The sequence below is a fragment of the Candidatus Synechococcus calcipolaris G9 genome, assembly GCF_029582805.1.
Taxonomy (GTDB): domain Bacteria; phylum Cyanobacteriota; class Cyanobacteriia; order Thermosynechococcales; family Thermosynechococcaceae; genus Synechococcus_F; species Synechococcus_F calcipolaris.
In genome coordinates, this window is the sequence record NZ_JAKKUT010000002.1 from 633,706 (window position 1) to 748,049 (window position 114,344).

Below are 114,344 nucleotides of genomic sequence, written 5' to 3' on the forward strand. Positions count from 1 at the left end.
TTCCTAAGCCCAGTAAACCAATCTTGTAAGTCACCGAATTGTACCTGTTGTACTGTCTGCCTTAATTTTACTGAGGTGTTGGCATTCAGGGGCGATCCTGCATGGAGATACCCTTTCCCTGTTTCCTACTCTGTCCGCTCCCGCTTTTTTGCATATTTTTTATTTTCTATTAATTTTCCAAAAGAGTGCCACAGCGTTTGCAGTGGTAAGCATCGGGATCATGGAAAAGTAAACCACAATTAGGGCAGGGAGACTCCACCTGACGGGTTGTTTTCACCAGTTGCTTAATTAAATCGCCGATCTGCCAGGGAATGAGGGCAATGCCGGTAAAAATCATGGAAACGGTGAGGAGCCGCCCCACTTCGGAAATGGGGGCAATGTCGCCAAATCCCACGGTGGTCATTGTCACTACCGCAAAATAAAAGGCATCTAAAAAGGTCGCAAATTCTTGGGGGTTGACGATATGCTCGGTCTGATAAATGAGGCCCGAGTACACAAATAAAATCGCTAGGAGGGTTAGTAAAATCCGACCAAAAATAATCGTATCACTGACATTTAAGGCCCCCAGCAGCGATCGCCCCTCTAGGAATCGAAATAAACGAAGAATCCGAAACCAGCGAAAGACACGAATAAAGGTAATATCGACAAGTCCAATAAAAAATGGAACCAAGGTCAATAAATCGATCAGGGAATAAATACTCACCATATAACTGAACCATTTTTCCGCCAGCCACAGCCGCAACACATACTCCGCTGCAAAAATCACTAAAATAATCCAGTTAATCCCATCTAGGGTTTGGCTAATCTGTTCTGGAAGCGTGTAGGTTTCAGAAATAAAAATGACCAAGGAGAAAAGAACCAAAACCATAGCAACAATATCCAGGGCGGCCTCCTGATCCCGCAGCCATGCTCTCAAGGATTGCTCGGAACGCTTGGGAGATTCTTTTTGCTGTTTAATGGGAGGGGCCATGGCGGGTCTTGGGGATACTCAATCTTGCATAGGGTCAATGGTTGAAGGTTATGGCTACAATACATAAGGTCATTAATGGATTGTACGTCAGACATTTTCTAATGCAACTTCCCGTTCTTCACCTTAGCCAACACCTGAGCCAGGCCAGCCCTCGCCACAGACTCCTCCTAGGGTTGGGTCTGGGGATTCCTCTGGTCGTCCTGGTGGGATTAATGATCAAAGGCTCTACACCGGCCCAAACCCTTGACCAGCCCCAAGCAATATCCCAGGAGGGGCCCTTACCTGATCCGATGTTACCCAGCGATCGGTTATCGGGCGATCGCCCCACTGGAATGATTCAAGCTCTCACCTCCGGCGCAGAAATATCACTTTTAGAACGCTCCGCCAATCGCCGCAATCCCCGTCCCTTACTCAATGGCAAAGATCCCCTCCTGGCCAGGGTCTCCCCCACTCCATCTTCAACCACCCAGGTTAACCGTTCCCCAGCGGCTCTGCCCACCACACCAGGGCCGGCGGCCTCTCCCCTAGCGGCCTTACCCGCACCACCACGAACCCTACAATCGATCCCCCCCAGTCAGGGGCCAGCCCCCCACGTGCGGGTTGCCATTTCTCGCGGCCAGACCAGTTTAGGGGTGGGAGCATCCACCACCGCCAGCTTGAGTAGTGATCAAGGCCAATCCCTGGGTAGTTTAGCTCCCGGCCAAGCTGCATCCGTACAATTGAGAGACGGTCATTTGCTGTGGAATGGCCAAGCCCTGGCCCGCTCCCTCTGGATTACGCCCCAATCCGGTGGTCTCACCTATGTGGATGGTCGCTGGTATCGGGGTAAAGTGCGTCTGGTGGCCGAGTCCAGTTCAATTACGGCCGTCAACCAGGTGGATCTGGAGCAATATCTTGTGAGTGTGGTGGGTGCGGAAGTCTATCCCAGTTGGCCCATGGATACCCTCAAGGCCCAGGCGATCGCCGCCCGTTCCTATGCCCTCGCCCAAATGTTCAGCCCCGCCAATCGCTTCTTTGATTTGGGCAATGATGAACGCTGGCAAGTTTATAAAGGAACGGAGAGCGAGTGGAATACTAGCCAACAGGCCGTTGAAGCCACCCGTGGTATTGTCTTGACCAAAAGTGGTCGGGTTCTCGTGTCTATGTATGCGGCTACCGATGATATTGTCCGGGATGTCTTTGGCGGCCGGGGCATGAGTCAAACTGGAGCCTACGAACTGGCAAAACAGGGATTTAGTTACCTAGATATTTTGGCAACGTATTATCCTGGGGCTGGGTTATCCCAAGTGCAGCTACAGTAGGAGCATCAGAATAAACGACGAATCATGACGAAAAAAACTTAAAAAGAGTTTAGAGGAATTGTATTGAGGAATCACGATGTTAGCCCGGGTCTGGAGTGCCGCTCTTTTAGGGATTGAGGCTATTCCGGTTGGTGTGGAGGTGGATGTATCCGGTGGCTTACCTGGCATTGTTGTTGTTGGTTTGCCGGACACGGCGGTGCAGGAGGCCCGCGAACGGGTTAAAACCGCCCTACGAAATGCGGGCTACGCATTCCCCATGCGGCGAATTGTCGTCAACCTCACTCCCGCAGATCTACGCAAGGAAGGGCCCAGTTTTGATTTGCCCATTAGTATGGGTATTTTAGCAGCCTCCGATCAAGTGGCGACGGATATCCTCGGGGATCATCTATTTCTGGGGGAAGTGTCCTTAGATGGTAGCTTGCGGCCGGTAGCAGGGGTCTTGGCGATCGCCGCCACTGCCAAAGAACAGGGCATTACCGGCCTCATTGTACCGACGGGCAATTTGCAGGAAGCCGCCGTCGTTGCCGGCCTCAAGGTCTATGGCTTTAACCACCTTGGGGATGTGGCTGCGTTTCTCAATGATCCAAGCAGCTATCAACAACCCACAACGCCCCCCCCAACCGCGTCATCGGGACTTGTTTCATCGCCACTCCTAGATCTAAAAGATGTCAAGGGCCAGTCCCATGCTCGACGGGCCTTAGAAATTGCGGCAGCAGGGGGACATAATCTCATCTTTGTCGGCCCCCCAGGCAGTGGTAAAACCATGTTGGCCCGACGTTTACCGGGAATTTTACCCCCCCTCAGTTTTGATGAAGCCCTAGAAGTCACCAAGATTCACTCCGTTGCTGGCTTGCTCAAGGAACGGGGACAATTGATTCAATCTCGTCCCTTCCGGAGTCCGCATCATTCGGCATCGGGGCCAGCCCTCGTCGGCGGGGGTAGTTTTCCCCGCCCCGGTGAAATTTCCCTCGCTCACAGGGGGATTTTATTCATGGATGAATTAACTGAGTTTAAGCGAGATGTCCTCGAATTTTTGCGTCAACCCTTAGAGGATGGTCAGGTCACCATTTCCCGGGCCCGCCAGTCCGTTACTTTTCCTGCCCAATTTACCCTAGTGGCCAGTACCAATCCCTGCCCCTGTGGCTACTTTGGCGATCCAGTACAGGCCTGCACCTGCTCCCCCCGCCAGCGACAACAGTATTGGGCTAAATTATCCGGCCCCTTAATGGATCGCATTGATCTACAAGTCACCGTCAGCCGACTGAAACCGGAAGAAATTACCCGCCAATCCACGGGAGAAGCATCGGAGTTGGTGGGGCAGCGAGTTGCAAGAGCCAGGGATCGCGCCCTAGAACGTTTTAAGAACGAGAAAAATCTGCATTGCAATGCCCAAATGCAAAGTCGCCACCTGCGCCGTTGGTGTGTCCTAGATTCCACCTCTCGCCAACTCCTGGAAACGGCGATCGCAAAACTAAGTCTGTCCGCCCGCGCCACCGATCGCATCCTCAAAGTCGCCCGCACCATTGCCGATTTAGCCGGCCAAGATACCCTTGCCCCCGCCCATGTTGCCGAAGCCATTCAATATCGCACCATTGATCGAGTGCCATAGCACAAGTTACGAAGGTTCTTACACAGGATCAAAAAAACAAAAAAATAGGCTGACCCCATCGAGCCAGCCCATCATTTAGTCTTATTTAGGAACGCGCACTTGACAATCCGAGTATTGCCCTTAGCTATGAACCACGAGCTTGACATTAGCGTTTTGTAAGCCAGGACGCTTCACCTGCGACAAGGTTTGGTTAATGGCATACTTTTGATTAATGGCATTGATTAACTCAGTTTGGTTGTGCTTTTTGGCCACACCCCAGAGATCGGCAATCAAATCAAAGGTACCATTGGCATTCTGAGACCAGCCTAGATCGTACTCACCATCTAAAACTGCCACAATATCTGAGCGAACCCGTTGGCCATTGTAGCCTCGGACATCGGCATCGGTTTTGATGGCAATACCCAGATCCTGCAAGGAGCACTTCAGGATTTCGGCATCAGTGATTTTGGTGCGAAGGGTGCTGAAATGAGACATGATTGGATTTCCTCCAGATTGAGACAAACATAGTACGGGACTGAATGAACCACAATTTATGCTAGGCAAACCCCTGTGGTTTGGGTCTTTCTCCCGTCGGGGAACGGAAGCAAGCTTGTTAAAACTCCAGCCGTTGATACTCGGCGACTGAAGCGGCCGCTGGTCGGGCCCGTTGCCTGGCCCAATCTCGTAGGGCCGTAACTTGTTCGTGCATGGTTTTGGAAAGGGGTTGGGTGGCACGACTTGAGGCAATAATATCTAGTTGGGTAAATTCCCGTCCCTGGGCAAAGGCTTCGTACATGGCAGCGACGATCGCCTGTTCAATTTCTGCCCCGGAAAAGCCATCACAGACACTCGCTAACTGATCTAAATCAAAACGGTCAATGTCATGGCGGCGTTTGGACAGATGAATCCGAAAAATATCCTTGCGTTCTTCCGCATTGGGTAAATCGACAAAGAAAATCTCATCAAAACGACCCTTGCGGAGAAACTCACCGGGCAAACGTTCGACACGGTTAGCTGTGGCAAGGACAAAAACAGGAGAGGTCTTTTCCTGCATCCAAGTGAGGAAGGAGCCAAAAATTCGACTAGAAGTGCCGCCATCAGAATCGGCCGAACCAGCCCCGCCGGCAAAGGCCTTATCCATTTCATCAATAAATAGAATGGCTGGAGAAATAGATTCAGCGGTTTTCAGGGCACTGCGGAGATTCGCTTCCGATCGCCCCACCATGGAGCCATCGTAGACCCGGCCCATATCCAACCGCAGCAGAGGCAACCCCCACAGCCGAGAGGTGGTTTTAGCAATGAGGGATTTACCACAGCCCGGTACACCCAAAATAAGCATCCCCTTGGGTTGGGGCAGGCCATACTCCCGTGCTTTTTCCGAGAATGCGTTATCCCGTTGCTGTAGCCAAACCTTAAGCTCTTCTAGACCACCCACCGAGTCGATGGTATCATCCACATCCATGTATTCCAGGATGCCATTGCGACGAATGAGTTGCTTTTTCTCCGAGAGAATGACATCTACTTCCCCATCGCTAAGGCGACCGGCGGTAACCTTGGCTTTGCGATAGACCTTTTGGGCTTCGTCTCGGGTTAAGCCTAGGGCTGCCTTCAGGAGTTTTTCTCGCACCTCTGGGGTCAGTTGTCGATTGCGCTGGCCATTCACCTGCTCCGAGAGAACATCATCCAGTTCCGCAATATTGGGGAGGGGATAATCAACAACGGCCACTTCTTTTTCTAGCTCTACGGGAATCCGTTGGGCCGCTTCCGGCGACATTAAAATAATCGTTTTTTGGCTGGTCTTGAAACTGGCGATCGCATCTCGCAGGGAGCGGGTGACTGGTGGCGAATCAATAAAGGGATGGAGGTCTTTGAAAACATAAATGCCCGGTTCCCGTTGATGAACCACCCACTGAATCGCCGCCTCTGGAGAGACCGTATTGTGATGATTGGTATTGCGCGCCTGGCCGTACTCCACCATGCCATGGGTGACAGTCCAAATAAATAGACGGCGAGGGCTTTTTCCTTGACTTTGATTCTGGGCAATTTCGGGATTCTGGGCAATTTGGGCGATGGTTTGCTCTGCCCGCTCTTCCTCGGAGGTTAATAAATAGATCAGGGGATACTGGGCCTGAATTAAAATACCGAGTTCTTCTTGCATTGCCATCACCCCCTTTTGTTAATTCTTTAGTGGATTGAAGTGGATTATTTTAAGTCGATACGACTTAGATTTATGAAACTAATAAATGATCGGACACGAACGGGTGGGAAAATAAAAAATTGAATGGGGAACATTGCTCGGATTGTGATCTTCCGAACGTTCCAAATTCAACATCTTACCCTGACCCTTGGACCCCTAATCTAAAGGATTAGACGAGTTAAACTAAAAATGAGTCAAACAAATCGCCTAGCGAGCAGCGACCAACTCAGTGGGCAGGGTGGGAACAGTTAAACCCTCATCATCGATTACCGTGGGCTGATTGGCCAGGGATGCCAACTCATTGCCGCGAACAACTAAGGCGCTGGCGCATTCTGGGCAGCTATAGACCCGGTGAGCTTCACCATGGCGGTTCGCGTCTGCTTCAGCCACCAACTCAGCATGTTCTAAGTAAAACTCAATTGCCCGCTCCGCTAGGGCAGACATGGTTTCCTGCTGAACGACGGATGAAATCTTTAACTGACGATGCAGTTCCGACGGCAAATACAATGTAACTTTCTGTTTGTCTTCCATAAGAAGGTAAAGAATATGTACCTAAAAGGTATTGAATGCTAGTCTAGACCAAAAAAACGGAAAAGCGTCAAAAACGTTACTTAACTTTACATTTGGCGTTACATCCGTTACATGGATACTCCCTAGCCGTTCCCCTAGGGGAGACTGAGCCTAGGTTAAAATACTGGCCAAGAGGGCTTTTTGGGCATGGAGTCGGTTTTCTGCCTGTTCCCACACCCGGGATTGGGGGCCTTCCAGAACGGCGGCGGTAATTTCTTCTTCCCGGTGGGCAGGTAGACAATGGAGAACAATGGCTTGGGAGTCTGCCTGCTGCAAAATATGATCATTGATTTGATAGGGCTGAAAGAGGGGAAGTCGATCGGCGGCTTCACTTTCCTGGCCCATGCTGGCCCACACATCGGTATAGAGGGCATGGGCCCCCTGGGCCGCGACGACGGGATCACTGGTGATGGTCACTTCACTTTTAGTGGCGGCGATCGCCTGGGCCTGTTCCACAATGGCTGCTAGGGGTAGGAAACCCGGTGGAGCGGCAATGCGAATATTAACGCCAACGAGGGCACACCCCAACAGGAGGGAATGGGCCACATTGTTGCCGTCACCAATGTAGGTCAAGGTAAGGCCCGATAGTCCGCCAAAGGATTCCTGTAGGGTTAACAAATCCGCCAAAATTTGACAGGGGTGTTCCAGATCGGTGAGGGCATTGATCACCGGAATTCTGGCATGGTCGGCAATGGTGGTTAGGTCAGCCTGGGCAAAGGTGCGTACCGCTAGGGCATCCAGATAGCGATCGAGGACACGGGCCGTATCTGCCAAGGGTTCCCCCCGTCCCACCTGGGTAGATTGGGGATGGAGATCAATGATTTGCCCCCCCAATTGATACATGGCTACGGAAAAACTAACCCGGGTGCGGGTAGAGGCTTTTTGAAACAGTAAACCTAGAACCTTGGCACATTTTGGGGCGATCGCCCCGACTTTCATCTGGGTGGCAAACTCTAGGAGATAGAGCAATTCCGAGGGTTGTAAATCCCCTAGGCTTAATAGATCCCGACCCCGTAAACCTTCCATACTCCCCTCTTACCCACAACTGGTTTCTTACACTGTGCTTGTAGCTTATCTGAAACCACGATTGTGGGAAACATAGTGGCAAAAATCCTTAGGGATTCTAGATATGGATCTGGGTATCAATTCCTCACCCTAGTCCCTCTAGGTAATCTTGCACCTGATGGCGACGCTGGGGTTGGCGCAATTTTTGCAGGGCGCGATGTTCAATCTGACGAACCCGTTCCCGAGAGAGGCCAACCTGTTTACCCGTTTCCGTTAAGGAGCAGGCAGATTCCTGTCCTAAGCCAAACCGGAGAACAATGACTTGCCGCTCCCGATCGCTCAGATCACTCAACAGTTGGCGGATATCCTGTTGGAGAGCTTCCTGAACCAGTCGGGCATCGGGAGAAATCTCCGTTGTTTCTAGCAGATCTTGCAATTCAGTATCCTTATCTTTGCCCACCTTGGTTTCTAGGGAAATGGCGCGGGGTACCCGTCCGAGGGTGTCACGGACATCCTCCACTGTCACATTCAACTCTGCGGCAATATCCTTCAAGGTGGGTGTACGGCCATGGGTTTGGGATAATTGACGTTGAGCTTTTTTGATCCGGTTGAGTTTTTCTACCACATGAACCGGTAAGCGGATGGTACGACTTTGGCTGGCGATCGCCCGGGTAATACTTTGGCGAATCCACCAGTAGGAATAGGTACTAAAACGATAGCCCTTGGACGGATCAAACTTTTCTACGGCCCGCTCTAGCCCTAAATTACCCTCTTGAATTAAATCTAGGAACTCAACTCCCCGATGCTGATACTTTTTGGCCACGGAAACCACTAAACGCAGATTGGCATTCATGAGGCGATGTTTAGCGGCTATCCCCTGTTTTTGAATCACCTCTAGTTCCGCCACGGAGATCCCCAAGGCTTGGGCCCAGACAGCTTGACCTTGATGGAGGAATTGGCGCAGTTCCATCACCGACAGATGGGCAGCTATGGCCCACTGCTCTAAGGAAGGGCGTTGCCCCCGTTGACTGGCCAGGCGATCGTGAATCTGCCACAGGTCTTGGAGGTGGGCCAAGGTGGAATTTCCGGCTTTAATGCGCCGATCTCGTTCTCCTAAAGCATCTTGATAACGCTTTACCCGCTGGGCTTGGGTAATTTCCTCGGCATGATTCAATAGGCGAACTCGGCCAATTTCACGGAGATAGACACGCACCAGATCCGTCGTTTGCCGCTGGGTTGCCAGGGCTTCTGGGCCATCTAAAGGATAGGAAATGTCTAAGCTTGCTAAGTCCATGGGGGAACAGGTTGATGGTAGTTCAGGCATTGAAATTGAATGAATCATGAATGGATTACCCACAGAAACGGGACACGGAATAGGTGATGGCGTGATGGAGCAAAACGCTTTTTTCTTACTATTTAACTTAAGCTGTTTAATAGAGGCAGACCGTGACCCCACCGGAGGGATGGGTGTGATGTTGATCAATAGGATGGTCGAGCCTACCTGACCTAGTGCGACCTAGAACAACAATTAACTCACCCCGAGAATGGAGTACGGCTGACAATGGCCTGGGAAATTGAACGTAAATTTTTAGTCCAAAGCGATCGCTGGCAGGATGATGCCGATGTCGGTATTGCCTATGCCCAGGGCTATCTGTCCACTCATCCAGATCGGAGTGTGCGGGTGCGGATTGCCGGCGATCGCGGCTATTTAACTATTAAGGGAAAAAGCGAGGGACTACGCCGCCGGGAGTTTAATTACGCCATTCCGGTGGATGAGGCCTGGGATTTACTGGAGCATTTGTGCCCACCCCCCCTCATTGAAAAAACACGCTATCGATTACCGTTGGGGGATGTGGTTTGGGAAATTGATGAATTTGCGGGAGACAACGAAGGGCTAATTATTGCGGAAGTGGAATTGAACCACCCAGAGCAAACCCTCTCCTTGCCGGACTGGTTGGGGGAAGAAGTGACCCATGATCCCCGTTACTATAATGCCCAACTCAGTCAAATTCCCTATCGCCAGTGGGATGATCCTATGGGGTATCCTGAATCCGCTCCCACCAAATAGTTAGTTTAGTCTGCTCCGACTGTTAGGAGGGGCAACTTAGTAACTACTGCTTTAGACAAGGTGTAAGGACATCAAACCCTTTGTAAAAGGTTATCCTTGAGAAAGAGTTTTGTCCTCATCGCTGTTAAGTATGTCGAAACAGACCTATAGCTGGAAACGTTTTTGGTGCCCTCGATCAGGTACCATAAATCTAGCTGACGGTGGTTTTCTATATGATCCAGATACAGAATGGGGCAAGGCGTGTAATCCAGACTTAGTCAGTTTAGAGGCGATCGCTGATGTTCCATGCCTGGTTCTATTAGGGGAACCCGGTATCGGCAAGTCTCAGGAGCTAGAGAACCTTAAAGCTTTTACAGACACGAAAATCTGCGATTCCAGTCAAGTTTTAGAACTAAACCTTCGATCCTGTACCAATCTAAAGGAAGATCTGTTCAAAGATGAAACCTTTACTGATTGGCTAAAGGGTAGTTGTCACCTCTATTTGTTCCTAGATAGCCTTGATGAAGGGATTTTGAACATCCCGACTCTCGCAGCAGGCTTAGTTGATGAGCTTAAGAAATCCAAATATCAGAATCATATCGATCGTCTTCATCTCCGTTTAGCATGTCGAACGTTTGTATTTCCAGCAATTTTAGAAGAGGGGCTAAAGCATCTTTGGAAAGAAGCTAACTTTGCAATTTATGAGTTAGCCCCACTTCGCCGTATAGACATTATCGAAGCCGCGAAAGCTGAAGGACTTTCTTCTGATGATTTTCTAAAGGAAATTGATCAGAAAGATGTTGTGCCACTGGCAATCAAACCAATCACTTTAGGTTTTTTGCTGAATACCTATCGTAAACATAATGGTCAGTTTCCGCCTAACCAGAAGCTGTATGAACTTTACCTTGAGGGATGCCAAGAGCTATGTGCTGAACCGAAGGATAAAGAGCGTCATCCGCTAAGGTCAGTAAGTCATCTGGTTCCCGAAAAGCGTCTAATAGTTGCGGCTCGTATTGCTGCAATTACAATTTTTGCGAACCGATTTGCAATATGGTTAGGCAGCAGAGCTGATATACCTGATGAGGACGTATTTCTCAATAATCTCTATGGTGACTATGAAAAGATAAATGGAAGTCCGTTTGAGATTACCAATAAAGTTATTAATGAGGTTTTAGATACTGGTTTATTCTCATCCCGTGGGTTGCATCGAATGGGATGGGCACATCAAACCTATGCTGAATTTCTAGCCGCTTGGTATTTGACCCAGCACGAAACACCTCTAGCACAGATAAGAAATTTAATCTTTTCATCTGAAGATCCAAATCATAAACTGATTCCTCAGCTTCATGAAACAGCGGCATGGCTAGCTAGCATGAGGTTAGATGTGCTTCAAGAGATCATCAAAACAGATCCAGATGTTCTTTTGCAAACTGATGTGCCTACTGATGCAGAGATCAGAGCATCTATTGTAGAGAACTTGTTGAAACAGTATGAAGAAGGAAAACTATTTGATAGAGGTGGAAATAACTATCACAACTACGCGAAGCTCAAGCATTCTGGATTGGTTGAGCAATTACGCCCTTATATCTGTGATTCCAGTAAGAAGGTTGATGCACGAGATCTAGCGATCGATATTGCTGAAGTTTGTGAAATCTCTGAGCTTCAGGATGAGTTAGCAGAACTCGCTCTTGACTCAACACAATCAATCTATTTGAGAGTGAGCGCAGCTAATGCAATTTGTTCAGTTGGTAATGCAACTACGAGATTGAAGCTAAAGCCGCTTGCGACTGAACGATTGCCAGAGGATAAGGACGGTCGGCTTAAGGGATATGCTTTGAAAGCTGTTTGGCCAGATCATTTGACAGTAGAGGAATTATTTCAAACTCTGACTCGACCAAAGAAGAGGAACTTTTTTGGTGGCTATCAATGGTTTATTAACCATGAGTTAGTTCCGCAACTTCGGTCAGAACACTTGGTGGTTGCTCTTGATTGGCTTAAAGGACAAGGTCTACGATGCTTTGGACATCCATTTGAGGAATTTGGAGATGCCCTTCTCTTCAAAGCATGGGAAAACTTCGATTTACCTGGAGTAGCAGAAAGTTTCACTCAAGTAGCTCTAGTCCAGTGGGAAGAGCATCAGAAGATTATTACCTATAATAGACAGCTACAAGAGCAATTTGCTTCTTCGCTTTTGCACGATAGCAAAAAACGACGTACTCTAATCGAGCAAGCTGTTTTGGCTATTTCAGGAACAGGAAAAGATCCATTCTTTCTATTAAGCTCCTTAACAGAAGCTATTTTGGTTTCAGAAGATATTTTCTGGATGCTTGAAAAACTCCAAACTTCTAATGGTGAAGCGGCTCAGAAAATTTGGGCACAACTGATTCAGTGGAGTTTCAACCGCCAGAATGTCAATCAAATAGATGCAATTATTGTAGCCACTGAGACTAATAATATTTTGCAAGAAGTTTTTTCATCTTACTTTGCGCCTATTGAGCTAAATTCATCTCAAGTTAAAAAAATGAGGGTTGATCACCTCAGAGTGGAAGAAATGCAAGCGCATAGACAAAATCCTCCTTTGCTAGATCCACCACCCAGAGAACGAGTCCTCCAAGTTTTAGAAAAGTTAGAATCTGGAGATTTATCTGCTTGGTGGCAGCTTAATATGGAAATGACTCTCAAACCTGATAGCACACACTATGATAATGAGTTTGAATTAGATTTGACTAAGCTTCCTGGATGGCAAGATGCAGAAGAGGCTATTCAAATAAGAATTATTGAAGGCGCGAAGGAGTATGTTCAGAAGCAAGATGATGTAGATTATGACTGGATAGGGACGAACACTTTCAACCGACCCGCGTTAGCAGGTTGCAGAGCTTTACAGCTACTTTCGACAAAAAGCTCAGATTTCTTAGAAAATCTCCCACCTGAAATATGGCAAAGATGGGCACCTATCATCATTGGTACTAGGATTAGCAATCAACATGAAGATTCCTATTTAGAAATAGCTAGGCACGCTTACCTAAATGCTTCTCAAGAATTTATCCAGACTTTGATAGCGCTGATTAACAAAGAGAATCAGGAACATAGCTATCTATCTGTGATTGATCACCTTGATAGGTGCTGGAATGAGCAGTTGAAGTTGGTTTTGTTAGAAAAGGCTAAAGATCCATCACTTAAACCCAAATGCATCGGGCAACTACTTGAAGAACTTCTAAAGCAAGGATTAAATGAAGCTAAAGACTTTGCCAGATCTCTGATTTCTTTGCCCCTGTCATTAGATGAGAATGAGCGCGAAAAAGCTCTAATGGCTTCTAGAGTACTAGTTGAAAATTCAGATCCATCCAGTTGGTCATTCATCTGGACACTCATTCAGCAAGATTCATCATTTGGGCGGGAAATTCTTGAATTAGTTGCCTATCGTTACTCACACGGAATTCAGCTAAATTTAGCTGAGCTACAATTGGCTGACCTCTATATTTGGCTAGTGCATGAATATCCTTACAATGAAGATCCTGAGCATAGTGAGATGATAGCTTACGCCGTCACAGCTAGAGATGGTATTGCAAGACTAAGAGATAGTGTTTTATCACAATTGAAAGAACGAGGGACTCAAGAAGCCTGTACTGAAATTCAACGTCTTATCCAAGAACTACCGGATATTACTTGGCTTAGCAAAGTCCTGATCGATGCTCAGGCAAATATGCGTCGCAATACTTGGAAGCCATCCACGCCAGAGCAGATTTTGCAACTTGTAGGTAGTCATCAGATAACCAATCAAAATACACATATTCAGACAGGAGTTCTAATTATGCCGGGATCGAATAATCCAAATCTTAACTTTGGTGGTTCTGTAGGAGCAGTTAATTTCAATAGCACCGTCCATGGAGATCAAATCGGTACAGTACATAACTATACTTCAGACCAAAATTTGGTAGAAGCCTTTGATGAGATTCAGCAGATTTTCAACCTGCTTACTCAAACTTATCCAACTTCAACCGCATCCGAGCAACAGATTGTTGTGGCAGAGGCAGTAAAGGAGGTACAGCAAAACCCAACTTTGATGATGCGTGTGAAAGTTGGCGGACAGGCATTCCTCTTTGAAGCACTGCAAAAGGCTTCAGATCAGTGGTGGATTAGCCCATTTTTGAAAGCGATCGAAGCCGGAATTAAAGGTGAGTAATGGATCATATCTGAATAATCAATGGAGAAAAAAGCATGCAAATCACGATCGATCTACCGCCAGATATTGAACAAGACTTGACTCGGCAAGCTGACCCTGACTGAAAAAAGTGGACAAACTCCAAGAGTCGCCAATGAAGGAGAATGTCCAAATGAGCCAAAAACCAAGACGAACATTTACTGCCGAACAAAAAGCTCAAGCTGTGGCAATTGTGCAACAGTCAGGGAAGCCGATCAGCCACGTCGCCCAGGAAATGGGTTTGACAGAAAGTGCCCTACGCCAATGGGTCAAACAAGCAATCATTGACCAGGGTGGTGGCAACCAAGGGGCATTGACCACGCAGGAACGGGCGGAACTGACGGCATTACGCAAAGACTTGAAGCGGGTCGAGATGGAGCGTGATTTCCTAAAAAAAGCCGCAGCCTTCTTTGCACGGGAAAGTTCAGACCCTATGAGCTAATCGATGCCCAGAAGGCACATTTTCCCATCAGCCTGATGTGCCAGGTCTTAAAGCAATCGAGAAGTGGCTATTATGCCTGGTGCAACCGACCATTATCGCCCCGAGGTAAGGAGAATGAGACATTGAGCCAAATGATTCAACAGATTCAGCAAGAGAGCCGTCAAACCTATGGCTCACCGAGGATACAAGCAGCCTTAGCTGCTCAAGGCTTCCCGATCAGCCGTCAACGGGTGATCCGATTAATGGCAAACTTGGGGATCAATGCCCATCTGCGACGGAAATTTAAGGGAACAACGGATTCAAATCATCGGCTACCGATAGCAGAGAATACCTTAGATCGTTGCTTTAAGACAGATGCCTCAGACCAAGTGTGGGTGGCCGATATCACCTATATCTGGACAGCCGAAGGATGGGTCTATCTAGCGGTCATTCTCGACCTATTCTCTCGTAGGGTGGTGGGATGGTCTATTGCCGAGCATTTGCGCACCGAACTGGTTTTGACCGCGTTGTCTGCCGCCTTGGGACACCGGAAACCGTCAAGCGCTGGTTTATTATTTCACTCAGACCGGGGGTCACAATATGCCAGTCACGACTATCAACAGGCACTAAGGCAAGCTAATATAGCCTGTAGTATGAGCCGTCGGGGCAACTGCTGGGATAATGCGGTCGCTGAACGCTTTTTCGGCACGATAAAAACCGAGCTGATTCACCCCACGGTGTTTCCAAACCGGGCGATTGCCAGGACGACCATTGTTGAATGGATTGAAGTCTTCTACAACCGTAAACGCCTTCATTCCACTCTCGGTTTTCTATCCCCTGCTCAATTTGAGGATCAGTATTACCGCTCCCTAATTTCACCCATTTCCGCTTAATTTCACTGTCCACTTTTTCCAGACATGGTCACTTGGGTTCCCCAGTAGTTCAATTTGAGACCCTCTATCCCTTGTTCCTGGTAGCGTTGACAGCACGCACTCACAAACCCGATGGATACCTGGAGGACATCACGGATTTCCCGATAGGTATCGTTTTGTTGACTCATGTGTACAGCAAGAGCACGTTTGAGTTCTCGGGGGTTGGGATTGCTTTGGATGAACTGTTCGAGGGTTTCCATGGGGGTGGTCTAAATTTTTCTCTAAGGACTCCTCTCAGTTTAACTCTTGTTCATAATTTATTTCAGATCGCTATAGCAATGAGATCGTCAGGATGGAGCGTTTAGAACACAGTCATAATCGTCTAGTTTTGCGCGATCGCCCGTGGCTATTTTGGATCATGGGAGTCGTGTTCATCGGCATGATTACCTTCCCCCTCTTTACAATTGGCAAACATGAGGTTCTTTGCCGTCGATTTACACCCACGGATGGACAATGCCGACTAACAAGTAGGTATATCTTGGCGGGAACCCGGATTCAGCGTGTTCCGATTCAAGCAATTCAGGAAGCGCGAGTGGATTCTAAACGAAGTCGCAACAGCCGCAGCTACCAAGTACAATTGATTACCCGTGAAGGGATCGTTAGATTTGGAACCTATAACTCCGGGGCCCAATGGCATAACAGTTTAGCTAGTCGCATCAATCAATTTGTGACTAATCCGCAAATTGTAGAACTACAAGAGGAGCGGGACGATCGCTGGTTTGCCCTTGGCATTAGTAGCATATTTATCTGTTCTGCGCTTGTGATGGTACTTGGCTTTGGCAAAACTTTGATTCTTGATTTTGATAAGACCCAAGGCACTCTCACCATGACCTATAAGGGGGTTTTTGGTCAAACCGTCCGGGAATATAATCTTCAGTATATTCATGCTGTTGATGTGGAATCAGCGCGATCCTCCAAGGGGGGAATGGTTTATGGCATAACCCTCGTCATGAATTCTGGCGATCGGGTGCCAATACGAAGCTATAAAACCAGCAACCGCAAGCCCAAAGAGGAAACCGCCGCCGACATTCGCACATTTTTAGGTCTGAAACCCTTTTAAGAATGATTAAAGGTTTGCTCCCTGAACATGGTGAACCTCAATCACCGTATGCACATTTCCCCGGGGCGCAAAGTCACCTTTGATGGTCATCCCTAGGGGATCACAGGCAGCCACTAGGTCATCCAAAATTTGATTGACTGATTCTTCGTGGGAAATGTAGCGATCGCGATAGCTATTGATATAAAGCTTGATGGCTTTGAGTTCAACGACGGTTTGATCCGGGTAATAGGTGATATGAATCGTTGCAAAATCCGGGTAGCCAGAAAACGGACATTTGCAGGTAAATTCAGGCAGAGTAATGTCAATGGTATAACGGCGGCCTGGGCGCGGATTGGGAAAGGTTATGAGCTTACCCTCGGCAATGTCCCGTTCACCGTACTTGATATCTGGGGAAGCCATTTCCGATGAGGACTCTAGGGATGGGTTGGGCATAGGATTACAATTACGTCGAAATTAATTTTACGTCGAAATTAATTCACAGTTAATTCACAATTAAAAATGATAGGGGTAGAGAAACAACAGCAATAAGGGGTGTCAATAAAGGGTATAGTAACCTGTGTCATCAAAATCATTCTAAATCATCGGATTGGGAATAACGATGCTGACGTTGCCATAGCCCTATACCTGTTTATGATACCCCCATCCCCCCGCCTCCTTTGTTTGAGTAATGGCCACGGCGAAGATGAGATCGCAACGGCTATTTTAGTCGCCATTCAAGCATTGGATCCCCAACTGCCCTTAGCCGCATTGCCCATTGTCGGTGAAGGAAAGCGTTACCAGCGGCATCAAATTAGAATCATTGGGCGGGTTCAGGCGATGCCTTCGGGGGGATTCATCTATATGGATCGGCGACAGCTATGGCGGGATATTCAAGGGGGCCTGGTTCGTTTAACTCTGGATCAATTGAAAACAATTTGGCGATGGGCAAAACAGGTGGGGCGATCGCCCCAGCCCGCCTTAGTGTTAGCGGTGGGAGACATTGTGCCCCTGTTATTTGCCTGGTTGAGTGGCATCAATTATGTCTTTATTGGCACGGCCAAATCGGAATATTACCTACGCACGGAGGAGGGATGGCTGGATCATACCCCCTGGTCTGAGCGATGGTTGGGGGGAGCCTATGCCCCTTGGGAACGATGGTTAATGGCTCGCCCTCGGTGCTTGGGGGTCTTTCCCCGGGATTTCCTAACCACGGAAACCCTAATGTCACGGCGGATTAGGGCCTTTGATCTGGGTAATCCGATGATGGATGATTTGCCGCCACCTAGGATCACTCGTCCAGACCTGCCCTACACCTATGTTGTTACCCTATTGCCAGGCTCCCGGCCCCCAGAGGCCTACGAGAATTGGCAGCGGATGATCGAGGCAGCAACAAATTATAGTCAACAGCCCGATCCTAGCCATCCCCCAGCGTCATCGTTACTGTTGGCGGCGATCGCCCCAGGGTTAGAGAACGCAACATTGATTCAGGAAATGGAAACCCAGGGCTGGCAATCGATTTCCTGGCCACCAGAGTTGGCAATGATGGGCTTTGCGGAAACGGAACAGCGGCTATGGCAGCGGGGGCTGTGCTTTCTGGCCCTTACCCAAAGGGCTTTTGCGGCCTGTGTCCATTTAGCAGACGGGGCGATCGCCATGGCCGGAACCGCCACGGAGCAATGTGTGGGGCTGGGGAAACCGGTCGTCACCTTTGCCGGAAATGGCCCCCAATTCACCCTAAACTTTGCCCTGAATCAAGCACGGTTACTGGGGTGTTCCATTGAGCGGGTGGAGTCCCCCGAACTTGCCTTTCCACGGTTACGGGCCCTATTGCAGAATCCGACGCAGTTAGAGCAGATCCGCCGCAATGGTCAAAAACGCTTAGGGGCACCGGGGGCCGCAAAACGTATTGGCCAGAAGATACTAGAGTTGGGATTTGGGATTCAGTCTGACCATGAATCAAAAGATCCCTCTGCCAATGGCAGTAAACTTGAAAGAGACCGATCGGGTAAATAAACCCCTCAACAGGATAGATGGACGCACACATGAACGCAGTTAGGGTTGAACATCTACGCAAGACCTACGGCAAGGTGGAAGCAATTCGAGATGTTTCCTTTGAAATTGAGGCGGGAAAAATCTTTGGTCTCCTTGGCCCCAATGGCTCCGGTAAAACAACCACCCTCCGCTGTCTCTGTACCCTTTCTATTCCCGATGGCGGTGAACTCGAAGTCTGTGGTATCCCGGTGGTGCAGTCGCCGCGACTGGTGCGGCAAAAGCTGGGCTATGTGGCCCAGGATGTGGCTCTGGATAAGATTTTAACGGGCCAAGAGTTTCTGGAATTACAGGCCGCCCTCTACCACCTCCCCCGGCCCCTGATTCGGGAGCGGATTGACTCGATCTTGAAACTACTGGACTTAGAGGAATGGCGCGATCGCCCCTGTGGAACCTACTCCGGTGGGATTCGCAAGCGGTTTGATCTGGCGGCGGGATTACTACACCAACCCCAGGTGTTAGTCCTGGATGAACCCACGGTGGGCCTAGATATTGAAAGCCGTCAGGTGATTTGGCGCATCTTGCAGGAACTCAGAGATCAGGGACTCACCATTTTATTAACCAGTCATTATCTAGAAGAGGTGGATGCCCTCAGCGATCGGGTGGCGATTATTGACCATGGCAAGGTGATTGCCTCCGGGGAACCCGAGGTTTTGAAATCCCAGTTAGGGGGCGATCGCATTACCCTACGCATTCGCGAGTTTACCCCCCTCGAAGAAGCAGAACGGGCCCGCGATCTCCTCATGGGTCTCGACGTTGTTCAAGATGTCATTATCAATGGGGCCCAGGGAAACACCCTCAACTTAGTGGTCACACCCCAGGCCGATGTCCTCAGTCGAGTTCAGGAAACCCTCCATCAGATGGGTTTACCCGCCTTTGGTATTGCCCAATCCCGTCCCAGTCTAGATGATGTGTACCTAGCCGCCACCGGGAAAACCCTCCTCGATGCGGATCTGGCTGCCGCCAACCAACGGGATGCAAAAAAACTGCGTCAGGAAGCAATGAAACGTTAAAATGCTGTCGGTTGTCATCCCTTGCTATAACGAAGTTGAAACCATTGAAGCGGTGATTCAGGCCGTTAAAGCAACGCCTATCCCATCCCTAGAAATTATTATTGTGGATGACTATTCAACGGATGGAACCCGTCAGCTTTTGCAGGATCACCTTGCCAAAACCGTAGATCAAGTCATCTACCACGAAAAAAACCAAGGAAAGGGGGCGGCCCTCCGCACCGGATTTGCTGTTGCCCGGGGAGATATTGTCATTGTCCAGGATGCGGATTTGGAGTATGACCCCCAGGAATACCCCACGATGATTGAGCCAATCCTAAATAATAAAGCCGATGTGGTCTTTGGATCCCGGTTTCAGGGGGGACGGCCCCATCGAGTGGTTTACTACTGGCATCGGGTGGGCAATGGTTTTTTGACAACCCTTTCTAATATTTTTACGAATATCAACTTAACGGATATGGAAACCTGTTACAAAGCCTTCCGCCGCGAGATCATTCAGGGAATTAACATCTGTGAAAATCGCTTTGGTTTTGAACCAGAAATCACTGCCAAGGTCGCTAAACTGAATTGCCGTATCTATGAGGTTGGCATTTCTTACTATGGGCGTACCTATAAAGAGGGTAAAAAAATTGGCTGGCGGGATGGCTTTCGGGCCATCTATTGCATTCTCCGCTATAACCTCTTTGCCTAAGGTCCGGTATCTCCAGGGTGGTAATTGTGGTGGATGATGGGTTAATCTCCTAAATTCCGGTCAAGGAGTGGGGTATACTCAATAGGTAGTTCTCAGCAGGCGCAGGAATTGTGGAACTATCCTCTAAAAGCGAGTATGCTCTTTTGGCCCTCCTGGAAATGTCTGAGGCCTATCGCAAAGAAGAGCCGATGCAAATCCGTCAAATTGCTGCTATGCACAATATTCCCGATCGCTACCTAGAGCAATTATTGGCAACTCTGCGGCGGCAAGGGTTAATTCGCAGTCAGCGGGGGGCAAGGGGGGGCTATCTTTTGGCCAAAGCTCCTTGGCATGTCACCCTCTTGGATGTCCTAGATTGTATTGAGGGGGTGGATACGACCCCTACCCATCCTGCAACCCACAGTGAAGACCTAGAGCGCAGTGTAATTCGAGCGGCCTGGCAAGAAGCCTGTCAAGCAGCTAATACGGTCTTAGAAAACTATACGCTTCAGGATCTGTGCGATCGCCGCCGCAGCAAAAAACAACTCGATATTATGTATTACATTTAAACCTTAGAGGAGAAAGAACTTCCATGAATATTGCAGCGGATATTACGGTGCTGATTGGTCGGACTCCCTTAGTGCAATTGAACCGAATTCCGGCCACAGAAGGTTGTCTGGCCCGAATTGTGGTGAAACTTGAGAGCATGAATCCCGCCGCATCCGTCAAGGATCGCATTGGCATCAGCATGATTAATGAGGCGGAAAAAGAGGGTGTCATTACCCCTGGGAAAACGGTCTTAGTGGAGCCAACCTCTGGAAATACGGGCATTGCCCTAGCCATGGTTGCAGCGGCAAAGGGATACCGGTTGATTTTGACGATGCCGGAAACCATGAGTTCGGAGCGACGGGCTATGTTGCGGGCCTACGGGGCCGAGTTGGAATTAACCCCTGGCATTGGTGGTATGAGTGGCTGTATTCAGCGGGCCCAGGAAATTGTCAAGTCCTTACCCGATGCCTTTATGCTGCAACAGTTTAGTAACCCGGCCAATCCTAAGATTCACCGCAATACGACCGCAGAAGAAATCTGGCAAGATACCGATGGGGAAGTGGACATTTTAGTCTCTGGAGTAGGCACAGGGGGTACAATTACGGGGGTGGCAGAGGTGATTAAGCAACGGAAGCCATCCTTTCAGGCGATCGCCGTTGAGCCAGTGAATAGTCCCGTCCTATCCGGCGGCAGTCCTGGCCCCCACAAAATTCAAGGCATTGGGGCCGGGTTTGTCCCCCCAGTTTTAAGATTAGATCTGGTGGATGAAGTGATTGCGGTGAGTGATGATCAGGCGATCGCCTACGGTCGTCGCTTAGCCCGAGAAGAGGGCCTCCTTTCGGGAATTTCCAGTGGAGCCGCCCTCTATGCCGCTATTCAGGTGGGACAACGCCCCGAAAATGAAGGGAAACTGATTGTGATGGTACAACCAAGTTTTGGGGAACGGTATCTCACCACACCCCTGTTCCAGGATGCGGAACCCCTCACACCCTACCTACAAAAATAGTGCAAATGAAAAATAAATCAACTAAATCAACAATGACTTAAACGATGCTATTCCTGCGGCGATCGGCAAGAATCTAGATAGCGATGCATCCCATCAAAAGCCCTCTTCGTTATCCCGGCGGCAAATCAAAAGCTCTCGGAAAAATTCTGCCCCAGTTTCCAGCGGTGATTCAAGAATATCGGGAACCCTTTCTTGGTGGCGGCTCTGTTTTTTTAGCGGCGCGGCAACTCCCAGGCTATCAAATCAAACATTACTGGATCAATGATCTGAATCTTGATCTCCATTGCTTTTGGTTAGTTGCCCAAAGAGAGATTAATTCCCTGGTCGAAACAGTAACAAACATCTGGCAAACCCGCAGGGATGGTAGAGAGTTATTTCGTTCTTTAACGACTGAAAACCTAGACTTAACGGAATTTGATCGGGCCGTTCGCTTTTTCATCCTCAATCGGATCACCTTCTCTGGAACCGTTGATTCCGGCGGCTATTCCCAGCAGGCCTTTGAGCGGCGATTTACCCTATCCTCTATCCACCGCCTCCATAAATTAGCCGATCAACTCTCAGCAACCTGCATAACAAATCAAGATTATGAGACCCTTTTATTTGAGCCTGGGGAGCAGGTCTTTATCTTTTTAGATCCGCCTTACCTGAGTGCCACCAAATCTAAACTCTATGGCCGCAAAGGGGATCTACATACGAGCTTTGATCATGAAAAATTTGCTAAAAATATGTATCAATGCCCCCACAAATGGCTGATCACCTACGATGATTCCCCAGAAATAAGAGATCTCTTTCACTTCGCCACCATCAGCGAATGGACCCTTCAGTACGGCATGAACAACTATAAACAGGACGGCGCAGCAGCAGGTCGAGAGCTATTCATTAAAAACTATTAATCAAGCGCACCTCGATTAATTCAAAATTTGGGGCGATCGCAAACGAGATTTCAATGGTTTCAGCCTCTATTTTTAGCAGATCGAGCAATTTTTCGAGGTACTCTTAATACAACTCAATAAAAATGACTCTAGCGACGCTTTTTACCAGAAAAACGATCCATAAACGTTGATACCCGTCCCAATAATGACTTGGATTCCGCTGCGGTAACTTGTTCGATCACTGGCGGATCTCCCGTCATGCCCACCGGTTCAAAGACCTTAATGTCCTGGTCCCCCACGGTAATATTGCCCTTGCGCCCTAAAATCACCTGGGACTGTACCTGGGCATAGACCGACTCAGACATTAAAATACTGGTTTTAGCCCGTACATTACTCGCTTCAATCTGCTGGGATAAACTGACCGCAGAGCCGACGGGAATAATTAAATCCAGCCGCTGGGGATCCGCCGCCACCAGTACCACCTCAGCAAAATGTAAACCAATAGTTAAATTCAAGGGTTGATAGGATAATTGTCCCAGAAAATGATTAAGTTCTTCTTGGGATTTCAGCATTTCCAGGCCTGCCCACACCGCCTGCGCCGCTGAATTACTTTCGTGATTGATTCCAAACGTGGCAATAGCCAGATGATCCATATAGTTATTGATCACCCCACCATACTGATGAACAATTTTGTGTAAACACTGAAAATAGCGGCTCATAGTGTAGAACGTATCATAGGGAAAATTAATTTCATCAAAATTAGTCGCCCCTCGGATCTTTGCCACTAATAGGGTAACGGCCTTTTTATTCCCTGTTGTGCCGCTGGAAAACTGATGATCCACAATATCAATATCTTGATCATCATTCACTAATCGCCGTACCTTGACATCCCCTTGCAGCACCTTGGTTTGGCAAGCGAGGCGCACATGAAAGGGAAAATCTAGCTTTTTAGCTAGGGCAATTTCACTTTGGGTGGCATCGGTACAGTTTTCAATTCCTTCGAGCAGCATGACCCGGCACGTTGAACAGTAGGCCTGGCCACCACACACATTGGTAATGGGAATATCCCCATTGAGTAAGCCATCGAGAATGGTCTGCCCTGATTCAAGATCAACAGATTTATTGTCAGGATAACAAACAACCTGAGGCATAAAAACATCCCCTTTTTAGCAATTAGGCCTATCGTACCTACAATTTAATGACTTAGATTAAAATAGGATTAGTTTAAGATTAAATTTTATCTTTGTATTTCTGAACTTTTTTAGAATCCTTCACGAGTAAACTTACATTGTCTCCCCCCGATCCCTCCTATCTAAGTCGTTTACGTAGGGAAGCTCAGGCTCCTTTCCGTGGACTACGCCAGGTGTTTTATCTTGTTTTTGCGGCATCGGGCCTTATGGGAGGTTTTATTCTTTTCCTCAAGGCGATCGCTGGCCACGGAGGAGAGGATATTGGCTGGAGTCTAGCCCTACAGATCGGTGTCGTGGTAGTCATGCTCAGTCTATGGCGATGGGAACAGCAACGTTCCCCAAAATAGAGATGGACATGTGCCGCAATGGCTATGGGAAAAGCTGGGGGTTGAAGCAACCTATCATGCAGTTATCAAATGACCTGTTATCGTCTCAAGGCAAAATTGAGAGTTGCTCGTCCTCAGCTCCAGAACTCATGATGACCCTATCTGCCCTGAATGCTAGTAAATGGGGGTTAGAGTGCCCTCAGCCAAGTCTCTAGATCGTGGAGGTTTTGAAAATCTAACAGATCTTCTCCCAAGGATTCCAATTGCTCCAGGGATAGAGCATTGATTTGGGTTACAAATGCATCAGGGGTGGGCCCCACTCGGCGAGTGAGTAATCGCAGGATGAGCGTACAGGCTTCCTCCCGTTGCCCCTCCTGCCGTCCTTCTTGTCGTCCTTCTTGGAGAATGTCTTGATAAATGACCGATTCGCGCATCATTCCCTCCCGAAAAATACTTTTAATAAGCTCCTTACTGTACTGTAACCCAGCCAATAGTTGAACGACGTTACTCAAGTCCTGCCGCGATTGGACTGATTCAATTTCACCAATTTTATCGGCGACGGACTGCAATAGGGCTGCTTCATTTTCTGTTTTACCCAAGACCGCAAAAGGAAGCAGGGGCGGAATCCTAAAAAATTGATTGGGGTCTTCTTCCCAGAGTTTAATCACTCGATAGCGATGAATAGTGCTTGGCAACTCAAAGACATTGGGCACATGAACCTTTGTTCGCCGTAGCAAAATCAAGACTTGGACAATCTTGCAGTGATGGGTGCGATAGAGTCTCAGCCAATAGTCCAGCATTCGTAAGGGCAATGTCGGCTCTGGCTCGACTTGAAATTCTAAATGGAGAATACAGTTCTGGGTCTGCACCAATGTTACGGAATCGGCGCGGATGGGTTCGAGGTTCAGTTCTGTTTTCAGGATTGATACATTTTCTGAGGAATCCTTGAGGAGCCACTGGGTAAAGGCGGTGGGATATTTTTCCGCTAGGTATTTACAGAGGTTGTCGCGCATTTTCCCAAAAGAAACATTTTTCTATCCAAGATGATGCTCAATGGCGATCGCCAGTTGGGTATGTAAATGATGGCTCGCCTTAAACGCAACATAGTGGGCAACAGGAGGTACGCCAAGGAGGGATAGATCTCCCCAAAAATCGAGAATTTTATGACGTACCGGCTCATCGGCAAAACGTAGGGGGGGATTCAACCAGCCCTCATGACTACAAACCAGGGCATTTTCAAGACTTCCCCCTTGAATTAAGCCAGCCGAACGTAGTTGCTCAACTTGTTCAGCAAAACCAAAGGTACGGGCCGGGGCAATCTCGTGACTTAAATCACTTAACTCTACGGTTCGCCACTGTTGACCAATCACCGCATAGTCAAATTCAATGCCGTAACTCAGGCGCGTCCGAGGGGACGGGAATGCGGCAACAAAGGCCTCTCCAGCATGGATGGTGATCGCCTCGCTTAGGATGCGTTGGTTGCGAGGAGAATCCTGGAGAATGACTCCAGACTCAAGGATCGGCCCTAACCAGGCCTGGGCAGATCCATCTAGCAACGGGACTTCTGGACCCGTGATTTGAATGATTACATTATCAACGCCAGCGATCGCTAGGGCCGCTAATAAATGCTCCACTGTTCGTATAGATACATCAGACGCAATCAGTTCCGTTGATAGTTGACTGGAGCGAACCTGTTGCACCTGGGCTTTAATGCCTGGGCGATCGGGTAAATCCACCCGGACAAAGACGCGGCCATAATCCACTGGCGCAGGCTCTAGGCAGACCTTTACATCTAGTCCAGAATGGAGACCAATTCCTGACCAGCTTAATGAGCGGACGAGGGTGTGTTGGCGATCGCTAAGAATGGGCGATCGCTGGGACAACACCTGCACATCCTGAACCCCCATCTCTAAAACCGTTCTCCAATACCAAAACTAAATGCAGTCCCCCCTTCATTATTCCAACCAAAGTCAATCCGAACATTACCCAGGGGCGTATTCACCCGTACCCCCCCACCGTAACCAACCCCTTCCCCAGGCTTACCCCGGACAATACCCGGTTGACCCGGAACATTGGACTGGGTTCCCAGGAGGCTAGCAGCATCCACAAACAGGGCACCACCAATGATATTGAAGACGGGAAAGCGGTATTCTACCGTGCCTTGAATAAAACTCCGACCAGAACCGAGGGATCCTTCTTCCCAACCCCGTACCGAATTTGACCCGCCAAGGGTAAAGGCTTCGTAGGGTGGCAAATCACCAAACACACTTCCGGCCTGTAGGTTAAAGGCTAGGGTTTGGGGGCCCTCAATCTTTAAGAAACCCACCGGAATAAAATAACTATAGCTACCCCGTACCCGATTCATTAAGATATTGCCATTTCCCGCCGGAATGGATTGCTCTGTTCCCAGACGGATCACGCTACCACTGGTGGCTCGGATCGGATCATTCCGTAAATCTCGCAGAATTGCCGCCTGAACCGTCAACAGATTATCCCGGCCCGTACTATTAAAGGTGAGGGGGTTGCCCAGTACATCCGTGGGCACAATAGTGAAGGAGGCATCTCGCGAAGTCACCTGTTGAAACTGTAAACCCAGGGAACCAATCCAGGAGGTACGAATCTGCTCTCGCTCCTTGGTAAAGGGCCGGGTGAAGACCACCGCTGTCCCTAGCCGGTTAATCCGGGGTAGACTGCCATTGGCCAAGGGAACATCAATGGGGCCATTGCTAAAGACATAGGGCACAGTAATCCGGTTAAATAGATTCGCCGTATAGGACGTGCGAAAGGGGTCTCCCTTAATCCAGGGATCCGTGAAGCTAATATCAAATAGAAGTTCGCCACGAGTACCCCCCTGAACTTCCGTATTAAATTTATAATTACGACCAAGAAGATTATTTTGTTGAAAAGCTACCGTACCAAAGAAACCGGAACCAGAACTAAACCCAGCTCCCGCCGAAATACTGCCGGTATTGCGTTCAGTAATGTTGAGTATCAGATTGACTTTGCGTGGATCCTGACCCGGTTCTAGAGCTACCTGAACATCGTCAAAAAGACCTAGATCAAAGAGCCGCCGCAAGTCCCCCTGGACCGTCTCTTGATTTAAGACTTCCCCTGGCTGGGTATCCATTTCCCGACTAATAATGTAGTCACGGGTTCGTTGCTTGCCTGGCTCCCCTTCTTTATCCAGAAAATTAAAGGTAATTTGCTCCACAACTCCTTCTGCAACCTGTATCGTGATCACGCCATCGGAGTCAATCTGAGGAGTCCCCACGACTTGACCCAGAATATAGCCTCGATCCTTGTAAAACGTATTAATCTGCTCAATCCCTTCCTGGAGTTCCTTGAGGTTAATATTGCGACCAACCTGGGGAGCGAAAATTTCCGTCACTTCTTCTTGGGTCAGGATTTGGTTGCCAGCGACTTGTACCGCCCGCAGAATTGGATAGGGTTGGACATTAAAGGTGACACGCACCCCCAAGGGGGTATCTGATGGTTCGGCTCGCACATCGGCAAAAAAGCCGGTACCGTAAATGGCATTGGTATCCTGTTGGAGTTGACTCCGGGTCGCCGTACTGCCAGGGCGGGTAGAGATGACCTGGTAGACCAGTTGTTCAAGTTCGGGCGTGGCCCCTCGGACGACAACTTCGGCAATGAGGACTTGGGGTTCACTGTCTGTTTGTGGTGGTTGGCCAAAGGGTAAACCGGGGGGTGCTGGGGCCGGAACTGCTGGCACGTCGTTGGGAGGCTCTCCCTGGGGGGCTGTTTCTATACCCGGTGGCTCCACTTCGGGAACTGCAAGGTCATCGGTGGGGGGAACCGTTAGTTCTGGATCGGCGGGCAATGCCGGAGTATCCGCCGGAATATCCGTTTGTCCTCGGGCAGGTTCCACGATCGTGCATAGAGCGATCGCCAAGAGCGTTGATAAGCTAAAGGCGGCCCAGGAGCGGGCTAGGCCAGACGGCCGGGTTGGCTGAAGCATCATTGATTCAATCACTACACACACCACAAAAATTAAAAGGCTAAAAATAGCCCAATCGGGCCGTATTCTACCGCAGTCTTGCTCAACGTGACAGCCTTTAGGCACCAACCCGATCTCAGAAACTGGTCTATGGTGGACTGCCAAAATTGTGCTGGACTAGGAAAATTGCTTTAATACTCAGGAGCGCGGGGAACTCCGCAAAAACTTAGATAAAAGAAGTTTATCAGGGAAAAACCAGGCGGGAATTGTACTCTCTTGAGAGTAACCCAACTGATGGTACAGAAAGCGGGCGGGATGATTCATGGCTAAAACATGGAGATAGACCCGATCGCATCGCTGCTCTTTTAACCAATCCTCCGCCGCTAATAGCAGAGCCCGGCCAATACCTTGGCGGCGATAGTCAGGATGCACTGCCAAATTAGATAGATAGGGGTGGGATTTACCTCGTCCTGGTAAAAGACGTTGACTAACTTCTAGACTACCCAGGAGTTTGAGGCGATCCTGAATGGGAGCTAACACCATAAAATAGATGGAATGCTCAATGGAATGATGGTAGCGTAGGCAGAGATCGTTATAGATTCCCAGTTGCAGCAGTCGTCTAAACCAGTGGAGCCAATGCTCTGGGGGATAAAAACAAAGGGCAATCAGTTCGGCAATGCTAGACAAATGCTCTAGGTTTGCCCGTTGGATTGAATATGCTACCCGAGGTAACTTTTGAGGGGGTTCCGTGCACGTCACACCAGTGGCCTATTGACTCAAGCTTCCAGAATTATACGACTTCCCCGCAGGGCCGCAAGGGCCGGACTCGCCTGCCAGTCCTGGGTCAATAGGAGTTGAATTAGTTGGGCCGATCGCGCGCTGGTGGGTTCATCCCGAAGACCTAAATAATGGCTGGCGGTGTGATAGCTATCGTTACCAATGGTTTGAATCAGACCATCGGCATTATCCAGCAGGTTTTTGAACTGGGTTTGAATGTGACTCCAAAGGCCCACATTGCGAACATTACTGAGGGACTCTGCCACGAGGTCTTGCCGATGCTGAATTAAAATGGTTTGCGATCGCAATTCTAGGGGTAAATCTTCAAACAGGATCACGGGGCCGTAGCCAATAATCCGCAGGGTCTCCATCCACTTTGTTTGGGGTAGGAGCATTTCACGGACAATTTGACAGGCCAGGGCGGCAATAATCAATCCCTGACTATGGGCAACCAGAAAAATGTCGGCCCCCAGTTGCAAGCTCCGCAGGATTTCGTAGGCTAGGCGCAGGGTGGGCCGCGGTGCCCCGGCCGGATAGGAACCGTAAAAGTATTGACTAAACTCAGACCAGCCCATGCGCTGCACAAAGGGCAGTTTCAACAGGGCATCTAAGTTTGAGCTAGCCTGATCACTGAGGGGTTGATCCTGGGGCGATCGCTGTAATGTTTGGGCAACGGCTAACATATCCGTTTCCGGCTCTAGATCTAGAACCGACAACCGCTGCACTAATTCCGCATATTCCCGCCGCCGCTGTTCCAGGGAACCGTAAGCAGAGGCCGAGGTGCTAGAACCCGAAACCTGTTGCAATTCCGGCCAAAAGCGATATAGTTCTGCTTTTCCCAATAAACTTTCGAGGACATCCGCATGAAAGCCACTGGTCTGGTTATGCACCCCCAAAATATCTAGGGGATGGCTGGTCGTTAGACGGGCAAGGGCCCTTAAGTCCCGCTGCTGTTTTTCAACGGTGCTGGTAATACCATTGACATGAATGAGGCGGCGGCGACGGCCCGCGGGGGGATAGTCCGCCAACGTAATTAAAAAACCATCAGGAGACATGACCCAATTCCCAGAGAAATTCTAGGGGCAACCCATCACTATCCGCCACAAAGGCGACCTGATAGAGGCGATCGCCAATAACTTGCTGGGTTGGCTTCAGGAGCAACTGCCAAGGTAGGCCCTGTTCCCCCAACTGGGTTTTGAAGGTATCCAGCCAGTCTGCCAAGGTTAGCCGATCGCCGAGGTGAACCGTCAGGTCAAAGGAGAGGTGGTAGTAGCCCACATAGTGCTGATCATGGAACCCATCCACCGCCGGTTTAGGTTCGGGGATCGCCAACAGTTCAATGCGACTATCCCAACCCACCAACCAACAGGCCAGGGTATAGCCCGTCGTAAAGCGAGTTTCCATCCTAAACCCTAGACATTCATAGAAGGCGATCGCCCGATGAATATCAGCGGTACGAATCGAAATATGATGCAAGCCCATATAAGAACGATTAACTGACTATTCTCGAATTTGGATATTATTTGGATGCGATCGCCAAGGTCTTTTTGTTCCTTCTCGTTATTTTAGGTGACGGCCCGCGTCCGTTGCTTCCTGTCCTTTAGGATTGTCCGGGTGGGGGACAGATTCCCATGGGATGGTGCTGACGCAGCGGGGCGACGTTGACGACGGGGCCGACCTTTATTGGTGGGCTTACCAGGGGCGGGGGGCTGCTGGCTGGGTTCAAAACCTGGGATCACTTCCTGGGGTAAGGATTGCTTAATCAGTTTTTGAATGGAGCGCAGTTGACTGTACTCGTCGCCACAGACCAGGGAAGAGGCTTTGCCGTTGGCTCCGGCCCGACCGGTACGGCCAATGCGGTGAATATAATCTTCCGAGCAATCCGGTAAATCATAGTTGACGACGTGGGGTAACTGGTTAATGTCAATGCCCCGGGCGGCAATATCCGTGGCCACTAAGACCTGAACACTGGCCTGCTTAAACTTAGACAGGGCCCGCATTCGCATCGCTTGGGTTTTATTCCCATGGATGGCGATCGCCGAAATTTGCTCCTGGGTCAGTTGTTTGACGAGGCGGTCTGCACCGTGTTTAGTGCGGGTAAAGACCAACATCTGATCATTTTGGGCCTGTTGAATCAGGTGGGTGAGGAGATGGTGCTTGCGCTCGCGATCGACAAGATAGACCATTTGCGCCACCGTATCGGCGGTCACTTGGCTGGAACGAATATCAATGAGAGTTGGCTCCTGGAGCAAGCTGGAGGCAAACCCCTTCACCTCATGGATGAGGGTGGCAGAAAAGAGTAGGTTTTGCCGTTCTTGGGGTAGGTAGGAAATAATCCGACGAATATCGCGGATAAATCCCATGTCTAACATGCGATCGGCTTCATCCAGAACCAGCATTTCCACCTGGGAGAGGCTGAGATTGCCCTGCTGGAGATGATCCAGGAGCCGTCCAGGGGTAGCAACTAAAATATCCACCCGACCCCGCAACTGACGAATTTGGGGACTCATGGCCATGCCGCCAAAAATAGTCATGGACTTGAGCCGTAGGTGGGTACTATACCGCTGCACACTGGCTTCCACTTGCAGAGCCAGTTCCCGGGTTGGGGCTAAAATCAAGGCTCGAATCGCTCCACGATGAACCTTTGTAGGCTTATTGGTGGCTTTAGCCGTTGGCGGCGGTAATTCCTCCCGTTCCGACAACTTGTGAAGCATGGGCAAAACAAAGGCTGCTGTTTTACCAGTCCCTGTTTGGGCGATCGCCAACAGATCCTTGCCGGCCAGTACCTCAGGGATACCTTGGATTTGAATGGGGGTTGGCTCTGTATAGCCACAGTCCACAACAGCGCGAACGATCGGCTCAGATAAACCAAAATCAGAAAAAAGCATTAAGACTCCGCAAAATAACATCAGCCTACTGCCACGATCGGCATCAGTCTTAGGCGGATTGGATAAGCTACAGGATCCAGAAAACTACGGCAGCATCAATTAACAGACTGTGGATAAAGGCCACCTTAACGTAGAGACTAGTCTATAGGCACTCTAGCACAGCCTCGCGGAATAGGTATCAATCATGGCAGACTACGATTCCATTGCCCAGTCCTTTCAGCAAACCTGCGCCTTTCCCTTTCGTTGGCACAGTGAAGCCTACACCTATCTCAATCTGATTGGCCCGGTTCAGGGATTATCCATTCTTGATCTAGCCTGTGGTGATGGCATCTACAGTCGTCATTTCAAATCCCAGGGGGCGGCCCGGGTCGTCGGCGTTGATATTTCAGCGGCCATGATTGATCTAGCCCGATCGCAGCAGCCCGATCTAGAAATTGAATACTATGTGGCGGATGTGGCCCATCTGGAAAAAATCGCCAACTTTGATCTTGTGGTTGCCTCGTACCTGCTGAACCATGCCGCCGATGCCTGCACCCTAGGACAAATGGCCCGGGCGATCGCCGAAAATCTAAAACCTGGGGGAAAATTTATTAGCGTCAACAATCATCTAGAGCAGGATCCCGCCAGCTACGATCGCTGCTTGACCTACAACTACCGCAAGCAAGCCGATCTACCCCTAGAGGACGGTCGCCCCATTCACCTCACCTTCTATTTGCCCGATGGCAGCAACTTCACCATTACGGATTACTACCTGAGCCAAGCCACCTATGAACAGGCCTTTGCCCAGGCTGGCTTCCAATCCCTGGAGTGGTGCTATCCCCAAGTATCTGCCGCAGGGATCGAGGAATTTGGCCAGGACTACTGGCAAGACTTCCTGCGTTACCCGCCAATTATTTTATTAAAATGTCAGTTGTAAGGAAATCTAAAGAAAATCAAGAATTTCTTTGCCAATTTAGTAGCCCTAGGGGAAAGTCCGTGATACCTTAAGAAATGGCACACCTAAGGTTTAGATAAAGTTTAGATGCCTCACCGCCTCGGTTCAGTCTTATTTTATTTGCGTTAAAGTGAAAAACTTTCTCCAGCGACCGCTATCTAATTGTTTTGTCGCAAACAGTTTTCTATTATCTAAAATGATGTCTCAACGTTGGGTCAGGGGGATGGGTGTATCAACCCGCTGAACACGGTGAGTTCAAATGTGACGGTTTCAATTTACGGCCCGGCCGATGTTTGTCTGTGGCTTGGCCCATGGTTCTTTAGATACAACGGGTGATTCTACTTTTAGGAGGTATTTTTATGTCTATTCGTCTGTATGTTGGTAACTTGCCCCGGGAACTCAATCGTGATGAACTAGAGACCCTACTCCACACCGAAGTCGGTGACGTGGGTTCAGCCAAACTCATCACCGATCGCAAAACCGGCAAATGTCGTGGCTTTGGCTTTGTGACGGTGGAAACCGAAGAGCAGGCCGATCAAGTGATTGAAAAACTCAATGGTCACGTCTTTAAGGAGAATACCCTTAAGATTGAAAAGGCGAATGACAAGCCCAAGACCGATGGCAAAGATGAGCGGGACGACAAAGAAACCGCCGCTGCCAGCCCAGCTCGGAGTAGTCGCCGTAATACCAAGGGCAAAAACACCAATCGGCGTACTGCCGGCAATAGCCCTAGTGATTCAGCCCCCATCTCCAGTGAAGCGGCTCAACCGGATCCCCGTTGGGCTGATGCCCTCGCCCAATTAAAAGAACGTTTGATGGCCCAGGCTGGAAATCCTTAAATTAACCGATAGAATCAGAAGCAAGTCTTGTGTTAATGATTCCATGGGGTAGGGGTGAGGCTAATGGAGCGTGAGATTCCGGTTGCAGAACGATTAAGTCCTCCGGGGGCTAAGGCTCCGTCATCCCGTTTTTCTATAGGTTTAGTTAAGCTCTCCCTTGGCCTCGTTTTCCTGGTGAGTTTGGTGGGCCTTGGCGGTTGGCTTGGCTGGCGATCCCTAGGAATCTCTCAGGCTCCTGGCAATGAATCTCCAGAGTCTGCACCCCCAGAAAATCACATCGATGCGGACAATATTCTAGGTCATTTGGCCTATGCGGAGGCTCCTCTAACGGATCTCCAACCCATCAGTGCCGATAGTCAAATTCAATTGCGATCGGCGGCGGCGACTAAATTTAGGGAAATGGTTGATGCTGCCCAGTTTGATGGCGTTGCTATTATTCCCCTATCCGGCTTTCGCTCCCAGGGCGATCAAGATTATCTGTTCTTTGAGATCAAAGAGCAACGGGCCCAAGGGGCATCGGAACGGGCCCAGGTCAGTGCTCCTCCAGGTTTCAGTGAGCATCATACGGGCTATGCGGTGGATATTGGGGATCCCTCCCAAACGGACACCCACCTCAAGGTCAGCTTTGAGGAAACCCCTGCCTTTGAGTGGATGGTGGCCCACGCACCGCGCTATAGTTTTGAACTGTCCTTTCCCCGTAATAACCCCCAGGGCATTAGCTACGAGCCTTGGCATTGGCGGTTTGTGGGCGATCGCCACAGCTTGGAAACCTTTTATCGGGCCCGCGAGTTGGCCTCCCAGGAAACACCCTAAGGGACTGGGACATTTTCAGCAAAGGGAGAGCAAGTAACCATGCTCGTACTACTACTGGCTTTACTTTCTTTGATCAGCATCAAAATTGTCGAAATTACGGTGCATTTACCCCTAGACTTTTTCCGTTGGATTCATATTCCTGGACTTGTAACCTGGATCGGCCTATTAATCCTGCTAACGTGGCTTATGGCTCCCTAGGCCAGAATCTAGACGAGAATGTACGGATTTTGCCCCTAGTTTCTGAATAAATTGGCGAGATCGCCCGTAAATTTTTTACATTCTTAAACATTTCTTCACATTTCCGGTACAATTGAAGGATAAAGGAAATGAAACAGACCCGTGGCTTCGTGAAAATTTTCAAAAAAGCATTAATTTTAGCTATTCTCCAATCCTTCGGCTACACCCAAGGAATCATGGCTCAATCCGTTCCCCGACTTAGGGCAGGCAGACTTTACCCAGAAATTCGAGAACAACTCATCAACCGAGGTTGGCAGCCAATCGTTAACGAAGAACTACTAGAGGCAACCACCACCACCCCCGTTGTTGCCCACCTGCTACGGCAGAATTATACGGAACTTATTTCATGTCTGCCCATTGGCATTGACGTATGTGCCTTTCAATTTCGTAATCGTCGCGGCGATGTCCTAGAGATCAGTACGGTTCATTTGCCGATCACACCAGATGGTACCTTAAGTAGTTGGGCACTGCGGCGGGTTTCCCGTTAAAGCACCCCTAAAAGTGCCCTTCTTAAAAGTGCCCCCTTACTTAAAAGTGAATATGGGCCTTTTTCATGCGATCCAGGGCTTCTCCGAGGCGATCGCAATCGGCAATTAAACTCACCCGCACAAAACCTTCGCCCCCCTCCCCAAAGGCATTACCTGGGGTAACAACCACACCGGTTTCCTGTAAGAGCTTCAGGGCAAAATCCGTAGAGCCAATACCGGGGGGACAGGGTACCCACAAATACATAGTGGCTTTAGTTTTGGGAACCTGCCAACCCAATTGGGCAAATCCTTCAATTAAAAAGTCGCGACGGCTACGGTAGCGATCGCAGACGCTTTCTAGATAGCTATCGGGCAAATTGAGGGCCGTTTCCGCCGCCGTTTGCAGAACCGCAAATAGGCCATAATCTAAATTGGTCTTGAGGGTACGCAACCCCTGAATAATATGGCGATTACCCACGACAAAGCCCACCCGCCAACCGGCCATATTATAGGTTTTTGAGAGGGTGTGAAATTCGACGCCAATCTCTTTAGCTCCAGGAATCTCCAACAAGCTCGTGGGTTGATAGCCATCAAAGGCCAGTTCGGCGTAGCAGAGATCATGCACCAAAAGAATGTGATATTCGTGGGCAAAGGCAACGATATCTTCAAAAAACTGGCGGGGAGCGGTGGCAGCGGTTGGATTACTGGGGTAGTTAAAATACAAAATTTTTGCCTTGCGGGCCACCTCCACCGGAATCGCATTCAGGTCAATCAACCAGTCCTGTTCAGCCTTTAGGTGCAGGTGATAGATCTGGGCCCCAGCGATCGCCGGGCCGCGAAAATGGGCCGGATAGGCCGGACTGGGCACGAGAACCACATCCCCCGGATTAATATAGGCCAGGGCCAAATGGGTGAGACCCTCCTTGGATCCCAGAAGAGGTAGGGCTTCCCCATCGGGGTCTAAACTCACGCCATAGCGGCGGTGATACCACTGGGTAATGGCCTGGCGAAAATGGGCCGTGCCCTCAAAGGGCGGATAGCCATGGTAGCTGGCCACCTCAAAGGCCGCGATCGCCGCATCAATCACCGGTCGGGGGGCAAAGCCATCGGGATTTCCCATGCCGAGATCAATTAAATCCAAGCCCTGCTGCCGCGCCCGGGTTTTCAGTTCATCTAAGCGGGCAAATACGTAGGGGGGTAAGGAACGCAGTCGCTCCGCAGGTTGAATCCAGTCCATAGTAGGTTAGGTATTTCCCCCATCGGCGGCGATCGCCCCTGAGAATAGGGTATTTTCCTGGGTGGATACCATCGCCGCTAACACCTGATCGGGACTAACGGCAAAGGGCAAGCGATGAATATCAGACTCTTTAGCACAGGCGATTTCTGCCACATTTTGAAGTCCTTCTAAACTAACCCCCGCCAACCCCAAATCCGTTAGGCTCATGGGCAACCCCACCTGTTGATAAAACTGACAGAGTTGCTGTCGCCCCGAACGGGCCAGTTGACTCCCTTGGATCAGTTCCTCTAGACGCAATTGCACCAAAATTCCGTAGGCAACCTTCTCGCCATGGAGGGTCTGTTTACTCTCTGGCAGGTGGGTTAAGCCATTATGAATTGCATGGGCCGCCACCGTGCGACATTGGGCCCCGCCCAGTCCGCCAATGAGACCGGCCATTAGCACCGTCCCATCCACCACCTCTTGCCAATCCCCATCCGAAGAGTTCAGGGCAGGAAGAGACTTTTGCAGAAGAATATCTCGCAGCACTCGCGCCTGTTGAACCGCCCCAATCACCAAGGTTTGGGTACTATGTCCGCTACTAATTGACGCTTCATACCATTTGGCCAGGGCATCCCCAATTCCTGCCACCAGGGTACGCCTGGGCGCAGTTTGCACCAGTTGATAGTCCAAAATCAAGAGCGCGGGGCAATGGGCCAATGGCACATCGTAGGCAAAGGCACCATCAGGACTGTAGATATTGGAAAGGGCAGTCCAGGCAGCACAGGTGGCCCCTGAAGAGGGAATAGTCACCACCGGGCAATGGGTTTGTTCCCCCAGCAGTTTTGCGGTATCCAGGGACTTACCCCCTCCTACCCCAAGGATGACATCAGCCCGATGCTGCTTCGCTTGAGACTTCAAGGAGGCTAAACTCACTTCAGAACATTCGCCACTAAAATCAGCAAAGTCAAGATTAAGCCCATGCTCCCCGGCGATCGCCCCCCAAGTGGAAGCCAATTGTTTTCGTAAACGGGACGAAGTAACGACAAGGGGACGTGTTCCCAGGGCGGCAATGGAACCACCGGATTCGGGCAAAACACCCCAACCCCGCAAGACCTGATTAGGAGCAATCGTCAGGGGCGATAAAGAAGTAGGGGTGGAAGAATGATTAGAAGCAGACACCAAGTAAAAAAGGTCGAGACGATAGAGAGTAAAGGGAATAAGTCAAATAAACTAATCTTAATGGTAACGTTGTTGAATATATTTTACCTGCAAATATTTTATTGATCCCCTAGAACAATTTCCCTGGTATCGGAGATCGCCGTAGGTCTCTCTGCATAAATAGGCATGATCCCCCTAAAATACCCACACTATCCATCAGCTAGAAGGCAAATGTCCAGTAGGCTATGTATAGGGTTGTTACTCAAAGCGTGATCCATGGAAACCGAAGACTTTAGTAAGTTGTTTCCCCTTTTTGATGCCAGTTCGGCCGATGCCCTATCCTCAATGCTGTCAGTGGCCTGGCAAAATGAATACCCTGCTGGCCGCGCCATCTTAATTGAAGATGCCTGGGGAAATGCCCTGTACTTTATCCTGGATGGATGGGTCAAGGTTCGCCGTCTGCTAGCCAATAACGAAGATACAACCCTCGCCATTCTTGGCCCTGGGGATTTCTTTGGCGAAATGGCCATTCTCGATCAATCCCCCAGATCCACAGATGTGGTTGCCCTCACCCAGGCCCACGTCCTATCCGTACCGGCCCAAAAATTTACCCAAGTCTTGATGAAGGAGCCTCAACTCCACTATCGAATGCTACAACTGATGGCCCAGCGTCTCCGTCAAACCAATACCCGTTTAGAGACCCAGCACCAGCCCGCCGCCGTTAAGCTAGCCCATGTCCTTGTGAATTTGGGCCAACGCTACGGGAAACGCCAGGAAGGTTCTTCTGCGGCTGCCACCATACTGAATATTCCCATTGGGGATCTGGCGGACTTATCCAGCATTAACACCGATGATGCCACAAAATTGATGGCAAAATTATCAGAAAAAGGCTGGGTTAAAGTTGATGCTGCCCACCATGCCCTTCTCCTCAATATGCCTCAACTGGAACAATTAGCCCACCAAACTGGAGCATCAACCTAGGCAGATCAAAGGAAGCAATCCCCCGGCCATTGCCAACAATTTCTTCCTTGGCGATCTGAAATATTTCTTTACGTAATTTCACGGATGATTGACTACAGCCCCTTAAAGTACAATTATCGAGAAGGCAGGTATACTTTTGTAATCATCTTTCCTAAGTAAAAAAATATCTCCTTTAATATTTAGGACTTGGCAAGTATCACACCAAAATATGGTGTCTGGGTATTTTTAGTCTTGCTCCAGTATGGCTTTACGACAATCAGGGTGGTCTTTCTAAATAAAAATTTTTGATAACGAACTTGGCGATGAACGCAGCTCTAGAGGAGCATTAATGCATGGATGGTTACAATGGCAATTATGGTTATGAAGGCAGCTCTTCCGTAGCTGTCCGCCCCCTTAGTCAGTCTGGACAGATGGACGATCGCGATTTATTAAAAGAGTTCGTTAGTAATCTTGTTGAAAATAAGTCGCGGATGCTGGCCAATCGGCAACTGCGGGTAGAGATACTATTTGACGAGGTGCAACTGACTTGTCATAAAGATGGCATGATTGCCCGCATGAAGACGGATACCCAGCCTATTGCCCTAGAGGTTCGTGAAATATCTTCCTATCGAGGTTTGCTTCAAGATATACTCATCGATTTCAATATCTTTTTGATTGGCAAAGCCTCAACGAAGGGGTTTTTTCGTTATGAACCCCGCAGTATTCCCGATGGTTATGACTTACAATACACGGAAGCGGGTGTACTCTGGAAAGATCGCTGGAATCGTGGCAGGCGGAACAAAAATCGGGGGCAATTGACAGGAGTTGATGCCATGTTTCTCCATCGTGGGACATGGTACCCGATTCAAAATGTGACCGCAGGCAATGGCTTTGTTGTCCTGCGAACCCTGGGGGATGAGGCAACCATGAGTGCTTCAGATTTCATCCCATGGCTTAAGAAAAAAGAAGAAGCAACGGTAACCGATGATTCTCCTAGCCAAGTCAGTCAACATAAAATGGGGGCCCGCCTAGGGAATGTTGCCAGTGCCCCGACCCAAATCATTACCAGCCCCGATGAATTTAATGCCAGTGATCCCCAAACCCTCCTCCAGCGATCGCCAGAAGAAGAGGAAGATGATGACCATTCCAAGCCTGAACTGTCAAAATTAGCGGCTCCTATGTCACCCCAAAGCACTCCTATGCCCCCCTTGCCCCCAGAATCGGATGATTTATACGAAGATCAAACGATCGCCTATGTGGATCCCAACTATGGGCAAAAACCGGGTGAACCTGTGTCCCAAGGGTACCATCCGCCATCTCAAGAACATCATCCGCCCGTAGAAACTGCGGAAAATTACGACGATCAGACCATTGCCTACGTCCATCCCAATTACCAGCAATCCCAGGGTTATCCCCAACAGCCTCAGCAACCCCAGCAAAATTACGCTGATCAATACGATGATCAGACCATTGCCTACGCCCCTCCCAATTATCACCCCCCTCAAGGGTATCCCCAGCATCCCCAACAGCCTCAACCCTACTACCAGCAACCCCAAGGGTATCCCCAACAGCCTCAGCAACCCTACTATGAGGATCACAGTTCCGGCTATCCCCATACCAACTATGGTCAGGGGCAAAATTATGGGGCACCTCCCCCCTTACCACGCCAGTATCATGTTGATCCCAATGTGCAAATGGCCCTAACCTATCTCCAATCCAGTTTGGCCTACCTGCTACAGGTGGAGCAAAAGAGCCCCAATACCCATGCGGCGATTCGTTCCACCAGTATGGCCATTCAAAGCCTTTTGACTATTCTTAATGCCTAATCTCAATTCTCAATGGCTAATCTTAATGCCTGATATTTGCTCCTAGAATGTTGAATGGGAGCTAGTCGGGGCTAGTCATAGTCAATGGTGGGAGGAGCTTCGAGCCGCAGGCGCACCGAATCGCGGTGAGAGATGAGTCCTTCGGCTTCCGCTAGAGCCATAATGGCATTCCCTTGCTTACGCAGGGCGGTGGGGCTGTACTGAATCAGGCTGGAATGCTTAATGAAAGTTTCAACCCCTAGGGCTGAGGCATAGCGGGCTGCCCCAGAGGTGGGTAGGGTGTGGTTTGGGCCGGCTATGTAGTCGCCAACGGCTTCCGGGGTGGAGTAACCCATGAAAATAGCACCGGCATGGCGAATCTGATCGACCAAATCCCAGGGGGTTTCAATTTCTAGCTCCAAGTGTTCTGGGGCAAACTCATTGGAGAGTTGGGCCGCCACCTCTAGGGACTCAACTACGCCAATGAGACCATAATGGGCGATCGCCTTTTCCGTGAGTAATCGCCGGGGATGCTCCGCCAACTGATCGAGGACAACCGCTGCCACCTGCTCCGCTAACGATAAAGAGGGGGTGAGTAAAATGGCTGCTGCTAGGGGATCATGCTCGGCTTGGGCTAACATGTCTGCCGCAATATGGCAGGGGTTGGCCCCTTCATCGGCAATAATTAACACTTCTGAGGGGCCGGCCAGGGAATCAATCCCCACCTTGCCGAAAACCTGTTTTTTGGCCAACGTAACGTAGATATTGCCGGGCCCTGTAATCACATCTACGGCCGGAATCGTGGCGGTACCATAGGCCAAGGCAGCGATCGCCTGGGCCCCACCCACCCGATAAATTTCGTCGATACCCGCTTCCTGGGCTGCCACTAAGACCGCTGGATTAATGGCCCGATTTTGCCCTGGAGGAGTCACCATGACAATTTGGGATACACCGGCCACCTTTGCGGGAATGGCATTCATTAACACCGTGCTGGGATAGGCCGCTCGCCCGCCAGGAACATAGATCCCCGCCACATCCACAGGGGTATAGCGTTTACCTAGAACCACCTGATCCGGGTTGAACTGCACCCAACTTTTGGGCAGATGTTGGCGATGGAAATGCTCAATTTGTTTGTGGGCTAGACGGATGGCATCTAGAAGTTCCTTGGAGACCTGTTGATAGGCTGCATCCAGTTCATCGCCCTTGACTCGCAGGGTTTCTACAGTCAGATCAACCTGATCAAACTCGGCCGTGTAATGGACTAAGGCGCGATCGCCCTGTCGCTGAACCGTTTGCAAAATTTGTTGAACCGTCGCTTCCTTGTGAACAATGTCATTCTGCTGGATGCGATCGCAAATGCGGCGCAATTCTAAGCGAAGTTCTGATAACTGAGGGATGATTCGCAGCATGATCGTTTAATGAACGAAGAGCCTCTATCAAAAGCGAAGAAGTCATGAATCTATTCACTAGCTTACAGCGGTTTTCTAAGTTGCACAGGCTACATCCCCACTGTTTTTGAATTTCTTGAAAGAAAGTTGGCTAAAGCTTGCTACTCCATACCCCTAAAAATATCAATGGCTCACCCCTAGGACATAAATTCAATCTTAAGATACATTTCTTCTTGAAAAAAAAATGATAAAATTACAGGGAAGGCTTCCTTGGGGATGTGTTGTGATTCATACTGTTACATTGCCCTCTGTTAATCCCTCCTATCTGTCCGATCATAGTCGTCTCAAACTTTTCTCAGGATCAGCAAATATCCCCCTTGCCCAAGAAATCGCCCGCTATCTTGGAATTGATCTCGGCCCCATGGTGCGAAAACAATTTGCCGATGGTGAGCTTTATGTGCAAATCCAAGAGTCTATCCGGGGCTGTGATGTCTACTTAATTCAGCCCACCTGCCATCCGGTGAATGATCACCTCATGGAACTATTGATCATGATCGATGCCTGTCGCCGGGCCTCGGCTCGACAGGTGACCGCAGTGATTCCCTACTATGGCTATGCCCGGGCCGATCGCAAAACCGCCGGTCGAGAGTCCATTACCGCCAAGCTGGTGGCCAATCTCATTACCCAGGCCGGTGCCAGTCGGGTTTTAGCCATGGATCTACACTCTGCCCAGATTCAGGGGTACTTTGATATTCCCGTAGATCATGTCTACGGTTCGCCGGTGATTTTAGATTATCTCCGCAGTAAGCGGCTTTCTGATCTGGTCGTCGTCTCCCCCGATGTGGGGGGTGTGGCCCGGGCCCGGGCCTTTGCCAATAAGCTGGATGATGCTCCCCTAGCCATTATTGATAAACGCCGTCAGGGGCATAATGTGGCAGAGGTGATGAATGTGGTTGGGGATGTGCGGGGAAAAATAGCGGTTCTTGTGGACGACATGATTGATACCGCTGGGACTATTGTGGAAGGGGCGGCCCTACTGCGTCGGGAAGGGGCCAAACAGGTCTATGCCTGCGCCACCCATGCGGTGTTTTCGCCCCCAGCGCGGGAGCGGCTTTCCAGTGGTGTCTTTGAAGAGGTCATTGTCACCAATACTATTCCCGTTGCCCCTGAAAATCTGTTTCCCCAGTTAACGGTTCTGTCCGTGGCCAGTATTTTAGGGGAAACTATTTGGCGGGTGCATGAGGATAGTTCGGTGAGTAGCATGTTTCGCTAGGGGACTGTTCTGGTTTATTCTAGGCTAGTCGAACGGCATTAAATCAACAGCATTTAAGTCCAGCAGCATTGGGAGAATAGCCCTATGGCACGATATGCCCTATTGAGTGTTTCCGATAAAACAGGGCTGATTGAATTAGCTCAATCTCTGGTGGATCGGTTTGGTTTTGAACTGATCAGTAGTGGGGGTACGTCAACGGTTCTAGAAGCAGCGGGCATACCCACGATCAAGGTCGCTGACTACACAGGCTTTCCAGAGATATTGGCTGGTCGGGTGAAGACGCTGCATCCGCGCATTCATGGTGGGATTTTAGCCCGACGCGATCGCCCGGAGGATCAACGGGATTTAGGGGAGCATAATGTCTACCCCATTGATCTGGTGGTGGTGAATCTCTATCCCTTTCAGGCTACCATTGCCCAGCCTAATGTTTCCCTGGCGGAGGCGATCGAGCAGATTGATATTGGTGGCCCCACCTTAATTCGAGCGGCGGCGAAAAATTTTGCCCATGTGACGGTGCTCTCTTCCCCTACCCAGTATGCGGATTACCTGGCTGAATTACGGCAACGGGAAACCCCCAGTGCTGAATTTCGTCACGAATGTGCCCAAGCGGCCTTTTGGCATACCGCAGCCTACGATCAGGCCATTGCCGCCTACCTGAGTCAATCCCCAACAACAACACCAACTCCAGAGGCTCTCCCCGCTGTGTTTAACCTGACGGGCCGTCGCCAACAACTCCTACGCTACGGCGAAAATCCTCACCAACAGGCGGCCTGGTACTATACTGGCTCCATGGCTACGGGGTGGGCTGCCGCTAACTTGGTTCAGGGCAAGGAACTCAGTTTTAATAACCTCCTGGATTTAGAAGCAGCCCGATCTATCATCCGAGAGTTTTGTGGCGATCGCGTCCAACCCACTGCGGTGGTCGTTAAACATACCAATCCCTGTGGTGTTGCCGAAGGGAAAACCATTGCCGATGCCTATCAACGCGCCTTGGCTGCGGATTCTGTATCGGCCTTTGGCGGCATTGTCGCCCTAAACCAAGCCATTGATCCTGAGACGGCCACCGTCCTGAGCAAAACGTTTCTGGAATGTGTGGTTGCCCCGGACTGTCATCCCGATGCCCTAAAAATACTCAAGGCCAAGCCCAAACTACGACTGCTGCTCTTGCCGGATTTAACCCAGGGGCCCGATGTGGCCATCCGGGCGATCGCCGGTGGATTTTTAGTTCAGGATATTCACCACGTTCCTTCCGTGGCAGAGGATTGGGAAGTGGTGACGGAAACTAAACCCACCCCTGACCAATTAGAGGAACTCATCTTTGCCTGGAAAGTGGTTAAGCATGTTAAATCCAATGCCATTGTCGTCAGTCGAGATCGGGCCACCCTCGGGATTGGGGCGGGGCAGATGAATCGGGTGGGATCGGTACAAATTGCCCTTTCCGATGCTGAAGATAAGGCCAAGGGAGCGGTGCTGGCCAGTGATGGTTTTTTCCCCTTTGCCGACTCGGTGCAAACGGCGGCGATCGCCGGAATTAGTTGTATTATTCAGCCAGGGGGTAGTTTACGGGATAATGACTCCATTCAGGCGGCCAATGAAGCAGGCATTGTCATGATTTGTACCAACCGACGTTATTTCCGTCACTAGATCTCTAGGGGTTATTGCAGGTGAAACAACGCTTTGGAGTCATCAGTGATCCCCACATTACCTTGCCCCATACGGTTCCCCCAGGGCGATCGTCCTTTCTCTTAACCGACGTAAGTTTAGCGGCCTTTGAAATTGCCGTCAAACATCTGGCAGAACTGGGCATTGATTTTCTGCTGATCCCAGGGGATTTAACCCGTGATGGTGAAGTGGATAATCACTCTTGGCTACGGGATATGTTAGCTGGTTTACCCTTTCCTACCTATGTAATTCCCGGTAATCATGATGTTCCTGTTCCCCAAGGAGAGAATGGAATCATTGGCTGGCATGAGTTTCCCCAGTACTACCAAAATGCCGGTTATGGCGAAACAGATCAGCTATATTACACCTGCTCTCCAGCGGCAGGACTGCGGCTGATCGCCCTCAATTCCAATCAATTTGATTCCCAGGGGAGACAAGTCGGTTGCTTAGATGATGCCCAACTGAGTTGGTTAACCCAGGTTTTAGCAGCTATCCCCAAGGATGAATTGATCCTCGTGATGGTGCATCACAACCTACTGGAGCATTGGCCCGGCCAAGGAAAGCATCCCATGGGGCTACGCTATATGCTGGACAATCGGCGGCTACTCTTGGAATTGCTGCACCAGGCAGAAGTTTCTTTGGTTTTCACGGGGCATCTTCATGTCCAAGACATTGCCTACGAAAAGGGTATCTATGAGATTACCACTGGCTCCTTGGTGAGCTATCCCCATCCCTATCGTCTAGTTGAGCTAAATTCCCAGGACAACGGTGGCTGGAACCTAGATATTCAATCCTTTCGAGTTGAAGCCACTCCCCACTATCCTGACCTGCAAACCTCCTCCCGCAAATGGATGGGCGATCGCAGTGCCCCCTTTTTAATTCGGTTTTTGATGGCACCTCCCCTTAATTTAGATGAAGCCACTGCCCAGGCCCTAGTGCCGGATCTAAAGGATTTTTGGCCCCAGATTGCCGCCGGAGATCCCCGGGTAAACTTACCGGATTTGCCAGCGGATTGGCAGACCTATTTTGCCCGTTTTAATCATCAAGAACCCCCTGGCTGTCCCCATTTAGGGGATAATGCCATGGAAATCCAATTACCACTCCATTCTTCTCGGTCTGAAGCCTTGCGCTGTTCGTCCTGATGGTAATTCCAAAATTGCCTCTGCGGATATTAATGCTCCACAATTTTTATCAATTTAGTGGCGGTGAGGAGGTATCCATGGAGGCCGAAATTAATCTGCTGCGGCAGGCGGGCCATCAGGTGACATTGTTCAGTAAAGATAATCAAGAAATTGATCACTACTCCCTAGCCCAAACTCTACAACTCCCCCTGAAGACCGTTTGGAATCTGTCAAGCTACAGGGATGTTCGTCAGGAATTACAATACCATCAGAGTCAGATATTACACGTTCAAAACTTTTTTCCCCTATTTTCTCCCGCAGTCCATGGGGCGGCCCGTTCGTTAGATATTCCGACTGTTCAACATTTACGAAATTTTCGCTTAGGTTGCTTAAATCCCTGGCTCCGTCGTCAAAACAAAATTTGTCGGGACTGTGTGGGTAAAAATCCTTGGCGGGGGGTGATCTATCGCTGCTATCGTCAATCACTGCCCGCTTCCTTAACTCTTTGGGGAATGGTTACTTGGCACCGTTGGAGCCGGACTTGGCATCACCTGGTAGATGGATTTATTACCCCTAGTCGTTTTGCAGCAGAGCTTTTGAGTCAGATGGGAATTCCGGGCGATCGCCTTTATGTCAAGCCCAATACCACCCCCGATCCCTTTGCCCTAGCGCATCATCACCCTAGCCCGTTACCCCCATCCCCACGATTTTTATTTATTGGGCGTTTGTCTGCCGAAAAAGGGTTAGACCTATTGTTAAGGGCATGGGCAGAGTTACCCGTTTCAGATTGGTTTTTAGAGATTTTAGGAGATGGCCCCGATCGCGATCGCCTGCAACACTATGTCCAAGAGCGACAATTAAAAGGCGTAACATTTCACGGCCACCAACCGAAGCCGATACTTCATCAATGGATGCAGCAGGCCACGGCCGTCGTCATTCCTTCCCAGGGCTATGAAACCTTTGGGCGAACGGTGATTGAGGCCTATGCCCATGGCCGAGCAGTTCTTGCATCTGATCTGGGGGCCTTGCCAGAATTGATGATCGAAGGGGAAACGGGATTTCTGGTAGAACCTGCTAATATTTTTGCTTGGAAAGAGCGCATCCTTTGGGCAGGGGAGCATTTAACTGAGATGGAAACCATGGGCCGGCGATCGCGCCAAGTGTATTTGCAGAACTACACACCCGAGGTAAATTACCAGCAGTTAATAGAAATTTATGACAAGGTACTGCGTTGACACCTTTCTCGCCCTGAAGGTGTGGGGATACCCCGTGTCTGACGGCAGTTAGCCCTCACTAATTTGTTCTTCGGCCCGCTCTAGGAGGGTGTCATGGACGTGCTCTTCGTGGTGACGTTGCTCTGCTGCTAGCTCCCGTGCCTCTTCTGCTAGATCATTCGTGTCACTCTTTTCAAGATTTTCTTCAGCGCGACTGAGTAGATTTTCCTCTTGATGGTCAATGTCTTGCCGTTTTTGGGCACTTTGCTCCCGGGCGGATTCATTGATACTCATGGAAAAATTCTCCTAATGTTGTTAGCCGACCTTTCTTAATTGTATGGGATATGTTGACTCGCCTCCTGTCACTCAGAAAGCTCCGAACTAATTTCCACTAACGTTTCCCCAGAACGTAGTAGCTCTAGTGCTTTTGGTAAAACTGAACTCAGAATTTTTTGCAGACGAGCATTTGACTGACCCTGACTGAAAAAAGTGGACAAACTTCAAGAGTCGCCAATGAAGGAGAATGTCCAAATGACCCAAAAACCAAGACGAACATTTACTGCCGAACAAAAAGCTGAAGCAGCCTAACGGTGTAGTTGTGCTGCGGCAAGTAGTGTCAAACTCCCATCAATAACCTCCCTTGCGTCCGCATCAACGCAGTGTTGGGCTGCTGAGAACTATGAGTGATTGCTTGGTCGCTACAGAAGCAATGACTCGATCTTTGCCTGTACTTCCTCAACGACACTAACTTGAACAGACTCAACAAACTGAACGCCACGAGCTTTCCAGTCCAGACACTTGATTTGATCGGCAAGAATTACTCCTTGAGTCTGCAACTCAGGTGGCAGAGGGACTTCAAAGGGATATCCTTTCTGCTGTTTGGTGATGGGCATCAACAAGGCTAGAGAACTTTTCGCGTTGTAACTACAAGGTGAAAGAACAAAAGCAGGTCGATGCCCCCTTTGTTCATGACCTTTGGTTGGATCAAAGTCCAGGTAGACAATATCTCCCCGATCTGGGATATAGCGGTTTGTGGGTGCTACCAAAATTCATTTCCCACCGACATCCCACTTTCAACCTCAGTATGCAGATTCTCTGGTGTGATGGCAGAAATCAGATCCTCCAAGGAGTACCGCTTTCGGGTTCTGGGCTTGATGACGAGGTTACCATCGATCACCACAAGATCAACCTCAACACCTTCGGTAAGATGAATCTCTTTAACTAAGTGCTGGGGAAGTCGAATGGCTAAACTATTTCCCCACTTCGCCACTGTCGCAACCATAGGTTGAACCTTACCTTTAGTTTAGTTGGATCACTGTAATTTGATCCTTTGAAGAAACGTATATACAGAGTATCTACATTGTAGCGACTTGGTAGAAGCTTGGCAATTACGGGGAGAAAGAGAACTGAACCCTGAATGCCTCGCCCAAGACTTGCGGTGCTGCCCTTAGCGACAACCTGAATCAGCCCAACGGTTGAATTGAGCGGCGATCGTTTTTTGAGTTCAACACCAAAAATCTCTATTACGTCCGCTCTAATGGTTTGTTATGCAGCCGACCAGGGAACCCACCTTAAAAAACATTGATTTCCGTGTTGTTCTGTAATTTCTGCTCCTAATCGATGATAAAAACTAAGTCCACGAGTGTTTCTGGCATCAGCATTCCAAGCAAGATGGGTACAGTCATTTTCCTTGGCAATTTGAGCTAATTTAACCATTAATGCTGCTCCTGCACCTTGACTTCTCATCTCGTCATCCACATACAAATCATCAAGCCAAACACTTGGCTGACCGGCAAATGATGAGTACCTGAATCCATATAATGCAAAGCCGACTTCATGCCCTGAAAACTCTGCAAACAAAACGTAAGAAAAGGGAATTAATCCGAAAAGTGTTTTGCGTATCTTGTCTTCAGATACTTGTAGCACACCAGAGAATGCACCAATGTTTCGGTCAAATTTTGATTTCTTCTGGATGAACGAGAAAATGAGCGATACATCATCAGGAGTGGCAGATCTAACTTTCATTGATTAATTTACGATCGCGCTAGAATTTCCTCGCACAGTTTAACCTGACGCAATTTTGCCATCACTGATTTTAGGGTGCCACGTCACTGACAATCTCACCTCTACCGAAGACTGACCCTGACTGAAAAAAGTGGACAAACTCCAAGAGTCGCCAATGAAGGAGAATGTCCAAATGAGCCAAAAACCAAGACGAACATTTACTGCCGAACAAAAAGCTGAAGCAGCATAACGGTGAAGTGCAGCGGCGGCAACTGACCTCGAACTCAGCACCAGCGGCTTGCATCCGTCCGTTGCAACGCAGTGTTAGGCTGATGCGCGGATTAGAGGGTCGCTTAGCCTGATTCTTCAGCATAGACCCAAATCTTACAACTGGGGCAATATCACCCTTCATGGGGTGCACTGACAAGAATCATGCTCTCCCAGTGACCAGAGGTGAACAAGACGAGGGGGTTCCCAGCGCAGTAGCATAACGACCGCCTTCAGCAGCAGTAAGTGACTTTTGATTCCTAAGGACAACCTGTTTCTGTCCGCTGCAACGCGCTTGTTAGGCGAGGTTAATGCTCCCAATTTTCAGGATTTAATCAATAGTTATAATACAGAAAGAATTTTATCATAATCAAATTTAGAAACAAATTAACGTGAGTAGTTGGTTTGCGTTAGCTGTGAGAAATATTCAAAAGCTTCTGGATTTCTAACCCCATATACCGAATTATCAGCTTTTCTCTTGACATTAACGAAACTAGGCATAACACCGATTTTAAGTTGCTTAGAGTATACAATATGCCTGGTTCTAACGGTTTCGTTACCTAAAACCTCTACCTCATACTCTATACTTTTCTGCATATGTAGTGTCTTGCTCCCATAATGACGAAGCATAGATTTAATATTAGTCTCGCTCTTACGATCAAGAAACACAACAAATGATTTTGAATTGATAGCTTGAAAAGAATTAAGTATTCCTACATCTTTAACATCGTGGACATCTGTTAACAAGCTATATTTTGACCCATACCTATAAATCTCAGGATCATAGAGGCATAACATTAACCTAGGCGACAATGGCAAAAAAAGCTGCAATCCTTTTGTGCCAAAACCTGTTATTCCAGGATGGTCGAGGTCTCTATATAACCAGTTATACATGAAAACGGGATGATCCGAGATAAAGAAATCTAGAGCCGTTTTATTAATTGCAAGATGAAATTTCAGGTCGGTCAATAGTATAGATGCGAAATAGCCTTGGAGCGTGAGAAGAGAAATTAAAGGTGCCTCATCATCAATCTTTAGCTTTACACCATCAGCATTTCGAGAATCCATACCATTTAAACGCAGAAGTTCTCTTGAAATAGATTGGATATTAGTTTGAATAATTGAATCCATCCTATCCATTACCTTAGGAGTTCGGGATAACAGTGTTGAAACAAATATCAGCAAACGAATCCAGTTTTCAGATGAATCTAGAACTGTTGTATCGTGATGAACAATAGAGCTAATTAATGGTGCAGTAGGAGCCTCAATTTTTTGACTTAGGATATTTTCTACCATATTGTCTGTATCATAGAAGTAATTCTGAGAGCATATCTTCTTAATTGACTGGCTGTATCTGAATGAATATCTAGGAATGTCGAAAACATTCGTTTTTCTTTCTTTCTTGTCCTCCCAACTAAAGAATTTTAGAAGGCATTGAGGAACGTAATGCTGGTTTTTAGTGATTTGCATAACTATGGAGTAATACGGAGACAAAGCAAAACGCCTAACGATACCAAGGCGGCGAGAGAAGCGAGTCCGCTGCAACGCGTTGTTAGGCAGCGGCGCTGCCGTGACGTGCTAGGTGGCGATCACTTAAAGAAGGTATAACACTAAAACTGTTTTGAAATAGATCTACACATTTGCTGTTCCGAGTACAAGACCCGATGAATTAACAGTGATATCAAAGTTAACGCTTTGCCAGTTTGATCTACCTATCTCATATCTTGCTTCTCTTAAATCTCTCGGATTTATAACGATTTGGACTTGCCGCCGACCTTCCATACCGGATTTCCAGCGTGTGATTGAATCATGCGATTGCTGAGCTATAACATATATGACGCTTGTATCCATGCCGATAAACATTAATCGATCTGTCCCTCGTCGGACTATTCCTGCAATTGAACCTTCTACGGTTCCACTTCGATTGGCAAGGAAAGATGTAGGAATACCAAAAGGTTCACCATTTATATCAACTAGGGTTAAACCGCTTAATACCTCAATGTTTTCAATATTTTCTAGAGCATAAATCCTCGTATTTAAAGCAATCAGAAGAAAAGGACGACCAATTAAGCGAATCAATCTTTCATAGAAGCGATATCTAGCTAAAACTTTAAACTGACTTGCTGATGTAAATGGTCTAGGCAAAGGGGGATCTACTAGCCAAATTCTTGCTGAACTACTATCATTACGAGGTATTGCTGCAATTGCTCCAATTAAGATGTCAGAAGGTCTTTTAGGTTTCTGCTCCTGTTTTTTCTCTTTAATATGACGTTTATGGCTTGAAATGCTAGATGTTTTTTTCATTACATCTTCAACAATAGAAGCTTTACACTCAAGTACTAAAAAATCACTTCCGGTTGAAGCAATTTGAAAATCCAAATTTTTCTTATTTTCTATACTGATTTTCTCCCAATCAGCCGGGGTTGTACCGAGTACTCTACCCATCGCATATAAAGTCGCGCCTACTCCTACACGTTCGATTCTGTGATTTTCCATTTCTTGAGGAGAAAATCTGGCAACCAATGTTCTCCCCTTAATCTCATAGTAATCAAGAAATTCATCGAACCTGTCGAAGGCTCGTTCTACGAGTTCTTCTCTACTAATCCAATTCGGTTGATTCTTTTGCTCCATAAACATAGACTCAGCCAAGAGATCTAAAGGCTCAACATCGAACCCAGAAGCAACAAGATCATGTATTTCTTTTGCGAAAGTTGTACGTTCAAATAATCTCGACTCTTCTCCATCATAGTAGTTAACATCAAAGTGAAGCATCTTCGCTGTTCAGAAATACGCAGTAAGTTATCTCTTGCTACCTATACATACTTTGCACCGAAAGAGTGGCAATATGAACAGTTTTTCGCAAAAATGCTCTTGGATATTCAACTACATCGTTAACAGAGAAACAGCCATAGCAGTTAGAGAGCTTAAGCTATTGATTGATTAATAGCTCTATCAGTAGAACCATGATTGATCAATCTTGACACACAGACAACTAACTCGACAGTACGTCTCGCAAACAGCCTAAGCCGCCTAACTATTGATTAGAAAGCGATTAGTAGCCTAACTAATTTAGTAATGGAAAACCAGAACTCTCTATTCATAAAGATAGAATGCACTCTAGCACATAAATATACAGGTGTCAAAAATTGCTAGCTTTAGCATATACAAAACTTCATTTTTTTCCAAACCCCTTAACAAGCAAGGTTTTTAGCGTAGTAGAAAGCGAATAGTATACAAAATCAAGCGGGTATGCACTTTAGCTAAAAAAGGCTACAAGCCTTTAATACTCAAAGTTATTCCGCTAAATTTAAGGAGTGTTATACCGGATATTTTTCCATGGAGTCCTTGCTCCCATATCCTCCGAAGCGGAAACTCTATAATGGCCCCCAAAAACTGGACAGGTGCTTAAGCTCTGACGGCTTACATTGGCGGGGGTTCTGCAATGGGAATGGTAAAGTGAAATTGACTCCCGCGATCGCGGCCCGCCGATTCGGCCCAAATTTTCCCTCCCAGGTTAGTAATAATTTGCCGACAAATGGCTAATCCTAGTCCCGTTCCCCCAGCAGAGCGACGCAGGGCCCCCTCTTCTTGGTAAAAGCGATCGAAAATGGTTTCCAGGCGATCGGGCTCAATGCCCCGCCCCGTATCCGTGACTGTTACTTCCAGCATTCCTGCCGCATTGGCAATGGCGGCAATGGAGACTTCCCCAGACTGCTCCGTAAATTTACAGGCATTATCAATGAGTTTGGATAGCACTTCCACTAACCATTCGCCATCGGCCCGCACCAGGGGTAAGTTCTCCGGTAATATCGTGACGATCGCCGGTAATTCGTCCTTGGGACTGCGGAGACTACTCAGGGCTAAATCCACCAATTCTTGCATCGGCAACGCTTCAGGATGCCATTGAACCCGGCCACTTTCCAACTGGGATAGGGTCAAAAAGTCTTGGATCAGTTTTCGCATACGCTCAGCATCGGTGAGGGCCGTGGTCAGCATCACTTGCCGCATTTCCAGGGACATATCCGGTTCACTGGCTAAACTTTCCAGGCAAATTTGGATCGTTGAAAGGGGGGTTCGCAATTCGTGGCCCGTAATAGCAATCAGATTACTGCGGGTGCGATCGAGGGCCTCTAACTGGACATTGAGATCCTCTAAATCAGCATAGGCTTCCGCTTGGATCAGAGCTACCCCCACCTGGGTTGCGATCGCCTCCACCAGGGCATCATCCCCATCTTCCCAGGGGCAAGCTTGGCCACTATGGAGTTCCACCATTCCCAGGAGACGACCTTGATAGAGAACCGGAGCCAGGATCAAGGATTCAATCCCTAGATTCCCTAAAAATTTGGCAAACTCTGGTACATTCGCCAGATGGGGGTCTTCCCCTAGACTGGTTACAATCACCGGGAGTTGCTGCTGAACCGCCTGCTGAAATAGGGGATTTTTATGGAGGGGCCAAAATTGCTTCCGCAGGCTGGGGTAGCCATCTTTGATGGCCTCATAGTGAATGGGCACACTGGTATCATTGGCCCGGCATTGGTAAATTACACAGCGATCGCTGCCAATGGCTTGGCCCAATTCCTGAACGGCCACCGTTAAAATTTGAGAAGGATCCAAGGAGCGACGGATGGCGGTGGTAATGGAGTTTGTTAGGCGTTCCTTCCGCTCTTGAATCGTAATTTGGCGATAGGCCTTAATTTGCTTATATTGACCCGCCTGTAAATAGGTGACAAGGCGATCGGTAAAGGGGGCGGGATCCGTGGGGTGGCTCCCGTGGGCCTCGGCCCGCTCCACCAGTTTCATGCCCTTGGCCAATTTAGATTTGAGTTCCGGTCGATACTGACCAATTCGCCCTAGGAGTATCCGCGCTGCTGTGGCAGTGATTCCCCGGTCAAAAGTCCATATGCCCTCAAAACGGCGAGCCTGATCCATGGGCGGAGAACCTATTGCCAGGCGTGATTTTTGGGCCGATCCGGCTTTCATTTCTCGGCAAATTAAACAGGCACTATAGTCGAAACCCAGTACCAGTAAATGCCACTCTTGACTTAGACCATCCTGGGGATCAAAGGCAATGGTTTCATAAAAGTCAGAGCAGTTGCGAAATTCAGTTTCCGGGGCCGCTAAGATGTAGACCTGACTTGTTTTATTGGCAATGCGTTGGTAGCGATGGGCTTCTTGGCGATAAAATCGTTCCCGCTGAAAACAGGCCACAATCAGGGGCGCGTCATTCCCCGCTAAGACCTGATCTTCCATGGCATGGGAAAGAGCCGTTAAAGAAGCCTTAAAATAAATCTGCGATCGCAGATGTGACTGAGCAGCCAGTAACTCCTGCAATACGGATGAGCCAATTACCTTGGATTTCATTAGATCGGGCACAAAGCCGCAACGCTACCCTAGATTACCAAAAAAAGAAGCGATCGCCCCAGTCAGGATTCTAGTCAAGGTTGAGTAAGTTATCTTCTTCGTGGGTTTGAATCACACAATCGGAGGTGGCATAGGCCGCACACAGCAACGCGAAGCCCGCCTTTAATTCCTTATCTTTCAAGAAGGAGTGATCCGACTGATCTAGGGTACCACTGACAATCCGCCCGGCACAGTTCACACAGGCCCCCGCCCGACAGGAATAGGGAAGATCAATCCCCTGCACCTCTGCTGCATCTAAAATATATTCATCGCCATGGACTTTAATCGTTTTCTTTAGACCAATGGCATCATTGACTAACGTGACACTATAAACTTTGCCGTGATCATGCTTGGTCATAGGTTCCCCCTATCCGATACGGGTTGACACTTAATAATATCCTAACCATTTTTTACGGATTTATCACTTTATATCTTTTTCATATCTTTCATATTAAGTTAAGCATGGGACAAATTGAAACTTAAAATAATATAAAATTTCAAAGACTATACTAACTTCAAACACTATGCTAAGAAGCTGTGGCTGAACTTATTCTGGCTCCCTGAATTTTAAGAATGTTGGTCGATAAAAAATCCAATAATTAGTCCTTCTCTAACGGTCAATAAAGTTCTTATAAAGTTGCTATCATGGGACACACCAAAGCCGCTATTCTTTGGGAGCTATCTTTCATTAAACAATACCGCCGAAGCCAATGGCAAAGCGATATACAGGTTGATAGATTTGTACAAAAAACTTAATTATTGGAAATATTTCTACCCCGCGTTGGGAAATGGTAATGCTGAATAAAATTCCAGAGAAATATATGCATCTGGTGCGCTGGAGTCTGGCCCTTGGCTGGCTGGTCTTGATTACATCCCTCTTTTATGATCCCATCTCTGAAGCTTTGACGGATCCGGCCTCTGGCAGCCCCTTTCGTTTACGGGGCGACTGTCTCAGTTTTCAGGGGGAGTGCAAAGAGCCGATTCCTTACCCAATGGGGGCACGCATTTTTTGGGGCATGGTGGTTCCATCGGTGGTGGTGACCTTAGTTACCCTGAGTCACGAGGCCTGGCGACGGCTTTGTCCCTTGGCCTTTTTCTCCCAAATTCCCCGCTCCCTAGGGTGGCAGCGCAAACGGAAAATTACCAATCCCCAGACGAAAAAAACTCGCTATGAGTTGGTGGCCATTGAGGCGAATTCCTGGCTGGGGCGCAATCGTCTGTATGTGCAAATGGGCCTATTGTTTTTGGGTTTGGTGGTTCGCCTCCTTTTTGTCAACTCCGATCGCTGGGCCTTGGGCGTGTTTCTGATCGTGGTGATTTTGCTGGCGATCGCAGTGGGCTTTTTATATCCCGGAAAATCCTGGTGTCAGTATTTTTGCCCCATGGCTCCGGTGCAGGAAATTTATACCGGCCCCCGGGGTCTGTTGGGGAGTGAGGCCCATCAGGGCGGTCCCCAGGGCATTACCCAGTCCATGTGCCGCTCCGTAACGGACAAGGGGACGGAAAAAAGTGTTTGTGTCAGTTGCCAGTCCCCCTGCATGGATATTGATGCGGAGCGGGCCTACTGGGATCGGGTGCAGCAGCCGGAGCGGCGATTACTTTACTACGGGTATTTGGGCCTGGTAATTGGTTTTTTCCTGTACTTCTTTTTCTATACCGGGAATGCCAATTTCTTGGGGGGCACGGTTTGGCTAGAGCGGCAACAACTCTCGACCCTTATGGGGCCGGGTTTTTATATTGGTGGCACTGCATGGCCTATTCCTAAATTAGTGGCGGTTCCCCTAACCTTAGGGGTCTTTGTTGCCCTCACCTATGGCTTGGGGTTTGGCATCGAGGGGGCCTATCGCCAGTACCTAAAGGGTAAATCCGTAACATTGCCCGAATCGACCCTGCGTCACCAGTTGTTTACCCTCTTTGCCTTTAGTGCCTTTACCTGTCTCTACTTTTTGGGGGTTCGTCCCACCTTGGGTTGGCTGCAACCCTTTCGGCCTTTGGTGGATTGGGGTTTAGTTGTGGCGATCGCCCTTTGGTGTTATCGAACCCTGGGGCGCAGTGCGGATCAATACCAACGGGAAAGCGTCAGTCACAGCTTGCGGCGGCAATTGGCCAAATTTGGCCCGGATCTGGATCGGGTCTTGGGGGGGCGATCGCTCTCGGATCTGCGCACCGATGAAGTGTATGTCCTAGCCAAAGTATTACCCGGCTTTAATCATCAAAAGAGCCTGCAGATCTATCGGGAAGTGCTGCGGGAAGCCCTGGAAAATGGCACCGTTAATTCCGTGAGTAGTTTAGTGGTACTCCAAGGGTTGCGGAATCAGTTGGGCATTAGTGACACAGAACACCAGCAACTCTTACAGGATGTGGGCATTAATGATCCTGGGCTACTATCCCCAGAGAAGGCAGCTTCTCGGGAACAGCGGTTACGTCTGCGGGGCTACCGCCAGTCCATTGAAGGTCTCTTTTTGGAGGGGGTGCAGGGGGGAATTCCCCTCAACGAGATGATCACCCAAAAACAGGATGCTCTCCAGGCCCTCAAGCAGGAATACAACATTAATCCAGAGGAGGAAGCCACGGTTTTAGCGGAACTGTTGAATCAGAATAGTATTTTTTACAAATCCGGCGAGAAATTACTTCAACAACTGCACCTCCTCCATCAGCAACGCCAAATTCTCCGCCAGAGTTCTCCCCTGACTGCGCCCGTCTACGACTTTTTGATTCATTTCCTCGATGGTCAACAGCAGATGGTGAGTCAACAGTTTTTAGGTATTCTTGAGATTTTGGGTAACACCCCAGAGGCGATGAACCTCGCCCAAGCTGTAGGTAGCCAACTGCCCGATGATCCCCTTTTTCAATCGGCCCTATTGCGCCATTCCCCAGCAATGCCTCCTTGGCGCGATCGCCTCAGCCCGGCCATTTTTAATCAGTTGCAACGATTACAGACAGAAACCCGAGTGCGTTTAGAGGAGAGTGGATCGGCGAAGCAGGGGAAAACCCTAGGGGTGTTGACGGATCTGCTGCAATCCCCTGAAGCCCTGATCCGGGCGGCCAGTTTGTGGGCGATCGCCCAGATTGATGCTAAGGCAGGAAAACAGTATGCAGCCCAACTGGGCCAGGCCCCTGCGAGAACCCTGGATATTGACAACATTGTCGCCGATACCGCCCAAGGAATTTTAGGTAAATCCACCCCAACTGCCCAGCCCATCGAAAACCTAGAGATTACCATTGATCACGTCCAGACGACCCAGGTGCAATTTTGGCATCAGACCCGCATTACCATTGGTCGGGATCCCGGGAATGATGTGGTTATTCCTGATAGTCGCGTCTCCCGAAACCACGCGGTCTTAGACATTAGCACTCAGGGCGTACACCTCCAGGATTTGGGCAGTGTCAATGGCTTGGTCTATCAAAATAAGGTGATTCACAAAGAGACCATTCCCCTGAAATCCGGCGATCGCATTGGTTTTAGTCGTTCAGGCAGCCCCGCCATTGTCGTTAGTTGGCAAACGTCTAGGGATACTGCTATGGGTTTGAGTACCCTGGAAAAAGCCCTTTGGTTAGCCCATGCCCCCCTCTTTCGGGACATTCCCCACTTGGATCTATTGGAATTAGCCCTAGCGAGTCAGGTGCGGGGGTATCATCCTGGAAATTCCCTTTGTATTATTGGCGATACCGCCGATGAGGTTCTACTCCTTGTGCGGGGATCCGCCGATGTTCAGGTGGGCACAACCTCCAGTTTGGTGCGGTTGGGAACCATTACTCCCGGACAAACCCTTGGGGAATTGGCGGTACTGACCCAAGGTAATCGCACGGCCACGGTGGTTGCCACTGCTGAGTCTACCTACGTTTTAGCCATTCCGGCCGCCTCCTTCCGGGCCCTCCTAGATTCCCATTTGGACATGACCCGCCAAGTACTAACCCTGGTGAGCGATCGCCTCCAGCAGACCCTAAATCAACTTTCCGCCTAAGATAGCTCCATGACTGATTCATCACCATTCCCTGCCACCGATCTTACAAATACTGAAAATACTGATCTCACCCATCTTTTTGTCTATGGAACCCTTACCCAAGGCCTAGGTCTCTCCGACAGATTAGCCAACGCCACCTTTCTCGGCCATGGATTGACCCAGGGGAGGTTATACGATTTGGGTTCCTTTCCGGGATTCAAAGCCGCAGACCATGCCCAGGAGGTTGTTTATGGTGAGTTATATCAAGTGGATGCTGAAACCCTAAGAACGTTAGATGGCATTGAGGGCTATGATCCCAATCAAATCGATGATTCAATGTACATCCGAGAAATGATACCAGTTGTGAGTTTCCAAGATGGTAGAACCGTTCATGCCCAAGTCTACGTTTACCAAAAAAATATTACCCCTCAGCATCAAATTCCCCATGGTGATTATCGACGCTACCTCCAGGAAAGGGAAGACGGGCTGCATTGGTATATTGCCTATGGTTCTAATATGAGTTCTGAGCGGCTTTTAGATCGCATCTCCACAGTTTATGACAATCAAGTGGGCTTTCTTGACGGTTACCAACTGGTCTTTAATAAGAAAAATCCACGCTGGGGAACCGCGGCCAATCTTCGCTATCGCGGCCAGGGCTATCGCTGTCCCTTTGTGGCCTATGCCCTAGACCGGGAAGACTTACACCAACTCGATTCCTTTGAAGGTGAACCCTCCCACTATGTTCGTCTGGGACTCCCCTTTACGACATCATCGGGCAAGCGTTCCTTGGGGCATATTTATCTGGCGCACCCCCAGCGGCTAGTGGCGGAATCCCCTCCCTTGGCGGAGTATCTGGGTTATCTTTATCACGGTTATCAAGAACATGACTTCGACCCCATCTTTGATCCCTTTACAACAGGCAACGGCTGATTTGATAGCGATCGCCCAGGGATTGGTCAACTATCCTTGGACGGAAAAGCAACACAGTCTTGTTGTGAAGATTCAACGGGCGAGCCACCTCCTCCAGAGCAAACTTGCAGAAGAGCCGGATCAAGACCTGCGTCGCTACCGCCATGATCTGCGAACTCCCCTGACGGTTATTTTGGGATACTCTGAAATACTGATGAGTCAACCCACCCTGCGGGATTTACCGGATCTGATACAGGTCTATCGGCAGGGGCAGCAAATCCTTGGTTTAATTGCCCAGTTACAGGAGTTGTGATCTGATCCAGCCTGATTTACGCCAAACATCTGTTTCCGAAATGGTAACTGGGATCTATTTCCCGGAGATCGCCCTTAGGCTAGAACTATCACTGGAGAAGCTATTATGCGACAACCCATTGTCTTGTCTGTGAGTCTAGCGGCCCTACTCGGTCTGGGAACCGCCCTATCCCTTTTATCACCGCGATCGCCCCACAGCCCACCCCTATCCGCAGGACTAACCATGATTGATCCGGCCCTAGCGCAAGATTCTTGGGGTATTGAATCCCGCCCCTCCCAATCCCCGTCATCGCCTTCGGAGGTGGCCTTGAATTTGGAGGCTTACACCCAGTACCGCAGTGTGATTGAGCGGACTCGCACCATGGTTGGGGATGCCAATGCCCAACGGCTGGCCCAACAGTATGGCCTGAATATCTTAAACGTCACCTGGGAAGATACGGGTCGCTATCAAAATTCGGCGGTGGGCCCCAATATCAGTGATATGACGATTCAAGTTCAGCAATTTAATCCCCAATCTCGCAGCTACGACTTGAGTTTAATGCCCGTGATCCGCTTTCCAAATTTTACGGATAAGACCGCCGATATTCCCCTGGATCGCTTTTTCATTCGTGTGGGTAATGAAAAGGGACGGGATCTAAAACGGATTAGCCTGCGAGAGTATTTAGGTAATTTTCGTAAATATCTCCATAATTCCCGCTCTTGGAAAGGTTCCGGAAAATCCCTCCTAGCTCCCCGAGATAGCCATGCCCTCGTTAGTGCCCAGGCCTGTTTCTTACCGATTCCCCAAGGCCGTGAAGCTATCTTTAATCCAGTGCTGTTTAACTATCAATCCTATGAAAAAAATCCAGCGGTTTTAGCCATTTTAATTACCCGCCAAGGCACCAGTGCCACGATCATTGATAATCAGCGGGATGGATTTGAGGCGGGCCGCACGTGGGGACAGCGGCTATTTTTTAACAAGAATGGTGAACGGGCCAGCCTTACCGGGCAACGGGCCAGTGATGTTTCTCTGGGGGGGGTAACGGTTGACCCGGGCCAAGGGATTAGTTCGGAAGAAGCAGAAGCGGCAGGCCTAAATATGGTGATGCTGATTCAAGTCCCCCTCAAGCAACAACCCCGCACCCGGCAAAGTTTAGGTGGCGTTCCCTTGATGATGCCCGCTGCCCCCTCTGCAATGGAATCGGATGTTGCCGGACGTTCCTCCAATGTGGAAGCTGCTGTGATTAGCCATGGCGAGGTGGAAGGCCCCTTCACGGAAATTGATAACCTGGCGATCGAGCGGGATCCCGATTTCCCAATTCGGGTGACGGTACAGTTTTATAAGGCTACCGATAATGGGGTTGTTTCCGAGGCAGATATAAGCCACATCAATGACCAAATTGCCAAGGTCTACAGCAATGCCGATTATGTCGGTAGTTTAGTTGTCGATGGCGATACGGGCCGGCCCACCGAATACGATGGTCCCAAAAACGAACCCCCGGACTGGTGGTATAATTTCTGGCAACGTTTTCATAACCAATAGGGTTTATCGCCCGCCATTAAGTTGGGGTGATTCAGGTGATGCATCCACGGTATCAACTTTCGTTGCACCATAGACTAGGAGGGCTGCCCCTACCACCCCACTGGCCGGAACCAGTAATATGCCCAGGAGGGGAATAAATAACCCCAAAACTTGGGCTGACCCTAGGCCTTGAATTTCCGGCCAGTAGCGGCGAGTTTTTTGGAAACGTTCCTTCAGGGTTTGACTTTGTTTTTCTAGCAAATAGTCAAAACTCCCCCGACCGAGAAAATAGCCACTAATCAATAGCATGACAATGGGTTGACCGGGGCCCAAAAATAGGGTTAGCCCCAGACATAGCAACTGTAAGATGGCATCCCGAAGAGCAAACCAGCCACCAATGAGGGCATTTTGGATATCTCGCCACCAGCCGACTTCAATGGGCTGCCCTGTCAGAATAATTTCTACTCGATTGAGTAGGGGCCCCAGAAAGGGTATGACCACAAGGGGTACTAGGGTTTGATAGCCAATCAGGGTGACAAATAGGGCGATCGCCCCCGCTAGGATATTGGCGAGGACTTCATAGGTGGCTAACCAGGTGCGATCGTTGCCATGGTAGAGGTGCAAGACCCCATCCCGCACCGTAAAAAAGCCCAGAAGAATTAATATCAGTCCTAAGGACAGGCTGAGCAAAGCGGGCAATAGCAAGTAGCCCCAGAGACGATGGTGGGCAATGAACCCCAAACCCCGAAAAAATGCCCCAAATCCCCGCAGATAGCGACCCGGCCAGGCCAACAATCGGATCATTTCCTTTAAGCGTTCCTTACGTTGCTTTTTTGAGATTTGATTATAGATGGTTTTGCAGTCACTTCATCAGAAAAGAGAGCAATAATGATGTTAGTATCGAGTAAAAACCTACCACTCATCGACATCTATCTATTCGCAATCCTGCTCAATTGCTTCACACATCAACTGAAGGTCATTGGAAGGAATTGAAACAGCAAAACGCAATAATTGCTGCCCTGGCGTACCACGAACCTCTGCCTTTACCAAGGTGCGCACAAATTCAAGCACCTACCATTACAAATGCTGAGGCATGACCTGCAATTGTTCAACAACTTCTTCGATGATAGGGGTATTTATTCTACTCTCCCTACCACCATCCTACACCGTTTCCCCAGAGCGCAGAAGCCCAAGTGCCTGGAGGGGCTAAAGAACGGGTTGAATGGCAAGGGGGGTCAGAATTAAATGGCGATCGCGATCGCAGGTGATCCAATTTTCCTGGCGCATTTTACCCAATAACCGCGTAATCGTCACCCGGCTGGTGCCAATGGCACTGGCTAACTGTTGATGGGTTAGTCGCACACTCAGGCGTGTTCCTTGGGGATGGCTTTGCCCCACTTCCTGTTTCAACAAAAACAACAAATGCCGTAGCCGCTCTTCAATGCGACGATGACTGGAAATGGCTAATAGAGCTTCCCCTTGCCGCAACCGCCGACTTAAACCACGAAATAAACTTTGGGTTAGGTTGGGGGAGGATTCAACTTCCGCGAGGGTAAAGGACATGACTTCTACGGTCGTCAAGGCCCGAGCTTGGTAGGCGGTTAAGGCGGTTAGGGGACTGCCAAAGGTCATCCCTGGAGTGGCTAATCCTAAAATGACTTCATCACCGCTGGCATGGAGGAGATTTAGCTGAACTACACCCCGGCTCACAACCCACAGGCGATCGCTTTCCAGCCAAATATTATCTCCGCTGGCAAATGTATAAAACTTAGACTGGGGAATACTTGGGGTTGGATGGCGAAAGATGGCCTCTAAAACTTCCAGGCGATTGGGGGAATCGAGGGAGGGGGAGGAGGAAAACGAAGGCATAGGATTAGACCTAGGGTATCTGTGACTACACTAGGCTGAGAATGTAAAGACGAGTTAATGGTTTTTTCAAGTTTTCGTTAAGATGCTTGCCCTAGGGCTGAAATTGCTTCGAGGAGTCCCCGCGCCTTATTGAGGGTTTCTTCATATTCTTTGTGGGGATCCGAATCGGCTACTAGACCCGCACCCGCTTGCACATGGATCACATGCTCATTTTCCTCTTGTTGTTGTACCACCATAGTGCGAATGGCGATCGCCGTATTGAGTTGACCTTCAAAATCATAGTACCCGTAGGCTCCAGAATAGGGCCCGCGTCGACAGCCTTCAAGTTCATGAATAATTTCCATGGCGCGAATCTTGGGGGCACCGCTGACGGTTCCGGCGGGAAAACAGGCTTGGAGGAGATCCCATGCGGTGCAATGGGGTGACAGATCCCCGACAACATTACTGACAATGTGCATGACGTGGGAATACCGCTCAATCAGCATAAAGTCTTCAACATTGACCGTCCCTTGGCGGCAAACTCGCCCTAGATCATTCCGACCCAGATCCACCAACATAACGTGTTCGGCCACTTCCTTGGCATCGGCTAATAGTTCGCTGCCTAGTTGTTGATCTTGCTCGTAGGTTTGGCCCCGCTTTCGCGTTCCGGCAATGGGGCGGACGGTTGCCCGCAGGTGGTTAGGGGTGGCTTCGGTGTAGTCTGCCTTGACCATGACTTCAGGGCTAGAGCCAATAATTTGCCAGGTCTTAAAGTGAAAATAGGCCATGTAGGGGGATGGATTAATCAGCCGCAGCGATCGGTATAGGGCAAAGGGGTCTCCCTGGTAGGTGGCACTCAATCGCTGGGATAGGACAACTTGAAAAATATCTCCCGCACCAATGTAGGCTTTGGCTTTCTCAACATTCTGGCGAAAGGCTTCGGGAGTGACATTACTGGTGAAGTTGGGGGTCTGCTGGTGGGGGTTCCAACTCAAAAGACTTTGCTGAGAATCTACGGGGGTTTGTAATTTAACCATTAGATGATCCAGGCGATCGCTGGCTTGTTGATAGACCGTCGCCAGATCTGCCCCTTCGCGAGTATCGGCATAGACAACGGCCCAAATTTTCCGCTTCACCTGATCAAAAATCAAAACCTGATCCATCTGCATCCAGAGACCATCGGGTAAATCCTCCGGTTGGGCGGGATGGGTAGGGACACGGGGTTCAATCCAATGGATCAGTTCATAGCCCCAAAAGCCAAAGAGGCCACCAATGCCGGGGGGAAGTTCCGGCCGCTTTACTGGCTCATAGGGAACTAAACAATCTCGGAGAATATCAAAGGGATTGCCCTGAAAAACCTGAATTTGCCCATTGCGGTGGGTTTGGGTGGTTTCTGCGCCACGGGTTTCTAGTACCCATAGGGGGTCACAGCCGAGGAGGCTATAGCGGCCAAGGTGTTCGCCCCCCTCTACGGATTCCAGTAAAAAATTGTAGGGGCGATCGCGGCAAACTCGATACCAGGCAGACACCGGGGTGTCTAGATCCGCTACCCATTCTCGATAGACGGGTATAAAGTTGCCTTGGGTTGCTAACTGGCAAAATTTTTCAAATTCAGGATTGGTCATCCTACTTACACATTAGTTCGGCACATTAGTTCGGCACACTAGGTCGGCAGATTAAGGCGGACGGGGTCTTGCCTATTCTCTCCTAGGGATATCCTTTTCAGCAACCGGGGACATCTGCCAATGATCGGCAGATTGGAGCAATTGCCGCGCCCGCTGAATATCGGCTTCATATTTTTGTCGGTGCTGATCCTGTTCGGCTGGACTTAACCCATTTCGACCCTGGGTTAACCTCAGGGGGTGTTTGGTTGGGTCATGACTCTGATGGAGACTGTGGGCCAGAAATAAGTAGCGATCGCCCGTATCTATTTTCCACAGCACTTCGCATTCGGCCCAGGCACAGGTCCCCTTGAGATGGGGCAAGCCCGATGGGGTGAGTTGGTAATCCAGTCCTGTAAATTTATCGCAATCAAAGCCAGAGTACAAACCAAAGTGACTTAACCAGGGGATTTGATCCGTTGCTAACAAATGAATGAAAAACTGGCCACGGCGATCTATGAACTGGCAAGTTTGGCCCGTTGGCGAGAGGGCAACTATTAAACGGAGTGGGTCTGGAATCAAACTGATCGGCATGACCCAAGTGGCAATCTGTCCCGCCAACTGATCTCCTAGGGCGGTTGTCAATAGATAAATTTCTGGATCTGCCTGTTCAAACAGCATTAACGAACCTCAACCAGACAATAAAATAAACAGGACTTATGCAGAGTTATTTAATATTGAGGAATGAGATTTACCAAATTAGACTACTGCCAATATTTACTCAGCAGTCCCGTCAACTATACCCTGACAAATCTGGCTGACCATCTTGAAGGGGTCAGTCTATAGGCCACACAAGATAAACCTAGAGGTATCAATAAGCTATAAGCCTTGTCCTATAAGGGATTTAAGACGTTTATAGACAAACTTGGACTTAAATAATACGGAGAGAGAGTCACTATCAATGAGGCTCAAAATAGCCTTTATGACTAGGTTCATATAGAGGGTGCCCCAAAAGTGCCCCCAAAAGATCGTTGCTTGGAAAAGATGGGAATAGACTTTTATAGATACCGCCGGGCGTAAATTCCCTGTCATTGGCGTTTCATCTGCCAGCCCCAGAACTGGTGTGAACAGTGAGATGTTAGCTTATTATTTTCTTGTAAAAGTTTGAAGTCTCATTCAGACATGGGATGATTGCCTTAAGAATTTTTCATTTAACTGAACCCAGGTGTCCGCCTGGGTTTCTTTTTTTGGTGCATCCTCTCAGAAGCTTTTCCAAATATTACACCGTAGCAATGCACTCATGGTTCAACCTTACGTGGTCGCCCTCGCTTACGCTTGGTAGGCTGTTCTGCCATCTCAGCGGATGGGGAAACATCCACCGCCGGTGATGGGGTGGATGTGCCTTGATGGGCGATCGCCCCGGATTCCTCCGGTGAGGGTGACATCAAATCCCGCCGGGCTGCTTCGGTGATGATTCTACGAAGCCATATAGAACGATTCTTAAGCCGCCTAATTTCTGCATCAATCGGCAATGGCACGGCCACGCAAATCGGCTCACCTAGCTTTACGCCAGGCGGAATATCTGGGGCTGGTGGGAATTGCTTTGCTAAAAATTCTGGGGTTTGTACAGGATTTGGATTGCCCCCAATACTTCCTTTTCGCTTCATTGTCATATCTCAAGACATAGCCAAGATTATAACGGCATATAGCAGGATATAACGTGAATCATTAGCCCAACTTATGCTATCCAGTTATAACGGGTTATATTCTTATCATCTATCTATTGTTTTATCCCATTATAACGGGTTATATTTGAATGCAAGTCAAAGGGGCGATCGCCTGCAAGCAAAACCGCCCCTATTCCCCCCAAAAGGAGATTTCCTCATTATGACTTCTTTTAATGCACCCAAATTCACCAAGACCGCGAAAGAGTTGATCTATTCGGTCAGTAATGCCTTTCGCATTTTGGGCCGCAAGTACCACGCTCTCAAGGTTGAAGTTTGGGGTAACTGTGTCTATGTGTGGGCGAAGGGTCAAGTTTCCCGATTCGTTTCTAAGAAAGCCTTCACTCAAAAGTTTGTTGACTTCCGTAAAGCTGGTGCAGTTGGCTTGGACGTTGTGAAAGTGCCCTTTGAGACGGGTGAGTACATGGTCAAGTCTGCCAGTAAAGACGGTTCGTACTTAGTTCAATGCCTGACTGATAAGCTCACTTGCACTTGCCAAGACTATCAAACCCAAGCCGCTGCCATGAATAAGGCTTGCTGTAAGCACTGCTATGCGACTTTGAATTATCTCGGTTTTGACTCTCTATCTGCCTATATCGCTTCCTAGTTCCTTGCCCTGGGTATGGCTTGAAACTGCCCAATTCCTTTATTTATGGAGAGATTATCATGCGGACTATTGACGTGGACGAAAAGTTTTTTGAGTTGATCGTATTGCAACAGGAGTTAACCGCGATCTTGACAGCGATCGCCACCCAAGCTGGAATTGGTGATTTGCAAACCGTTCGGTCACTCGCCTATATCGGGATTCGTCTGGCGAATGATGCCATTGATGTCACAGAGAAAGACGGGTTGGTGGAGGCGGTGGATCAAATTCGCTCGATGGTGTAATCCCCCCATTGAGATAAACCATTTAGCCGCTTAATTTCAGCTTCCAGAGGGTGAACCAACGCAGTAGGTAACTGTAGAGGCTCACCCTCTTTCCATGGGATGCGTCGCCCCTCCACATGGAAATGGCCACCCCCTAGGGCAGGGTGAGAAATGAGTAACTCGACTTTTTGTTCAGCGATCGCCCCTGGTGTGGACGGATTGATCAATTCCTTCTCGGCTGCCTCGGTAATGACCCGCCGCAACCATGCCCCTCGTTCCAATGTGGGCATCGCGGCGATCGCTGCCCGTATCTTCGGCAATACCTTCACGCTGATTGGCGAGGGATGTAACGGTTCATAGCCATCCACTTTTTGATAGCAGTGAGATCGAAACTGTGGGGTTTGGGTAGGTTTAGGATTCGGCATCTATCGCAGTCTACGCTACCCTTCCAATCTAACCCGATAAAGCAAATATTCTGGGCGATCGCCTGTGCAAATTTTGCAAAAACCGGATGGTTCGAGTTGAACACTCATCATTGATAAGCAAAATAGTTATACAGTAGACTATGGGATAAGAAGGTTTGATATAAGAACCATTGTGTATGGGTAAGGGGATGAACTAAGTTATAGATGTGAGTGGTTACACGATACAAAAAACCGCTTATCCCCTGACCAAAGCTGGTAGCCAGTCCACTTGCGAAACAGGGCACAATTATCCCAGCAGATCGGGACTGCTCTCCACAAACCCGACCCCCACAGTATTGAGGTTTTAGTTATGTTCGCTGCATTTGCTGAATTTGCTGTTTCTGGTGTGGATTGCGCCTTCGCGATCGCCCGTTTTGCGTATTGCACCACTGTTTTAGCCATCGAGGTTGGCAAAGCCAGTTATACCGCTGGTCAAGCCGCCCGCAATGTGTTTGATGCCCATGTTGCCCCCCATATTCCTGCGATTCGATTCAATTGGAAGGGAGTGGCCATGGCCACGGATTCGTTTGTTCGTTCTACCTTGGAAGATTACTGGAGCTACTGGGATGGGGTCTGTCCTCGTCCTGCTCCGGCCAGTAGTATGTTGCTGACCGCTGCACCCAGTCCGATTGTGGGTTATCTGCCTGCGGTGAGTTCTGCCCCTCGGTTCATGCCTGCGGTGGTGGCTGATGTGGTCATGCCCATGCCTGCCAAGTCTCGATTCATGCCTACCTTCTTGGGGGCGATCGCCGCTGCGATGACCATGAATGCGATGCCTGTACGGGCTGTGACCCCTGATGTGATTGATGTTCCCGCTGTCACCGTTGAGGTTGAGAAGGTGGACTGCGTTGCCCCCTCCTCTACGGAATTGCGGGAGTTGGTCAGTGCCTCGCGCCGCAACTACTGCGAATTGTTAGCTGTGACCGCTGAGTTGGCGGAAGCCGTTGACTCTAATCTCAGCGATCGCTATGCCGCCATGGGCATCCGTGAGTTGCGTAAGGAGGCGGCCCGTCGTGGAGTCCCCAAATATTCCCGCAAGACCAAGGCTCAATTAATCCGTGAGCTAGTGGCTTGACCCCTATCCCTCCGGCGATCGCTAAGTGCATTGATCACTAGGCGATCGCTGGAGCATCATGCTAAACCCTGAACTGGAGGGCAATTAGGGTGGTTTTACTGATCACAATGAGATCGGATTTCATCGCAAAGTGATCAAGCGATCGCTGGGGGTTGGGTGAGGAGAATAGTCGCACCGGCGCGATCGCCCGGCACATGATCTATGGACAAGCTAGGCAGACAGGAAAGGCGGTCATCCACGACCACACCGGCTTGCACCAAGGCATCAAGGATCGCACCGGCTAGATTGTCTAAATCACCCCGATGGGAGCCATGGAGGTGGATTGTTGCCGTCACCCTCTTTAGGGGCTGCCAATGGGCAGGGAGTTGGTCGGTAATTTGGGCGATCGCCCCATCCTTCCATTGCCGATAGCCTTCCGGCAGATAGGTGGTTTTGCCCGTAAAGCGGGGTCTGGCTTTGGGTGTAACTCGCCCCTCTAGGACTAGCTCAATCACAGATTGAACTTCCGAGTAGCGGCAATGAACAGGCTGGAGGCTGCGGATCGATAGGTTTCTTCTTCCTTGGCTAGTTCCTCTAATTTGCCCTTGGATTGCATATAGCAGTAGGCATAGAGACTCCCCAAGTCTTCGCAGTATGCGGCGATCGCAGTCTTCTTATCGGCAGGGATGCCCGTCGGTGCAGCATTGGAGGGAACAGAGTATTTACCCGGCTGTTGGGAATGGGCCCGTGGTTCTGCCACTGGGCGATAGGTTGTTGGGGTTTTCCCGTCGGGAACCACCACGACAGTGTGCTTGGGTTTGCCGTTCTTGTCCTCCCCGTTGGGGATGAGTTGAACGAGACACCCCTTGGTCAGATCTCCCACACCATCACTTTCCCGCAAACTTTTCCAGATATTTCCTGCCTCGTCATCGGGGGCATAGGCGGTGTCGTGAAATAGGACAGATTGATAATAGCCATCATCGTATTTGGATGGCTTGGGGGCACTGATCGCCACTACGGTGCAGAGTAAAGAAGATAGAACCTTTGACATAATAAATCCCCAGGTTACTATTTCTATTATAAACCCTAAACCCTTATGGTGTAAGGAATAGAGCCATTAACAGAATAATTATTAGAGGATTATTTAGGAGGTGATAGGAGGCTGTAAAGTGGATAAAAATAATCAACCATTGGCTAAGTGAGATTTATTCATAGCAATTCAGGGCGATCTCTGTGGGGGGATGGGATCGTAATCAATTACGGTAGGAAACCTTTAAGCCTGGGCGATCGCCCCATCCATGGGGTAGACCTTAGATTGATAAAATAGGATTGGATGGGATTTTAGAGAGGTGAAAATGATGGCTTCCAAATTACCGCCCTTTGATCGTCCAATCAGCAAGGCAGATCAGAAAGAGTTGAAAAAAGACTATAAGTCAATGGTTGAAGAATCCAAGAAATGGTGGGAGAAAGAACGCTCCAAGCGAGATTCCGACCTCGATATGTGGCAACCAGACCAAGATTAGAGATCGCTACCTGAATCTTGGCTGCTGCCGCCACGCTTCCTCTAGTTTGCGAATAAAATCCTGTGGCTGGATGTCTAGCTCTACACAGCGTTTGATAATGTCCTCTATGGTTTCAGGACGACGGGCCCGGTAGGCATCGAGTAATTTAACGAGGGCAGAGATCGCCCCCTCCTTGGATTTGACTGGAGCCATCAGCCCCCATTCCTTCACGTCTGCGATCGCTGCTTCCAGTAGTCCGATCTGGTCTATAGGGTCGTGTTGGCTAATGCGATGGGCGATCGCCCCCTGAATCGTGTCTGCTGCTGCCTGGGTTGCTAATTTATCCGCTCCCCAGTTCTCGGCTTTGCACCGCCGCCGCGCCGTGGGATAGCTGACTCCATGCTTTGCTGCTAGGGCTTTCAGGTTTCCTTGCCCGGCAATGTAGTCTCTTTTGAGTTTGTGAATCGCAAAATCATTACTCATGAGGGATGCCTCTAAACGCCAGATTGCCCCCAAAAGTGCGATCGCAACATAGAAAGCACCCGGGGGCAATTACATGAGTGAAGTGCTTGGTCAGCGAGTTTCTCCCGCTAGTGATGGTTGCCCACTTCTGGCTTCGTCCTATGCAGCGGCTAACTTGCAAGTCCACCAGCGTCACTTCCCACCCAGCACGGCGGTAGGCCTATATTTTAACCCACCCTACACTTCAGGGCGCAGGACATGAGGATTCTTGACGAGTTGACCCCTAACTACGCCACTATAGAGGTAGTCGGTTGAAGGAAAAACAATGTTGATCCGCGTGATTCTGGAATGGGATAAGGACGCTGACGCTTACTCTGCAACGTGCCCAGAGCTAAACTTTGTTTCCTCATGCGGCCACACAAAGGAAGAGGCGATCGCCAGTTTGAAAGAGGCGATCCAGTTGATGCTTGAACCCCTTCCTGACCAATTCCTTGACACGGACAATCCAAGAGAGACCTTGAAGTTAACCGTTTGATCTAGTCTGATACTGGACGTTAGGTAAGCTATGCCCAAAACACCACGACTAACAGCCAGTGAAGTTATCAAACAGTTAATAGCTGCTGGTTTTGTGGAGGTGGGACAAACAGGCTCCCATCGGAAACTTTTTCAACCAGACACCCGAAAAACAACGATTGTGCCAATTCATGGGAATAAAATCCTTCCTATTGGAACACTTAAGGCAATTGAAAAACAGTCAGGGATAAAATTCCTCCACAGTTAGCGACTCGCTTGCGATGCCGCTTCCTTCAGGGCTTGGCGATCGCTGAACATCAACGCCGCCCAGAATCTTTTTTTCTCCTGGGGGAGAGTCCCGAAGACTTCGGCAAAAACAAGGAGTAGATCAGCCCAAATATCGGGGTCTTTGATCTGTTCTTGGCGGGCGATCGCCACAAACCGAAAGCACTCCCGCACGTCTGGGGATAGTCGTAGGGCTTGGTTTAGTCGCTCCTGCTCTGCTTCGGTGCGATCGCCCGGCATAGTGGGAATCCCTAGGAGTTGGGCTAATTCCTGGATTTCTGGATGTGGTGCGGGGCGATCGTCTACCGGATCGTGGGCATGGCTGAACCAATCAGGCCCCTTCGCTAAAGCTGCCTCTAGCCTCTCCAAATCCTCGCGGCTGCGTTCTGAAGGCTGGGCAGGAATGTGCAGGGCTTGGATTAACTGCCGGACTTGGCGGGGTCGCCAACCGTGATCTTTCGCAAAATTTGCATTCATTCCTCAAAAATCCCCTCCCAGGAATCTGCCTCCAAATTCTCAGGAGAGTTGTTTTGCTCAAACTGGGCAAGATGGTCAAGATGCCCAAGATGACCGTTACTAGAAGCCTTGCCAGGAGAGGGTTTCAGACCATCTTGGGCAGTTTGATTTTCGGGTACAACTGCCCAAGATCGGGGTTATCTTCGCTGCCTTGCCCAAGATTCCCATTGGTGATTTTTTTGCCATGAGTGCTTGTTGTCTCCAGAATCGACCCCTGATATTGGGATCCATCTTGGGCAGTTGGGGGGTTGATCTTGGGCACTTGCTCAACTGCCCAAGAAGGCTCAACCTCTTTCCCTGAGAGGGTTTTAGACACCCCATCTTGGGCATCTTGGGCATCTTGGGCATCTTGGGCAGTTTGGGCAAAACTAATTCCTAAGATTACTGGGCGATAGTTTGTTGAATTTTCTATGCGCTCCCGCAGCTTTTTCGCTTTTGGAAAAATCTCCAGCAAACGGGACGCTATTTGGTTCACACCCTTTACGTTTTTGTCGCCCCGTTTAGCCTGGTCAACCCAGGTGAGTTTTTCCTTGCCCTTGGCGGTGGTGGGTGGTTCGACAATCAAAGTGCCTTGCGAAATGTACCAATCCCGCAAACGCGCCCAAAGCTCGTTAACAGGAACCTGTCCGGTGGGGTCGGATACTAGCCCGGCATCCTCGCAAAACTGAAGCAGGTGACAAGATTCCCGCTGAATCTCATCAAGATAATGGTTAGTGGAAGAATAATCCACTCCCTCGATTACCACCGCTTGGAGGTGGGCGATCAGGTCGTTCAGGAATGCGGGAAGAATTTTGTCTTGAATAAAAGAAGGGTCTTCCTTGTATCGCGCGTCCGCCTGTAGCTGCCCTGCGACGGGGTTTTGCGCGTAGGTTTTGTTAAAAGGGACTATGCCCCACCGTGACTTGGTGGCCTCTAATTGCGCGACTAGATTAGGTGCTTCGTTGAGGTTAAAAAGAAAAACCGCTTTAGGCTGCTCCTGGATTGAATCCGAGTATTTTCGTTCAAAGTCGATTGGATCGCCGGTGATCGCCGCCCTCAAGCCTTTTAATTGGTCAATCCGCCCAACGTCTGCATTCTCACTGGGCCAAGCGATCGCCGCCCCCCGCAAGGCATAAACGCCAAACTTCCGCCCTGAGTCATACGCTTGCCAGTCGGTCACAGAAACACCACTGATTCGCCCCTGCCCCAGTAACATCTGACAAATTGACCGAAGGGTATCTTTGCCGTTTGAGCCGTCGCCTTTTAGAAATAGGGCCTTTACCGCCCGTCCCTTGAATTTGCGTACTGTGGACAGGTCAAGGCTTGCGGCGATCGTCTTCAGAAAAATCTCGCGGGGTTGAGGATCAAGACACTGCATGAGTTTGTTGTAGTCGCCGGGGTCAGCCTGGGGGTCGTAGGTTGCCGCAGGTTCACCTATATATAGATGTTTGGTGGGGTCGTGGGGCTGGAGTTCGACCGTCAAATTCTTCGCCTCCCAAACGAAGGATAGACACCCATTGCGACAGTTCAGCCCTGGGGGATTCACCTCGGTTACTGTACACCCGAATTTTTGCCACTCTAAAATTTGCTTAACGAAAGTCGGCTTGGCAAAAGGAAAAGTATCAATTTCGCCCATCGTCTTGTCGATTTTGGTGACACAATACCGATTGCAAAACGCCTGAAGTCGCGGGAACTCCGATTCGTCGGGCACAGCTTGATAATGGGTTCCCTCCCACTTGTACAAAGTATTCCCAAAGCAGATCCAAGATTCGTCCTTGGGGTAGAGGGCTGCACAGGCTTTTTGCAGGAATTCTGTGCCCTCGTCGGCGATCGCCTGGGGATGATCCTTTTTGGGCTGGGGAGAGGGGGACTGCTTAGTAACCGCCAATAGGCAATTCTCCAGCTTGTCCTCCGAGAGGGAGGGCCCTGGGTTAGACGATTGTGCAGATCGCCAAATCAGATCCGCCTCCCGCGCATCCAGGGCAGGGTTGCAGCGGGCACAAAACGAATCGAAAAGACCACGAGGATCAGGGTAAAAGCCCTTGCCCCGCAGCCATTGAGCCGTTCCGATTAAATCGCGGGCTAGTGCTGCCCCGCTACTGTTCCGGCTGCCCTCTCCGGCTCCACCCGTCACTAAATCACGGTGTCGTACCGCTAAACAGGCAAGTAAAATCTCGTCGTCAGATTTATTGGATGGCAGGAGTAGTGAGGGTTCTGGAGGATTGGCCCGGCTTGGAACAATAGCCCGTAACTCCTGGAAGGAGCACCGCTTGCCCGTATTGCCCACAATCGTAGATTTTTGCCCTGTGCCTTGGTGGACGGCTCCGGCAAGCCGCATTACCCGGCTGGGATTTTTCAGGCTGCGATCGCCTGAAGCAAATTCCAGTAGGTCGGATTGTAGTTTTTTCCACTCCCCAGGCGCGATCGGCTCGTCAAACACCCAGTAGGAGTGGATTGACTTGCCTCCGGTATCCACCTGGACTGTCGGCTCTGGCAAACCCAAGGTACGCCACAGGTTTGCGCTGATTTCCTTCTCTAAATCGTCGTGTTCATAGAAAATAGCTCGGCAGGATTTAACCTCCTGGTCTTTTTGCCCGCCCCCATTCACAACAAAGTAAATCCCGCGCTTTTGGGTCTGATGTTTTTCGATCTCTTTGGTGGGTAGATTGCCCGCTCTGCCTTCAAAGTTAATGCCGCCGCCTTTTGGGGCGATCGCTCGAAAATAGGCGGTTTCGCTCTCCCCGTAACCCAAGGCGGTCAAGTGGGCGATCGCCGTTTCGCAGTCAAAATGAAGCATTATTTTCTCCTAGATTTTATTTTTGAACTAGGAGGCTTTAAGATTGAGTAGATGCTTCAATCAAGCCGCCCCCCACAGGCTTTTGAACCCTCACCGATTTGCCCCGGTGGGGGTTCCCTTTTGCGCGTTTAACGACCCGCCGGTCGGGTTTTCGATTAAATTCCGAATATCCTCTACGCGCCAAACAGTAGTTTTCGCGCCAAGTTTGATGCCACTGGGAAATTTCCCCGCGCGAATCCCTGCCCACCAGGTGCTTTTGCCCACAGGGATAAATTTCAGGACATCATTAATGCGTAAGAAACCATCTTTGGGTAATTCCGACATGAGCGTGTTTCTCTAATTCAGAACAAACTCAGTTTGGGATGATTTCTATTCTTGAAAACGCAATGAGTAAATTAAAACCGCAATGCGGTTTTTATTTACTCAAGCTCTTTAATTTGGTTAAGGTACTTTCTGGCTGTGTTTTCAGAGATGCCAGTTAACGCCATGAACTTTGTTGTCGCTTCCCGTTGGTCAATATCTATGTGCTGCAACTCCAGGAATCTTTTAATAATAGATAACAAGGTTTTGCGTTCAGTGGGATGCAGTTCTTCCAACACCTTGGTTTGAGTAATTCTGACCTCTGGGAATAGAAATGCTGGCTTTTTATCCTTTTTGTCGGCAAACTCCCGTAGTTGCTCATGGGTCACATAGTGACGTGGCGGCCTCTCTTTGCGGCGCAAAGCCTGTGGCAATGTTGCGCGTGCCTGGTTGTAAAGTTCCATCTCGTCGTCACTCAAAACTTCGCCCGCCGCTAGACGCGCCTCCCAGTCCTTAACTTCAAATTCTTTCCACTCTGCAACTTTCTCTAGTCCGGCCCATGTTTCCAGCCCCCAATGCACCCGCAAGCTCTCGTAAAGCCTCTTTACTTGTTCTGGTACATTTCGCCTTGCCTCATCCGTTGGCTCAATCTCCCACCAATAGAATGCAGCATCCAGAAGCTCAAGCCCTGGTTCAAGGTCAAGCATTTCCCAATCGATCGCCATCAGACCTCTCCTTTTAATTTGTCCAAATAATCTGCCCAGGACTGCATCATTTTTTTCCGCTCCGGTAAAAATGTCGTCCTGTTGTACGCCCTGCCCATGGGGTCACGAACACAATGGGTTAGTTGAAGCTCTACGACTTCAGGAGGGTAATGGCACACTTCAGTTAAAATCGTTCTGCCCATCGCCCGAAACCCATGCCAGGTGTGTTCTTCCTTGGTGATGCCTATTGCCCTTAAGGCTGCCGTAATCGAACCACTCGACATAGGGCGTTGCTTATCTCTGGCATTAGGGAATAAATAGATGCCATGGCCAGTAACCCGCTGGAGTGCCTGGAGAATCGTAATAGCTTGATTGGCCAGCGGAACAATGTGGTCAATGTTTGTTTTAGTCGAAAGATATTGCCATTCCCTTGCCTCAAAATCAATCTCTGCCCACTTTGCGCTGCGTAGCTCACCCGGCCGCACAAAGAATAGGGGAGCCAGCTTAAAGGCACTGCACACAACGAAAGTGCCCCAGTACTCATCGATGAGTTTAACTAGCCGGCCCACATCCTCTGGCTTGGTGAAGGCTGCAAAATGCTTCGTTTTCGGCTTAGGGGGCAATACTCCTTCCAGGTCTGCTCCCGGATTACGATTAGCGCGTCCTGTGGCCAAGGCATAGCCAAACACCCGCCGACAATTCCCCAATTCTCTACGGGCAGTTTCCACCGCACCGCGATCCACGACTCTTTGTAGGACAGCCAGCAATTCAGGCGCATCGATGTCACCAATGGGGCGTTGCCCAATGAATGGAAAAATATCCACCTCAAAGTTGTGGAGGACATCATCGGCATGGCGATCTTTCCAACCTGGGGACTGGGTTTCCCACCACTGACGAGCAACCTTTTCAAACGTATTTGCTGCATTAAAGGCTTTCACTCGTTTTCGAGATTGACGCTCGGCTGAGGGGTCTTTATCATCAGCCAGTACCCGCTTTGCTTCCTCCAGCCGTTTTCGTGCCTCTTTTAGCGAAACCTTGGGATAAGCCCCCAGGCTGATCCGCTTCTCTTTGCCATTAAATCGATACTTAAACCGCCAGCCCTTGGAGCATGGGGGGCGAATCTCTAAATAGAGTCCTTCACCATCCCATAGCCTTATGGTCTTCTCAGTTGACTTGATCGCCTTGATCTGAATATCCGTTAGCTTCATAGGGGGCACATTTTTTAGGGTGTTTGGGCTGTCTCCCCAATTGTGCCCCCAGTTGCCCCTAGATGTCCATAGACCAAACAAGACAACCCTAGAGGTATCAATAAGCTATAAGCCTTGCCCTATAAGGGATTTAAGACGTTTATAGACAAACTTAGATTTGAATAATACGGAGAGAGAGGGATTCGAACCCTCGGATAGGAGTTACCAACCTATCAACAGATTAGCAATCTGCCGCTTTCGACCACTCAGCCATCTCTCCAGCGGAGCAAAAGTCATTATAGCAAACTATAGCAAACTTTTTTCTAGGAATTTTGACTCCTTTGCCCCATAAAACTAGAAATTTAATACTGCTAACCAAGGCAGCTTTTTATGGTAGAGAAGCAGGCTCGTAAAACTTTACGACTAAAATTTTTCTGGGTGATATATCATTTTCTCTATATCAATAATAAGGGTTTAAGTAAAAAGGTTTGGGAACGAAAATCAGCGTACCGGAGAACCAAGGATGCGTTACCTGACAATTGTTTTGCGTTTAATGATTTGGTTTTTGCTGACCGCTGACTTAAGTCTGACCAATATTTTAATTGGCCTGGCGATCGCCCTAGTCTTACCCCATGGCCCTAGGGGAACCGCCACCCTAAAGGATTGGGCCATGAGCCTTGGAAAAGTCATTTTAGCCATTCCCATTGCCTATGCTGAAGCCATTGAACTCATTTTTCGCCCCCACCTGTACGAAGAGATGACCCTTGAGCAGGTACCTCCCCGGCGAACCCCGGGACTGATCTTCTTAGATATTTTTCGGATCACCTTTACCCCGAAAACCGTTGTTCTCAGCTATGACAAAAAGGGATGGTACACCATTCATCGGGTCAGCCCTAGGAGGAAACGCCCGTGATCGGTTTTTTGATTGCCATGCTGATCATTCTTTTAATTCCCCTCTATGAGGCCTGGAAAAGTGAGGATGTTTGGCAGAAAATGCTTGCCTTTGCCAGTATCTCTACTAAAACATCCATCATGATTTTGATTGTGGCGGTTATTCGGGACGATGGGATGTTGGGGGTGGTGGGGGTGATTATCCTCAGTGTTGGCAATGCTGCCCTCATGCTTTTAGCCCATGTGATCAAGCGGTTAAGAGATGTTGTCAACAGCTAGGAAGCCGCTAGGAATTTGAGGTAAAACGGGTGTAATGGCGGATCGTCTGAGTGATCTTTGCATTTTAATCGGCATCATTTTTTGGTTTTGGGGAACCTTTCCCCTCCTAGGGCGGCGATCGATCCTATTTAAGCTCCATAGTTTATCCGTGGCAGATACCCTAGGTTCAATGACGATGATTATTGGACTTCTGATCAAAATTCCCCAGGAATGGCCCCTACTGACCCTAGCCCTCATTTCCTTGGTGATGTGGAATACAGTGCTGGGCTATGTCTTGGCCTATTGCTCCAGTGATCATCCTTCCGATAGTTCATCCTAATGGATAGTATGGATAATTACGTCTATGGTATTACCGCCCTCCTGCCCTTGACCGCTGCCATGGTGGTCTTTCAAGGGAATCCTTATCACGCCTTGGTGATTCGGGGAATTTTGGGAGCGGTGGCAGCCCTTGTCTATGCGGTGTTTGGGGCTGCGGATGTGGCCTTGACCGAGGCATTAGTCGGCACGATGTTAACGGTGACCCTGAGTGCGGTGGCGGTGAGATCGTCCCTGGTGATGCGCCTAGGCGTTCTTAAGGATGAAATGGAGTCCGCGCCCATCCAAGCCCCATCTCTGCCAGAGCCGTTGGAACCCGTGAATCCCCTAAGTGTTGCTCTAGAACCTTCTTCAGAGCCATCCGTCCCTGATCCCTTCCATCAGCTTCTGCAAGAGTTCCGGCGTATTGCCAACAAACATTACCTGCGCCTAGAAGTGATTCCTTACCCCGATATTCATACCCTGAGCCAGGGCCTTGTGAATGGGGATGTGCATACCATTTGTGCCCACCGCGAACAGCCAACGCCCCTATCCGAAAATTTATCCTCTTCCCCAGATTTTTTTCTGGAAAACAAAGATGGTCGTAAGCCCTACGATACCGTTACCCGGATTCATCGCCTCTATCAAATTTTGCATAGGGAACTGGCATCTCCTATGACAAGCCTGATTTATACGCCGGTGAAGGGGGTGGGAGAGCCTAGCCCTGATGAACATGGCGACTGAGAAGAATCAACGAAAGAACATTAATTCTTTGGTGGTAACGTTCCGGGAATTTTAATTCTAATTAATGGTTGATTTTGAGTAAACCAATGGTTGTATCATGACTTAAAAATAAGCAATCAATGTTCTGGCATCCATGGGACTGGATCAGCATTGTAATCGTTGCAATGGAGTCAGGTAGATCACTACTGATAATATGATCACTAATGGTGATAAATTCAGATGGAGTCAGTTTCCAACCGCTTTTATGGGCTTGCTGAATGTAGCGATCGTAATAGGCCGGTAATGATTCTCCCTCTTGACGAAAAACATCAATTAAAATAAATGTACCTCCAGGATTTAATCGAGGTAAAAGTTTACCTAAAAATTGATCTTTGGCGGTCAGATCCAAGTGATGTAAGGCAAAGGACATGAGAATAAGATCGAAATTTTTCTGATTTTCGTCAATAAATTCAATAAAACTCTTCTCAATTAATTGAATCGGAATACTTAAACTTGCAAGATTATGGGCTGCAATTTCAAGGGCTACAGGAGAAACGTCTACCCCTGTATAGGCTTGAATGGGGCTATTTCTCAGGGCTGTTGCTGTGTAACTTGCATCGCCACAGCCTAGGTCTAACATTTCAAAGGGATGGGGCTGTTGATGGCTAATGGATTGAACCAAAGCATAGAGTTCTTTGTGGTGCATGTGATTATTAAGCAAAATCTTTTGATAGATCTGCCAGGTATCACTGAAAAATACACCTAAATCCGCCGGCGATCGCCCTAGGGATTCCTGTTCTTGGGAATCGGCGTTGAATTGGAATGTCATATTACACCCTAGTAAAAACAATCCTGTGGTTAATCTGTACCCTATTAGTCTCCCTCACTTTAATCCCCCTCACTACCAAACACATGAATATCCGCAAAGGCACAGACTGGGGAGGCATGGCCCACCCGAATCGCTTGGTTGGGTTCTCCTTTGCCACAGAAGGGTGTACCAAAAATGCCCATGGTTTGGCGATCGCCCACCGCTATCAGATTTTGCCAAAATGTGGGCGTTGTGCCCCGATAATTGGGATTCCGCAGGGGGTGGGTGAGTTGGCCATTTTCAATCCGGCGGGCGTACTCACAGCCAAATTGAAACTTGAGACGATAGTCATCAATGGACCAAGAGCGATTGGACTCCATATATACGCCCTGCTCAATGCCGGAAATGATCTCTGCAAAACTCCGATCCCCCGGTTCCAGGTTTAAGTTGGCCATGCGATCGATAGGTGGGCGGTTCCAGGACGAGGCCCGAAAATTAGCGACCCCCTCAACGCCAGAGCGCAGTTGACTTTCCAGGCTGCCTAGGCCCCGCAATAGTTTCCCTTCTTGAATCAAATAGGTACGCTCTGCCTCCAAACCCGCATCATCATACCCATAGCTGGCCAGTTCTTGGGGAATGGTTGGATCAAAGGTGACATTGAGGAGGGGGGAACCGTAGATCTTTTTACCAAAGTCCTCCAACTTAATAAAACTACTGCCGGCATAGTTCCGCTCATCCCCTAAAATGCGGTCTAGCTCTAGGGGATGACCAATACTTTCATGGATTTGCAGCATCATCTGATCAGGAGCCAATACCAGGGTGGTGGCCATGGTGGGACATTCCTGGGCCTGCAATAGTTCTACGGCCTGCTGCCCCACCTCCATGGCCCGATGGAGGATATTCTCAGGATGAATGAACTCTAACCCCCCTTGATAGGAGCGGGCGAGTAGGCCGTGATCACTGCGATGTTGGACGATGTCACCGTCCTGGGACGTTGCCCCATAGTCACTCATAACTTGCACAAGGGTCTGCTGAATATCGCCGCCGGCACTACTGACCCAATGACTATCGGTTTCGACGGTTTGGATCAGGGCCCGGGTTTGGACAATGGATTCCGAAACCTTTAGGCGATCGCACAGTTGAATGAGCAGATCATTGATCTCTCCTGGACTAAGGGCATCTAGGGTTCGCCCTAGGGGAGTGTGATATTGCCCCTTAGGGTTACGTCGAGCCGTTGCAGTAAAATGGTGACTTTGCCAAGGTGCGGCGGCGATCGCCTGGGAGTAGGCCCGGTTAGCGGCTGCTTGTATTCCCTCAGGCGTAAGACAATGGGTAGCGGCATAGCCAAATTGCCCCTGGGCTAAGACCTCGACCATTACCCCCTGGGAGTGCGATCGCTGGTTCATCTCTGGTTGACCATTACGGGCCATGCGCGTTGTGCTACGTTCGTTGATGTAGCGCAGGCCGAGCCAATCCCCCGGACTATCCAGGTAGTTTAAGGCGGCCGTCAAATCAAATCCCATTTCGTAGCATCCTTCTGATTTTTAGTCTGGTTTTTAGAAATTTTTAGAAATTACCGATGTTCCCCATCGTCGCCAAAATTGCTTCCCATTGTACGATGCCTCAGATTTATGAACGACTCAAAAAAACGCCCCCCATTTGCGATCGCTGAGACTGGGGACAGCCGAAATGTGTCGTTACCCAGGGTAAAAGTCGGCATCCATGACCTGCTCAAAGGTGTAGGGGCACTGGGATGGCAAATCGTTCTGGGATAGTGGTGTTTCTTTGAGCACAAGTAACACACCTTTTTGATAGGCATTTTCCATTGCCTCTATCAGATAGGGCTTGAGGCTCGGATTATCATCTATCAACTCCTGCACATCTTGTCGCTGCCCAACTATCGTAGCTGTCCAACTTTTGCTCCGTCGTCGGGGTTGAAACTGCCATTTGAGCAAATGCCCCAAAAGGATCCCCAGGCGATTGACCAATTCGCGGCGTTCTTGCCTGCCCAAGGACTCGATTTCCTCCACTAGGTTCACAATATCAAGTTGATCCAACTGCCCTGATTTCAACAGTGCGACTTGTTCTTGCAGCCAAGCATAAAAATCGCGGTCGTAAAGCTGCATGATCTCGTACCCCTAACCCTCTATACAAGCTTAGCTCCCATCAACTCAGTCTCCATCGATGTGATGCTGATGGCCATCGGGATGTACCGTCGTAAAATCAAAGGTTGCCGTACCCACTGCCACCCCCGTTGCCCGAAATAAATTTGCCCCCTCTAGGTGAGCATCGCTTAAATTAGCCTGATCCAGGTTTGCCTGACTCAGGTTTGCCCGCCGTAGGTCAGCCCCCCGCAGATCCGCATAGCGTAGGTCGGCCCCCTGAAGATTGGCCTCCACCAAACTGGCCCCAGCTAAGGTTGCCGATCGTAAATTTGCCCGTACTAATTTGGCCTGGGAAAGATTGGCGTGGCTGAGGTTAGCCTGATAAAGTTGAATATCCCCCAATTCACTCCCCTGAAGATCAACACCGGGGGCCTCAAGGCGATTGAATTGACCATAGGGAAGATAGGCTAATCGTAGGCAACTCCCCTGAAAGTTTACTTCGGGCATATTTGCCTCAAAAATACTTAGCCCGCTTAAATCAAGGTTGCTAAAATCACGCTTACCTTCTTGATAGGCTTGAATTAAATCTTCAGCGTTCCGTTGATCCATAGTTGATTTAATATTTTATCTTCACTGTATAATAAGTATTATTACTCATTACCTTTTTTTGACTGTACGAGGTCTGGTTACAAAAGTTAAAATTACTTAATGTTTTCTTAAGCCCTCTTTTCCTTAGGTAAGCCTATGGCTACGGTGCAGCCCCCCCTTGCGCGTCACTACCACGAACGAACCAAGTATTCCCCGGAAACCCTTTCCCGCCATGCCGGTGATCTGGACTTTAGTCAGCGACCGGCGATCTATAAAGACTATCGTCTGGGCCAGACCTTCTCCCTGAAGGAGTACATGGAAGAAGAGTCCGGGGCATCCTCCCCTAGGGTGCGCCCCCCCCAGGAAAAGCAGCAATGGCAGCGTCTCTCCCGACTGTTGTATTTAAGCTATGGCATTACGGGGGTGGTGAACTATCCTGGGCAACCGTTTTATATGCGATCGGCCCCCTCTGCGGGGGGGTTATATCCTGCCGAGGTTTACCTGATCAGCCGGGCCGATAGTCTCTTGCCAGCGGGGCTATACAATTACCAAGTTAAGAACCATAGCCTGATTCAATTTTGGCAAAGTAATGTCTGGTCAAAACTTCAAGAAGCCTGTTTGTGGCATCCGTCCCTAGAAAGTACTCGTTTGGTTGTGGTCATTACGGCTATATTTTTCCGCTCTTCCTGGCGTTATCGCGATCGCGCCTACCGACGCATTTGCTTGGATTCGGGCCATCTAATCGGTAATTTAGAATTGGCGGCTAACTTGAATGACTACCATCTCCATCTAATTGGCGGTTTTCTGGATGAACAGATGAATGATTTACTCTATCTGGATGGCCGTCAAGAAAGCACCTTGGCGATCGCCCCCCTAGCGGATTTACTGGAAGTGGAGCAAAATCTACCCTCCCTACGCACAACTCTTCCCTCGCCCATTTGTATTGACTATCCCGATCTCTCCGATGGTGAGTTGCTCACCTATATTCACCAGAAAAGCCGGATCACGTCTACGGAAAATATCTATCGTCAGCCAGAACCAGAAGACCCACCGGAGGAGGAGCAGAGCGATAAATACAATTTTCCCTTTAGCTCTAAAATTAGTCTTGAAGCCCAGCCCATGGACTGGCAAGGGGGTCTAAAGGGGTTGGAAACGGCAATCTTACGACGGCGATCGACCCGTGACTATAGTGGTCAATCTATTCATTTGCATCAACTGGCGGCCCTGCTCAGTTTTACCTACCACCCTGAGTACTATCAGGAACAAGGCTTAGATTCCTATCCCGACTTTTTTGATCTCAGTGCCATTGAAACCTTTATTGCCGTGTCTGATGTGGCAGGCTTAGAGGAGGGCTGCTATTACTATGCTCCCCAGGCCCATGAGTTGCGCCAGATTCGGTTTAAGAATTTCCGCGAAGAACTTCACTATCTTTGCTTAAATCAGGATTTAGGACGGGATGCGGCAGCCGTCATTTTCCATACCGCCGATTTGGAATCAGCCATTACTACCCATGGGGAGCGGGCCTACCGTTATTTGCATTTAGATGCGGGGCATTTGGGCCAACGTCTGAATTTGGCAGCCACTCATCTGAATTTGGGTGTGAGTGGTATTGGTGGCTTTTTTGATGATCAGGTGAATGAATTGCTAGGGATTCCCCTTGAAGAGGCGGTTCTCTATATCACGACCCTGGGGCAACCCAAATAATTCCCCCATGAAACTGACCACCCGCGGCCACTATAGTGTTAAAGCTCTTTTAGATTTGAGTCTCCAGCCCAATTATGGGCCCACCTCAGTACGGGCGATCGCCCAACGCCAACAGCTACCAGCCCCCTATTTGGAAAAACTTTTAATCGATCTGCGCCGGGCCGGATTAGTGCGATCTCTGCGGGGAGTCCAGGGAGGCTATCAACTGGCGCGATCGCCACGGGATATTTATCTAGGACAAATTTTACAGGCTGTGGGGGAATCCTTGGATCCACTCTTTTTAGCCCCACCCACCTCGGATCAAGCTGCTGCCGATTGGGTTACCCTCAGCCTATGGCAACGCCTACATCAAAAACTTCGGGATGCCCTATTTACGATTTCCCTAGAGGATTTATACTACGATGCCCGTAGTTGGCAAGCCGCCCAAGGAGAAGGGGCCAGCTTTGTGATTTGACGTTGGTTATTTAATGGGAAAGAATACATTACTATCGAAAAAATAAAGAAACATTGATTTTCCTAACAATTTTAGGGATCGTGATTCACCACTATCATTTCTGGGAAACCAAAATCAGATAATAAGGGTATAGAAGTCGGTGGCCCTAGGAAAAGATACGACTCTATGAAAGCTAACGCCATCAACCGATTGGTCTTAAATGTAGCAGTCTAGTCTTTTCAAGATCATGGGCATTTTACGGTGGCTCATTATGGCCATAAATGCCTAGTGTCATGGCATCGAGTTTAATGGCATCGGTTCAGGATTCAGATTCAACTCCCATTGATTTTGATCTCTGAACAACGCTATCAATCGCGGGGGAAATAAAAATGAAAGCTTTCGTCAGTGCGGCGACCTATTTCGCTGTGCTTGTTTTGGGCACAATGCTGATTAATGTACCAGCGATCGCCGGTTGTCCGATCAAACGACCACCGGGACGAATTTCTGAGCAAACCGTTCTAGCCACGCCTATGCCTGGCAGTTCAAATCTGCAAGTATACTATCCCGGCACCCGGTATTCGCCTAGAAATTAACCCAGCCTTACTAACGGGAACCCCCGATGAGTATGGTCGTATTGAAATCCCAGTCAAAGATATTCCTGCCCTAGTCACTGGCCGCGGTGTTCAGCCTGCCAATGATGTCTATGTTAGCCCCGATGGTGTGGTTAACCTGATCCATGTCCCTGGCAAAGAGTTAGGAAATTGATTCTCATCTTAGTCTCTATCTATTGCTGCCCTATGAGGCGGTAAGGGCAAATTTTTGCTGTAGGAGATTGAGTCGTCCGACGCTATAGTGATCCCCTGGTTCTTGGTCACTGATGACTTCATAACAGGCGATCGCCCCGATAATGTCCCCCAGTTGCTCTTGGATGCAAGCCCGGTTGCGCAGGTGGATCAGGTTTTTCGGCTCCAAGGTTTCCAGGGTGGACAGCACCGTCAGGGCATCAGCCAATTGGTTGCTTAAGTACAGGGTCAAGGCCAGTTTTGCCAAGGCAGTTGTGTTGTTTGGATTCTGGGCGATCGCCTGCTGGAGTTTTTTCGTTGCCAGGTTCAGGGTTTGCCGCTGTTCCCCGGTAAAGGCCAATCGCAGATGGGAAACGGTGTGGAAAAGGGTGGTTTTATCCAATCGAGGGGCCTTGGGGCTGTCCGCAGTTTTAGGGGCAGGTTGGGATAATTCCCGTTGCTCTTTTTGGCATTGCTCTAATCGGATTTCAACCCGTTTCAAGAGTTCATCGGGGGCAATGGGCTTGGTCAAAAAATCCACGGCACCGACTCCCCGGGCCCGAATACGATGGAGGGTTCCACCACTGCCCGTGAGCATGACAATGGGAATATGGTGTAGTTCTGGCGATCGCTGGAGTTGGCGACACAGTTCATAGCCATCCATATCCGGTAGATTAATATCCATCAAGATCAGATCTGGCGTTTGCTCCAGCAAGCTGGTAATCACCTTCTGGGGATCGCTCAGGGGCAACACGCGGTATCCCGATTGACCTAAAACCAGGGAGACTTGGCGTTGCACGGTTTTACTGTCATCAATACAGGCAATCAGAGGGCGATGGCGGACGTAACTGGAACGATTAGCATTCATGGTAGATCACTCTTGAATGGAACACTCGGCCATAGGAAATGAATGGATAGCTGAGAGGAATTAAAGATTTAATTCTCTACTCCATACCTGATATAGTCCCAAAACCAGCAGACTTGATCAGTGATCCATCGGTTCCCAGCCAGTGACATATCTAGTTTTTGCCTGTGATCTCGATCAAATATGCAAAAAGTAACCGTCTACATGACCAACTACATTACCAACGCCAATAGCGTCTCCCTTGCCAGAAAATTCCGATCGCCAGGCCCGCTAACAAGAGTTCATTCAGGCTGAAAAATACCGGACGTAAGCTGAGAAATCCGCTGAGTACCCCCAAAACCATAAAGGAGAGGAGGGCAGACAGCAGCAGCCCCCATAGGGTTGGGCTATAGATGGGCCCAGGATCAAAAAAGGTTTCTAGGAATAATACAGCCATCATGCCTAGGCCCGTACACATCACTAGCCGAACCATCAGACCAAGGGGTGGCTGAAGAACCGTCCCCAAAATATCTCCCATGGCTGCGGAGTTTATCGCAATGTAGTACAGACCTGTATCAAAAACATTGGCCAAGACCGCAATACTTAACCCCGCCGGAATTAGCGATCGCCACGGTAATGACTTAAAGGCTTGCCATGGATCAGACACGATAAAATACATTCCTCAAAAAAATATGCTCCTCAACGCCCATAGAACTCAAAGTCCATAGATGAGGATGACTGTGGTTAAGCATAGCAATAGATATAGTAAATAAACCCGTCGAGTTAAGCTGAGAGCTTGGGCGATCGTTGTGGCGGTAATGGGTTGATGGCCGTCTCCCAGCAGGGGTTTCACCTTGATCAAACCGCCATAGGTATTCATTCCTCCCATTTGAACCCCTAGGGTTGCCGCATAGGCACATTCACTCCACCCCGCATTGGGACTGGGATCCTTAGGGGCATCCCGCTGACAAACGGCCCACACCCGTCGAAACTGTCCTGACAACAGGGCGATCCCTAGGACTAATATCCGACAGGGCAACCAGGTTAGTCCATCCTCCGTCTTGGCCGCAAACCACCCCAAATCCGTAAAGGGGGCCTGGTAGTAGCCAATCATCGAATCCAGGGTACTGGCAGCTTTGTAGCCCAGGGCAAAGGGAACCGGGCCAATCTCCGGGAAGAGTATCCCCAGACTGGCATAGAAGAGAGGAGCGAATACACCATCTGTGGCATTTTCCGTAACCGTTTCCAGGATCGCCCTCAAAATCTCAGGGGGGTCTAGGGTATCAGTTTCCCTGCCCACATAATGACGTAGGGCAGATCGGGCTTGGCCAATGTGACCCTGCTGGAGAGGGGCCAAAACCTCCTGGGCAGCTTGGCGTAAGCTGCGGCCGGCAAAACAACTGGCAAGGAGAATCACCTGGAATAGCAAACCCAAAACAGTGGCATCTCGGTCAAGCCAATGGAAGAGAAACCAAGTCAAACCACCACTACCCAAAATCAAACCCAGGGTTAGGACTGCCCCCGCCAGCCGCAGACCCCATCGGGGTAGACTCCAGCTAAAGATCATCCCTTGGTAGCGATCGATGAGCCAACCCATCAGCCGCACCGGGTGGGGCCAACCCCAGGGGTCCCCCACCAGAAAGTCAAGGGCTGAAGCCGCTAGAATCACCAGGAAGACGCGCTGACTAGAGGATGAATAGAGCCAGCTTTCCAGCATAGGTTAGGAGACGAGAAGACCATTCCCATTGAATAGGATTTACAGATTCATTTACAAATTCGTTGATATATGGCGGACATACATCTGCCGACATAACTGATCATAGTCTTGGCTATCGGCCCAGTCGAGGACTTCTTTGGCCCGCAAAATGGGTAGCGGATGGGTCAGTTGGGCCGTTTGCATCTCCTTCATGAGCAGATCCCAATAATCTTGGGCTGCTTCGTAGGCCGTTGCTTGGGCTAAAAAGGCATCTAGATTGAGTTGGTGATTCAGACTGGGGGAGCCACCACACAATTTCATCAAAACTGAGGCAATAATCCTGGGGTCTTGACTCACCATCAGGGCCGCGCGATCGCAGCTGAGTTCGGCACAGCGCAACCAGACCAAAAGTTGAGACTGCAAGCCCTGGGCCAAGAGGAATCCCCAGGGAGAGAGTTGGGCCGCAGCCAGCAAAATTAAATTAGCCAAGGTTAAATACACCCCATGCTCACACTTCAAATGCCCTAGTTCATGGGCAATGACGGCCTGGACTTCGGCGGGGGTGAGTAATTCTATTAGGGACGTATGGATGACAATGAAGGGTTGTTTACCCCGCATTGCAAAGGTGTAGGCATTGGGAACGGGATGCTGACGGATGTAGAGTTGGGGTGGCTCCAGATCCAGAATTCGACAGGCCCCTAAGTGTTGGTGGTACAGCTCCGGCAGTTGCTGTTCACCGACAAGGAGACTGGAGCTAATATTTTCTAGGTAAAAAAGTTGCTCCGCCATTGGCCCGAGTAAACCGCGCAGGAGGACATCTAAACCTGGCAATTGTTTGAGGGCCGCCGTCGCTTGGCGATCGCGGGGATGACGAAACTGATCCGCTGTCAACCCCAAATAGGTGCGCTGAAAACCAGCCATGGAGCCATAAACCTATAGATAGCTAAAGACCCGAAAATAAGGGATATTTGGATTCTTAATTCGTTTTCCATTCTAAACACTTCTACAAAAAAATACTGTAGACTGGTAAGCGGTCAATGTACAGTAATGTTACGAAGGCACCTATGGGACTCTTTGATGGCTTGCGGGGAAAAAAAGCAAAACAACCCCAAGAAACAAAATCAAGTGATGCATTTTTTCTAACCTCTGATGAGGCAAAAACCTTCGGCAACATCGACTATATGCGTACCGCCAAATCCGTGCGAAAAACCTTCCCGGCCACCGGGGGCAGTAAGGAAGGCGCAGAGGTGATTGAAACGGTTTCCTCTATGGAAAAAATAGATGCCGCCGCCCAAAATAAGGCGATTCCTGAACCGAGTCTGGGGGATGTTAATCCCATTGATGGCACGAAAGAAACCCGACGGCGGGCCGATGCCAACTTAAATCCGTTTCGCTCCATGGCGAAGGATATTCGTAACCGTTCATAATTCTTTGAAAGACACTATTCTTTTAACGCTATTGTTTTAATAATGCTCCTAGATACTAAAATCTAGTTCCGATGAAAGTTAATTATTGGCTTATTCCACCGGTAGGGGCCCTTTTGGCTGGGGCGATCGCCTTAGCTGCCTTACCGAATCGTCCCCGTGCCGCCCTAGTAATGAGTAGCTTGGGGGCCTTGGGGGGAGCCTATTTTACGGAGGCCTCCCGCCGATCTCGGTCAGAGTTGAAGTCATCCAAGGATCTCAGTCAACTAACACTGGCGGTACAATCCCTAGAAACGAAGCTCAAAGAACAGGTAGATCAGCTTCACCAACAACAACAGGAGCAACAGAGCCAAGTCAATGACTCCCTGGCAACCCTGGCCGAACACCACAGCCAATTAGCCCAGTCCGTCGGCCGCCTAGAGCAGCAAATCCAGGCCCAACCCACCCCTAGCCTAGGGGGGCAAGCCGCAATTTTTTACGATATTGAAAATCTGATTAAGGGCTATGCCATCACCTTTGCCAATGTAAAGAAAATCTCCCTCCAGGCAATTCGGGACGAAGTGTGTAAAACCGACAAAATCAAACAAATCCTGGTTCAGCGGGCCTACGCCAATTGGAGTGCCCCCCGTTTAGACTCCATGCGTCGAGAAATGCACCAGATGGGCATTGAACCCGTGCAAGTTTTTGGTTTCTCCTACGAAAATCGCAAAAATGCCGCTGATATTCAGTTGGCCATTGATGTCACCAATATGATCGAGCAAAATCCCCTTATTGATACCTATGTCATTGTCTCTGGGGATGGGGGTTTTGGTTCCTTAGCCAAAAAACTGCGCGAGTACGGCAAAACCGTGATTGGCTGTTCCTATACCGATGCCGCCGGCAAAAGTTTTCAGGCCATCTGTGATGCCTTTATTCATATTCAAGATCCCACCCTGCCCCCGGGCCAAGCCCTCCCCCCGGAGCCGCCCATTCTAACCTCGCCGAAGGATGCAAAAAAAGCAAAAAGTAATAAAGCTAATAGTAAAGTGATGGGCGATCGCCCCCAGCGTTCTCAGCCCGAGCCACCAAAACTGCGGAATCAACGCCAGACCCGTAAGCGATCCTCCGCCCGCCATGGTTCGAGTTCAGGAGATTCCCATCCAAAGGCTCCAGAGAGTAGTGGTTCCCATCCCTCCCGGAATGATCATCTTGATGCAGATAATGCCCGTTTAGTCGAGGCGATCGCCAGAGTTTATTCCGACCACCCCGATGATGCCCTCACCAAAACCAAGGAAATCCTGGACTGGTATCGTCAAGATGAGATTTGCGGGCCCCGATTAGCCGCCCAGGGCCTCTACATCAAAAAAGTGCAGCAGGCCGTGGAATATCTAATTCCTGATTTTCAACCCCTGACCCTAGGCATGGTTCAATTTAGCGAATATATGCGCTATGTCTGTCAGGATTCTCCCTTTTGTGTCGCCCGCGATCGCCATCAGTCCAATACCCCTAAACTGGCATTGCGGGATTCCCTGCCGACCCACTTCAAGCTGGAAGCCAATTTTAGTAAACGCCCCCTTCACCAACCCCAAACCTATCGGGGTATTTTAGCCAAAACTAACTTTTCGCCACCCATCCTAACCTCTAGTTTGGCCTTGAATTTTATTGCCAATTGGCTGATCAATCATCTCCAAGACTCCATGAATCGGGATGATCTCATTGAGCAAATGCTGTACCATGCCCCTGCCTCCGTGGGTCGGATCAGTCTTGAGCATGGCATCAAAAACTATATAGCAGCAGCAGTTCTGGTATCCAAGTCCCGCGAAATTAGTTTAAGTGGTGACTATATAAGCCCTCAACATATCCTTGACGATCTGAAAACCGCCCTTCAAGACCATTTAACACCGCCCCTGGCTAAAATCAATGAGTCCGTTAAAACCGAGATTATTGATCAGCTTCTGGCACTGCCGGAGAATCCCTCGGAATTATCGATCCCTGGAGAAACTGAGGATACTAACAACAGCAGCAACGAAAATCCTGATAAAGTCCCTACCCCTACCATGGCTGAAGCCCCAGGGGATGGGCCCAAAGATGGCGTTTGCGGAGATGAATCCTAGTCCCTTGCCCCTATGGTTGAACCCCTGCTCAAGGATCCCGATCGCCTAGGGGCCCGACTCAAGGAACTACCCAGTTCACCGGGGGTTTACTTACTGCGGGATAAAACCGATCAAATTTTATATATCGGTAAGTCAAAGCGACTGCGATCTCGGGTGCGTTCCTATTTTCGCGAGTCCGCTAGTTTGGGGCCACGCCTGGAACTCATGGTCTATCAAGTGGCTGACATTGAGTTTATTGTCACCGATACGGAAGCCGAAGCCCTGGCCTTAGAAGCTAACCTAATTAAGCAGCACCAACCCCATTTTAATGTCCTGCTCAAGGATGATAAAAAGTACCCCTACCTGTGCATTACCTGGTCTGAAACCTATCCCCGTATTTTCATTACCCGGAAACGGCGGATGGCAGCGGCCCGCGATCGCTACTATGGCCCCTATGTCGATACGCGGCTATTGCGGCAAACCCTGGCCCTGGTTAAGCGTCTATTTCCCCTCCGCCAACGCCCCCAACCCCTCTTCAAGGATCGCCCCTGCTTAAACTACGATTTAGGTCGCTGTCCTGGGGTCTGTCAAAAACGCATCAGCCCCGAAGACTACCGAAAAATTTTGAATAAGGTAGCCATGATCTTCCAAGGGCGCACGGGGGAACTCATCGAAACCCTCAGTCAACAAATGCAGCAAGCAGCGGCCAAGCTCAACTTTGAACAGGCGGCACGACTGCGGGATCAAATTGCCGGTTTGCATTACTTGGGGGCGGATCAAAAGGTATCCCTGCCCGATGATACGGTTTCGCGGGATGCCATTGCCCTAGCCGCCGATGAGCACCATGCCTGTGTTCAGTTATTTCAAATTCGCGCCGGCCGCCTAGTGGGGCGTTTAGCCTTTACCGCCGATGCCCAGGCGGCCCATCCTGGATTAATTCTCCAACGGGTGCTAGAGTCCCACTACGCCCAAGCGGATCCCGTGGAAATTCCCGCAGAAATTTTAGTCCAGGTACCGTTGCCCGAATCCGAGTTATTAGAGGACTACCTGAGTCAAACCAAGGGTCGAAAAGTTTCTATTTTGGTTCCCCAACGTCAGCTGAAAGCGGATCTCATTGATATGGTGGCGCGGAATGCCGAACACGAACTGACCCGGATTCAAAACGTGGGCGATCGCACCCAAGGGGCCCTGCGAGATCTGGCGGAAATTTTAGATCTGGCCGACATGCCCCACCGCATTGAGGGCTACGATATTTCCCATATTCAGGGGGCCGATGCCGTAGCCTCTCGGGTTGTTTTTATCGATGGCTTGCCCGCCAAACATCACTATCGTCACTATAAAATCCGCAACCCAGAGGTGAAAACCGGCCATTCCGATGACTTTGCCAGCCTTGCGGAAGTCCTGCAACGCCGCTTCCGCCGCTATACCACGGACCCCAACCTACAACGCCACGGCAACGAGGACTGGCCCGATCTGATTATGATTGATGGGGGGAAGGGGCAACTCTCCGCCGTCACCACCGCCCTAGCAGACTCAGGGATTCTGGAAGATCTAACGATCATTAGTTTAGCCAAGCAACGGGAAGAGATTTTTATTCCAAACCTTGGCCACCCCTTGCCCACGGATCCGGAACAGCCTGGGGTACAGCTTCTCCGCCGCCTCCGAGATGAAGCCCATCGCTTTGCCCTGAATTTCCATCGCCAAAAACGCAACGAACGGATGCGCCGATCCCGCTTAGACGAGATTCCGGGTCTGGGCCATCAACGCCAAAAAGAACTTTTAGCCACCTTTCGCTCCATCGACTACATTCGCATGGCTACCCCGGAGCAATTGGCCACGGTACCGGGGGTAGGGCCGCGCCTTGCCGCCCAAATTTATGAGTATTTCCATCCCGATAGTGTCCCTAGGTAAAAATGCTGGCACAATGGTAACTATGTTTTATTTCTCAAGTCTGACTAGCCACCATGGATAGTAAAAACCTACTGCAACAACTGCTCCTGCTGGGTGTGGGTACAACGTCCTTGGTCGCAGATAAGTTACGCCAAGTCACCGATCAGTGGGTGAAAGAGGGTCGTATCAATGCCGATCAAGCGAAAACCATGGTGGATGAAATTCTCGAGAACTTGCGGGATGATGCCTCTAGCCTGGATGATGCCGTACAGCGACAAATGAAACAATTTTTAGAGGATTTAGGGGTTCCCCGCCAGTCTGAATTGGATGAATTGCGTGGCCGTATCGATCGCCTAGAGCGGGAATTACGGGAGTTAAAAAATCGTTCATGGTAAAAGGGAGGAAATTCTTGTCTAGTATTCTCATTAGTCTTGGGGTTGTCATTGCCTGCGTCATGGTCTTGGTGGCCACCCAGTTAATCAATCCCCAGCCACCGACGGCGATCGCCGAAACGGTAACACCGGTAACGACCCTGGAAACTCCCATGGATGGAAACTCTGCCATGACAGACCTAACACCTGAGTACATCACCACAAGCTCCGGTTTGCAGTATCAAGATATGGTGGTCGGTACAGGGGCCCAACCCAAAAAGGGAGATACGGTGACAGTGCATTATACGGGCACGCTTACCAATGGCAAAGTGTTTGATAGCTCCCGAGATCGCGGTCAACCCCTCCAGTTCCGCATTGGTGTCGGGCAGGTGATCAAGGGTTGGGATGAAGGAGTAATGTCCATGCAAATAGGTGGTCGACGCAAGCTAGTCATTCCCCCAGATTTAGCCTATGGTTCCCGTTCCGTTGGCGGGGTAATTCCGGCAAACTCCACCTTGGTTTTTGACGTGGAACTGCTCGGAGTGCAGTAAAGGGCAATCATCAACTATGGCCGCCCCGATCCATATCGTCCAAATTTCAGATCTCCACTTATTTGGCGATCGCCATGGCCAGCTTTTAGGTCTGGAGACGGCGGCCTCCTTTCAGGGAGTCTTGCAACAAATTAAAGAGTTATATCCCCTCCCGGATCTCTTTTTACTGACGGGGGATTTAGCCCAGGATCACAGTGCCGCTGCCTATCGATATCTTTGGCAATGCTTAAGTCCGTTTCAGCGTCCAACCTACTGGATTCCCGGCAATCATGATGATATTAGCCTCATGGGAGTTGAACTCACCCAGTCCCCCTTTAATTCCCTTAAGTCCTTTACCGTGGGCGACTGGCGTATCCTGTTGCTCAACTCCCAGGTCACGGGTTCAGTCTATGGTCAACTTTCCCCAGCAACCCTAGGGCAATTAGCCCAGGATTTAGGTCAAGCTCCTGATCAACCAACACTGCTGGCCCTTCATCACCCCCCCTTCCAGGTCGGGGCCCATTGGTTAGATGGGAGTCGGCTGCGAAACCCGGAGGAGTTGTTTGCCCTCCTGGATCAGCACCCCCAGGTGAAGCTGGTTATTTTTGGCCATATTCATCAAGCCTTTCATCACCAACGCCATGGAGTTCATTACTTTGGTACTCCGTCAACCTGTATCCAGTTTCGTCCCCAGAGCAACGACTTTTCCCTAGATACCTGTGACCCTGGCTTTCGCCAACTCTGGTTATTTGCCGATGGCCGGTTTGAAACCGAGATCACTCGAGTACCCATGGCGTTAAGTATGGATCGCACCGCAACCGGATATTAAAAAAAATGCAATATACCGGTGTACTGCGACAAGTCACACCTGAGTCCGGTCAATATGGGCTGACCTTAACCGAAGATACCCTCATCGGCCGAGACCCTAGTACCTGTCAAATTGTCCTGACATCCGATCGCTATGGTTCCGTCTCCCGTCATCATGTGCGCCTCCATCCGGAAACGGCAGATCAACAATACCCCACCTGGCGAATTACGGATTTAGGTAGCGTGAATGGCACATTTATTAATGGTGAACGTTTAGAGGGATCACGGGTATTACAGGGGGGCGATCGCATCCATTTGGGACTTCAGGGGCCAGAATTTATCCTGGAATATTTGCCCTTAACCTATGTGATCCAGGGATCGGAATCTACGGCTGGGGCGGGACTGACCTTGACTCAACTCCTGCCCATTCTTGCCATTGGCCAAGACTGGGTGCGTAAAGCCTACTTGCTTCCTGGGATTGTCACGGTGTTAGCCGTGATTTTACTGTTTGCCACCACGGGACAGGGGGCAGCCTTTAAGGTGATTTTAGCCGTCTATTTAGGCAGTGCGGGGTATTACTTTATCTACGAACTGTGCGGTAAGCGCAAGCCCTGGTGGGTCTTAATGGGTAGCCTCGGCTTGGAAATGGTGATCTTGATCAGTCCCCTTTTACCCCTATTTATTTTTATCTTTCGAGATCTGTTACCGGGTCAGATACCACCAGGGGAAAACCGTTTTTTAGCTCAACTGGTGCGACATTTTTTTGGTTCGGGATTGATGGAAGAGTTGCTGAAGGTATTGCCGGTTTTTGTTGCCTATGGTCTTGGGCGGTGGTTGCGATCGCCCTGGCGGCAAAAAATTGGCGTATGGGAACCCTTGGATGGCATTCTCTTAGGATCAGCCGCGGCTTTGGGCTTTACCTGGATGGAAACCCTGGGGCAGTATGTGCCCAATATTGCCGGGGAAATGGGTGATTTAACAGGGCTACAGGTACTCATTCCCCGCGTGTTGGGGTCTTTAGCGGGTCACATGGCCTATACGGGGTACTTTGGCTATTGCATTGGTTTAAGTGTGCTTTATCCCCGGCAACGCTATCCTATTCTGCTGGTGGGTTGGGGTGTGGCCGCCCTTCTCCATGCCCTGTGGAATGCGTCATCCGTGAGCTTTGGCCCCTCAGGACTGGTCATTGTCGGGATTTTATCCTATGTATTTTTGACCGCTGCTATCCTAAAGGCTCGGCAGTTATCACCCACGCGATCGCAAAACTTTGCTACCCGATTTTATGGTTATCAACAACGTTAACGTTAAGGTGTAATGATGCAGGCAGCAGTGCTATACGGCAAAGAAGATGTCCGTTTGGAAACCTTGGCGGATCCAATCCCGGCAGCGGGTGAAATCGTTATACAGGTACAGGCCGCAACCACCTGTGGCACCGATCTAAAGGTTTGGCGGCGGGGTGGCCATGCACGAATGCTGACACCACCGATTCTGTTTGGTCACGAAGCAGCGGGCACGATCGTTGCCCTTGGCAAAGGGGTTGAAGGCTGGCAGATCGGCGATCGCGTCGTTGCCAATAATTCGGCTCCCTGTGGTCACTGTTTCTATTGCCAGCGTCAAGAATATTCCCTTTGCCCCAATTTAGAATTTAACAATGGCACCTTTGCCGAATACCTGAAAATTCCGGCATCCATCGTCACCCGCAACCTATTGCCTATTCCTGAGGATCTATCCTACGACCTTGCTTCCCTGACCGAACCCCTGGCCTGCGTTCTCCACGGCATTGCCCGATCGGGATTTCAACCGGAGCAGGTTCATACCTGGCCCAGTCCACCCCAGATTGTAGTCATTGGGGATGGGGCCATTGGCCTGATGTTTGTGGGGGTTTTAGCCCAACGGGGGGCGGAGGTGATTGTTTTTGGGGGGTCTGATCAACGCCTAGCGATCGCCCAAATCTATGGAGCTAAGGCCACCTTTAATCACCATACCTGTGGAGAGATGGCAGCCCTTGTCCGGGAACTCACCGATGGACGGGGGGCCGATGTAGTCATTGAAGCCACAGGCGTACCCACGGTCTGGGAGCGGGCGATCGCCTGTGGTCGCCCCGGTGCAACGATTAATCTGTTTGGTGGCTGTCCCCGCGATACCCAAATCAGGGTAAACACCGAACAACTCCACTACAATGAGCTAACTCTCAAAGGCGTGTTCCATAATACCCCCCAGTTTGTGCGCGAAAGCTTAGAATTTATTTCCAAGCGGATACTCCCCCTCGAACACCTGATTACGGGTATGGCCTCCCTAGGGGATATTGAATCGGTTTTACAAGCAATGAAAGCCCGCCAAGCCATTAAAGTTGCCCTCCACCCCTAGGAAACAGGGGAATTAGGGAACAAAATTGCCCCCTGTCGGTGTCAAAGATCACGATGGGTTCCTGATGTTGATCTTTCCCAAATAGAATTGCGATCCTCTACTATGGGGGTGAATGAATTGATGATTACTGTTTTGTGAGGATAGCCCCATGACACGCTGGTTAAGTGGCGTATTAGGTTTAACCATGGCAACCGCTGCCATTGTTGCCCCTAGCCCAGTCTCCGCCGCCATGAGTGGTGAACAAATTAATGAGGTGGCCCGGAATATTACGGTGCTGATTTCCGGCAAAGACTCCCATGGTTCCGGTTCGATTATTTCCCGCTCTGGATCCACCTACTACGTTCTAACTGCCAAGCATGTGGTGAGTGTCAAGGATGACTATCGTATTGTCACCATTGATCAAAAAGCCCACCCCATAGACTTCAGCAAAATTAAATTCTTGCCGGACAAGGATTTAGCTATCATTGAATTTACCAGTGATGAAAACTATAAAGTGGCTACCTTAGCAAACTCCGATCTAGCCAGTGAAGGAGCCCAAGTTTTTATTTCCGGATGGCCCCAACCCGGTGGCACGGGGCAGTTAATTCGTCAGTTTACCGATGGTCGTATTTCCGGTTTTCTGATTGAACCCATTGAAGGCTACAAAATGGTCTACACCAATGTGACCCGACGGGGGATGAGTGGTGGCCCAGTCCTAGATGCCGGGGGGCGTGTTGTTGGAGTCCACGGTCTCGGTGACACCGAAGATCCCCTCTCCCTAGAACGGCAAGGGTTAAGTCCCGAAGCGGCCACCAGTATTGCCAGTCTGATCAAGCCAGGCTTTAACTATGCCATCCCCATTAATACCTTTTTGACCAGTGCTCCCATGGCCGGCATATTTCTCTCCCTGGATGTAGACAACAGCCCCGTCAAAGCCACTGAAACCCCGGTGGTGGTGACTCAGCAAACTGACAGTCGCGATCGCATTGATAACCTCGATAATGTTTTAAGGAATATTGATACCGGAACTCGCATTATTCGTCGTTTTCTACCGTTTTAGCTCTCCCTGTGACCGATTGAATTTTGTCTTACGTCGTCGTCACGCCACGGATAACTGTTATGAAACCTAAGTTTTACTGGCAAACCCTTGCCTTACCCCTTGCCCTCTCTATCGTCAGTATGGGGGCGATCGCCGCCGCCTCTTGGGCTAACTATCGGCCCCCCGCCAACCTGGGTAAACCGGGAAATCGTGAAGGGGCGGCCACCCGTTTAGCTCGACCCATGCTTTTGCGCGAAAGCACCACAGGAGGCGGTAGTTGCTTTACCGATCCCAGTCAAAAACTTACCGCCTTGGTTCCCCAAGATAATAATGGCCTGAGTAGCAATTTGACCCCCAGCCTCTATGGATTTATTCCTGCCAATACGGGAGCGACCCTAGCCCTAGAGATCAAAGATGAAGCGGGTCAAATCCTCTATAAACAAAGCCGCACCGCCCCCACCCAAGCGGGTCTGATCGCCTGGGAACTTGATGCAATCAACCCCTCCCCCCTTCAGTATGGCCAAGACTATCGTTGGCAGTTTACCCTCACCTGTCTCAGTGGCACCGAGGCCATGACCACGGAAAGCTGGTTACGCCCCCAAGCCCTGAACCCACAGCAGGTCACTGAGATGAAGCAATCCCCGGATCAGGCCATGGCTTTTGCGGTGGCTGGGTACTGGTATGATGCCCTAGATCGTCTCGCCGAGGAACGTCAGGCCCAGCCTCAAAATGCGGACGTTACCCAAAAGTGGCAAAGTCTCCTACAGTCCCCCTCCGTGAAACTGCAAGGGATGGTCAATCAACCCCTGAATGCCTTCTAGCCTGGCGGCCTCCTGGGATAATTACAGGCTATAACGGTAGAAAATATGCCCAGCATTCTCCCCTTGTCTCCGATTCTTGCCGATGGCCTTGACGATAGTGCCTCAGATCGTCCTACATAGTAAAAGGTAAACCTGAGGAGCAATTTTTTTAATGGTGGAGGCAGTTGCGCCTGTAACGGTTCCCAAGGAGTTTTTGGGGCCGCCGGGGGACATCAACCCAACCCTTGTGATGTTTGTTCTTGCCCTGATTATTGCCCTAGTTTCAACCCTGGGCCATATTTATTGGCTTTGGCCAGGCTGGGGCACCTTTGGGGCTAATATGTTGGCCCTGCACCTGATGGGAACGGTGATTCACGATGCCTCCCACGGGGTTGCCCATCGAAATCGCTGGATGAATGCAGTATTGGGCCATGGCAGTGCTTTGATTCTGGGTTTTGTTTTTCCTGTATTTACCCGAGTGCATATGCAGCACCACGCCAATGTGAATGACCCGGAAAATGACCCGGATCATTTCGTCTCTAAGGGGGGCCCCCTTTGGTTGATTGCGCCACGTTTCTTCTACCACGAAATCTTTTTTTTCAAGCGGCGACTCTGGCGTAAGTTTGAGCTATGGGAATGGGCCATTAGTCGGCTGCTCTTAATCTTGATTGTCGTCACTGCCACCCATCAAGGCTATCTAGACTACGTGCTAAACTTTTGGTTTTTACCGGCCGGGGTGGTGGGTCTGATGCTCGGCCTCTTCTTTGACTATTTTCCCCATCGCCCCCACCAAGAGCGCGATCGCTGGCACAATGCCCGAGTCTACCCCAGTCCAGTCTTAAATTTATTGATTCTTGGACAAAATTATCACTTAATTCATCATTTATGGCCCACCATTCCCTGGTACAAGGTTCAACCCGCCTACTATAAGGTTAAACCCCTGCTAGATGCCAAAGGCTGCAAACAAACCCTAGGAATTTTAGAGCCGGGTAACCTACTCCCGTTTCTTTACGATGCGTTAATTGGTGTCCATTTCCATCCACGGACAAATGATCCGCTAGGTGATACGTCTTCCTCTACCTCTACCTCCGGTTTGGCGGAGCCTGTCGCCCTAGACGCTTCCCCCGATACTCACCCACCCACTAACGGGATATGACCCTCTGATCATGCCCCTCTGACCACATTTCCCCCAGATTTTGGCAAATACATCTTTTTGGTAAATAAATAATGACGCTGATTCCCGTAGCAGCTCCAGATTTTCGCTCCGGGTTTGTCGCCCTAGTGGGTCGGCCCAATGTGGGTAAATCCACCCTATTTAATCAATTGATTGGCCAAAAGGTTGCCATCACCTCCCCCGTTGTCCAAACCACTCGGAATCGACTGCGGGGAATTTTAACAACAGAGACAGCCCAGTTTATTTTTGTGGATACTCCGGGAATTCATAAACCGCACCACGCCCTAGGGCAAGTGTTGGTCAGTAATGCCAAGTTAGCGATTAATGCCGTGGATGTGGTGGTCTTAGTGGTGGATGGTTCCCAACCCGCTGGCGGGGGCGATCGCTACGTTGCCGACCTACTCAAGCAAACCCAAACCCCTGTTTTTTTAGGTCTTAATAAGGCCGATTTAATTGATGATGATGAAGCCCATGTCCGTCGCCTGGCAGAGAGCTACCAAGCCCTGGGAGATTGGCCATTACTTTTTTTCTCTGCCTTAATGGGGGAAGGCGTTCTACCTCTTCAGGAACAGATCCAAGCCCATCTTCCCCCCGGACCCTATTACTATCCGGCGGATGCCATTACGGATCAGCCAGAGCGATTCATTATGGCAGAGTTAATCCGAGAGCAGATTTTACATTTAACCCATGAGGAAGTTCCCCATTCCGTGGCCGTCACCATTGATCAGATACAGGAAGAAGAAAAATTAACCCGTGTCTTAGCCACCATCTGCGTAGAACGAAACTCCCAAAAAAGGATTGTCATTGGCAAGGGCGGTCAAATGTTGAAGGCCATTGGTAGTGAGGCCCGTCAGCAAATGCAGAAACTCATTAATGGCCACGTCTATTTGGAGTTATTTGTGAAAGTACGGCCCAAATGGCGACAGTCACGCCTGCGCTTAGCAGAATTTGGCTACCGCGTTGAAGCAGATTAGTTTTTTTGATCTATAAATAATATATAGCTATCGTCACCTAGGTTAGGACGGGGTGCAGGGGTGGAACCCCTGGCTGGGGGCGAGAGCCAACACACCCCCTTATCAGAAATATCCTAAGAGAAGAGGCAACAGCTATAAATAAAAATAAATGAATTAATTGACCGCTTCTTCGGCAAAGTAAGTCCTGACAATCTTGAGAATGCGTTGGCTTGCCTGGCCATCTCCAAAGGGATTAATGGCATTGGCCATGGCTTCATAGGCGAGGGGATCCCCTAATAAGGCTCCAGCTTCGGCCACAATGGTTGAGATTTCCGTTCCCACTAACTTGGCTGTTCCGGCGGCGATCGCCTCCGGCCGTTCTGTGGTATCCCGTAGGACTAAGACAGGTTTTCCGAGACTGGGGGCTTCTTCCTGGAGTCCACCGGAATCGGTCAAGAGTAAGTAACAGCCCTGAATGGCGGCCACAAGGGCCCGATAATCTAGGGGTTCGGTCAAAAAAACCCGCGGATGGTCTGCCAGGGCAGCTTGCAGGGGTTCCCGTACCGTTGGATTGCGGTGCAGCGGTAGGAGTAGGGCCGTATCTGGAAAGGCATCTAAAATTTGGCGGAAGCCTTGGCTAATCGTCCCTAGGGGTTCACCCCAATTTTCACGGCGATGTACCGTTGCCAAGAGAACGCGATACCCTTGCCAGTCCAAACCCGATACCTCACAGGTGGGTTGACCCGCTGCAACCTGCAAGAGGGCATCAATCACCGTATTGCCGGTGTGGTGAATGGCTCCCGTCACCGCAGAGCGTTGGAGATTTTCCACCGCTTGACGGGTGGGGGCAAAATGAAGTTGGGCCAATTGGGAAATAAGCCGACGGTTTGCTTCCTCAGGATAGGGATTAAACAGATCATCGGTACGGAGTCCCGCTTCCACATGGCCCACGGGAATATGTTGATAGAAGGCGGCGAGGGCGGCGGCAAAGGCGGTGGTGGTATCTCCCTGGACTAAAACCAATTGGGGCGCAAGGTCTTGATAGAGGGTTTCCAGGCCTTGAAGACTGCGGTAGGTAATATCAGTGAGGGTTTGCCGAGTTTGCATAATCCCTAAATCCCGATCGCCCCGTAAATGAAACAGAGCCATCACCTGCTCCACCATTTCCCGATGCTGCCCTGTGAGGACAACGGAGGTCTGAAAATCCGGAGACTGCTGAAAGGCCTGAATCACCGGAGCCAGTTTAATGGCTTCAGGGCGAGTCCCTAGGGTAATACAAACCTTGATCGGAGCCATAATCGGAGAATCAGCTATGCCGGAAAAAGATGGAAAGATTAGTCTGAAAAAGATTGGTCTGAATTAGTGTAACCGACGGTGTGGCTTTAGGGCCATGCTCCAAGACCATATTGGCCCATATTGATCTTAGACATGGGCTTTAGAACAGGCCTTAGATCAACCGGGTAGGAGCGGTAAAACAAGGGTGACAAAATAATAAATTAGGGGGGCGGTAAACACATAGCTATCGGCTCGATCTAGGATACCGCCATGGCCAGGGATTAATTGCCCCGAATCCTTAACTCCGGCATCCCGCTTCATCATCGACTCGGTGAGATCCCCCAGTAAACTGGCAATACCAATAATCAGGCCCAGGCTCATCCCGGCAATGGGCCAACTGGGCCAACCTAGGCTATGGGCACCGATCAAGGCCACGGTGAGGCTGCCTAGGACACCAAAAACAGCCCCTTCGACGGTTTTTTTGGGGCTAATATCCGATAGGCGGGTACGACCAATTAATTTCCCCATGGTGTAGGCACCAATATCTGCGGCCCAAATGCAACCGAAGGCCAAAAGGGTGATCCCTAGTCCCTGGGGAAGGTGCTGTAGCTGCCAGGTATCGGGCCAGTAGCCGCCAAGGGGAACATTCACCTCACTGACCGCACCTAAGCCCCGCAGACGTACCCAATAGCTGGGTAAATAGCCACCATAAAATAATCCCATAATGGATGTGGAAATATCGGCAATGGAGGCAAGTTTAGTTTGAAATAGCAGATAAAAACAAATACAGGTTCCGGCTATGGGAAAAATAGCATCGGCGAGGGGGGGCGCAAGGGTAGCCGTAATCAGCAAAATCTGGCTGAGGATGAGGGTTGTTTTGGTGGCGGGAAGACTACCTTTTGCCCGGGCCAGTTGGAAATATTCTAGTTGCCCCAGGTAAATTAAGGCACCTACCCCCAAGGTAAAGTACCATCCTCCAAGAAGCGTCATAGCTAGAGCGATCGCGATCGCAACCAGCCCACTAAGGATGCGTACCCAAGGCATGACCGTTTAGTTATCCATGGAAAATTGAAGTGTTCAAGATTAAGCCTAGCGAAAATCTGCCCTAATCACCATGACTCTTGCGATTAATGGATAAACGATTATAGACAAAGAGAAGGAGAGTATTTATACTAAAATTCTAAAAGTTTATCTTTCGACGAATAAGGAGGATCACATTTCTGAGCCGCTCTCCCTAACCCAAAGTCTACGAGGCACCCGTGAAGTTAGGGATACCTATCAAGTGTTTCGCCTCACGGGCTTGATTGATGCCTTCTCTGAGTCAGCGTTTCGTAAGATCCTGACCAAATATGTGAATGACGGGCCTCTGAATATTATTCTTGACTTATCTAAGATTGAGTTTATTGATAGTTCGGGTTTGGGTGTGTTAGTGCAACTCGCCAAAAAAGCCCAGGAAGGCCAGGGTCAATTACAAATTGTCACAAATGCCCGGGTCACCCAAACCGTTAAGTTAGTACGCCTAGAGAAATTTCTAAATTTACAACCTGATATGGCATCGGCGATCGCCCAGATAGCTCCCCCGGACACAGGCAAGAAGTAACTACCCTGGATTCAGTTAATGGAACCTCGTCCACAGTGTTTTGTTTTTCCATTACCTGTGGTAACTGATGCGATTAATCCCAGTCAGCTTTCGACGGCATCCCTAGCCTATTTTGGTGATGCGGTTTACGAGTTATTTATTCGCTTTATTTTTCTATCCCAACCCCAGCGAATTAATGATTATCATCAACAGGTGGTTGCCCATGTTCGGGCCGAAAGTCAGGCCCATTACTTAGACGTGCTGCGGGAACACTTTACCCGCCAGGAACTTGATATTTTTCGCCAGGGTCGAAATGCCGCTACCGCTGGACCACGGCGAGTTTCTGCAAAAATCTATCGCCAGGCTACGGGCCTAGAAACCCTGTTGGGCTACCTCTATCTGGGGAATCAGTCACGATTGCAGGATATTTTATTGATATTGCGGGATAAAATCATGGCGGATATTGAGGCATCCAAGATTGAGGCATCAAGGTGATAGCCGTTCGTTTAGAGCAACTCACTAAGACCTTTAGCGATTTGCAAAAAAAGAGCCAGGTCGCGGTTCTCCAGGATATTGATCTCGCCGTCGCCCCTGGGGAATTTTTAGTATTGGTCGGCCCCTCGGGCTGCGGGAAAAGTACGTTGTTGCGGCTCATTGCTGGTCTAGAGGCCCCGACGGCGGGTCATATTTGGGTGGGCGATCGCCGCGTCAATGATCTACCTCCCAAGGCCCGGGACATTGCCATGGTCTTTCAAAGCTATGCCCTCTATCCCCATCTGACGGTCTACGATAATTTAGCCTTTGGTTTACGCCGTAGTCCCCGCACCCTAGGGGTTAATCCTACCTCCCAAGCCAGGATTAATTTACCCTTGCCTATAGAGGCCAGCCTCAGTCGCCTCACTCGGATATTGCCTAAGCCCCTGCGCTATTCATCCCCTCGCGAACAACGGATTGATCAACGGATCCGGGCGATCGCCACCATGCTGCAAATTGAAGCCCTGTTAAATCGCTATCCCAAACAACTGTCTGGGGGACAAAAACAACGGGTTGCCCTGGGCCGGGCCATGGCGCGCAATCCCCAGGTTTTTTTGATGGATGAACCCCTCTCTAATTTGGATGCCAAGCTACGCACGGAAACCCGGGCCCAGATTGTCCAACTTCAGCGACAGTTAGGGGTGGCCACTATCTATGTCACCCACGACCAAACGGAAGCCATGACCATGGGCGATCGCATTGCGGTGTTGAACCAGGGCAAAATTCAACAGCTTGCTCCCCCGTTGGAACTCTATCAACGGCCGGCGAATCAGTTTGTGGCGGAGTTTATTGGCTCGCCTCCCATGAATTTTCTGCCGGTGCAAGTGACCTCAACGGGAGACATTCAGTGCGATCGCTGGCAATGGCCCCTACCCCAACCCTGGCAAAAAATATTAATGCCCTATCAAAATAAAACTGTTATTCTTGGTATTCGGGCGGAGCATCTCATGGTTCTCTCTCCGGAGCAGCAGCCAGGCCTGCCCGTCAGCGTTCAATTAGTCGAAAATTTAGGCCATGAAACCTCCCTGTCTGTGGGCTTAATGCTCCCATCCCAGGAAGGTAAAACCTGGCGGATTCGCTTAGACCCCAGCCATTTAGTGCAGGTGGGCGATCGCCTTGGTCTTGATCCCCAGCCCGATCAGCTTCATTTTTTTGATGCCGAGACCGGACAAAGCCTCCCTATAGGAACTTAATCTCCTAGCGAATTTGAATCGGCATGACTAGGTAGGTCATATCCATGCCCCCCAAGGGACTAATGATCGTGGGTCGCGTTTCGCTGGTGAGTTGAATTTGGATATCATTGGTGCTCATCACCTTCAGGCCATCTAGGAGATATTTAACATTAAAGGCAACCTCTAGGGACTCCCCAGAAATTTGTGCCGCCACATGCTCTTCCCCACTCCCCAGTTGGGGGGCCTCTGCCTCCAGCTTAAGTTGCTGTTGATCCGTATCAATGGAAATCTTAACCACATTATTTTTTTGGGCCGCCAACACCGCCACCCGCTCTAGGGCGGCAATGAATAACTGCCGTTCCAGGGTGACTTGACGGAGAAACTCCTTGGGAATTAATTTATGATATTCCGGGTAATTTCCCTCTAGGAGTCGGGTCGTCAAACGCCCTTCATTGGGAATATCAAAGATAATTTGGGTGGGGTCACAGCGGAGGAGTAGCTCCACATCCTGCTTGGCAATGAGTCGCTCTAGATCTCGCAGGGATTTGGCCGGAATCGTGATCGGGGGCGGGGATTGGGTAATGGGTTGGTTGGCTGTGGCAACGGCGAGGCGATGGCCATCGGTGGCTGCAAATTCGAGACTATCGGGCTGAAAACTCAGGTGTAATCCGGTGAGAACTTGTTTGGATTCGTCCGTACTAGAGGCAAACAAACTGCTTTGCAGCCCCTCCCGCAGGGTATTTGCCGTCAGCGTCAGGGGTTCCACCTCATCTAAGCTGGGCAGTGCTGGAAATTCCTCGGAACTAATGCCCTGCAATTGGTAAAATCCAGAGCCGTAATCCAAAATGACTCGCGTATCTTCGGCGGTAATTTCCACATCTTGGTTGGGTAGGCGGGACACCATCTCATTCAAGAGCTTGGCGGAAACCGTAATGGTTCCAGGTACCTTCACCGCGGCGGGGATCCAGACCTGCATCCCTAGACTTAGATCAAACACCGAAAGTCCAAGGCGATCGCCCTCGGCCTCTAGCAAAATATTCGCAAGAATGGGGTGAGATGGGTTCGTGGGAGCCACCCGACTGAGTAGGGAGAGTTTAAGATTAAGCGCATTTTGCGAACAGACAACTTTCATAGTGATGACTTGTGACCCCAAAGACCAAAACTGCCTTACCCATCCTACACTGGCTTTTTAACACACGTCCCCATGCTGATTAAATAGGCAAGCACCTGATCAGCGGTCATAAGTCGCTTGAGTACCACCTGGCCAATCCCCACTGCCGATCCCTGATTCTGGGGTAGATCATTCTTGGCCTGCTGGGCCCTATCCAGGGCTGGTTTGACCTCGACCATGAGTACAATGTCTTCCACTTGGTAGAGCCAGAGGGTTTCCTGACCATCCCAAATACTTAAAGATGTGCGGGCAATATCCGGCCGTCGCCGCCATACCTGATCATTCCAGATGCCTTCTGGTTCCCAAATCCGCCCAATTTCCCAGCCGTCAGCAAGGAAAAAGTATTTCATAGTAGCACCCCTCGGATAATGTTCAAACCTAGGAACTGGTCTGGTTTGGGGGGGAGGGATTCGCTGATTTTGTCACTAGCTCTTCTTCTTCCATGGAATTGAAGCAGGCTGCGGCAATTAACAAAAACGGTGTTCCCGGCACTAGGGGAAGAATAAAGCCAATCACCCCAATTACGCCAAAAAAGAGACCAAAAATTAGCCGCGCTGAGTTCCGAATTTGTTTGGACACCGTTAACCCACCTAAAATAAAGAATGATTTCAGACTTTATTCTAGGGGGTTCAGGGGGGCGATCGCCGCAGATAATTTTTCTAGCTTCTAGGGCATTGCCTGAATAATTAGGACATTGCCTGAATAATATAGTCAAAATAAGGGGCGGTTGCGGCGGCATCCTCTTCACTGAGTAGGGCTAGGGAAGCCGCTTTCAGGCAGCGAATTGATTCAGCCATCCCCGCCATGGGAACCCCTAGGGAGTTATACATTTCCCGCGCCCCAATCAGGCCAATTTTTTCAATGGGTCCCTTATCGCCAGATAGGACACCGTAGGTGATCAGACGCATATACCAGCCGTAGTCCCGCAGACATAGGGCCCGTTGCTTCTGTCCGTAGGCATTGCCCCCAGGAGAGATAAAGTCAGGTCGCTTTTGCCACAGTTGCTTACTGGCCTGATCCACAATTCGTTTTTCATTTTCCGATAACGTGGTAGCAATGCGAAGCCGCTGTTCCCCGGTTTCAAAAAAGTCACTTAACGTTTTTAATTCGCCAGTGGTGGGGTAGCGCAACTCATCATCCGCGTTAAGAAGAACCTGACTTATGACACTCATATTGCTAACACCGCTTAATACATTTCTTATTTTAGTCGAGAGGGGTACCTTGCCAAACCTAGATAGCCAAACTAGGTCTTTGGGTTCCGGGGCGATCTCCGGACAAAAATTAGCACTCTGGCAACGAGAGTATTAAAATAGGCGATGAACCTCTATATCTAAATCATGCTGAGGACAGCAGCCCCATGGCAAAACAGGTCATTTTTCATGAAGAATCTCGCCGCTCTCTGGAACGGGGAATTAATGCGTTAGCCGATGCTATTAAGATCACCATTGGGCCGAAAGGGCGCAATGTCGTTTTAGAGAAGCAGTACGGTGCCCCCCAAATTATTAACGACGGGGTAACGATCGCCAAAGAAATCGAACTCGAAGATGCCCTAGAAAATACCGGTGCCCAACTGATGCGGGAAGTGGCATCCAAAACCAATGATGTGGTGGGTGATGGCACGACAACCGCCACCATTTTGGCCCAATCCCTGATCCGGGAAGGTCTACGGAATGTGGCCGCCGGATCCAATCCCGTTGCTCTCCGGCGGGGTATTGATAAGGCGATCGCAGCGATCGTGAAAGAGATTGCCAATGTCGCCAAGCCCGTTGAAGGTTCCATGATTGCCCAAGTGGCCACCGTCTCCTCCGGGAATGATGAGGAAGTCGGGGCAATGATTGCTAAGGCCATGGACAAGGTGGGCAAGGATGGCGTAATCACCGTAGAAGAGTCCAAGTCCCTGAGTACGGAAATGGACATTGTCGAGGGGATGCAGTTTGATCGCGGCTACATTTCCCCCTATTTTGTCACCGATGCGGAACGGATGTTGGCGGAATTTAATGAGGCCTATCTGCTGATTGCCGATAAAAAAATTAGCAGTATCCAGGATCTGATTCCCACCCTAGAGCAGGTGGCCCGCAGTGGTCGTCCTCTGGTGATTATTGCCGAGGATTTGGAAGGCGAGGCCCTGGCAACCCTGGTCGTGAATAAACTTCGAGGGGTCTTAAATGCTGTTGCGGTGAAGGCTCCAGCCTTTGGCGATCGCCGCAAAGCCATGCTCCAAGACATTGCGATTTTGACCGGTGGCCAAGTCATTTCTGAGGAAATCGGCCTCAGCCTTAATGACGTGGAGCTAACCATGCTAGGGGAAGCCACCAAAGTCACCATTAGCAAGGATACGACTACCATCCTCTCCGATAACAGCAATCAAGGGGATGTGGCTAAGCGCGTGGAGCAATTGCGGCAGCAACTAGAGGCTACGGACTCTGACTACGACAAGGAAAAAATCCAGGAGCGGATCGCCAAACTAGCCGGAGGCGTGGCCGTGATCAAAGTGGGGGCAGCCACGGAAACCGAACTCAAGGATCGGAAACTGCGGATTGAAGATGCCCTCAATGCCACCAAAGCTGCGGTGGCGGAAGGCATTGTCCCAGGGGGTGGAGTTACCCTACTACATCTGACCAGTACCGTGGAAAAACTCATGCCTAGTTTGCCAACGGAAGAACAACTCGGGGCAAAAATCGTCATAAAAGCCCTAGAAGCTCCCTTAGCGCAAATTGCCGCCAATGCCGGTGCTGAAGGCTCCGTGGTTGTAGAAAACGTGCGATCGGCTAATTTCAGCATGGGCTACAATGCCACCACGGGTCAGTACGAAGATCTGATTGCCGCCGGGATCATCGATCCAGCTAAGGTGGTGCGTTCGGCCCTGCAAAATGCGGGTTCCATTGCCGGATTGGTTCTGACCACCGAAGCCCTAGTGGTTGAAATTCCTGAACCGGAATCCTCCCCTCCTGGTGGTGGTGCCGGCATGGGTGGTATGGGCGGCATGGGAGGTATGGGTGGAATGGGCGGCATGGGGATGATGTAACCCCTGACTCTTATTTATACAATGATTTTGAAACCCTTGCTAGGTAGGTTGAATGAGCCTCTTCGCAAGGGTTTTACAGTATCTAGGCAAAAAACAATGGGTCTTAATCTGTCCTAATATGGCTTAATACACCGTTTTATTTAGGCTGAATTTTAGGCTAATGGAAATTTCTAGTCGCATTAACCAAGCCAACGGCCGCCTAAAATTGGGCAAAATTAGGCTAAAAATCGAGAAAGCGGGCCATCGGCTTTGTTTAAGGGGCACGTTACCGCCTAAACCAGGTTCAACTCAGACCAAAAATCATCAGCAACGACTCTACTTAGGACTGCCGGCAAACCCCAATGGCATTAGTGAAGCTGAAAAGCTGGCCCGAAAGATCAGTGCATTACTGGACTGCAAAGAATTTGACTGGCAGGACTGGCTGAAACCGGATCAGCAAGACAGTAACACCGTGGGGTACTGGATAGAGCGACTAGAAACTGACTACTTCACTACCAAGGCTAGAACACTAACCACCCAAAAAACGTTTAACCACGACTACAAAGAACGACTGCTTAAACTGTCCCAGGATGCAGTATTGACCTCAGACTTACTCAAAAGCCATGCCCTCAAGATTCCTCCAGATAGCCACGCCAGATTGAAGTTTTGCATGGCCGCCACTGCCTTAGCCAAGGTTGCAGGCCTGGATGTTGACCTGAAGGCCTACCGGGGCAATTACTCAGCAGCCAAGGTTAAGCACCGAGATGTGCCAGACGATGACTTGATCCAGCGAGTTTTTTTCCAGATCACAAATCCCCAATGGCGATGGGTCTATGCAGTTATTGCAACGTATGGACTCAGGCCCCATGAAGCATTTAGGCTCATTGAGTTTCTAGGGGTGATCGCCCAGGTGGGGGGAAACACCAAAACAGGCTATCGAAAGGTTTGGCCATGTTATCCAGAATGGTTTGATCTATTTGATTGTGGCAACGTAAACCCGCCAGCGGTGAATCTGGAACGGGAAAACTCGGTGATTGGAGCCAGTGTAAGTCGCTGGTTTGCTCGGGCCGGTATTCCCTTCTTGCCCTACGATTTACGCCACGCCTGGGCAATTCGCACCTTGGAATTTGGGCTAGACATCACCTTGGCTGCTCAACAAATGGGCCACTCAGTACAGATCCACTCAACCACCTATCACCAATGGATTAGCGATCGCACTCATCAGAGAGCTTACGAAACACTCATGCTTAGACCAGATAGGCCCAGGCCACCCCACGCCTAATGGATCTGAGAAAAGTAGGCCAAGAGATTTTTAAGCTGCCAGCGGTAACAGGCTCGTTTCGCCTGGCTGCCACTGATATTGATCCAATGATGACCAGGGCGCAAGTCTGGGAGTAGGGATAGGAGTTTTTTAGGCTGCACACCCAAATACTTAGCAGCCACCCCCGTTGATACCCATTCACTGCTATTCCGGGCTGACCGTTTCTTAGGCATTGATCGCCCCCTCCCACAATGCTAAATCTTCAGACTTGACAAATAAACAATGAATATCAGAATTCACCACTGGCACAATTTTGATCCACGTCTGACCCACTTCAGCAACCTTGAAAAACTCCCGCAACAGATTAAAGGTGGCACGGGGTAAGAAATCCTGAGAGATTGTTCTCTTGCAACCCTTGGGCCGTAAGGCATAGGGGATATTTCGAGTCTGTATTTTAGCCGATGCCGTCAGCAAAACTGTATCACCAGGCGAAAAACTTTTTTCAATTTGGGGGTTTTTTACTGTTACACTGTTACACTTTCCCGCTAAATCAGACAGAGAGCGGGTTTCGGCTGTAACAGTAGGTGTAACAGTAGTTTGAACATCATTTTTACCCAAACCCTGTAAATCTTGCTGGGTCTGGGTTTCAGGGTGTAACACTTGATGTAACAGTAATTTCTTGGGGGCCGTAGGTGCAGCGGGGCCGTTTTGATCTTGACCACAGTTTAGCATCTGCGAATCTGTAACAGTAGTGCGATTTACTGTTACATCTACTGTTACACCCTGTAAATCAGTCATAGTGGGGGGTTGGGGGTTTCCAGATTTATCTTGATTTTTTACTGTTACATCTACTGTTACACCCTCAACACTAGGCGGGGTAAGGGGTTCGGCGTTTGTGTAACAGTAATCCTCCAAATTCTCGGCAAACTCAGAATTTTTGATCCAAATCCGTTTCACCGTTCCCCCCAACCGTTTTAGTTTTTGGATGTAGCCTAATCGCTTCAGGATTTGATTTACCCGGTGCTGGGCCCGGCGATCCTGCAACGCCAGGTCAATGTTGAGGCAGTCTTGCAAAATTTCGGTGGTGGTGACTCCCTCTCTGGTTGCCAGGAAAGTGATAATTGCTTCATCCCACACATCATCTGCTACAAAATCTTCGCGGCTGTCGTTGGCTAGGGCTTCCTGTTCGGGGGTGAGATACCAAATTTCCCCCGATCGGTACAGTTGAACCGCTGCTGACCAAATCTGATCCCGCTCACTGGCTAACATCTGTACATCAATGCGTTTTTTCACCGGAATCACCCAGTAACGCCGATTGCCGGTTGAATCCTTGAGGATGTCGGTTTCGTTAGTGGTTCCCACGATCACCGATCTCCGGGGCATTCGTTCAACGGCCCGACCATAGGGCCGCCGCAGGGAATCACTGGGACAGGTGAGAAAGGCTTTTACTGCTGAGACCTCACGCCGCTTAAAGACGGTTTCCAGTTCTGCCCACTCAACAAACCAAACACGGTGCAACTTCAGGATTTCGTCTTTGTCCCCCATGCTGCCCATGGAATCATCAAACCAGTCAGCACTAGCAAGGGTTCGGAAGAATGTGGATTTGTAATAGGCTTGGGGGCCGCTCAGGAATAGGACGTTATCAACTTTCACGCCGGGGCGATAAATGCGGGCTACTGCGGCGATCAAAAACTTCTTCACCATAATTTGATAAATTTCATCCGTCGCACCGAAGTATTTAGTCGCTAAATCATCCAAAATGCTGGGATTTACCGATAGTTTGGCGACTTCATCTAAATATTCCATTACCGGGTTGTATTGATTTGCTGTGCCAATCATGGCGGCGATCGCCTCCAGGTCAGTTAGGGGGATTTCCAGATTCTTGGTTTCTGCGAGGATCAACCGAAGTTGTGTGACATCGCAGGGTTCACCGTCTAGCTCTAGTTCATTGGTCAGGGTGTTGAGTCTGATCCGCTTTCCCAGGATGGTTTTGCACTTTTTCAGCCGGAGGGCAAGTTTGCAAGGGTCATCAAACTGTTCATCAATAATGTCTGCGTCTGGATCGTCTGGATTTTGGGACTGGGTGTAAGCTTGCCGGATCGCCGCTTCTATCTCTTGCCTGGCAATGTCCCCCAGGTCGTAATTAAATTCAGGCTCATCCTCGGTCAGCTTGTTTTCCTGTAACTGATTCCAATAGTCGGTGATGTCTCCCTTGTCTGGCATATCGGGCCAAACCTCTAGGGGGTTGATTACCAGGGTTGGCACGACAAAATTACAGGCTGTCCGTAGTTTTTCTGCTGCTGCTGCTCCTGGGCAATCGTGATCTGGCCAGATCACAAATAGGCTGGGTTTGATTTCGAGTTCTGCTAACCAATCGCGCACCTGGGCGATAGCAGTCCCTTCTCCGCCAGGGTTTGTGATCGCTGTTAGTCCCATTGCTGTGGCTGTATCTACGGCCTGTTCCCCTGCAACCCAGAACAGAACGTTTTGCCCTTGATAGATTTGATCCTCTGCTACGCACTGATTGTATAGGGGCCACGGTTTGACCCCTTTGCCCTCTACCCACCACGGTTTAACCCCGTCTTCCCGCCAGGTGTCGAGCATTTCTGCCAGATGCCAGGGGCGGATTTCTTTAGTTTTGCCATCATAGGCGGCCCGGCGATCGCTCCATTGCTTCCGAACGACCTTCAGACTGGGAACCACGTCCCCAGGTAAGAAGTAGGGATATTCGATAACACACTCTACCTCTCCTTTAGCATCGGTTTGTAGGTCTTGCCAAGCCGGTAGATCCATTGAGTTATCTGGATGAATGTCCAGGGGCAAAATGTCAGACAGGTTGATCCGGGGATGCCGGGGCCCGATTTTGCCAAAGATTGATCGCCCGTCTTTTGCCACTCCAGTTTTTTTGTACCCCTCCGGGGGATGGGTGATCCGACCACAGATAAAGGCATCTTCTGATAGGTGATAACACCAGTCTGTTTTGCCACACCCTGGACAGG

The 114,344-nt window shown here is 49.7% G+C and carries 116 protein-coding genes and 1 tRNA gene (2 of these 117 only partly in view); 58 read left to right on the forward strand and 59 right to left on the reverse strand.

Annotated features, from left to right (window positions below):
- Positions 1-34, reverse strand: the 5' end (the start) of a protein-coding gene (locus L3556_RS05755; protein ID WP_277866350.1) for a homoserine dehydrogenase. It extends 1,259 nt beyond the left edge of the window; 34 of the gene's 1,293 nt are visible here — the first part of the coding sequence; the start codon lies at positions 32-34; its stop codon lies beyond the left edge, outside the window.
- 135 nt (positions 35-169) lie between these two features.
- On the reverse strand, positions 170-970 hold the full coding sequence (locus L3556_RS05760; RefSeq protein WP_277866351.1) for an ion transporter: 801 nt from the start codon (positions 968-970) through the stop codon (positions 170-172).
- A 101-nt stretch (positions 971-1,071) separates the two neighbouring features.
- On the opposite strand from L3556_RS05760, the gene L3556_RS05765 reads away from it, so the two are divergent.
- Together L3556_RS05765 and L3556_RS05770 are read left to right on the forward strand one after the other, a co-directional pair.
- On the forward strand, positions 1,072-2,271 hold the full coding sequence (locus L3556_RS05765; protein ID WP_277866352.1) for a SpoIID/LytB domain-containing protein: 1,200 nt from the start codon (positions 1,072-1,074) through the stop codon (positions 2,269-2,271).
- A gap of 76 nt (positions 2,272-2,347) precedes the next feature.
- On the forward strand, positions 2,348-3,880 hold the full coding sequence (locus L3556_RS05770; RefSeq protein WP_277866353.1) for a YifB family Mg chelatase-like AAA ATPase: 1,533 nt from the start codon (positions 2,348-2,350) through the stop codon (positions 3,878-3,880).
- A 120-nt stretch (positions 3,881-4,000) separates the two neighbouring features.
- On the opposite strand, the gene L3556_RS05775 is transcribed toward L3556_RS05770, so the two are convergent.
- The 5 genes from L3556_RS05775 to L3556_RS05795 all read right to left on the reverse strand — a co-directional run bounded on the left by L3556_RS05775 (position 4,001) and on the right by L3556_RS05795 (position 8,973).
- A complete protein-coding gene (locus tag L3556_RS05775; protein ID WP_277866354.1) occupies positions 4,001-4,354 on the reverse strand; it encodes a DUF1257 domain-containing protein in 354 nt (117 codons plus the stop codon).
- 118 nt (positions 4,355-4,472) lie between these two features.
- A complete protein-coding gene (gene ycf46, locus L3556_RS05780) occupies positions 4,473-6,017 on the reverse strand; it encodes a stress-responsive protein Ycf46 (RefSeq protein WP_277866355.1) in 1,545 nt (514 codons plus the stop codon).
- Positions 6,018-6,263: 246 nt separating this feature from the next.
- A complete protein-coding gene (locus tag L3556_RS05785; protein WP_277866356.1) occupies positions 6,264-6,587 on the reverse strand; it encodes a slr0373 family blue light stress response protein in 324 nt (107 codons plus the stop codon).
- 150 nt (positions 6,588-6,737) lie between these two features.
- Positions 6,738-7,652: an ornithine carbamoyltransferase gene (argF, locus tag L3556_RS05790; protein ID WP_277866357.1), complete on the reverse strand. Its 915-nt coding sequence runs from the start codon at positions 7,650-7,652 to the stop codon at positions 6,738-6,740.
- Between the two features lie 124 nt (positions 7,653-7,776).
- Entirely contained in the window at positions 7,777-8,973 is a 1,197-nt protein-coding gene (locus tag L3556_RS05795) for an RNA polymerase sigma factor, RpoD/SigA family (RefSeq protein ID WP_277866358.1), read from the reverse strand.
- A 219-nt stretch (positions 8,974-9,192) separates the two neighbouring features.
- On the opposite strand from L3556_RS05795, the gene L3556_RS05800 reads away from it, so the two are divergent.
- The 3 genes from L3556_RS05800 to L3556_RS05810 all read left to right on the forward strand — a co-directional run bounded on the left by L3556_RS05800 (position 9,193) and on the right by L3556_RS05810 (position 15,193).
- Positions 9,193-9,699: a CYTH domain-containing protein gene (locus tag L3556_RS05800; RefSeq protein WP_277866359.1), complete on the forward strand. Its 507-nt coding sequence runs from the start codon at positions 9,193-9,195 to the stop codon at positions 9,697-9,699.
- Between the two features lie 130 nt (positions 9,700-9,829).
- The gene (locus L3556_RS05805; RefSeq protein WP_277866360.1) at positions 9,830-13,861 is read left to right on the forward strand and encodes an NACHT domain-containing protein; all 4,032 of its coding nucleotides are present in this window, start codon (positions 9,830-9,832) and stop codon (positions 13,859-13,861) included.
- A gap of 151 nt (positions 13,862-14,012) precedes the next feature.
- Positions 14,013-15,193 (forward strand): IS3 family transposase gene (locus L3556_RS05810; protein ID WP_422110773.1). Its coding sequence is split into 2 segments (ribosomal slippage): positions 14,013-14,280 and positions 14,280-15,193, totalling 1,182 coding nucleotides; the frame shifts between segments, so codons are not numbered across the junction.
- 2 nt (positions 15,194-15,195) lie between these two features.
- Here the strand turns inward: L3556_RS05810 and L3556_RS05815 are convergent.
- Positions 15,196-15,432: a helix-turn-helix domain-containing protein gene (locus L3556_RS05815; RefSeq protein WP_277866361.1), complete on the reverse strand. Its 237-nt coding sequence runs from the start codon at positions 15,430-15,432 to the stop codon at positions 15,196-15,198.
- Between the two features lie 92 nt (positions 15,433-15,524).
- Between L3556_RS05815 and L3556_RS05820 the strand changes: the two genes are divergently transcribed.
- Positions 15,525-16,292, forward strand: a complete 768-nt coding sequence (locus L3556_RS05820; RefSeq protein WP_277866362.1) for a hypothetical protein — start codon at positions 15,525-15,527, stop codon at positions 16,290-16,292.
- A gap of 6 nt (positions 16,293-16,298) precedes the next feature.
- Here L3556_RS05820 and queF read toward each other — a convergent pair whose 3' ends face one another.
- Positions 16,299-16,724 carry a preQ(1) synthase gene (gene queF, locus L3556_RS05825; RefSeq protein WP_277866363.1) on the reverse strand — a complete coding sequence of 142 codons (426 nt, stop codon included), beginning with the start codon at positions 16,722-16,724 and terminating at the stop codon, positions 16,299-16,301.
- Positions 16,725-16,922: 198 nt separating this feature from the next.
- Here queF and L3556_RS05830 point away from each other — a divergent pair, with 198 nt between their 5' ends.
- From L3556_RS05830 to L3556_RS05855, 6 genes are all read left to right on the forward strand, one after another.
- Positions 16,923-18,284, forward strand: a complete 1,362-nt coding sequence (locus L3556_RS05830) for a lipid-A-disaccharide synthase-related protein (RefSeq protein ID WP_277866364.1) — start codon at positions 16,923-16,925, stop codon at positions 18,282-18,284.
- Between the two features lie 29 nt (positions 18,285-18,313).
- Positions 18,314-19,333, forward strand: a complete 1,020-nt coding sequence (locus L3556_RS05835; protein ID WP_277866365.1) for an ABC transporter ATP-binding protein — start codon at positions 18,314-18,316, stop codon at positions 19,331-19,333.
- Position 19,334: 1 nt separating this feature from the next.
- Positions 19,335-20,021, forward strand: coding sequence for a glycosyltransferase family 2 protein (locus L3556_RS05840; protein WP_277866366.1), 687 nt, complete (start codon positions 19,335-19,337; stop codon positions 20,019-20,021).
- A gap of 110 nt (positions 20,022-20,131) precedes the next feature.
- A complete protein-coding gene (locus L3556_RS05845) occupies positions 20,132-20,569 on the forward strand; it encodes an Rrf2 family transcriptional regulator (RefSeq protein ID WP_277866367.1) in 438 nt (145 codons plus the stop codon).
- Between the two features lie 23 nt (positions 20,570-20,592).
- Complete coding sequence (gene cysK, locus L3556_RS05850) at positions 20,593-21,555, forward strand: cysteine synthase A (RefSeq protein WP_277866368.1); 963 nt, start codon at positions 20,593-20,595, stop codon at positions 21,553-21,555.
- Between the two features lie 83 nt (positions 21,556-21,638).
- Positions 21,639-22,448 (forward strand): DNA adenine methylase, encoded by an 810-nt coding sequence (locus L3556_RS05855; protein WP_277866369.1) that lies wholly within the window; start codon positions 21,639-21,641, stop codon positions 22,446-22,448.
- 128 nt (positions 22,449-22,576) lie between these two features.
- Here L3556_RS05855 and L3556_RS05860 read toward each other — a convergent pair whose 3' ends face one another.
- The gene (locus tag L3556_RS05860) at positions 22,577-23,578 is read right to left on the reverse strand and encodes an adenylate/guanylate cyclase domain-containing protein (RefSeq protein ID WP_277866370.1); all 1,002 of its coding nucleotides are present in this window, start codon (positions 23,576-23,578) and stop codon (positions 22,577-22,579) included.
- 137 nt (positions 23,579-23,715) lie between these two features.
- Between L3556_RS05860 and L3556_RS05865 the strand changes: the two genes are divergently transcribed.
- The gene (locus L3556_RS05865; protein ID WP_277866371.1) at positions 23,716-23,964 is read left to right on the forward strand and encodes a DUF3493 domain-containing protein; all 249 of its coding nucleotides are present in this window, start codon (positions 23,716-23,718) and stop codon (positions 23,962-23,964) included.
- A gap of 167 nt (positions 23,965-24,131) precedes the next feature.
- On the opposite strand, the gene L3556_RS05870 is transcribed toward L3556_RS05865, so the two are convergent.
- From L3556_RS05870 to L3556_RS05900, 7 genes are all read right to left on the reverse strand, one after another.
- Entirely contained in the window at positions 24,132-24,956 is an 825-nt protein-coding gene (locus L3556_RS05870; RefSeq protein WP_277866372.1) for an Rpn family recombination-promoting nuclease/putative transposase, read from the reverse strand.
- A 21-nt stretch (positions 24,957-24,977) separates the two neighbouring features.
- The gene (gene lpxC, locus L3556_RS05875) at positions 24,978-25,850 is read right to left on the reverse strand and encodes a UDP-3-O-acyl-N-acetylglucosamine deacetylase (RefSeq protein ID WP_277866373.1); all 873 of its coding nucleotides are present in this window, start codon (positions 25,848-25,850) and stop codon (positions 24,978-24,980) included.
- A gap of 2 nt (positions 25,851-25,852) precedes the next feature.
- Positions 25,853-27,937 (reverse strand): BamA/TamA family outer membrane protein, encoded by a 2,085-nt coding sequence (locus L3556_RS05880; RefSeq protein WP_277866374.1) that lies wholly within the window; start codon positions 27,935-27,937, stop codon positions 25,853-25,855.
- A gap of 162 nt (positions 27,938-28,099) precedes the next feature.
- Positions 28,100-28,660 (reverse strand): GNAT family N-acetyltransferase, encoded by a 561-nt coding sequence (locus L3556_RS05885; protein WP_277866375.1) that lies wholly within the window; start codon positions 28,658-28,660, stop codon positions 28,100-28,102.
- Positions 28,661-28,677: 17 nt separating this feature from the next.
- Positions 28,678-29,733 carry a hypothetical protein gene (locus L3556_RS05890; RefSeq protein ID WP_277866376.1) on the reverse strand — a complete coding sequence of 352 codons (1,056 nt, stop codon included), beginning with the start codon at positions 29,731-29,733 and terminating at the stop codon, positions 28,678-28,680.
- Entirely contained in the window at positions 29,723-30,154 is a 432-nt protein-coding gene (locus L3556_RS05895) for a VOC family protein (RefSeq protein WP_277867602.1), read from the reverse strand. The genes L3556_RS05890 and L3556_RS05895 overlap by 11 nt, the downstream gene beginning before the upstream one ends.
- Positions 30,155-30,243: 89 nt before the next feature.
- Positions 30,244-31,566 (reverse strand): DEAD/DEAH box helicase, encoded by a 1,323-nt coding sequence (locus L3556_RS05900; protein WP_277866377.1) that lies wholly within the window; start codon positions 31,564-31,566, stop codon positions 30,244-30,246.
- 184 nt (positions 31,567-31,750) lie between these two features.
- Between L3556_RS05900 and L3556_RS05905 the strand changes: the two genes are divergently transcribed.
- From L3556_RS05905 to L3556_RS05925, 5 genes are all read left to right on the forward strand, one after another.
- Positions 31,751-32,482, forward strand: coding sequence for a class I SAM-dependent methyltransferase (locus L3556_RS05905; protein WP_277866378.1), 732 nt, complete (start codon positions 31,751-31,753; stop codon positions 32,480-32,482).
- 377 nt (positions 32,483-32,859) lie between these two features.
- Positions 32,860-33,339 (forward strand): RNA recognition motif domain-containing protein, encoded by a 480-nt coding sequence (locus tag L3556_RS05910; protein WP_277866379.1) that lies wholly within the window; start codon positions 32,860-32,862, stop codon positions 33,337-33,339.
- A 63-nt stretch (positions 33,340-33,402) separates the two neighbouring features.
- The gene (locus tag L3556_RS05915) at positions 33,403-34,152 is read left to right on the forward strand and encodes a M15 family metallopeptidase (protein WP_277866380.1); all 750 of its coding nucleotides are present in this window, start codon (positions 33,403-33,405) and stop codon (positions 34,150-34,152) included.
- Between the two features lie 39 nt (positions 34,153-34,191).
- Entirely contained in the window at positions 34,192-34,350 is a 159-nt protein-coding gene (locus L3556_RS05920; protein WP_277866381.1) for a hypothetical protein, read from the forward strand.
- Between the two features lie 128 nt (positions 34,351-34,478).
- Positions 34,479-34,877: a hypothetical protein gene (locus L3556_RS05925; protein ID WP_277866382.1), complete on the forward strand. Its 399-nt coding sequence runs from the start codon at positions 34,479-34,481 to the stop codon at positions 34,875-34,877.
- A 40-nt stretch (positions 34,878-34,917) separates the two neighbouring features.
- Here L3556_RS05925 and L3556_RS05930 read toward each other — a convergent pair whose 3' ends face one another.
- Entirely contained in the window at positions 34,918-36,093 is a 1,176-nt protein-coding gene (locus L3556_RS05930; RefSeq protein WP_277866383.1) for an aspartate aminotransferase, read from the reverse strand.
- Between the two features lie 6 nt (positions 36,094-36,099).
- Positions 36,100-37,254, reverse strand: a complete 1,155-nt coding sequence (locus L3556_RS05935) for an iron-containing alcohol dehydrogenase family protein (protein ID WP_277866384.1) — start codon at positions 37,252-37,254, stop codon at positions 36,100-36,102.
- Between the two features lie 255 nt (positions 37,255-37,509).
- On the opposite strand from L3556_RS05935, the gene L3556_RS05940 reads away from it, so the two are divergent.
- Positions 37,510-38,214 carry a Crp/Fnr family transcriptional regulator gene (locus L3556_RS05940; protein ID WP_277866385.1) on the forward strand — a complete coding sequence of 235 codons (705 nt, stop codon included), beginning with the start codon at positions 37,510-37,512 and terminating at the stop codon, positions 38,212-38,214.
- Between the two features lie 332 nt (positions 38,215-38,546).
- Positions 38,547-40,019 carry a hypothetical protein gene (locus L3556_RS05945; protein ID WP_277866386.1) on the forward strand — a complete coding sequence of 491 codons (1,473 nt, stop codon included), beginning with the start codon at positions 38,547-38,549 and terminating at the stop codon, positions 40,017-40,019.
- Positions 40,020-40,090: 71 nt separating this feature from the next.
- On the opposite strand, the gene hisD is transcribed toward L3556_RS05945, so the two are convergent.
- On the reverse strand, positions 40,091-41,407 hold the full coding sequence (hisD, locus tag L3556_RS05950) for a histidinol dehydrogenase (protein WP_277866387.1): 1,317 nt from the start codon (positions 41,405-41,407) through the stop codon (positions 40,091-40,093).
- A gap of 262 nt (positions 41,408-41,669) precedes the next feature.
- On the opposite strand from hisD, the gene L3556_RS05955 reads away from it, so the two are divergent.
- From L3556_RS05955 to L3556_RS05970, 4 genes are all read left to right on the forward strand, one after another.
- Complete coding sequence (locus L3556_RS05955; protein ID WP_277866388.1) at positions 41,670-42,659, forward strand: ribose-phosphate pyrophosphokinase; 990 nt, start codon at positions 41,670-41,672, stop codon at positions 42,657-42,659.
- An 84-nt stretch (positions 42,660-42,743) separates the two neighbouring features.
- Positions 42,744-44,303, forward strand: coding sequence for a bifunctional phosphoribosylaminoimidazolecarboxamide formyltransferase/IMP cyclohydrolase (purH, locus tag L3556_RS05960; RefSeq protein WP_277866389.1), 1,560 nt, complete (start codon positions 42,744-42,746; stop codon positions 44,301-44,303).
- Between the two features lie 20 nt (positions 44,304-44,323).
- Positions 44,324-45,463, forward strand: a complete 1,140-nt coding sequence (locus tag L3556_RS05965) for a metallophosphoesterase family protein (protein ID WP_277866390.1) — start codon at positions 44,324-44,326, stop codon at positions 45,461-45,463.
- On the forward strand, positions 45,463-46,677 hold the full coding sequence (locus tag L3556_RS05970) for a glycosyltransferase family 4 protein (RefSeq protein ID WP_277866391.1): 1,215 nt from the start codon (positions 45,463-45,465) through the stop codon (positions 46,675-46,677). The genes L3556_RS05965 and L3556_RS05970 overlap by 1 nt, the downstream gene beginning before the upstream one ends.
- Before the next feature lie 48 nt (positions 46,678-46,725).
- Here L3556_RS05970 and L3556_RS05975 read toward each other — a convergent pair whose 3' ends face one another.
- The 8 genes from L3556_RS05975 to L3556_RS06010 all read right to left on the reverse strand — a co-directional run bounded on the left by L3556_RS05975 (position 46,726) and on the right by L3556_RS06010 (position 54,685).
- Complete coding sequence (locus L3556_RS05975; RefSeq protein WP_277866392.1) at positions 46,726-46,950, reverse strand: hypothetical protein; 225 nt, start codon at positions 46,948-46,950, stop codon at positions 46,726-46,728.
- Positions 46,951-47,354: 404 nt separating this feature from the next.
- Entirely contained in the window at positions 47,355-47,702 is a 348-nt protein-coding gene (mazF, locus tag L3556_RS05980) for an endoribonuclease MazF (RefSeq protein ID WP_277866393.1), read from the reverse strand.
- Positions 47,696-47,938 carry an AbrB/MazE/SpoVT family DNA-binding domain-containing protein gene (locus L3556_RS05985; protein ID WP_277866394.1) on the reverse strand — a complete coding sequence of 81 codons (243 nt, stop codon included), beginning with the start codon at positions 47,936-47,938 and terminating at the stop codon, positions 47,696-47,698. Before L3556_RS05985 ends, mazF begins: the two co-directional genes overlap by 7 nt.
- A 263-nt stretch (positions 47,939-48,201) precedes the next feature.
- A complete protein-coding gene (locus L3556_RS05990) occupies positions 48,202-48,681 on the reverse strand; it encodes a GNAT family N-acetyltransferase (protein ID WP_277866395.1) in 480 nt (159 codons plus the stop codon).
- Between the two features lie 633 nt (positions 48,682-49,314).
- Positions 49,315-50,397: a DUF4238 domain-containing protein gene (locus L3556_RS05995; RefSeq protein WP_277867603.1), complete on the reverse strand. Its 1,083-nt coding sequence runs from the start codon at positions 50,395-50,397 to the stop codon at positions 49,315-49,317.
- Positions 50,398-50,559: 162 nt separating this feature from the next.
- Positions 50,560-51,699: a hypothetical protein gene (locus L3556_RS06000; RefSeq protein ID WP_277866396.1), complete on the reverse strand. Its 1,140-nt coding sequence runs from the start codon at positions 51,697-51,699 to the stop codon at positions 50,560-50,562.
- A gap of 648 nt (positions 51,700-52,347) precedes the next feature.
- Positions 52,348-54,288: a DICT sensory domain-containing protein gene (locus L3556_RS06005; RefSeq protein WP_277866397.1), complete on the reverse strand. Its 1,941-nt coding sequence runs from the start codon at positions 54,286-54,288 to the stop codon at positions 52,348-52,350.
- 70 nt (positions 54,289-54,358) lie between these two features.
- Positions 54,359-54,685 carry a 2Fe-2S iron-sulfur cluster-binding protein gene (locus tag L3556_RS06010; protein ID WP_277866398.1) on the reverse strand — a complete coding sequence of 109 codons (327 nt, stop codon included), beginning with the start codon at positions 54,683-54,685 and terminating at the stop codon, positions 54,359-54,361.
- A 436-nt stretch (positions 54,686-55,121) separates the two neighbouring features.
- Between L3556_RS06010 and L3556_RS06015 the strand changes: the two genes are divergently transcribed.
- The 4 genes from L3556_RS06015 (at position 55,122) to L3556_RS06030 (ending at position 61,014) form a co-directional block, all read left to right on the forward strand.
- Positions 55,122-58,292 carry an FHA domain-containing protein gene (locus L3556_RS06015; RefSeq protein ID WP_277866399.1) on the forward strand — a complete coding sequence of 1,057 codons (3,171 nt, stop codon included), beginning with the start codon at positions 55,122-55,124 and terminating at the stop codon, positions 58,290-58,292.
- 9 nt (positions 58,293-58,301) lie between these two features.
- Positions 58,302-59,201 (forward strand): gamma-glutamylcyclotransferase family protein, encoded by a 900-nt coding sequence (locus tag L3556_RS06020; protein ID WP_277866400.1) that lies wholly within the window; start codon positions 58,302-58,304, stop codon positions 59,199-59,201.
- Entirely contained in the window at positions 59,173-59,493 is a 321-nt protein-coding gene (locus tag L3556_RS06025) for a histidine kinase dimerization/phospho-acceptor domain-containing protein (RefSeq protein WP_277866401.1), read from the forward strand. Before L3556_RS06020 ends, L3556_RS06025 begins: the two co-directional genes overlap by 29 nt.
- A 105-nt stretch (positions 59,494-59,598) precedes the next feature.
- Positions 59,599-61,014 (forward strand): hypothetical protein, encoded by a 1,416-nt coding sequence (locus L3556_RS06030; protein ID WP_277866402.1) that lies wholly within the window; start codon positions 59,599-59,601, stop codon positions 61,012-61,014.
- 3 nt (positions 61,015-61,017) lie between these two features.
- Here L3556_RS06030 and L3556_RS06035 read toward each other — a convergent pair whose 3' ends face one another.
- The 5 genes from L3556_RS06035 to L3556_RS06055 form a co-directional block, all read right to left on the reverse strand.
- The gene (locus tag L3556_RS06035) at positions 61,018-61,797 is read right to left on the reverse strand and encodes an EI24 domain-containing protein (protein ID WP_277866403.1); all 780 of its coding nucleotides are present in this window, start codon (positions 61,795-61,797) and stop codon (positions 61,018-61,020) included.
- A 402-nt stretch (positions 61,798-62,199) separates the two neighbouring features.
- Entirely contained in the window at positions 62,200-62,862 is a 663-nt protein-coding gene (locus L3556_RS06040; protein ID WP_277866404.1) for a Crp/Fnr family transcriptional regulator, read from the reverse strand.
- A 77-nt stretch (positions 62,863-62,939) separates the two neighbouring features.
- Complete coding sequence (gene trpE, locus L3556_RS06045; RefSeq protein ID WP_277866405.1) at positions 62,940-64,466, reverse strand: anthranilate synthase component I; 1,527 nt, start codon at positions 64,464-64,466, stop codon at positions 62,940-62,942.
- Between the two features lie 72 nt (positions 64,467-64,538).
- Positions 64,539-65,123, reverse strand: a complete 585-nt coding sequence (locus L3556_RS06050; protein ID WP_277866406.1) for a flavin reductase family protein — start codon at positions 65,121-65,123, stop codon at positions 64,539-64,541.
- Between the two features lie 617 nt (positions 65,124-65,740).
- A complete protein-coding gene (locus L3556_RS06055) occupies positions 65,741-66,109 on the reverse strand; it encodes a hypothetical protein (protein ID WP_277866407.1) in 369 nt (122 codons plus the stop codon).
- Positions 66,110-66,329: 220 nt separating this feature from the next.
- On the opposite strand from L3556_RS06055, the gene L3556_RS06060 reads away from it, so the two are divergent.
- Together L3556_RS06060 and L3556_RS06065 are read left to right on the forward strand one after the other, a co-directional pair.
- Positions 66,330-66,773 (forward strand): SWIM zinc finger family protein, encoded by a 444-nt coding sequence (locus L3556_RS06060; protein WP_277866408.1) that lies wholly within the window; start codon positions 66,330-66,332, stop codon positions 66,771-66,773.
- Positions 66,774-66,832: 59 nt separating this feature from the next.
- A complete protein-coding gene (locus L3556_RS06065; RefSeq protein WP_277866409.1) occupies positions 66,833-67,054 on the forward strand; it encodes a hypothetical protein in 222 nt (73 codons plus the stop codon).
- Here the strand turns inward: L3556_RS06065 and L3556_RS06070 are convergent.
- Positions 67,033-67,458 (reverse strand): hypothetical protein, encoded by a 426-nt coding sequence (locus tag L3556_RS06070; RefSeq protein WP_277866410.1) that lies wholly within the window; start codon positions 67,456-67,458, stop codon positions 67,033-67,035. The two genes, L3556_RS06065 and L3556_RS06070, sit on opposite strands and share 22 nt — an antisense overlap.
- Positions 67,459-67,807: 349 nt before the next feature.
- On the opposite strand from L3556_RS06070, the gene L3556_RS06075 reads away from it, so the two are divergent.
- Positions 67,808-68,572, forward strand: coding sequence for a hypothetical protein (locus tag L3556_RS06075; RefSeq protein WP_277866411.1), 765 nt, complete (start codon positions 67,808-67,810; stop codon positions 68,570-68,572).
- A gap of 134 nt (positions 68,573-68,706) precedes the next feature.
- Here the strand turns inward: L3556_RS06075 and L3556_RS06080 are convergent, their stop codons facing one another.
- A complete protein-coding gene (locus L3556_RS06080; protein ID WP_277866412.1) occupies positions 68,707-69,066 on the reverse strand; it encodes a RusA family crossover junction endodeoxyribonuclease in 360 nt (119 codons plus the stop codon).
- Positions 69,063-69,602: a hypothetical protein gene (locus tag L3556_RS06085; RefSeq protein WP_277866413.1), complete on the reverse strand. Its 540-nt coding sequence runs from the start codon at positions 69,600-69,602 to the stop codon at positions 69,063-69,065. Before L3556_RS06085 ends, L3556_RS06080 begins: the two co-directional genes overlap by 4 nt.
- Before the next feature lie 304 nt (positions 69,603-69,906).
- On the opposite strand from L3556_RS06085, the gene L3556_RS06090 reads away from it, so the two are divergent.
- Entirely contained in the window at positions 69,907-70,074 is a 168-nt protein-coding gene (locus L3556_RS06090; protein ID WP_277866414.1) for a hypothetical protein, read from the forward strand.
- Between the two features lie 6 nt (positions 70,075-70,080).
- On the opposite strand, the gene L3556_RS06095 is transcribed toward L3556_RS06090, so the two are convergent.
- Positions 70,081-70,605, reverse strand: coding sequence for a hypothetical protein (locus L3556_RS06095; protein WP_277866415.1), 525 nt, complete (start codon positions 70,603-70,605; stop codon positions 70,081-70,083).
- Between the two features lie 235 nt (positions 70,606-70,840).
- On the opposite strand from L3556_RS06095, the gene L3556_RS06100 reads away from it, so the two are divergent.
- Together L3556_RS06100 and L3556_RS06105 are read left to right on the forward strand one after the other, a co-directional pair.
- Entirely contained in the window at positions 70,841-71,050 is a 210-nt protein-coding gene (locus tag L3556_RS06100) for a type II toxin-antitoxin system HicB family antitoxin (protein WP_277866416.1), read from the forward strand.
- A 30-nt stretch (positions 71,051-71,080) separates the two neighbouring features.
- Complete coding sequence (locus L3556_RS06105; protein ID WP_277866417.1) at positions 71,081-71,296, forward strand: type II toxin-antitoxin system HicA family toxin; 216 nt, start codon at positions 71,081-71,083, stop codon at positions 71,294-71,296.
- Here the strand turns inward: L3556_RS06105 and L3556_RS06110 are convergent.
- From L3556_RS06110 to L3556_RS06135, 6 genes are all read right to left on the reverse strand, one after another.
- A complete protein-coding gene (locus L3556_RS06110; RefSeq protein WP_277866418.1) occupies positions 71,293-71,790 on the reverse strand; it encodes a hypothetical protein in 498 nt (165 codons plus the stop codon). The two genes, L3556_RS06105 and L3556_RS06110, sit on opposite strands and share 4 nt — an antisense overlap.
- 124 nt (positions 71,791-71,914) lie before the next feature.
- Positions 71,915-74,605: a DUF5906 domain-containing protein gene (locus L3556_RS06115; protein ID WP_277866419.1), complete on the reverse strand. Its 2,691-nt coding sequence runs from the start codon at positions 74,603-74,605 to the stop codon at positions 71,915-71,917.
- 90 nt (positions 74,606-74,695) lie between these two features.
- Entirely contained in the window at positions 74,696-74,929 is a 234-nt protein-coding gene (locus L3556_RS06120) for a helix-turn-helix transcriptional regulator (protein ID WP_277866420.1), read from the reverse strand.
- Positions 74,930-75,024: 95 nt separating this feature from the next.
- Positions 75,025-75,630 (reverse strand): hypothetical protein, encoded by a 606-nt coding sequence (locus tag L3556_RS06125; protein ID WP_277866421.1) that lies wholly within the window; start codon positions 75,628-75,630, stop codon positions 75,025-75,027.
- Positions 75,630-76,817 carry a tyrosine-type recombinase/integrase gene (locus L3556_RS06130; protein ID WP_277866422.1) on the reverse strand — a complete coding sequence of 396 codons (1,188 nt, stop codon included), beginning with the start codon at positions 76,815-76,817 and terminating at the stop codon, positions 75,630-75,632. The genes L3556_RS06125 and L3556_RS06130 overlap by 1 nt, the downstream gene beginning before the upstream one ends.
- A gap of 167 nt (positions 76,818-76,984) precedes the next feature.
- Positions 76,985-77,076: transfer RNA gene (locus L3556_RS06135), tRNA-Ser, on the reverse strand.
- A 243-nt stretch (positions 77,077-77,319) separates the two neighbouring features.
- Between L3556_RS06135 and L3556_RS06140 the strand changes: the two genes are divergently transcribed.
- The 4 genes from L3556_RS06140 to L3556_RS06155 are packed head-to-tail and all read left to right on the forward strand — an operon-like array spanning position 77,320 to position 79,004.
- Positions 77,320-77,709: a cation:proton antiporter gene (locus tag L3556_RS06140; RefSeq protein ID WP_277866423.1), complete on the forward strand. Its 390-nt coding sequence runs from the start codon at positions 77,320-77,322 to the stop codon at positions 77,707-77,709.
- A gap of 17 nt (positions 77,710-77,726) precedes the next feature.
- Positions 77,727-77,966: a hypothetical protein gene (locus L3556_RS06145; protein ID WP_338405729.1), complete on the forward strand. Its 240-nt coding sequence runs from the start codon at positions 77,727-77,729 to the stop codon at positions 77,964-77,966.
- A gap of 34 nt (positions 77,967-78,000) precedes the next feature.
- Positions 78,001-78,285 (forward strand): monovalent cation/H(+) antiporter subunit G, encoded by a 285-nt coding sequence (locus L3556_RS06150; protein WP_277866425.1) that lies wholly within the window; start codon positions 78,001-78,003, stop codon positions 78,283-78,285.
- An 8-nt stretch (positions 78,286-78,293) separates the two neighbouring features.
- On the forward strand, positions 78,294-79,004 hold the full coding sequence (locus L3556_RS06155; RefSeq protein WP_277866426.1) for a DUF4040 domain-containing protein: 711 nt from the start codon (positions 78,294-78,296) through the stop codon (positions 79,002-79,004).
- A gap of 61 nt (positions 79,005-79,065) precedes the next feature.
- On the opposite strand, the gene L3556_RS06160 is transcribed toward L3556_RS06155, so the two are convergent.
- The 4 genes from L3556_RS06160 to L3556_RS06175 form a co-directional block, all read right to left on the reverse strand.
- Complete coding sequence (locus L3556_RS06160; RefSeq protein WP_277866427.1) at positions 79,066-79,812, reverse strand: class I SAM-dependent methyltransferase; 747 nt, start codon at positions 79,810-79,812, stop codon at positions 79,066-79,068.
- A 59-nt stretch (positions 79,813-79,871) separates the two neighbouring features.
- A complete protein-coding gene (locus tag L3556_RS06165; RefSeq protein WP_277866428.1) occupies positions 79,872-81,314 on the reverse strand; it encodes a TldD/PmbA family protein in 1,443 nt (480 codons plus the stop codon).
- A gap of 174 nt (positions 81,315-81,488) precedes the next feature.
- Entirely contained in the window at positions 81,489-81,917 is a 429-nt protein-coding gene (locus L3556_RS06170; RefSeq protein WP_277866429.1) for a DUF29 domain-containing protein, read from the reverse strand.
- A gap of 45 nt (positions 81,918-81,962) precedes the next feature.
- Positions 81,963-82,505, reverse strand: a complete 543-nt coding sequence (locus tag L3556_RS06175; RefSeq protein WP_277866430.1) for a pentapeptide repeat-containing protein — start codon at positions 82,503-82,505, stop codon at positions 81,963-81,965.
- A 135-nt stretch (positions 82,506-82,640) separates the two neighbouring features.
- On the opposite strand from L3556_RS06175, the gene L3556_RS06180 reads away from it, so the two are divergent.
- The 3 genes from L3556_RS06180 (at position 82,641) to L3556_RS06190 (ending at position 85,214) form a co-directional block, all read left to right on the forward strand.
- Positions 82,641-84,188, forward strand: a complete 1,548-nt coding sequence (locus tag L3556_RS06180) for a SagB/ThcOx family dehydrogenase (protein ID WP_277866431.1) — start codon at positions 82,641-82,643, stop codon at positions 84,186-84,188.
- A 7-nt stretch (positions 84,189-84,195) separates the two neighbouring features.
- On the forward strand, positions 84,196-84,642 hold the full coding sequence (locus L3556_RS06185; protein WP_277866432.1) for an Rrf2 family transcriptional regulator: 447 nt from the start codon (positions 84,196-84,198) through the stop codon (positions 84,640-84,642).
- Positions 84,643-85,010: 368 nt separating this feature from the next.
- Positions 85,011-85,214: a hypothetical protein gene (locus L3556_RS06190; RefSeq protein WP_277866433.1), complete on the forward strand. Its 204-nt coding sequence runs from the start codon at positions 85,011-85,013 to the stop codon at positions 85,212-85,214.
- Between the two features lie 202 nt (positions 85,215-85,416).
- On the opposite strand, the gene L3556_RS06195 is transcribed toward L3556_RS06190, so the two are convergent.
- The 4 genes from L3556_RS06195 to L3556_RS06210 form a co-directional block, all read right to left on the reverse strand.
- The gene (locus tag L3556_RS06195) at positions 85,417-86,271 is read right to left on the reverse strand and encodes a response regulator (protein WP_277866434.1); all 855 of its coding nucleotides are present in this window, start codon (positions 86,269-86,271) and stop codon (positions 85,417-85,419) included.
- Positions 86,272-86,485: 214 nt separating this feature from the next.
- Positions 86,486-86,914 (reverse strand): hypothetical protein, encoded by a 429-nt coding sequence (locus L3556_RS06200; protein ID WP_277866435.1) that lies wholly within the window; start codon positions 86,912-86,914, stop codon positions 86,486-86,488.
- Between the two features lie 48 nt (positions 86,915-86,962).
- Positions 86,963-87,964: an adenosylcobinamide-phosphate synthase CbiB gene (cbiB, locus tag L3556_RS06205; protein WP_277866436.1), complete on the reverse strand. Its 1,002-nt coding sequence runs from the start codon at positions 87,962-87,964 to the stop codon at positions 86,963-86,965.
- A 51-nt stretch (positions 87,965-88,015) separates the two neighbouring features.
- The gene (locus L3556_RS06210) at positions 88,016-88,864 is read right to left on the reverse strand and encodes a M48 family metallopeptidase (RefSeq protein WP_277866437.1); all 849 of its coding nucleotides are present in this window, start codon (positions 88,862-88,864) and stop codon (positions 88,016-88,018) included.
- A gap of 116 nt (positions 88,865-88,980) precedes the next feature.
- On the opposite strand from L3556_RS06210, the gene L3556_RS06215 reads away from it, so the two are divergent.
- The 12 genes from L3556_RS06215 to era all read left to right on the forward strand — a co-directional run bounded on the left by L3556_RS06215 (position 88,981) and on the right by era (position 101,370).
- A complete protein-coding gene (locus L3556_RS06215; RefSeq protein ID WP_277866438.1) occupies positions 88,981-89,370 on the forward strand; it encodes a hypothetical protein in 390 nt (129 codons plus the stop codon).
- A 71-nt stretch (positions 89,371-89,441) separates the two neighbouring features.
- Positions 89,442-91,460 (forward strand): NYN domain-containing protein, encoded by a 2,019-nt coding sequence (locus L3556_RS06220; protein WP_277866439.1) that lies wholly within the window; start codon positions 89,442-89,444, stop codon positions 91,458-91,460.
- A 12-nt stretch (positions 91,461-91,472) separates the two neighbouring features.
- Complete coding sequence (gene uvrC / locus L3556_RS06225) at positions 91,473-93,350, forward strand: excinuclease ABC subunit UvrC (RefSeq protein ID WP_277866440.1); 1,878 nt, start codon at positions 91,473-91,475, stop codon at positions 93,348-93,350.
- Between the two features lie 53 nt (positions 93,351-93,403).
- Positions 93,404-93,724 carry a phasin family protein gene (locus L3556_RS06230; protein ID WP_277866441.1) on the forward strand — a complete coding sequence of 107 codons (321 nt, stop codon included), beginning with the start codon at positions 93,404-93,406 and terminating at the stop codon, positions 93,722-93,724.
- Positions 93,725-93,738: 14 nt separating this feature from the next.
- Positions 93,739-94,251, forward strand: coding sequence for an FKBP-type peptidyl-prolyl cis-trans isomerase (locus L3556_RS06235; RefSeq protein ID WP_277866442.1), 513 nt, complete (start codon positions 93,739-93,741; stop codon positions 94,249-94,251).
- A 16-nt stretch (positions 94,252-94,267) separates the two neighbouring features.
- On the forward strand, positions 94,268-95,059 hold the full coding sequence (gene cpdA / locus L3556_RS06240; protein WP_277866443.1) for a 3',5'-cyclic-AMP phosphodiesterase: 792 nt from the start codon (positions 94,268-94,270) through the stop codon (positions 95,057-95,059).
- A 5-nt stretch (positions 95,060-95,064) separates the two neighbouring features.
- Complete coding sequence (locus L3556_RS06245; protein ID WP_277866444.1) at positions 95,065-96,339, forward strand: PrsW family glutamic-type intramembrane protease; 1,275 nt, start codon at positions 95,065-95,067, stop codon at positions 96,337-96,339.
- A 12-nt stretch (positions 96,340-96,351) separates the two neighbouring features.
- A complete protein-coding gene (locus L3556_RS06250) occupies positions 96,352-97,404 on the forward strand; it encodes a zinc-dependent alcohol dehydrogenase (protein ID WP_277866445.1) in 1,053 nt (350 codons plus the stop codon).
- Positions 97,405-97,552: 148 nt separating this feature from the next.
- Entirely contained in the window at positions 97,553-98,443 is an 891-nt protein-coding gene (locus L3556_RS06255) for a S1 family peptidase (protein WP_277866446.1), read from the forward strand.
- Between the two features lie 59 nt (positions 98,444-98,502).
- On the forward strand, positions 98,503-99,243 hold the full coding sequence (locus tag L3556_RS06260) for a DUF928 domain-containing protein (protein WP_277866447.1): 741 nt from the start codon (positions 98,503-98,505) through the stop codon (positions 99,241-99,243).
- A gap of 151 nt (positions 99,244-99,394) precedes the next feature.
- Positions 99,395-100,378 (forward strand): beta-carotene hydroxylase, encoded by a 984-nt coding sequence (gene crtR / locus L3556_RS06265; RefSeq protein ID WP_277866448.1) that lies wholly within the window; start codon positions 99,395-99,397, stop codon positions 100,376-100,378.
- A 71-nt stretch (positions 100,379-100,449) separates the two neighbouring features.
- Complete coding sequence (gene era, locus L3556_RS06270) at positions 100,450-101,370, forward strand: GTPase Era (protein WP_277866449.1); 921 nt, start codon at positions 100,450-100,452, stop codon at positions 101,368-101,370.
- A gap of 153 nt (positions 101,371-101,523) precedes the next feature.
- Here the strand turns inward: era and wecB are convergent, their stop codons facing one another.
- Both wecB and L3556_RS06280 read right to left on the reverse strand, forming a co-directional pair.
- Positions 101,524-102,645 (reverse strand): non-hydrolyzing UDP-N-acetylglucosamine 2-epimerase, encoded by a 1,122-nt coding sequence (gene wecB, locus L3556_RS06275; protein WP_277866450.1) that lies wholly within the window; start codon positions 102,643-102,645, stop codon positions 101,524-101,526.
- Between the two features lie 156 nt (positions 102,646-102,801).
- Positions 102,802-103,668, reverse strand: a complete 867-nt coding sequence (locus tag L3556_RS06280) for a phosphatidate cytidylyltransferase (protein WP_277866451.1) — start codon at positions 103,666-103,668, stop codon at positions 102,802-102,804.
- Positions 103,669-103,840: 172 nt separating this feature from the next.
- Between L3556_RS06280 and L3556_RS06285 the strand changes: the two genes are divergently transcribed.
- From L3556_RS06285 to L3556_RS06295, 3 genes are read left to right on the forward strand one after another with little or no spacing between them, the layout of a single operon-like run.
- Positions 103,841-104,224, forward strand: a complete 384-nt coding sequence (locus L3556_RS06285; RefSeq protein WP_277867604.1) for an STAS domain-containing protein — start codon at positions 103,841-103,843, stop codon at positions 104,222-104,224.
- 18 nt (positions 104,225-104,242) lie between these two features.
- Positions 104,243-104,698: a Mini-ribonuclease 3 gene (locus L3556_RS06290; RefSeq protein WP_277866452.1), complete on the forward strand. Its 456-nt coding sequence runs from the start codon at positions 104,243-104,245 to the stop codon at positions 104,696-104,698.
- Entirely contained in the window at positions 104,695-105,930 is a 1,236-nt protein-coding gene (locus tag L3556_RS06295) for an ABC transporter ATP-binding protein (RefSeq protein ID WP_422110752.1), read from the forward strand. The genes L3556_RS06290 and L3556_RS06295 overlap by 4 nt, the downstream gene beginning before the upstream one ends.
- Before the next feature lie 4 nt (positions 105,931-105,934).
- Here the strand turns inward: L3556_RS06295 and dnaN are convergent, their stop codons facing one another.
- From dnaN to apcD, 4 genes are all read right to left on the reverse strand, one after another.
- The gene (gene dnaN / locus L3556_RS06300) at positions 105,935-107,041 is read right to left on the reverse strand and encodes a DNA polymerase III subunit beta (RefSeq protein WP_277866453.1); all 1,107 of its coding nucleotides are present in this window, start codon (positions 107,039-107,041) and stop codon (positions 105,935-105,937) included.
- A gap of 44 nt (positions 107,042-107,085) precedes the next feature.
- The gene (locus L3556_RS06305; RefSeq protein WP_277866454.1) at positions 107,086-107,430 is read right to left on the reverse strand and encodes a hypothetical protein; all 345 of its coding nucleotides are present in this window, start codon (positions 107,428-107,430) and stop codon (positions 107,086-107,088) included.
- A 28-nt stretch (positions 107,431-107,458) separates the two neighbouring features.
- Positions 107,459-107,659 (reverse strand): DUF454 family protein, encoded by a 201-nt coding sequence (locus tag L3556_RS06310; RefSeq protein ID WP_277866455.1) that lies wholly within the window; start codon positions 107,657-107,659, stop codon positions 107,459-107,461.
- Between the two features lie 107 nt (positions 107,660-107,766).
- The gene (gene apcD / locus L3556_RS06315; protein WP_277866456.1) at positions 107,767-108,252 is read right to left on the reverse strand and encodes an allophycocyanin subunit alpha-B; all 486 of its coding nucleotides are present in this window, start codon (positions 108,250-108,252) and stop codon (positions 107,767-107,769) included.
- A 185-nt stretch (positions 108,253-108,437) separates the two neighbouring features.
- On the opposite strand from apcD, the gene groL reads away from it, so the two are divergent.
- Complete coding sequence (groL, locus tag L3556_RS06320) at positions 108,438-110,105, forward strand: chaperonin GroEL (protein ID WP_277866457.1); 1,668 nt, start codon at positions 108,438-108,440, stop codon at positions 110,103-110,105.
- A gap of 160 nt (positions 110,106-110,265) precedes the next feature.
- The gene (locus tag L3556_RS06325) at positions 110,266-111,366 is read left to right on the forward strand and encodes a site-specific integrase (protein WP_277866458.1); all 1,101 of its coding nucleotides are present in this window, start codon (positions 110,266-110,268) and stop codon (positions 111,364-111,366) included.
- Here the strand turns inward: L3556_RS06325 and L3556_RS06330 are convergent.
- Both L3556_RS06330 and L3556_RS06335 read right to left on the reverse strand, forming a co-directional pair.
- Positions 111,363-111,578: a hypothetical protein gene (locus tag L3556_RS06330; protein WP_277866459.1), complete on the reverse strand. Its 216-nt coding sequence runs from the start codon at positions 111,576-111,578 to the stop codon at positions 111,363-111,365. The two genes, L3556_RS06325 and L3556_RS06330, sit on opposite strands and share 4 nt — an antisense overlap.
- On the reverse strand, positions 111,571-114,344 hold the 3' portion of the coding sequence (locus tag L3556_RS06335) for a virulence-associated E family protein (protein ID WP_277866460.1). It continues 28 nt past the right edge of the window; 2,774 of the gene's 2,802 nt are visible here — the last part of the coding sequence; its start codon lies beyond the right edge, outside the window; it ends in the stop codon at positions 111,571-111,573. The genes L3556_RS06330 and L3556_RS06335 overlap by 8 nt, the downstream gene beginning before the upstream one ends.

Excerpts from the sequence above, each read along its gene's own strand:
- L3556_RS05920 (WP_277866381.1), top strand. The coding sequence starts at position 34,192 with ATGCTCGTACTACTACTGGCTTTACTTTCTTTGATCAGCATCAAAATT.
- L3556_RS06210 (WP_277866437.1), bottom strand. The coding sequence starts at position 88,864 with ATGGCTGGTTTTCAGCGCACCTATTTGGGGTTGACAGCGGATCAGTTT.
- L3556_RS05995 (WP_277867603.1), bottom strand. The coding sequence starts at position 50,397 with ATGCAAATCACTAAAAACCAGCATTACGTTCCTCAATGCCTTCTAAAA.
- L3556_RS05840 (WP_277866366.1), top strand. The coding sequence starts at position 19,335 with ATGCTGTCGGTTGTCATCCCTTGCTATAACGAAGTTGAAACCATTGAA.
- L3556_RS06280 (WP_277866451.1), bottom strand. The coding sequence starts at position 103,668 with ATGCCTTGGGTACGCATCCTTAGTGGGCTGGTTGCGATCGCGATCGCT.
- L3556_RS06155 (WP_277866426.1), top strand. The coding sequence starts at position 78,294 with ATGGATAATTACGTCTATGGTATTACCGCCCTCCTGCCCTTGACCGCT.
- L3556_RS06010 (WP_277866398.1), bottom strand. The coding sequence starts at position 54,685 with ATGACCAAGCATGATCACGGCAAAGTTTATAGTGTCACGTTAGTCAAT.
- L3556_RS06125 (WP_277866421.1), bottom strand. The coding sequence starts at position 75,630 with ATGGCGATCGATTGGGAAATGCTTGACCTTGAACCAGGGCTTGAGCTT.
- L3556_RS06115 (WP_277866419.1), bottom strand. The coding sequence starts at position 74,605 with ATGCTTCATTTTGACTGCGAAACGGCGATCGCCCACTTGACCGCCTTG.
- L3556_RS06065 (WP_277866409.1), top strand. The coding sequence starts at position 66,833 with ATGCGGACTATTGACGTGGACGAAAAGTTTTTTGAGTTGATCGTATTG.
- L3556_RS05815 (WP_277866361.1), bottom strand. The coding sequence starts at position 15,432 with ATGGAAACCCTCGAACAGTTCATCCAAAGCAATCCCAACCCCCGAGAA.
- L3556_RS06005 (WP_277866397.1), bottom strand. The coding sequence starts at position 54,288 with ATGAAATCCAAGGTAATTGGCTCATCCGTATTGCAGGAGTTACTGGCT.
- L3556_RS05910 (WP_277866379.1), top strand. The coding sequence starts at position 32,860 with ATGTCTATTCGTCTGTATGTTGGTAACTTGCCCCGGGAACTCAATCGT.
- cbiB (WP_277866436.1), bottom strand. The coding sequence starts at position 87,964 with ATGCTGGAAAGCTGGCTCTATTCATCCTCTAGTCAGCGCGTCTTCCTG.
- L3556_RS06330 (WP_277866459.1), bottom strand. The coding sequence starts at position 111,578 with ATGCCTAAGAAACGGTCAGCCCGGAATAGCAGTGAATGGGTATCAACG.
- L3556_RS06015 (WP_277866399.1), top strand. The coding sequence starts at position 55,122 with ATGCTGAATAAAATTCCAGAGAAATATATGCATCTGGTGCGCTGGAGT.
- L3556_RS06145 (WP_338405729.1), top strand. The coding sequence starts at position 77,727 with ATGCTGATCATTCTTTTAATTCCCCTCTATGAGGCCTGGAAAAGTGAG.
- L3556_RS05900 (WP_277866377.1), bottom strand. The coding sequence starts at position 31,566 with ATGCTTTTTTCTGATTTTGGTTTATCTGAGCCGATCGTTCGCGCTGTT.
- L3556_RS06030 (WP_277866402.1), top strand. The coding sequence starts at position 59,599 with ATGCGACAACCCATTGTCTTGTCTGTGAGTCTAGCGGCCCTACTCGGT.
- L3556_RS06180 (WP_277866431.1), top strand. The coding sequence starts at position 82,641 with ATGGCTACGGTGCAGCCCCCCCTTGCGCGTCACTACCACGAACGAACC.
- L3556_RS06290 (WP_277866452.1), top strand. The coding sequence starts at position 104,243 with ATGGAACCTCGTCCACAGTGTTTTGTTTTTCCATTACCTGTGGTAACT.
- L3556_RS05890 (WP_277866376.1), bottom strand. The coding sequence starts at position 29,733 with ATGTCTCCTGATGGTTTTTTAATTACGTTGGCGGACTATCCCCCCGCG.
- hisD (WP_277866387.1), bottom strand. The coding sequence starts at position 41,407 with ATGCTGCGAATCATCCCTCAGTTATCAGAACTTCGCTTAGAATTGCGC.
- L3556_RS06120 (WP_277866420.1), bottom strand. The coding sequence starts at position 74,929 with ATGTCGGAATTACCCAAAGATGGTTTCTTACGCATTAATGATGTCCTG.
- wecB (WP_277866450.1), bottom strand. The coding sequence starts at position 102,645 with ATGGCTCCGATCAAGGTTTGTATTACCCTAGGGACTCGCCCTGAAGCC.
- L3556_RS06325 (WP_277866458.1), top strand. The coding sequence starts at position 110,266 with ATGGAAATTTCTAGTCGCATTAACCAAGCCAACGGCCGCCTAAAATTG.
- L3556_RS06070 (WP_277866410.1), bottom strand. The coding sequence starts at position 67,458 with ATGCCGAATCCTAAACCTACCCAAACCCCACAGTTTCGATCTCACTGC.
- L3556_RS06040 (WP_277866404.1), bottom strand. The coding sequence starts at position 62,862 with ATGCCTTCGTTTTCCTCCTCCCCCTCCCTCGATTCCCCCAATCGCCTG.
- L3556_RS05930 (WP_277866383.1), bottom strand. The coding sequence starts at position 36,093 with ATGGACTGGATTCAACCTGCGGAGCGACTGCGTTCCTTACCCCCCTAC.
- L3556_RS06090 (WP_277866414.1), top strand. The coding sequence starts at position 69,907 with ATGATGGCTTCCAAATTACCGCCCTTTGATCGTCCAATCAGCAAGGCA.
- L3556_RS06260 (WP_277866447.1), top strand. The coding sequence starts at position 98,503 with ATGAAACCTAAGTTTTACTGGCAAACCCTTGCCTTACCCCTTGCCCTC.
- cpdA (WP_277866443.1), top strand. The coding sequence starts at position 94,268 with ATGGCCGCCCCGATCCATATCGTCCAAATTTCAGATCTCCACTTATTT.
- L3556_RS06100 (WP_277866416.1), top strand. The coding sequence starts at position 70,841 with ATGTTGATCCGCGTGATTCTGGAATGGGATAAGGACGCTGACGCTTAC.
- L3556_RS06140 (WP_277866423.1), top strand. The coding sequence starts at position 77,320 with ATGCGTTACCTGACAATTGTTTTGCGTTTAATGATTTGGTTTTTGCTG.
- L3556_RS05990 (WP_277866395.1), bottom strand. The coding sequence starts at position 48,681 with ATGAAAGTTAGATCTGCCACTCCTGATGATGTATCGCTCATTTTCTCG.
- L3556_RS05835 (WP_277866365.1), top strand. The coding sequence starts at position 18,314 with ATGAACGCAGTTAGGGTTGAACATCTACGCAAGACCTACGGCAAGGTG.
- L3556_RS05760 (WP_277866351.1), bottom strand. The coding sequence starts at position 970 with ATGGCCCCTCCCATTAAACAGCAAAAAGAATCTCCCAAGCGTTCCGAG.
- L3556_RS06190 (WP_277866433.1), top strand. The coding sequence starts at position 85,011 with ATGAAAGCTTTCGTCAGTGCGGCGACCTATTTCGCTGTGCTTGTTTTG.
- uvrC (WP_277866440.1), top strand. The coding sequence starts at position 91,473 with ATGGTTGAACCCCTGCTCAAGGATCCCGATCGCCTAGGGGCCCGACTC.
- L3556_RS06035 (WP_277866403.1), bottom strand. The coding sequence starts at position 61,797 with ATGATCCGATTGTTGGCCTGGCCGGGTCGCTATCTGCGGGGATTTGGG.
- L3556_RS05860 (WP_277866370.1), bottom strand. The coding sequence starts at position 23,578 with ATGCCTCAGGTTGTTTGTTATCCTGACAATAAATCTGTTGATCTTGAA.
- L3556_RS06185 (WP_277866432.1), top strand. The coding sequence starts at position 84,196 with ATGAAACTGACCACCCGCGGCCACTATAGTGTTAAAGCTCTTTTAGAT.
- L3556_RS06075 (WP_277866411.1), top strand. The coding sequence starts at position 67,808 with ATGTTCGCTGCATTTGCTGAATTTGCTGTTTCTGGTGTGGATTGCGCC.
- era (WP_277866449.1), top strand. The coding sequence starts at position 100,450 with ATGACGCTGATTCCCGTAGCAGCTCCAGATTTTCGCTCCGGGTTTGTC.
- L3556_RS05765 (WP_277866352.1), top strand. The coding sequence starts at position 1,072 with ATGCAACTTCCCGTTCTTCACCTTAGCCAACACCTGAGCCAGGCCAGC.
- L3556_RS06020 (WP_277866400.1), top strand. The coding sequence starts at position 58,302 with ATGACTGATTCATCACCATTCCCTGCCACCGATCTTACAAATACTGAA.
- L3556_RS05940 (WP_277866385.1), top strand. The coding sequence starts at position 37,510 with ATGGAAACCGAAGACTTTAGTAAGTTGTTTCCCCTTTTTGATGCCAGT.
- groL (WP_277866457.1), top strand. The coding sequence starts at position 108,438 with ATGGCAAAACAGGTCATTTTTCATGAAGAATCTCGCCGCTCTCTGGAA.
- L3556_RS06130 (WP_277866422.1), bottom strand. The coding sequence starts at position 76,817 with ATGAAGCTAACGGATATTCAGATCAAGGCGATCAAGTCAACTGAGAAG.
- L3556_RS05830 (WP_277866364.1), top strand. The coding sequence starts at position 16,923 with ATGATACCCCCATCCCCCCGCCTCCTTTGTTTGAGTAATGGCCACGGC.
- L3556_RS05805 (WP_277866360.1), top strand. The coding sequence starts at position 9,830 with ATGTCGAAACAGACCTATAGCTGGAAACGTTTTTGGTGCCCTCGATCA.
- L3556_RS06305 (WP_277866454.1), bottom strand. The coding sequence starts at position 107,430 with ATGAAATACTTTTTCCTTGCTGACGGCTGGGAAATTGGGCGGATTTGG.
- queF (WP_277866363.1), bottom strand. The coding sequence starts at position 16,724 with ATGCCCAACCCATCCCTAGAGTCCTCATCGGAAATGGCTTCCCCAGAT.
- L3556_RS06085 (WP_277866413.1), bottom strand. The coding sequence starts at position 69,602 with ATGTCAAAGGTTCTATCTTCTTTACTCTGCACCGTAGTGGCGATCAGT.
- L3556_RS06050 (WP_277866406.1), bottom strand. The coding sequence starts at position 65,123 with ATGCTGTTTGAACAGGCAGATCCAGAAATTTATCTATTGACAACCGCC.
- trpE (WP_277866405.1), bottom strand. The coding sequence starts at position 64,466 with ATGACCAATCCTGAATTTGAAAAATTTTGCCAGTTAGCAACCCAAGGC.
- L3556_RS06255 (WP_277866446.1), top strand. The coding sequence starts at position 97,553 with ATGACACGCTGGTTAAGTGGCGTATTAGGTTTAACCATGGCAACCGCT.
- L3556_RS05985 (WP_277866394.1), bottom strand. The coding sequence starts at position 47,938 with ATGGTTGCGACAGTGGCGAAGTGGGGAAATAGTTTAGCCATTCGACTT.
- L3556_RS06170 (WP_277866429.1), bottom strand. The coding sequence starts at position 81,917 with ATGCAGCTTTACGACCGCGATTTTTATGCTTGGCTGCAAGAACAAGTC.
- L3556_RS06060 (WP_277866408.1), top strand. The coding sequence starts at position 66,330 with ATGACTTCTTTTAATGCACCCAAATTCACCAAGACCGCGAAAGAGTTG.
- L3556_RS06195 (WP_277866434.1), bottom strand. The coding sequence starts at position 86,271 with ATGAATGCTAATCGTTCCAGTTACGTCCGCCATCGCCCTCTGATTGCC.
- apcD (WP_277866456.1), bottom strand. The coding sequence starts at position 108,252 with ATGAGTGTCATAAGTCAGGTTCTTCTTAACGCGGATGATGAGTTGCGC.
- L3556_RS06105 (WP_277866417.1), top strand. The coding sequence starts at position 71,081 with ATGCCCAAAACACCACGACTAACAGCCAGTGAAGTTATCAAACAGTTA.
- L3556_RS06245 (WP_277866444.1), top strand. The coding sequence starts at position 95,065 with ATGCAATATACCGGTGTACTGCGACAAGTCACACCTGAGTCCGGTCAA.
- L3556_RS06230 (WP_277866441.1), top strand. The coding sequence starts at position 93,404 with ATGGATAGTAAAAACCTACTGCAACAACTGCTCCTGCTGGGTGTGGGT.
- dnaN (WP_277866453.1), bottom strand. The coding sequence starts at position 107,041 with ATGAAAGTTGTCTGTTCGCAAAATGCGCTTAATCTTAAACTCTCCCTA.
- argF (WP_277866357.1), bottom strand. The coding sequence starts at position 7,652 with ATGGAAGGTTTACGGGGTCGGGATCTATTAAGCCTAGGGGATTTACAA.
- L3556_RS05915 (WP_277866380.1), top strand. The coding sequence starts at position 33,403 with ATGGAGCGTGAGATTCCGGTTGCAGAACGATTAAGTCCTCCGGGGGCT.
- L3556_RS05785 (WP_277866356.1), bottom strand. The coding sequence starts at position 6,587 with ATGGAAGACAAACAGAAAGTTACATTGTATTTGCCGTCGGAACTGCAT.
- L3556_RS05800 (WP_277866359.1), top strand. The coding sequence starts at position 9,193 with ATGGCCTGGGAAATTGAACGTAAATTTTTAGTCCAAAGCGATCGCTGG.
- L3556_RS06215 (WP_277866438.1), top strand. The coding sequence starts at position 88,981 with ATGTACAGTAATGTTACGAAGGCACCTATGGGACTCTTTGATGGCTTG.
- lpxC (WP_277866373.1), bottom strand. The coding sequence starts at position 25,850 with ATGGGGGTTCAGGATGTGCAGGTGTTGTCCCAGCGATCGCCCATTCTT.
- L3556_RS05970 (WP_277866391.1), top strand. The coding sequence starts at position 45,463 with ATGGTAATTCCAAAATTGCCTCTGCGGATATTAATGCTCCACAATTTT.
- L3556_RS05975 (WP_277866392.1), bottom strand. The coding sequence starts at position 46,950 with ATGAGTATCAATGAATCCGCCCGGGAGCAAAGTGCCCAAAAACGGCAA.
- L3556_RS05925 (WP_277866382.1), top strand. The coding sequence starts at position 34,479 with ATGAAACAGACCCGTGGCTTCGTGAAAATTTTCAAAAAAGCATTAATT.
- purH (WP_277866389.1), top strand. The coding sequence starts at position 42,744 with ATGGCACGATATGCCCTATTGAGTGTTTCCGATAAAACAGGGCTGATT.
- L3556_RS06160 (WP_277866427.1), bottom strand. The coding sequence starts at position 79,812 with ATGACATTCCAATTCAACGCCGATTCCCAAGAACAGGAATCCCTAGGG.
- L3556_RS05775 (WP_277866354.1), bottom strand. The coding sequence starts at position 4,354 with ATGTCTCATTTCAGCACCCTTCGCACCAAAATCACTGATGCCGAAATC.
- L3556_RS05795 (WP_277866358.1), bottom strand. The coding sequence starts at position 8,973 with ATGATTCATTCAATTTCAATGCCTGAACTACCATCAACCTGTTCCCCC.
- L3556_RS05870 (WP_277866372.1), bottom strand. The coding sequence starts at position 24,956 with ATGCGCGACAACCTCTGTAAATACCTAGCGGAAAAATATCCCACCGCC.
- crtR (WP_277866448.1), top strand. The coding sequence starts at position 99,395 with ATGGTGGAGGCAGTTGCGCCTGTAACGGTTCCCAAGGAGTTTTTGGGG.
- ycf46 (WP_277866355.1), bottom strand. The coding sequence starts at position 6,017 with ATGCAAGAAGAACTCGGTATTTTAATTCAGGCCCAGTATCCCCTGATC.
- L3556_RS05855 (WP_277866369.1), top strand. The coding sequence starts at position 21,639 with ATGCATCCCATCAAAAGCCCTCTTCGTTATCCCGGCGGCAAATCAAAA.
- L3556_RS06250 (WP_277866445.1), top strand. The coding sequence starts at position 96,352 with ATGATGCAGGCAGCAGTGCTATACGGCAAAGAAGATGTCCGTTTGGAA.
- L3556_RS06000 (WP_277866396.1), bottom strand. The coding sequence starts at position 51,699 with ATGCTTCACTTTGATGTTAACTACTATGATGGAGAAGAGTCGAGATTA.
- cysK (WP_277866368.1), top strand. The coding sequence starts at position 20,593 with ATGAATATTGCAGCGGATATTACGGTGCTGATTGGTCGGACTCCCTTA.
- L3556_RS06150 (WP_277866425.1), top strand. The coding sequence starts at position 78,001 with ATGGCGGATCGTCTGAGTGATCTTTGCATTTTAATCGGCATCATTTTT.
- L3556_RS06165 (WP_277866428.1), bottom strand. The coding sequence starts at position 81,314 with ATGGGATTTGATTTGACGGCCGCCTTAAACTACCTGGATAGTCCGGGG.
- L3556_RS06055 (WP_277866407.1), bottom strand. The coding sequence starts at position 66,109 with ATGAAGCGAAAAGGAAGTATTGGGGGCAATCCAAATCCTGTACAAACC.
- L3556_RS06110 (WP_277866418.1), bottom strand. The coding sequence starts at position 71,790 with ATGAATGCAAATTTTGCGAAAGATCACGGTTGGCGACCCCGCCAAGTC.
- L3556_RS05905 (WP_277866378.1), top strand. The coding sequence starts at position 31,751 with ATGGCAGACTACGATTCCATTGCCCAGTCCTTTCAGCAAACCTGCGCC.
- L3556_RS05770 (WP_277866353.1), top strand. The coding sequence starts at position 2,348 with ATGTTAGCCCGGGTCTGGAGTGCCGCTCTTTTAGGGATTGAGGCTATT.
- L3556_RS06175 (WP_277866430.1), bottom strand. The coding sequence starts at position 82,505 with ATGGATCAACGGAACGCTGAAGATTTAATTCAAGCCTATCAAGAAGGT.
- L3556_RS05820 (WP_277866362.1), top strand. The coding sequence starts at position 15,525 with ATGGAGCGTTTAGAACACAGTCATAATCGTCTAGTTTTGCGCGATCGC.
- L3556_RS06220 (WP_277866439.1), top strand. The coding sequence starts at position 89,442 with ATGAAAGTTAATTATTGGCTTATTCCACCGGTAGGGGCCCTTTTGGCT.
- L3556_RS05945 (WP_277866386.1), top strand. The coding sequence starts at position 38,547 with ATGGATGGTTACAATGGCAATTATGGTTATGAAGGCAGCTCTTCCGTA.